General features: G+C 36.1%; 101 protein-coding genes and 1 riboswitch (2 of these 102 only partly in view). Of the genes, 42 read left to right on the top strand and 59 right to left on the bottom strand.

All coding sequences use genetic code 11. The features are described 5' to 3' along the window. A protein-coding gene (locus tag CHSO_RS14060; protein ID WP_232509073.1) for a sensor histidine kinase crosses the window boundary here: on the bottom strand, positions 1–1,852 show its 5' portion. Its footprint begins 95 nt before the window's first position; 1,852 of the gene's 1,947 nt are visible here — the first part of the coding sequence; the start codon lies at positions 1,850–1,852; the stop codon falls past the left edge of the window. Between the two features lie 280 nt (positions 1,853–2,132). On the opposite strand from CHSO_RS14060, the gene CHSO_RS14055 reads away from it, so the two are divergent. The 5 genes from CHSO_RS14055 to CHSO_RS14035 all read left to right on the top strand — a co-directional run bounded on the left by CHSO_RS14055 (position 2,133) and on the right by CHSO_RS14035 (position 7,444). Then, positions 2,133–2,591 carry a hypothetical protein gene (locus CHSO_RS14055; protein ID WP_045497072.1) on the top strand — a complete coding sequence of 153 codons (459 nt, stop codon included), beginning with the start codon at positions 2,133–2,135 and terminating at the stop codon, positions 2,589–2,591. A gap of 55 nt (positions 2,592–2,646) precedes the next feature. Next, positions 2,647–4,200, top strand: coding sequence for a hypothetical protein (locus CHSO_RS14050; protein ID WP_045497070.1), 1,554 nt, complete (start codon positions 2,647–2,649; stop codon positions 4,198–4,200). Next, complete coding sequence (locus CHSO_RS14045) at positions 4,169–5,905, top strand: tetratricopeptide repeat protein (RefSeq protein ID WP_045497067.1); 1,737 nt, start codon at positions 4,169–4,171, stop codon at positions 5,903–5,905. The genes CHSO_RS14050 and CHSO_RS14045 overlap by 32 nt, the downstream gene beginning before the upstream one ends. Positions 5,906–6,068: 163 nt before the next feature. Continuing rightward, complete coding sequence (locus CHSO_RS14040) at positions 6,069–6,656, top strand: Crp/Fnr family transcriptional regulator (protein ID WP_045497064.1); 588 nt, start codon at positions 6,069–6,071, stop codon at positions 6,654–6,656. A 137-nt stretch (positions 6,657–6,793) separates the two neighbouring features. Then, a complete protein-coding gene (locus tag CHSO_RS14035) occupies positions 6,794–7,444 on the top strand; it encodes an NADPH-dependent F420 reductase (protein ID WP_045497062.1) in 651 nt (216 codons plus the stop codon). 161 nt (positions 7,445–7,605) lie between these two features. Here CHSO_RS14035 and CHSO_RS14030 read toward each other — a convergent pair whose 3' ends face one another. The 3 genes from CHSO_RS14030 to CHSO_RS14020 form a co-directional block, all read right to left on the bottom strand. Beyond that, the gene (locus CHSO_RS14030; protein ID WP_045497061.1) at positions 7,606–8,484 is read right to left on the bottom strand and encodes a DMT family transporter; all 879 of its coding nucleotides are present in this window, start codon (positions 8,482–8,484) and stop codon (positions 7,606–7,608) included. A gap of 78 nt (positions 8,485–8,562) precedes the next feature. Next, positions 8,563–9,834, bottom strand: coding sequence for an aminotransferase class I/II-fold pyridoxal phosphate-dependent enzyme (locus tag CHSO_RS14025; RefSeq protein ID WP_171817696.1), 1,272 nt, complete (start codon positions 9,832–9,834; stop codon positions 8,563–8,565). 84 nt (positions 9,835–9,918) lie between these two features. After that, positions 9,919–10,956 (bottom strand): PLP-dependent cysteine synthase family protein, encoded by a 1,038-nt coding sequence (locus CHSO_RS14020; RefSeq protein ID WP_045497055.1) that lies wholly within the window; start codon positions 10,954–10,956, stop codon positions 9,919–9,921. Between the two features lie 222 nt (positions 10,957–11,178). Here CHSO_RS14020 and CHSO_RS14015 point away from each other — a divergent pair, with 222 nt between their 5' ends. From CHSO_RS14015 to CHSO_RS13970, 10 genes are all read left to right on the top strand, one after another. Beyond that, a complete protein-coding gene (locus CHSO_RS14015) occupies positions 11,179–14,664 on the top strand; it encodes a DUF2723 domain-containing protein (protein WP_045497052.1) in 3,486 nt (1,161 codons plus the stop codon). 93 nt (positions 14,665–14,757) lie between these two features. Further along, positions 14,758–16,245 (top strand): hypothetical protein, encoded by a 1,488-nt coding sequence (locus CHSO_RS14010; protein WP_045497049.1) that lies wholly within the window; start codon positions 14,758–14,760, stop codon positions 16,243–16,245. 93 nt (positions 16,246–16,338) lie between these two features. After that, complete coding sequence (locus tag CHSO_RS14005; RefSeq protein WP_045497046.1) at positions 16,339–16,866, top strand: DUF1697 domain-containing protein; 528 nt, start codon at positions 16,339–16,341, stop codon at positions 16,864–16,866. 853 nt (positions 16,867–17,719) lie between these two features. Beyond that, positions 17,720–18,529, top strand: coding sequence for a 3-deoxy-8-phosphooctulonate synthase (kdsA, locus tag CHSO_RS14000; protein WP_045497043.1), 810 nt, complete (start codon positions 17,720–17,722; stop codon positions 18,527–18,529). Positions 18,530–18,572: 43 nt separating this feature from the next. Beyond that, positions 18,573–20,813, top strand: a complete 2,241-nt coding sequence (locus tag CHSO_RS13995; RefSeq protein ID WP_045497039.1) for a TonB-dependent receptor plug domain-containing protein — start codon at positions 18,573–18,575, stop codon at positions 20,811–20,813. A gap of 153 nt (positions 20,814–20,966) precedes the next feature. Further along, positions 20,967–21,347 (top strand): HYC_CC_PP family protein, encoded by a 381-nt coding sequence (locus tag CHSO_RS13990; protein WP_045497037.1) that lies wholly within the window; start codon positions 20,967–20,969, stop codon positions 21,345–21,347. 117 nt (positions 21,348–21,464) lie between these two features. Then, a complete protein-coding gene (locus tag CHSO_RS13985; protein WP_045497034.1) occupies positions 21,465–21,938 on the top strand; it encodes a DUF3347 domain-containing protein in 474 nt (157 codons plus the stop codon). Positions 21,939–22,026: 88 nt separating this feature from the next. Next, positions 22,027–24,795, top strand: a complete 2,769-nt coding sequence (locus tag CHSO_RS13980) for a multicopper oxidase domain-containing protein (protein WP_232509072.1) — start codon at positions 22,027–22,029, stop codon at positions 24,793–24,795. Positions 24,796–24,833: 38 nt separating this feature from the next. Next, positions 24,834–25,469 (top strand): DUF3347 domain-containing protein, encoded by a 636-nt coding sequence (locus CHSO_RS13975; RefSeq protein WP_045497031.1) that lies wholly within the window; start codon positions 24,834–24,836, stop codon positions 25,467–25,469. A 4-nt stretch (positions 25,470–25,473) separates the two neighbouring features. Then, positions 25,474–25,935, top strand: a complete 462-nt coding sequence (locus CHSO_RS13970; RefSeq protein ID WP_045497028.1) for a heme-binding domain-containing protein — start codon at positions 25,474–25,476, stop codon at positions 25,933–25,935. A gap of 82 nt (positions 25,936–26,017) precedes the next feature. Here the strand turns inward: CHSO_RS13970 and CHSO_RS13965 are convergent, their stop codons facing one another. The 7 genes from CHSO_RS13965 to CHSO_RS13935 form a co-directional block, all read right to left on the bottom strand. Further along, positions 26,018–28,042, bottom strand: a complete 2,025-nt coding sequence (locus CHSO_RS13965; protein WP_045497026.1) for an alpha/beta hydrolase family protein — start codon at positions 28,040–28,042, stop codon at positions 26,018–26,020. A gap of 94 nt (positions 28,043–28,136) precedes the next feature. Next, positions 28,137–29,255, bottom strand: a complete 1,119-nt coding sequence (locus CHSO_RS13960) for an FAD-dependent monooxygenase (protein WP_045497023.1) — start codon at positions 29,253–29,255, stop codon at positions 28,137–28,139. A 199-nt stretch (positions 29,256–29,454) separates the two neighbouring features. Beyond that, on the bottom strand, positions 29,455–29,955 hold the full coding sequence (locus CHSO_RS13955) for a GNAT family N-acetyltransferase (protein WP_045497021.1): 501 nt from the start codon (positions 29,953–29,955) through the stop codon (positions 29,455–29,457). 9 nt (positions 29,956–29,964) lie between these two features. Then, positions 29,965–30,564, bottom strand: a complete 600-nt coding sequence (locus CHSO_RS13950; RefSeq protein WP_045497019.1) for a hypothetical protein — start codon at positions 30,562–30,564, stop codon at positions 29,965–29,967. Positions 30,565–30,762: 198 nt separating this feature from the next. Further along, positions 30,763–31,338, bottom strand: a complete 576-nt coding sequence (locus CHSO_RS13945) for an Imm26 family immunity protein (RefSeq protein WP_045497016.1) — start codon at positions 31,336–31,338, stop codon at positions 30,763–30,765. Positions 31,339–31,427: 89 nt separating this feature from the next. Next, positions 31,428–32,294: an RNA polymerase sigma factor RpoD/SigA gene (locus tag CHSO_RS13940; protein WP_002979276.1), complete on the bottom strand. Its 867-nt coding sequence runs from the start codon at positions 32,292–32,294 to the stop codon at positions 31,428–31,430. 321 nt (positions 32,295–32,615) lie between these two features. After that, entirely contained in the window at positions 32,616–33,407 is a 792-nt protein-coding gene (locus CHSO_RS13935; protein WP_045497012.1) for a S1/P1 nuclease, read from the bottom strand. 475 nt (positions 33,408–33,882) lie between these two features. Between CHSO_RS13935 and CHSO_RS13930 the strand changes: the two genes are divergently transcribed. From CHSO_RS13930 to CHSO_RS13910, 5 genes are all read left to right on the top strand, one after another. Next, positions 33,883–34,800: a type VI secretion system baseplate subunit TssG gene (locus tag CHSO_RS13930; protein ID WP_232509071.1), complete on the top strand. Its 918-nt coding sequence runs from the start codon at positions 33,883–33,885 to the stop codon at positions 34,798–34,800. Between the two features lie 54 nt (positions 34,801–34,854). Beyond that, a complete protein-coding gene (locus CHSO_RS13925; protein ID WP_045497008.1) occupies positions 34,855–35,757 on the top strand; it encodes a TssN family type VI secretion system protein in 903 nt (300 codons plus the stop codon). Between the two features lie 26 nt (positions 35,758–35,783). Continuing rightward, complete coding sequence (locus CHSO_RS13920) at positions 35,784–36,923, top strand: hypothetical protein (protein WP_045497006.1); 1,140 nt, start codon at positions 35,784–35,786, stop codon at positions 36,921–36,923. Between the two features lie 786 nt (positions 36,924–37,709). Beyond that, positions 37,710–38,366, top strand: a complete 657-nt coding sequence (locus tag CHSO_RS13915; protein WP_052480604.1) for an outer membrane beta-barrel protein — start codon at positions 37,710–37,712, stop codon at positions 38,364–38,366. Between the two features lie 30 nt (positions 38,367–38,396). Beyond that, positions 38,397–40,058: a S41 family peptidase gene (locus CHSO_RS13910; RefSeq protein ID WP_171817647.1), complete on the top strand. Its 1,662-nt coding sequence runs from the start codon at positions 38,397–38,399 to the stop codon at positions 40,056–40,058. Positions 40,059–40,113: 55 nt separating this feature from the next. On the opposite strand, the gene blaIND is transcribed toward CHSO_RS13910, so the two are convergent. Together blaIND and CHSO_RS13900 are read right to left on the bottom strand one after the other, a co-directional pair. Next, the gene (gene blaIND, locus CHSO_RS13905) at positions 40,114–40,833 is read right to left on the bottom strand and encodes an IND family subclass B1 metallo-beta-lactamase (protein WP_052480603.1); all 720 of its coding nucleotides are present in this window, start codon (positions 40,831–40,833) and stop codon (positions 40,114–40,116) included. A gap of 347 nt (positions 40,834–41,180) precedes the next feature. Continuing rightward, positions 41,181–41,834, bottom strand: coding sequence for a metal-dependent transcriptional regulator (locus CHSO_RS13900; protein WP_045496998.1), 654 nt, complete (start codon positions 41,832–41,834; stop codon positions 41,181–41,183). An 85-nt stretch (positions 41,835–41,919) separates the two neighbouring features. Here CHSO_RS13900 and CHSO_RS13895 point away from each other — a divergent pair, with 85 nt between their 5' ends. Continuing rightward, positions 41,920–42,951: a threonine aldolase family protein gene (locus CHSO_RS13895; protein WP_045502584.1), complete on the top strand. Its 1,032-nt coding sequence runs from the start codon at positions 41,920–41,922 to the stop codon at positions 42,949–42,951. 144 nt (positions 42,952–43,095) lie between these two features. Here CHSO_RS13895 and CHSO_RS13890 read toward each other — a convergent pair whose 3' ends face one another. Then, positions 43,096–43,596 (bottom strand): hypothetical protein, encoded by a 501-nt coding sequence (locus CHSO_RS13890; RefSeq protein WP_045496997.1) that lies wholly within the window; start codon positions 43,594–43,596, stop codon positions 43,096–43,098. Between the two features lie 144 nt (positions 43,597–43,740). Between CHSO_RS13890 and CHSO_RS13885 the strand changes: the two genes are divergently transcribed. After that, a complete protein-coding gene (locus CHSO_RS13885) occupies positions 43,741–44,700 on the top strand; it encodes a hypothetical protein (protein ID WP_045496994.1) in 960 nt (319 codons plus the stop codon). Between the two features lie 772 nt (positions 44,701–45,472). Here CHSO_RS13885 and CHSO_RS13880 read toward each other — a convergent pair. The 5 genes from CHSO_RS13880 to CHSO_RS13860 all read right to left on the bottom strand — a co-directional run bounded on the left by CHSO_RS13880 (position 45,473) and on the right by CHSO_RS13860 (position 48,160). Beyond that, complete coding sequence (locus tag CHSO_RS13880; protein ID WP_045496989.1) at positions 45,473–46,030, bottom strand: DUF4256 domain-containing protein; 558 nt, start codon at positions 46,028–46,030, stop codon at positions 45,473–45,475. A 43-nt stretch (positions 46,031–46,073) separates the two neighbouring features. Further along, a complete protein-coding gene (locus CHSO_RS13875; RefSeq protein WP_045496987.1) occupies positions 46,074–46,466 on the bottom strand; it encodes a DoxX family protein in 393 nt (130 codons plus the stop codon). An 18-nt stretch (positions 46,467–46,484) separates the two neighbouring features. Further along, entirely contained in the window at positions 46,485–47,063 is a 579-nt protein-coding gene (locus tag CHSO_RS13870; protein ID WP_045496985.1) for a YdeI/OmpD-associated family protein, read from the bottom strand. A gap of 92 nt (positions 47,064–47,155) precedes the next feature. Beyond that, positions 47,156–47,641: an SRPBCC domain-containing protein gene (locus CHSO_RS13865; RefSeq protein WP_045496976.1), complete on the bottom strand. Its 486-nt coding sequence runs from the start codon at positions 47,639–47,641 to the stop codon at positions 47,156–47,158. Positions 47,642–47,833: 192 nt separating this feature from the next. After that, positions 47,834–48,160 (bottom strand): ArsR/SmtB family transcription factor, encoded by a 327-nt coding sequence (locus CHSO_RS13860; protein ID WP_045496974.1) that lies wholly within the window; start codon positions 48,158–48,160, stop codon positions 47,834–47,836. A 1,012-nt stretch (positions 48,161–49,172) separates the two neighbouring features. Here CHSO_RS13860 and CHSO_RS13855 point away from each other — a divergent pair. Then, complete coding sequence (locus CHSO_RS13855) at positions 49,173–49,955, top strand: YdcF family protein (protein WP_045496972.1); 783 nt, start codon at positions 49,173–49,175, stop codon at positions 49,953–49,955. Between the two features lie 384 nt (positions 49,956–50,339). On the opposite strand, the gene CHSO_RS13850 is transcribed toward CHSO_RS13855, so the two are convergent. After that, positions 50,340–50,735, bottom strand: a complete 396-nt coding sequence (locus CHSO_RS13850; RefSeq protein WP_045496970.1) for a VOC family protein — start codon at positions 50,733–50,735, stop codon at positions 50,340–50,342. 154 nt (positions 50,736–50,889) lie between these two features. On the opposite strand from CHSO_RS13850, the gene CHSO_RS13845 reads away from it, so the two are divergent. From CHSO_RS13845 to CHSO_RS25375, 3 genes are all read left to right on the top strand, one after another. Next, positions 50,890–51,396, top strand: a complete 507-nt coding sequence (locus CHSO_RS13845; protein ID WP_045496966.1) for a hypothetical protein — start codon at positions 50,890–50,892, stop codon at positions 51,394–51,396. A 37-nt stretch (positions 51,397–51,433) separates the two neighbouring features. Further along, positions 51,434–52,027 carry a hypothetical protein gene (locus CHSO_RS13840; RefSeq protein WP_045496962.1) on the top strand — a complete coding sequence of 198 codons (594 nt, stop codon included), beginning with the start codon at positions 51,434–51,436 and terminating at the stop codon, positions 52,025–52,027. A gap of 129 nt (positions 52,028–52,156) precedes the next feature. Then, positions 52,157–52,507, top strand: coding sequence for a S41 family peptidase (locus tag CHSO_RS25375; protein ID WP_084220992.1), 351 nt, complete (start codon positions 52,157–52,159; stop codon positions 52,505–52,507). 130 nt (positions 52,508–52,637) lie between these two features. On the opposite strand, the gene CHSO_RS13835 is transcribed toward CHSO_RS25375, so the two are convergent. Further along, positions 52,638–53,111 carry a hypothetical protein gene (locus tag CHSO_RS13835; RefSeq protein ID WP_045496960.1) on the bottom strand — a complete coding sequence of 158 codons (474 nt, stop codon included), beginning with the start codon at positions 53,109–53,111 and terminating at the stop codon, positions 52,638–52,640. 303 nt (positions 53,112–53,414) lie between these two features. Beyond that, positions 53,415–54,896, bottom strand: a complete 1,482-nt coding sequence (locus CHSO_RS25070) for a BspA family leucine-rich repeat surface protein (RefSeq protein ID WP_052480602.1) — start codon at positions 54,894–54,896, stop codon at positions 53,415–53,417. Between the two features lie 347 nt (positions 54,897–55,243). Between CHSO_RS25070 and CHSO_RS13825 the strand changes: the two genes are divergently transcribed. Both CHSO_RS13825 and CHSO_RS13820 read left to right on the top strand, forming a co-directional pair. Then, entirely contained in the window at positions 55,244–55,822 is a 579-nt protein-coding gene (locus tag CHSO_RS13825; RefSeq protein ID WP_045496958.1) for a Crp/Fnr family transcriptional regulator, read from the top strand. 60 nt (positions 55,823–55,882) lie between these two features. Then, positions 55,883–56,305 carry a GNAT family N-acetyltransferase gene (locus CHSO_RS13820; protein WP_045496955.1) on the top strand — a complete coding sequence of 141 codons (423 nt, stop codon included), beginning with the start codon at positions 55,883–55,885 and terminating at the stop codon, positions 56,303–56,305. A gap of 92 nt (positions 56,306–56,397) precedes the next feature. On the opposite strand, the gene CHSO_RS13815 is transcribed toward CHSO_RS13820, so the two are convergent. The 4 genes from CHSO_RS13815 to msrB form a co-directional block, all read right to left on the bottom strand. Continuing rightward, the gene (locus CHSO_RS13815) at positions 56,398–57,213 is read right to left on the bottom strand and encodes a ferritin-like domain-containing protein (protein WP_045496952.1); all 816 of its coding nucleotides are present in this window, start codon (positions 57,211–57,213) and stop codon (positions 56,398–56,400) included. A gap of 25 nt (positions 57,214–57,238) precedes the next feature. Beyond that, positions 57,239–57,952, bottom strand: a complete 714-nt coding sequence (locus CHSO_RS13810) for a ferritin-like domain-containing protein (protein WP_045496950.1) — start codon at positions 57,950–57,952, stop codon at positions 57,239–57,241. Between the two features lie 82 nt (positions 57,953–58,034). Next, positions 58,035–58,604: a fasciclin domain-containing protein gene (locus CHSO_RS13805; RefSeq protein WP_045502577.1), complete on the bottom strand. Its 570-nt coding sequence runs from the start codon at positions 58,602–58,604 to the stop codon at positions 58,035–58,037. Positions 58,605–58,717: 113 nt separating this feature from the next. Beyond that, positions 58,718–59,236: a peptide-methionine (R)-S-oxide reductase MsrB gene (msrB, locus tag CHSO_RS13800; protein WP_045496945.1), complete on the bottom strand. Its 519-nt coding sequence runs from the start codon at positions 59,234–59,236 to the stop codon at positions 58,718–58,720. Positions 59,237–59,444: 208 nt separating this feature from the next. On the opposite strand from msrB, the gene CHSO_RS13795 reads away from it, so the two are divergent. Together CHSO_RS13795 and CHSO_RS13790 are read left to right on the top strand one after the other, a co-directional pair. Next, a complete protein-coding gene (locus CHSO_RS13795) occupies positions 59,445–59,897 on the top strand; it encodes an RNA polymerase sigma factor (RefSeq protein ID WP_232509070.1) in 453 nt (150 codons plus the stop codon). Position 59,898: 1 nt separating this feature from the next. Next, a complete protein-coding gene (locus CHSO_RS13790; protein ID WP_045496943.1) occupies positions 59,899–60,705 on the top strand; it encodes an anti-sigma factor domain-containing protein in 807 nt (268 codons plus the stop codon). Positions 60,706–60,804: 99 nt separating this feature from the next. Here CHSO_RS13790 and metE read toward each other — a convergent pair whose 3' ends face one another. Then, positions 60,805–63,108 (bottom strand): 5-methyltetrahydropteroyltriglutamate--homocysteine S-methyltransferase, encoded by a 2,304-nt coding sequence (gene metE / locus CHSO_RS13785; RefSeq protein ID WP_045496940.1) that lies wholly within the window; start codon positions 63,106–63,108, stop codon positions 60,805–60,807. A gap of 173 nt (positions 63,109–63,281) precedes the next feature. Continuing rightward, positions 63,282–63,468: riboswitch (cobalamin riboswitch) on the bottom strand. Between the two features lie 189 nt (positions 63,469–63,657). Between metE and CHSO_RS13780 the strand changes: the two genes are divergently transcribed. Further along, positions 63,658–64,119, top strand: a complete 462-nt coding sequence (locus CHSO_RS13780) for an Lrp/AsnC family transcriptional regulator (protein ID WP_045496937.1) — start codon at positions 63,658–63,660, stop codon at positions 64,117–64,119. 220 nt (positions 64,120–64,339) lie between these two features. Here the strand turns inward: CHSO_RS13780 and CHSO_RS25965 are convergent, their stop codons facing one another. Further along, positions 64,340–64,624, bottom strand: a complete 285-nt coding sequence (locus CHSO_RS25965; protein ID WP_052480601.1) for a bacteriocin-like protein — start codon at positions 64,622–64,624, stop codon at positions 64,340–64,342. 436 nt (positions 64,625–65,060) lie between these two features. Here CHSO_RS25965 and CHSO_RS13770 point away from each other — a divergent pair, with 436 nt between their 5' ends. Further along, positions 65,061–65,852 carry an XRE family transcriptional regulator gene (locus CHSO_RS13770; RefSeq protein ID WP_045496934.1) on the top strand — a complete coding sequence of 264 codons (792 nt, stop codon included), beginning with the start codon at positions 65,061–65,063 and terminating at the stop codon, positions 65,850–65,852. 107 nt (positions 65,853–65,959) lie between these two features. Here CHSO_RS13770 and CHSO_RS13765 read toward each other — a convergent pair whose 3' ends face one another. The 3 genes from CHSO_RS13765 to CHSO_RS13755 form a co-directional block, all read right to left on the bottom strand. Further along, the gene (locus tag CHSO_RS13765; RefSeq protein WP_045496931.1) at positions 65,960–67,354 is read right to left on the bottom strand and encodes an alkaline phosphatase; all 1,395 of its coding nucleotides are present in this window, start codon (positions 67,352–67,354) and stop codon (positions 65,960–65,962) included. Between the two features lie 77 nt (positions 67,355–67,431). Then, positions 67,432–68,631, bottom strand: coding sequence for a GTP-binding protein (locus tag CHSO_RS13760; protein WP_045496928.1), 1,200 nt, complete (start codon positions 68,629–68,631; stop codon positions 67,432–67,434). Between the two features lie 6 nt (positions 68,632–68,637). Beyond that, a complete protein-coding gene (locus CHSO_RS13755) occupies positions 68,638–68,976 on the bottom strand; it encodes a MerC domain-containing protein (RefSeq protein ID WP_045496925.1) in 339 nt (112 codons plus the stop codon). Between the two features lie 89 nt (positions 68,977–69,065). On the opposite strand from CHSO_RS13755, the gene CHSO_RS13750 reads away from it, so the two are divergent. Then, positions 69,066–69,458, top strand: coding sequence for a Fur family transcriptional regulator (locus CHSO_RS13750; protein WP_045496922.1), 393 nt, complete (start codon positions 69,066–69,068; stop codon positions 69,456–69,458). A gap of 19 nt (positions 69,459–69,477) precedes the next feature. On the opposite strand, the gene CHSO_RS13745 is transcribed toward CHSO_RS13750, so the two are convergent. After that, complete coding sequence (locus CHSO_RS13745) at positions 69,478–70,353, bottom strand: helix-turn-helix domain-containing protein (RefSeq protein ID WP_045496919.1); 876 nt, start codon at positions 70,351–70,353, stop codon at positions 69,478–69,480. Between the two features lie 146 nt (positions 70,354–70,499). Here CHSO_RS13745 and CHSO_RS13740 point away from each other — a divergent pair, with 146 nt between their 5' ends. Next, positions 70,500–71,768 (top strand): M24 family metallopeptidase, encoded by a 1,269-nt coding sequence (locus CHSO_RS13740; RefSeq protein ID WP_045496916.1) that lies wholly within the window; start codon positions 70,500–70,502, stop codon positions 71,766–71,768. A 51-nt stretch (positions 71,769–71,819) separates the two neighbouring features. On the opposite strand, the gene CHSO_RS13735 is transcribed toward CHSO_RS13740, so the two are convergent. Continuing rightward, positions 71,820–72,302: a hypothetical protein gene (locus tag CHSO_RS13735; RefSeq protein ID WP_045496906.1), complete on the bottom strand. Its 483-nt coding sequence runs from the start codon at positions 72,300–72,302 to the stop codon at positions 71,820–71,822. A gap of 203 nt (positions 72,303–72,505) precedes the next feature. Here CHSO_RS13735 and CHSO_RS13730 point away from each other — a divergent pair, with 203 nt between their 5' ends. Then, a complete protein-coding gene (locus CHSO_RS13730; RefSeq protein ID WP_052480600.1) occupies positions 72,506–73,594 on the top strand; it encodes an alpha/beta hydrolase in 1,089 nt (362 codons plus the stop codon). Positions 73,595–73,602: 8 nt separating this feature from the next. Here CHSO_RS13730 and CHSO_RS13725 read toward each other — a convergent pair whose 3' ends face one another. Next, positions 73,603–74,106: a GNAT family N-acetyltransferase gene (locus CHSO_RS13725; protein WP_045496903.1), complete on the bottom strand. Its 504-nt coding sequence runs from the start codon at positions 74,104–74,106 to the stop codon at positions 73,603–73,605. Between the two features lie 152 nt (positions 74,107–74,258). Between CHSO_RS13725 and CHSO_RS13720 the strand changes: the two genes are divergently transcribed. After that, positions 74,259–74,756, top strand: coding sequence for a hypothetical protein (locus tag CHSO_RS13720; RefSeq protein ID WP_045496901.1), 498 nt, complete (start codon positions 74,259–74,261; stop codon positions 74,754–74,756). Between the two features lie 937 nt (positions 74,757–75,693). Here CHSO_RS13720 and CHSO_RS13715 read toward each other — a convergent pair. From CHSO_RS13715 to CHSO_RS13650, 13 genes are all read right to left on the bottom strand, one after another. Further along, positions 75,694–75,921: a hypothetical protein gene (locus tag CHSO_RS13715; RefSeq protein WP_045496899.1), complete on the bottom strand. Its 228-nt coding sequence runs from the start codon at positions 75,919–75,921 to the stop codon at positions 75,694–75,696. A 283-nt stretch (positions 75,922–76,204) separates the two neighbouring features. Next, positions 76,205–77,722 carry a TSUP family transporter gene (locus tag CHSO_RS13710; protein WP_045496896.1) on the bottom strand — a complete coding sequence of 506 codons (1,518 nt, stop codon included), beginning with the start codon at positions 77,720–77,722 and terminating at the stop codon, positions 76,205–76,207. Between the two features lie 5 nt (positions 77,723–77,727). Beyond that, positions 77,728–80,601 (bottom strand): TonB-dependent receptor, encoded by a 2,874-nt coding sequence (locus CHSO_RS13705; protein ID WP_045496894.1) that lies wholly within the window; start codon positions 80,599–80,601, stop codon positions 77,728–77,730. Positions 80,602–80,992: 391 nt separating this feature from the next. Beyond that, positions 80,993–82,666: an assimilatory sulfite reductase (NADPH) hemoprotein subunit gene (gene cysI, locus CHSO_RS13695; RefSeq protein ID WP_045496888.1), complete on the bottom strand. Its 1,674-nt coding sequence runs from the start codon at positions 82,664–82,666 to the stop codon at positions 80,993–80,995. A 31-nt stretch (positions 82,667–82,697) separates the two neighbouring features. Then, positions 82,698–84,407 carry a sulfite reductase flavoprotein subunit alpha gene (locus tag CHSO_RS13690; protein WP_045496886.1) on the bottom strand — a complete coding sequence of 570 codons (1,710 nt, stop codon included), beginning with the start codon at positions 84,405–84,407 and terminating at the stop codon, positions 82,698–82,700. Then, the gene (gene cobA, locus CHSO_RS13685; RefSeq protein WP_045496884.1) at positions 84,397–85,242 is read right to left on the bottom strand and encodes a uroporphyrinogen-III C-methyltransferase; all 846 of its coding nucleotides are present in this window, start codon (positions 85,240–85,242) and stop codon (positions 84,397–84,399) included. The genes CHSO_RS13690 and cobA overlap by 11 nt, the downstream gene beginning before the upstream one ends. Before the next feature lie 25 nt (positions 85,243–85,267). Next, positions 85,268–86,179 (bottom strand): cysteine synthase A, encoded by a 912-nt coding sequence (gene cysK / locus CHSO_RS13680; RefSeq protein WP_045496880.1) that lies wholly within the window; start codon positions 86,177–86,179, stop codon positions 85,268–85,270. 29 nt (positions 86,180–86,208) lie between these two features. Further along, positions 86,209–87,039 (bottom strand): serine O-acetyltransferase EpsC, encoded by an 831-nt coding sequence (gene epsC, locus CHSO_RS13675; RefSeq protein ID WP_045496877.1) that lies wholly within the window; start codon positions 87,037–87,039, stop codon positions 86,209–86,211. A 5-nt stretch (positions 87,040–87,044) separates the two neighbouring features. Beyond that, positions 87,045–88,283 carry a sulfate adenylyltransferase subunit 1 gene (locus CHSO_RS13670; protein WP_045502568.1) on the bottom strand — a complete coding sequence of 413 codons (1,239 nt, stop codon included), beginning with the start codon at positions 88,281–88,283 and terminating at the stop codon, positions 87,045–87,047. A gap of 87 nt (positions 88,284–88,370) precedes the next feature. Continuing rightward, the gene (cysD, locus tag CHSO_RS13665; RefSeq protein ID WP_045496875.1) at positions 88,371–89,279 is read right to left on the bottom strand and encodes a sulfate adenylyltransferase subunit CysD; all 909 of its coding nucleotides are present in this window, start codon (positions 89,277–89,279) and stop codon (positions 88,371–88,373) included. A 12-nt stretch (positions 89,280–89,291) separates the two neighbouring features. Further along, a complete protein-coding gene (locus CHSO_RS13660; protein ID WP_045502564.1) occupies positions 89,292–90,005 on the bottom strand; it encodes a phosphoadenylyl-sulfate reductase in 714 nt (237 codons plus the stop codon). 81 nt (positions 90,006–90,086) lie between these two features. Continuing rightward, a complete protein-coding gene (locus tag CHSO_RS13655; protein ID WP_045496872.1) occupies positions 90,087–90,503 on the bottom strand; it encodes an RrF2 family transcriptional regulator in 417 nt (138 codons plus the stop codon). 117 nt (positions 90,504–90,620) lie between these two features. Beyond that, positions 90,621–91,475 (bottom strand): AraC family transcriptional regulator, encoded by an 855-nt coding sequence (locus CHSO_RS13650; RefSeq protein ID WP_045496870.1) that lies wholly within the window; start codon positions 91,473–91,475, stop codon positions 90,621–90,623. An 89-nt stretch (positions 91,476–91,564) separates the two neighbouring features. Between CHSO_RS13650 and CHSO_RS13645 the strand changes: the two genes are divergently transcribed. Continuing rightward, complete coding sequence (locus tag CHSO_RS13645; protein WP_045496867.1) at positions 91,565–92,545, top strand: polysaccharide deacetylase family protein; 981 nt, start codon at positions 91,565–91,567, stop codon at positions 92,543–92,545. Positions 92,546–92,588: 43 nt separating this feature from the next. Further along, positions 92,589–92,975: a DoxX family protein gene (locus tag CHSO_RS13640; RefSeq protein WP_045496865.1), complete on the top strand. Its 387-nt coding sequence runs from the start codon at positions 92,589–92,591 to the stop codon at positions 92,973–92,975. Positions 92,976–93,047: 72 nt separating this feature from the next. On the opposite strand, the gene CHSO_RS13635 is transcribed toward CHSO_RS13640, so the two are convergent. The 7 genes from CHSO_RS13635 to CHSO_RS13605 all read right to left on the bottom strand — a co-directional run bounded on the left by CHSO_RS13635 (position 93,048) and on the right by CHSO_RS13605 (position 101,919). Then, positions 93,048–93,542, bottom strand: coding sequence for a GNAT family N-acetyltransferase (locus CHSO_RS13635; RefSeq protein WP_045496861.1), 495 nt, complete (start codon positions 93,540–93,542; stop codon positions 93,048–93,050). 303 nt (positions 93,543–93,845) lie between these two features. After that, on the bottom strand, positions 93,846–95,990 hold the full coding sequence (locus CHSO_RS25065) for a zinc-dependent metalloprotease (RefSeq protein WP_052480599.1): 2,145 nt from the start codon (positions 95,988–95,990) through the stop codon (positions 93,846–93,848). 273 nt (positions 95,991–96,263) lie between these two features. After that, positions 96,264–97,529, bottom strand: coding sequence for an NAD(P)/FAD-dependent oxidoreductase (locus CHSO_RS13625; RefSeq protein WP_045496858.1), 1,266 nt, complete (start codon positions 97,527–97,529; stop codon positions 96,264–96,266). Between the two features lie 15 nt (positions 97,530–97,544). Beyond that, entirely contained in the window at positions 97,545–98,543 is a 999-nt protein-coding gene (locus CHSO_RS13620; RefSeq protein WP_045496854.1) for a 4-hydroxyproline epimerase, read from the bottom strand. Next, entirely contained in the window at positions 98,540–100,024 is a 1,485-nt protein-coding gene (locus CHSO_RS13615; protein ID WP_045496850.1) for an aldehyde dehydrogenase (NADP(+)), read from the bottom strand. The genes CHSO_RS13620 and CHSO_RS13615 overlap by 4 nt, the downstream gene beginning before the upstream one ends. A gap of 16 nt (positions 100,025–100,040) precedes the next feature. Then, positions 100,041–100,946 (bottom strand): dihydrodipicolinate synthase family protein, encoded by a 906-nt coding sequence (locus tag CHSO_RS13610; protein WP_045496847.1) that lies wholly within the window; start codon positions 100,944–100,946, stop codon positions 100,041–100,043. A gap of 88 nt (positions 100,947–101,034) precedes the next feature. Further along, complete coding sequence (locus CHSO_RS13605) at positions 101,035–101,919, bottom strand: AraC family transcriptional regulator (protein ID WP_045496845.1); 885 nt, start codon at positions 101,917–101,919, stop codon at positions 101,035–101,037. A gap of 185 nt (positions 101,920–102,104) precedes the next feature. Between CHSO_RS13605 and CHSO_RS13600 the strand changes: the two genes are divergently transcribed. From CHSO_RS13600 to chrA, 4 genes are all read left to right on the top strand, one after another. After that, positions 102,105–103,499: an aminopeptidase P family protein gene (locus CHSO_RS13600; RefSeq protein WP_045496842.1), complete on the top strand. Its 1,395-nt coding sequence runs from the start codon at positions 102,105–102,107 to the stop codon at positions 103,497–103,499. A gap of 12 nt (positions 103,500–103,511) precedes the next feature. Further along, positions 103,512–105,683 (top strand): S9 family peptidase, encoded by a 2,172-nt coding sequence (locus CHSO_RS13595; RefSeq protein WP_084220988.1) that lies wholly within the window; start codon positions 103,512–103,514, stop codon positions 105,681–105,683. A 313-nt stretch (positions 105,684–105,996) separates the two neighbouring features. Further along, positions 105,997–106,602 carry a DNA-3-methyladenine glycosylase gene (locus tag CHSO_RS13590; RefSeq protein WP_045496839.1) on the top strand — a complete coding sequence of 202 codons (606 nt, stop codon included), beginning with the start codon at positions 105,997–105,999 and terminating at the stop codon, positions 106,600–106,602. A gap of 50 nt (positions 106,603–106,652) precedes the next feature. Further along, a complete protein-coding gene (gene chrA, locus CHSO_RS13585; RefSeq protein WP_045496836.1) occupies positions 106,653–107,783 on the top strand; it encodes a chromate efflux transporter in 1,131 nt (376 codons plus the stop codon). Between the two features lie 342 nt (positions 107,784–108,125). Here the strand turns inward: chrA and CHSO_RS13580 are convergent, their stop codons facing one another. The 5 genes from CHSO_RS13580 to CHSO_RS13560 form a co-directional block, all read right to left on the bottom strand. Then, positions 108,126–108,557, bottom strand: coding sequence for a hypothetical protein (locus CHSO_RS13580; protein WP_045502556.1), 432 nt, complete (start codon positions 108,555–108,557; stop codon positions 108,126–108,128). A 266-nt stretch (positions 108,558–108,823) separates the two neighbouring features. Then, positions 108,824–110,260: a SusD/RagB family nutrient-binding outer membrane lipoprotein gene (locus CHSO_RS13575; protein WP_045496834.1), complete on the bottom strand. Its 1,437-nt coding sequence runs from the start codon at positions 110,258–110,260 to the stop codon at positions 108,824–108,826. Positions 110,261–110,271: 11 nt separating this feature from the next. Then, entirely contained in the window at positions 110,272–113,295 is a 3,024-nt protein-coding gene (locus tag CHSO_RS13570) for a SusC/RagA family TonB-linked outer membrane protein (RefSeq protein ID WP_045496832.1), read from the bottom strand. A gap of 304 nt (positions 113,296–113,599) precedes the next feature. Then, the gene (locus tag CHSO_RS13565) at positions 113,600–114,301 is read right to left on the bottom strand and encodes a LytR/AlgR family response regulator transcription factor (RefSeq protein ID WP_045496831.1); all 702 of its coding nucleotides are present in this window, start codon (positions 114,299–114,301) and stop codon (positions 113,600–113,602) included. Beyond that, positions 114,282–115,343, bottom strand: the 3' portion of a protein-coding gene (locus CHSO_RS13560) for a sensor histidine kinase (RefSeq protein ID WP_232509069.1). Its footprint extends 24 nt past the window's final position; 1,062 of the gene's 1,086 nt are visible here — the last part of the coding sequence; its start codon lies off the right edge, out of view; its stop codon occupies positions 114,282–114,284. The genes CHSO_RS13565 and CHSO_RS13560 overlap by 20 nt, the downstream gene beginning before the upstream one ends.

Raw genomic sequence — 115,343 nt, 5'->3', positions numbered from 1 at the left:
CTTTAAGCATAAGGAACAGTCTTTCATCGGTAATCTTGGTGGAAAGGGAACGATGAGAATCATCTGTTTTCTGTTTTCTGGAAGCTGTAAGTCCGATTCCATTGTCTTTAATGGTACAGATAAGGAGATTTTCTTCCTGTTCTTCTTCGAAACTAATTAATAACATCCCTTTTTGGAATGCTTCCAAAGGTTTAAGTCCGTGCTCAATTGCATTTTCAATAAAGGGTTGTATCAAAAGTGGTGGAATATGAAGTTGCTCATCAACAGAGCTAGCCAATGCTATCTGATAATCAAAACTTTGATTTAAACGCAGTTGCTGAAGTTCAATATAATTTTCCAGAGTTTGTATTTCTTCTTCAAGAGTAATGGTTTCCATACGGGATTGTTCCAATACTCGGCGGCTGAGCTTAGCAAATTTTCCAAGATAGAGTACAGCAAGATCCGTATCTTTTCTAAGGATCATTCCCTGGATATTTCCTAATGCATTGAATATAAAATGAGGATCCATCTGTGATTGAAGCAATCGCCTTTCAAGAGATAGCTTTTCTGCAAGATTTTCAAGGGTTTCCTTTTCAAGCAGTTCCATTTTAAGCTCATTATTGGTCTGTTGCTGCTGAAGAAAATCTTCTCTTTTCTGATGATAGCGCTGGCGGAAATAATAAGACCGATACATAAAGACAAGCCCTATGAGTAAAACCGCGGAGATTCCGTATCCTAATAACTGATTCTTCTTCTGAAGTTTATTTTCCTGTTCCAACTGTTGAATACGCGCCATTTTCTTTTCCGACTCATATTTGGCATCAGCATTCTGAAGAATCTGTTGAGTAGATTCGTCATACTTTAATTTATTATACTTGATAAAAAATGTATCATACTCATAATAGGCTTTGTAGTCTTTTTCTTCTACAGCAATATTTTTCAGGCAGTCATAAAATGCTGCCAAAAGATAATTGTCTTTGTAGGGAAGGTTCTGCTGATAGGAGATTCCTTCTTTAAAAAGATTTTCGGCAGTTCTGTATTCTCCTTTTGATACATAATACTGTCCGCGTAATCCCATTGAGCTTCGGTATACGCTTTTTATTCCATATTGTTTTCCAATGATTAATGCTTTCTCCAAGGCCGATAAAAATGCTTGTTCATCTATGGGCTTGGGGCCGTTCATATATAAAGCAGCAAGATTGATATAAGCCACGCCGATATTACTTTTACTGTCTATTTTTGCTTCGTTTTTTTCTATAAACATGATCGTTTGATTAAAAAAAGAAACAGCCTCCTGCCATCGGTTTGTTTCTCCTGCAGCAACAAGGTCAGAAAGATAACTCCCTACAGCAAGCCTTGCATGAAGAATACTTTCAGGATTACCGGATTTTTCAGCAAATGAAAGTCCTTCATCAGCATATTTTTTTACTTTTTCAGGAGAATCGGGGGAGAAAAGATAAGAAATATCTGCTCCGAGTTTTGCTGACTGATCATAACTTTGCATCATATTGAATAAAGCATAAGCCTTGAGGAAGAACGTTAAGGCTTGTGACTTATCATCTGTATATGATTTAAGATAGCCCATCGCAGTATTGGCAAAAGCTTTTGCACGGTTACTTTTTATGGAGTTGGCAATATCATAAGATGTTTCCGCATACTTCATGAATTCCTTGAGATGAAGAAGGCGCTTATGGGTTAAAGCAAGATAGGCATTACAAATGGCTTCATCCTCTTTATTTCCATTTTTATGAGAGGCCTGAAGAGCAGCCATCTGCATTTTGAGGCTTGCAGATGAATCCGTAAACCTCTTGGAATAGCCTACACTGACTTCCCGTTCTATAGGAGAAATTTGTTGTGCTTTTATAAGACTCAATGATATCCAGTAAAATAGAAAGCAAAATAGAAGTTGGGTTATATTGTTTTTTTTCTTGATCATATTATATGGATACGTCGGGCTAATTTATAAATTGTGGAAGGACTGACAAAATAGCAATGGGTTTAAAATGCTGATTTTAAGGGAATATTTAAACCCAATAAGGCAAATTGCAGCATGTTTTTTACAGAATACCAATTCAAAATGTATAAATACCAATTGATGCTGGCGGAAGTAGCTCCGAATATTTAATCTTGCATAGAATATAAATGCAATAGCCATGAAAACTGTATATAAATTTCTGATCTGTATTCTTTTATTTCTTCCTATTAAAATGCTGTTTTCTCAGCAGACGGATGAAAAACGATTGAAAATAGAAATAACCGTAAAGGATGGGAAAAGTCAGCTTGTTTCTGTTATCAAATCTTATACAATTTCTTATAATAAAACGCTGTTAACTGCTGAGAATAAATCTAATGATGTAAAGGCATTTTATTTATCATTGGATTTTGAGAAGCAGGATATTCCACTTTTAAGAGCATTTACCCAAAATAAAAATGGATTGGATGGTCAGATTACAATAACAGATACCTATGGAAAATTGCCACCCCGAAAAATTGAATTCAAATCAGCAGTAATGGATGTAATGACTGAACAGACAACGGGGGATTATAATGGTATGTATATGAACTTAAGTAGTAATGTACTTAGTATTGATGGATTAAAAATCGAATCGTAAGCTTCACAAATGATGAAAAAAACTATTATATATTGAATGCATTAAAACTTCTGAAATGAGGTATGTACAGTTTAAAGATATCAGGCATAAATTCCCTAAAGAAAGCTGGTTATATTGGCGCAATGAAAAACAGGCCGGTGAATTTGATGAAGATTGGGTGGTTTATATCCATCATGATATGGAGGTACAAAATCTGAATCTGGATGATCCTTTTACAGCTTTTAATACGATAGACAACCATTCTGAAATCAAGAAGGAAGATTGTTTAGCTGTCTTTATTGAGGGAAGCCTTACAGCAAAAAATATTTACAATCACGAATCTGACGGGTCTACCTGTCTGTGTGTACTGGGAAACCTTGAAGCCAATACTATTATTGTAGGCGGACAAGAATTATACATTACCGGGAATTTAACTGTAAAAGAATGTTTTTGGGGAAATTATAATCATGGAGATCTTATTGTACAAGGTGAAACTAAAGCTAAAATTTTTGTGGCTACTGAAGGGTATCATTATGATTATAAAAAAGAAAGAATAACCGCAGGCTTTTTCCTTTGTGATGAAGAGGAAGAAGATTTCGATCGTATATTGCCGGCAGAACTTTTTGCTGAGGAAATATTATATACTGAAGATGAAGCAGATATAGAAAGCCTCTTTACATGGAACGACTGGATTTCCCGTTCCACAGCTATTAAAATGCTGGAAGAAAATTGCTCAATAATCAAGAAAGATATTCAACTTCTTTCAAAAGAAGAAAAAGACGCTCTTGAATTAGCATCTATTCCAACGTATTTCGAAAATAGAGGATTTGAAGATTTTCAATCCTTTCTCTCCCAGCTGGAAAATTTTCAAAAACTAATGACTGTTGTGAGACTGCATAAGGAAGGGTACCAACATTACACTTTTAAAGATTATGAAATACAATTACATCCAGATAAAGAAGATGGGCAGGCCCATGTAATGTTTACCCATTCATCGGGTTTTATCTTTTTTATTTGCATAGTAGAGGATGGAAATAATAGGGAAGCAATCTCTGCAGTGTATCGTGAAAACGAAGAAACCTCTTTTATAAATGTTTTTCAACAGGGAACTCCCTTACACTATATTAATGAGCTCAATATTCTATGGAATGATGTACTTACAAGGGCTGAGCGTGGCGCTTATTTCTATAGAAAGTTTCTGGATACGGTTAAGCCAGCTGAAGTTATTGGTTATTTGAATTTGCCAATGGTACAGGAAAAATATAATGATTATCAGGATGCAGATAAAAATAACTTCTGGTATAATGGGTATTGCTTTCTCATGCGTAGACATGGTGAAAGAGGATTGGTAGGAAGCCTTGATATCGGAAAAGAAAGACACGCTGAAATATTTGATATGAGAACATATTGTTTCCGCCCTGATCAGCTTGAAAACCCGGAGAAATGTAACTTATTTTATGCTTCAAGTCAGGAAGGACTTACCAATGACCCATATTCAGGAAACGGAAAGGTGTTTAAAGTATTTCTTTACGATTGGGAGCTGTTTAGAGAATCCATAGAATGGTATCTTACTATAGGAAAAGCTTTTACAGCAATGAATGAAGAATATCTGGAAGAAAAGAATATATAAATCTATAGATAAAACTGTGAATACATTACATCAGGAAGCCCTTGAAGCATTCCGTCAGAAAAACTATGCCGTTGCTGCTAAAAACTGGATCAAAGGACACGCTCTTCCGGAGGATAGGGAAGAACTTAAGGAAATCTATCTTTGGGCCCATTCTATAAATGAAACTTCCCCAGATGCGGATCTTTGTGCAATATTAGGGCTTATTGCACTGGATCATTATGATATTTTTACTAATGATAATGAGAAAGCGCTTCTTCAGTGTGTAGAATGGAGCAGACAGGGAATCAGCCTGAGTCCCAATCACCCTTGGTGTCATCGTCATGCAGGTTCTGCTTTCTATTGGATGAGCCAGTGGGAAGAAGCTGTTCCTTATTATGAAAAAGCAATATCTCTGATACCTTCACCCACTTTACAGGTCAGGTTATTTATGATCTCCAACAGACAGAATCCTCATCCTGATTTTCTGCTACTGGACATTAACCCTGAAACTTCTGAAGCAATGGAAGCCTATAATGCCGGCGTTGAAATTAATCGAATTCTCGCCCAATATCCTCAGATGTCTGAATTTGAAAAGGAAAGGCTTACCCAACTGAAAAGAGATTGTTACAATACTGCTTATCATCTTTATTATAAGACACTGGTGACAAGAAATGGAGATCTATACAATGATGATCCCCATACCTTTGCTATGTGCTGTAATAATCTGGCGATAGAACTTACCAACCAGAAAAAATATGACGAGGCAATCGCTGTGACTACAGAAGGAATGCAGTTCAGTTATTTTATGTACATTCTTCAAAACAGATGGAGTGCCTGCTTGGAAGCCGGATATTTTAAGGAAGCTGTGGCAGATGGAGAAAAGCTTATGGAAGATTTTATAGATGAAATGGATTCTGTAACCTATTTTAATATTGTCGACCATCTTTGCAATAGCTATATGGAATTAAAAGACTATGAGCCGACAATGGAATGGATTAATATCGGATTGGAAAGTTATTATTCCTTAGAAGCAACAGATCCTTTACTAAGTAATTCGGAAATTGTACGATGCTTTACTAATTTTTATATCTATAAAGCAAAAATTGAAGAACAGACAGGCAGAAAGCCGGATGTAGATATGGCATCAAAAGAAGCCGATCGTATTTTGGAAGAAATGCCGGATAATCCAAGTGTATTGATTAGCCGCTCCAATATTTTTTTAGAAGAAGAAAATTATGAGAAAGCTCTTGAATGCCTACAATATGCTATACATTTTGCTTCTGAACAAGATAAAGTGAGATCTGTACAGGTAGCTTTATACAATATGGGATATATTCACGTTGCAAAACTGAGGAACGAAGTTGCTGCATTTGAAAGTTTTGAACAGAGTATAGCTTTTGGAAATGAAGATTTCTGGTGTTATTATTGGGCTGTTCATTGCGGATATCACCTGCAGGAAAATGAAAAGACCTTAGAATATGCTTTGCTGGCACTTCAGGTTTTACCACAACAGGAAAGAATTACCGAAGATATTACAGCGGAAATTTATGAGCATTTAGGAACGGCTCAATTAGATTTAGGCCAATATGCAAATGCAGCAGAGAATCTGAAAATATCTCTACATTATAATCATTCTCCCATAGCTGCAGAGAATCTGAAAACAGCTGAAGCAGAGAGCGGGCGTAGCGGATCAGGCGGTTTTTTCAGAAAGATGTTTGGAAGGTAAAAAGTAACGTAACTTCAAAAGTAGAAAACAGGTTAGGGAGTTCACACAAATAGTAATAAGGATTTTATCATTATAGTTATTCAGTTTTTTTTGATATATTGTATTATCTATTTTTCAGTTTTTTTCAAGATCTGAAACCGGATAAAAACACATCTTATTTGCAATGTCAAAAGAAACGGCTTCACTTATCAGTTATTTTAAAAGTTTCATTCCTCTTTCAAAAGAAGAAATTGATGTATTGGATGAACGTATCACAGAAAGAAGGATCAGACGAAAGCAATTTATTCTGCAGGAGAATGAAATATGCCAGTATTATACATTTGTAGTGTCAGGATGTTTCAAAATGTACAGCATAGATCAAAATGGAGAAGAGCATAATCTTCAGTTTGCATCAGAAAATGACTGGATTGTAGATATAGATAGTTTTCATAATAAAAATCCCAGCAAACTATATATTATTGCTCTGGAAAACTCTATTGTACTACAGCTTGAAAAAAATGATCTCTGGTATCTGTATACTTATTATCCGAAGTTTGACAGAAATTTTAGAGTGATTATTGAACATAAATTTATAGAGCTTCAGAATAGAGTATTGCAGAATATAAGTGCGACAGGAGAAGAAAAATATGAATTTTTTCTCAGACAATATCCTCAGTTAGCCAATCGTATTTCTAATGTAGAAATAGCTTCCTATCTTGGGATAACCCCGCAATTCCTTAGCAAAATCAGACAAAGAAGAATAAAAAACTAATTCTATTTCTTATCAATATGAAACTAGTTTAAGAATTGATCTTACCAAATATCAAGATGATTTCTTAAACTAGTTTGCTGTTTTCTCATAGCTTTTCCCAGTAATTTTGATTTCAATAAATATTAAAATTAAAAGAAATGGAAACATTGAAAAAAGTAGCTGTTATTGGCTTAGGAAACATCGGAAAAGCAATTGCTAATGATCTGATAAAAAATAATCATGAAGTAATTGTTGCTTCAAGAAACAGTGAAGAGGCCAGTAATTTTGCTGAACAATCCGGAGGACTTGCCCAAAGTATGAGTATTAAAGAAGCAATTAATACCGTTGATCTTATTATCCCTGCAATATGGTTTGGTTCCTTTAAAGATTTCTTTAATGATTATGGTGATCTTTTGAAGGATAAAATCATTATAGATGTATCTAATCCTATTGCTCCTGACGGCAATGGTGGATTCAAAAAAATTATTGGGGAAAGAGAATCAGCCGGAGAACTTAACCAAGCTATTCTTCCTAAGGGTTCTAAACTGGTGAAGGCATTCGGAACTCTTGGTGCGGAAACTCTTGCAGGGGCATCCAATGGCAGTCCTGAGAAATCTGTATTATTTTATGCATCAGATGATATGGAAGTAAATCATGATGTGGAAGAAGTGATAAAGAATGCAGGATTTGATCCTTTAAGAGTAGGAGGAATTAATCAGTCGATCCGGATCGAAGTTTTTGGAGATTTACATGAATTCGGAGCATTGGGAAAAACAGTTAACCTTACAGAAGCAAAGTCAAAACTTTAAAATAAAGCAGATGAAAAAAATCATTCTGGCTCAGGCTTTTGTTATACTGCAAAAAAGACCCTAAATAGGAGATAGCAGATATATGTTTTATGATAAAATAGTAAAGCCGGACTAAGGAGTTCCGGCTTTGCTCATATTGATATACTGAAAGATTAACCTTTTTAAATAGGGCTTACTTTCTTACGATCTGAAATAACATTTAAGATAACGCCCAGAAGAATTAGTGTAATACCAATTAATAAGTTGGTTGTAAACTTTTCATTAAACATAAATACACTTACCATTACGGCAACTACAGGCTCCAATGCTCCTAAAATAGCAACCGGAGTAGAACCGATGCTTTTTATGGCATACACCAGACATAAGCTGGAAATAACCGTAGTAAGGAAAGCAAAAATAAGAAAGTTAATCAAGATGGTCATCGAAGGAATCTCAAATGACTGATGCCCTATAACTGATTTTGTCATAAAAAATAAAGATGTAAAAAGCATAGAGTAGAAGGTAAGCTTAAACCCTGAAACTTTGAGATTGGATTTGTTGACAATCACCATATACAGCGCATAAAACAATGAACTGAGCATAACAATTCCCAATCCTGCAAAATTAATTTCAAAACCGCTTCCTTTCAGGCATAAAACAATAACCCCTGCAAAAGCAAGAAATAATGAAACAATAGATAATTTAGTAAGCTTCTCTTTATAAAAGAAAAACATAATCAACGCTACAATCACCGGATAGATGAATAGAACTGTAGAAGCAATTCCCGGGGTGAGAAAATCATATCCTATAAACAGAAATTCGGAGGATAGGGCATAGCACACTCCTAAAATGGCTAATATTAAAGCTTCCTTTTTATTGATTCTGAAATTTTGTTTAGAATAAATGAGGTATGCCCCTACCATTAAGGCTGAAAAGAAGAACCTGTAAAACAATGTAATATCCATTGAAAAATGAGCCTGCTTGATGGGCAGAATAAAAATAGGAATCAATCCGTATGAAACCGCCGACAAAACACCTAATAAATAACCCCTAAGTTTCATTTGCTTTTTATAGTTTATAGTTTTTAAAACAAAAAACCACTGAATCAATCAGTGGTTTTTTTTATTTTTTTCTAAAGATTAAATCGGTTTAAAACTTAATCCTTGTTCCTGCAGTAATATTTGTTCCTGCTCTTTATAGTAACCACTTACTAGTTTATCGTGAATCGCTTCAAACGCTGCCAGAGTTTCATTAATCTCAGCATCCGTGTGAGAAGCGGTAGGAATCAGTCTTAAAAGAATCATTCCCTTCGGAATTACCGGATATACCACCACTGAAGTAAAAATCCCGTAATTTTCTCTAAGGTCTTTTACCAATATGGTAGCTTCTACAGGAGTTCCCTGCATCATTACCGGAGTTACACAAGTATTGGTGTCTCCAATATTGAATCCTCTTTCTTTTAATCCGTTCTGTAGTTTAGCTACATTTTCCCAAAGTTTAGCCTTGATTTCAGGTCTAGATCTCAATAGCTCTAATCTTTTTAATCCCCCTATTACCATTGGCATCGTAAGAGATTTTGCGAAGATTTGTGATCTTAAATTGAACTTCAGGTATCTGATGATTTCTTTGTCACCCGCAAGGAATGCTCCGAAACCAGCCATTGATTTTGCAAAAGTAGAAAAATATACGTCAATCTGATCATTACAATCCTGCTCTTCACCAACTCCGGCACCAGTTTTACCCAGTGTTCCGAAACCATGAGCATCATCCACTAAAAGTCTGAACTGATATTTTGATTTAAGTTCGCAGATCTCTTTGATTTTTCCCTGCTGGCCTCTCATTCCGAAGACCCCTTCAGTAATTACAAGAATTCCTCCTCCTGTTTCTTCTGCCACTTTAGTCGCTCTCTGAAGGTTTTTTTCAAGACTCTCCATATCGTTGTGCTTGTAGGTAAATCTTTTACCAGAATGAAGTCTTACTCCATCCACAATGCAGGCATGGGAATCCATGTCATAAACGATAACGTCATTTCTGCTTACCAAAGCATCAATGGTAGACACCATTCCTTGGTAACCGAAATTCAATAAATATGCTGATTCTTTTTGTACGAAATCTGCCAATTCTTTTTCCAATTGAAGGTGCTGATCTGTTTCTCCAGACATTGCCCTTGCTCCCATTGGATAGAACATTCCATATTCTGCAGCCGCCTTTGCATCTGCTTCTATGACTTCAGGATGATTACATAATCCTAAATAATCATTAGCACTCCAGAAAATTACTTCTCTACCCTGAAATTGCATTCTCGGGCCGATAGGTCCCTCTAGTCTTGGGAAAATAAAATATCCTTCTCCATAATCTGCAAATTGTCCAAGAGGTCCTGGATTTTCTTTTATTCTTTCAAAAATATCCAACATTGTATTGTAATTTTTAAGTAAAAAAGCCTTTTTTGTAGAACACGCAAAAGGCTTTATTTGTATCGTGATTTTATTTTGTTCCTATTTAATAAACTCTGTCTTGAAGACTTCGTCATAATTGTGGACACAGTTGTTAACAAATCCCTGTTCGGCCATCCACTTATCACTGTATACCTTGGTGATATATCTCGACCCGTGGTCTGGATAGATTAAAACAACCACATCATTTTCAGTTAATTCGTGAGAATTAGCATATTGTATCAGTCCCTGAGTCACAGCTCCTGTAGTATAACCTCCCATAATTGCTTCCTTTAAGGCAATTTCACGGGTTCTGTACGCGGCCATTTCATCATTTACCCTTACAAATTCATCTACCTTATCGAAAAGAAGAGCGGAAGGGATTAAATTTTTTCCCATTCCCTCAATCTGATAAGGGTGTACATCTTCCTTGTGAATTTCACCTGTCTCGTGATAGCTTTTTAATATAGAACCATCTGCATCCACCCCGATGATTTTAATATCCGGGTTTTTCTCCTTCAAAAACTTTGCGGAACCAGATAAGGTACCTCCTGTTCCGGTACAGGCAAAAAGGTGAGTGATCTTACCTTCTGTCTGTTCCCAGATCTCAGGACCTGTAGTCTGGTAATGGGCATCAATATTCAGTTCATTAAAGTACTGATTGATGTAAATAGAATTGGGAGTTTCCAAAGCGATTCTTTTCGCTACTTCATAATAAGATCTTGGATCATCCGCCGGTACGTTGGCAGGACATATATAAACAGTAGCTCCTAAAGCCTTTAGATAAGCAATCTTTTCAGGCTTTGTTTTGTCGCTTACTGCGAGAATACATTTATATCCCTTAATGATACATACCATTGCAATAGAAAACCCAGTGTTTCCGGAAGTAGTTTCTACAACTACGGAATCTTCTTTCAATAAGCCTCTCTCCTCTGCGTTCTCTATAATATGAAGTGCGATTCGGTCTTTGGTGGAATGTCCAGGATTATATGATTCTAACTTGGCATAAACGGTTGCTGGAATATCTTTTGTAACAGTATTTAGCTTCACCATAGGAGTATGTCCTATTAGGCCAAGAATATTATCGTAAACATTACTCATTATTTGTTATTTTCAATAAAAATCTGACTGCAAAAATACAAAAAAATAAATAATTACTAAACTTTTGTTTGATTTCTAGGGCATAGTTTAATAAAAAAATATTTTCCTGTTTACAGTATTAGCACGAGTTTAATCGCAAATTTTGCGCCAAATTTTTAAATTTTGTTAAAAACAATATAAAATAATATAAAAGCCTTATTTTCGCATAATTGATTTAATACTATGAAAAATTGGACTTTTAGGCAATGGAACACCGTTTTAGGATGGGTGATTTTCGTCATTGCGTTTTTCACGTACTTGTCCACCATAGAACCCAATTTCAGTTTTTGGGATTGTGGCGAGTACATTTCTTCTGCAGTAAAACTTGAAGTAACGCACGCTCCCGGAGCGGCTTTATTCCAGATTGTGGGCGCTGTGGCGGCCATGTTTGCATTAGGGAAAGGCGAAAATTACTCCATCGTAATCAACGCGATGTCTGCATTGTTCAGCGCACTGACTATTTTATTTTTGTTTTGGACGATCACTCATTTTGTGAGAAGATTGCTGAACAAAGATTTTGAAGAAATTACAAAACATCAGGAAATCTCTATTTTATTTGCGGGAGCGGTAGGAGCATTGTGTTTCACCTTCTCGGATACATTCTGGTTCTCGGCAGTAGAAGGAGAGGTTTACTCAATGGCTTCTATGTTTATCGCGCTTTTGGTCTGGTTGATTACGAAATGGGAAAATGAGTATCAGGCAGCAGACAGTGAGAGATGGATTATCCTTATTTTCTTCGTTTTAGGACTTTCTGTTGGGGTACACATGATGTGTATGCTGGCAACTCCTATGGTGTGTCTTGTATATTATGCAAGAAACTATAATTTTACCTGGAAAAACTTTATCTGGGCTAACCTTATTACCTTGTTAATTTTGAGTTTGGTCTTCAAAATTATCTTCCCGTTAATTATGACGATGTTCGGAAGACTGGAAATTTTCTTTGTAAACGGTCTTGGACTTCCTTTCCACTCCGGAACAATTGCAGCCTTTATTCTAATGGTGGCAATCAGTTATTTCTTAATCAAATATGCCAGAAAAACGAAAAAAAATCTATACCAGACGGTTGCTTTATCGGCGGTGTATATGATTATCGGGTTCTCTTGCTGGATGGTAATTCCAATTAGAGCGAATGCTAATCCACCAATGAACCTTAACGATCCGGATACGGCAATTGGTATGTTGGATTATTATAACAGAGAACAGTATGGTGACTGGCCAACGATCTATGGCCAAAATTATACGGCTTTCCTTGACGCAAATGGGATTGAAAAGAATGAAGACGGAAGTTTTAAGACAAAAAAAACCGGAGAAATTTATGAAAAAGATGAGAAAACGAACCGCTACAGAAAGACGGGTGACCGATTCAATTATGTTTTCAATAAGTCTCAGGTAAGCTTAATGCCAAGAATGTTTAATGAGGATAAAGATGTAATGTCTAACTACATTTCAATGTATGGGGCTCCTGATTTCACATTCAATTATGGCAATGAAGATGTGGCAGATAACCCTCAGGCTAAACAAATATTTGATGAACTGAGAGCTAAGTATGATGATAAATCTATTACAGCTGCAGATTATTTAAAGGTAAAACCTTATAATCTTATTAATGTTCAGAAGCCTTCTTTGCTTCAGAATATGGATTATTTTATTTCTTTCCAGAATGGATATTACTTTGTAAGATACCTGTTGTGGAACTATGTAGGAAGACAGAATGATCTTGAAGGAAACATGGAAAGCACAAAAGGAAACTGGATTTCCGGAATTCCTTTTATTGATAATGTAAATGTAGGAAATCAGGATAAAATGCCTGCTAAATTCAAAAATGAAAGTACCGTAGCATTCTTCTTCCTGCCATTACTTTTAGGGTTAATCGGGTTCTTTTTCCAACTGAACAGAGACTTCGGAAGATTCTATGCTTTATTATCTTTATTCATTATTACAAGTGTCGGAATTGTTTTCTATACAGGAGTAAAACCTTTTGAACCGAGAGAAAGAGATTATGCAATGGTGGGATCATTCTATGCTTTTGCGATCTGGATCGGATTAGGTGCAGGAGCAATTTTATGGTTTGCCCAATCTAAGATTAAATCCAATGGTGCTAATATTGCATTGGGAGTTGTGTTGTTAGGAGTTCCTTTCATGATGGGATTCCAGAACTATAATGTTCATGACAGAAGCAACAGATACACAGCATACGATTATGCATATTCAGTTTTAAAATCATTACCTAAGAACGATATTTTATTCGTGTACGGTGATAACGATACCTATCCGGTTTGGGCAATCCAGGAAACGGAAAGATTCAGAGATGATGTAAAAGTGGTTAACTTCACATTGGCTTCAACACCTTGGAATCTTGACCAGGTAAAAAGAAGAACTTATAATGCAATGGGGCTTCCAAGTGAATTGACTCACGATGATTACAGAGACGGAGTAAACGACCAGATCTATATGATGAAGAAGGAAGATTGGGAAGGTGTTTTCAATATGTTGAAAGAACAGGGAGTTCCGGATACAGAATTCAAAGATTTCAGAAAGTACCTTACACAGGATTCTTTAACTCTGAAAGAGGCGATTAAGTTTATCAAATTCAAATCTCCTGAAAAAGATCAGTTACTAAAAATGTACTTTGGAGAAGAGAAATATGAAAAGTATAACATTCTTCCAGTGAACAAATTTATCCTTCCTGTAAATAAAGACAATGCTTTAAAAGCAGGAATTATCAATCCGGAAGATCTTCCGAAAGTGGCCAATCAGATCATGATTACTTACAAAGGAAATACCTTATATAAAAACAACCTGATCTTAATGGATTTATTGGCGAATTTCGATTGGAAGCGTCCGATTAACTTCTCTTCAGGAGGTATTTATGACAGTGAAAATATTTTCTACCTTAATGATTATCTTCAGTTTGACGGATTCAGCTACAGATTAATTCCAATCCAGACTTTACCATCAGCAGATGGAGATATGGGAAGAGTAGATGCCAACAATCTTTATAATGTAGTGAAAAACTTCAGATGGGGGAACTTTAAAGATCTAAGCGCTCACTTTGATGAAACAGCAACTTCAAACATTATCAGCTACAGAATGTCAGCAAGCAGAGCAGCTTCAGCATTGGCATTAAAAGGACAGAAAGCAAAAGCATTAGAAATTTTGGATCTTGCAGCAAAAGAAATTCCTGCTGAAAAATACAATGATCCACGCTCACTAAGCTCAATTGTAACCGGATATATTGTTGCAGGGCAGGAGCAAAAAGGATTACAATTAGCAGAAGTACTTAAAAAAGGAATCTTTGACGAGTATGATTATTATTTAAGCCTTTCTAAAGCGGATCAAAGCTACGTGAGAAGACAAATGAGAACAAAGCCAATGGAATATTCTCTTGTCGTAGCAGCGGTTACAGATGCTTATATGAAGATTGGACAAAAAGAAAAAGCATATGCTTATCTGGTAAAATCCATTGAGCCGATTGATAAAAAATTCAATGCTTTTGTGAAGGAACTTCAGCAGATGGGCAAAGAAAAAGCAATGAAACAATCTGAAGATGTTCAAACGATCACACCATTCTACCAATATTTATTTGATGTAATGGAACCTTTCGATTCAACTTATTCTAAGGAAAAAGAAAATCAGATCACTTCAGCGATTATCAAAGTAACACAATAAAACACTTTTTTAAAACGGAACTTCGGTTCCGTTTTTTTTTGTTATTGGGAATCCTGAATTTTAAGATTATATTTGTGGAACTAAAAATGCATAATGGCAGAAACACAGAATAGCAGGTTCCCAATCTATGCCGTAATCGTTACGGTAGTTTTTAAACTTCTTTTTTTATTGACACACTATATTCAGGAAGATGCTTTCATCACTTGGAGAGTAGCTCAGAATTTACTGGATTATGGAGTAATTGGTTTCAATGGAGATACTAAGATTTCTGCTTCTACTACTCATTTGTATGTTTTTGTGTCCTATATTTTCAACCTTATTTTTGGTAAAGAATATTTTATAGAACCTCTTTTGATTTTTAATTCCATTCTGTTTACAATAGGAACATTATTCTTATCACATTTGGTTCTTAAAAATCCTTGGCATAAGGTCATTTTCATTTTTTTAATCGGAATTTTGCCCCCAGCTATTAAGATTTCAATCCTCGGAATGGAGTATGGAATCCTGTTTTTCCTGGAAATGTCTCTGTTATATTATGGTTTCAACAAAGGGAAAAAATGGGTGTTGACCCTTCTTCCAATACTGATTATGTTTACAAGGATAGATACTGTTATTTTCCTTGGAATTGTATTTCTTGTTGATCTTTTCTGGAACAGAAAAATCAGATGGAACTATATTTTTGGTGGAGTTTTAGGAGCTTTATCAACAGTTGCTTTCAACTGGTTCTATTTTGGAGAAGTGGTAAATAACACAATTACAGCAAAAAAATTACTTTATGAGCAACAATTTACTTTTGGAGAACACCTGGACTATTTTCTGATTAGCTTTGGAAATTTCTGGGGAATGCTGAAAGTTCCGGGAGCTTTCAATCCTATCACAGTGATTGTTCTTATTTTTGAATTGCTTTGCTTTATTTACCTTATCCGACAAAGAGAAAAGAGAAATTACTTTCTGTGGATGATCTTTATTTTCGGATGGGTAAAGCAGATTATTTTTATCTCTCAAAAAAGCTTATTCGACTGGTATTACTGGGTGCCGCAGTTGCTGCTTTTTGTTCCGGTTCTTATTTTTGTATTAGAGCAGAAAGAGAGAAGAAACGTATGGTTATCATTGCTTATTGTATTTTATATTGCTCCGATGTTAGCTTTCCAAACCATTCATTCTATTGCAACCGGAAATGGAGAATGGAATTATAGAAGAACAATCGGTACATTTCTGAACCAATATGAGAAAGATAAAAATCAATGGATTTTACTGGAGCCTGCGGGTTATGTACCTTATTTTTCGGGATTAAAAACCATTGATGAAGTTGGGTTGGTAGACAAACAGATTCAGGAAGAAATCAAAAAAGATAAAACAAATTACTGGATCAACACGGTTAAAAACAGAAAACCAAAATACTTGCTTTCATATCAGAATTTATACCAGGGTAAAAATGCAGCATATTATCAAGCCCACTATAAATTATTAAAGGAATTCAGAGTGAAAGATCATTTGAAAAGTGACAATAAAATATTAGAAAAGATCTACAATCTGAAGCCTTCCGGAACAGACTATAATTTATATATCCGAATTAATTAAAATAGAGCAGAATTCTAAGAGCAGTCTTTAAAACACTTGAATTTTTAAATCCAGACTCCTATAAACCATTATCTAAAACCTAATACCTAACTTATGAAATATTGTGCTTTTCTCCGCGGTGTCAATGTAAAAGGAACCAATATGAAAATGGCAGATGTATGCCAGGTTTTCAAGGATGCCGGAATGAAAGAAGTAACTTCTATATTAGCTTCCGGAAATATTGTGTTTTCCTCTGATAAAAGTGCTGGTGAATTAAAAATAATTCTTGAAAAAGCAATGTCAGAGCATTTTTCCTACGAATCTTTCCTGTTCATCAAATCTCACGAAGAAACAGAAGTTTTCTGGAACAGTATTCCTTTTGCAAAAAATGATGACCTTCACATTTATGGTTTTGTTGGAATATCAGGCGTGGAAAATGTTTTGATGGAAGAGTTTAAAAAAGCTGCTCAGGCAGAAAATGAAAAAGCTGAAATCGTTAATGATATATTTTATTGGCAGGTCCCCAAGGGAAATACATTAGATTCTACCTTTGGAAAAGTTTTAGGAAAGAAAAGCCTGAAAGATCAAATGACCAGCAGAAACGTAAATACTTTCGAGAAGATCTTGAAAAAAATGGAGTAGTATACCACAGAATTTAAAAATAGGGAGCAACAAATACATACAAATTCTGGATCAGAACAGTATCATTCAATAGGAACGGGCTTTAGCCTGTTCTTCTTTTTTTAATTACAATTCCATTGGCTTTAGCCAAAACCTAAAATATCCATAATCTTTGTCATTGCGAGCAAAGCAATCTTATATGTTGGAAATCGCAAAGGCGCTAGTTTTTTTTGAATATCTTCTGTTTTTAAGGCGCAAGGATTTTATCTTCGATAAAATTGTACTCTGCATATTTTCTGACAGACTTAGCAGATAGATAAGCTGTTTTTATTTATACAACACAAAATATACTAATATTCATATAAATATCCATAAGCATCTGTGTAAATCCGTGAAATCTGTGGGAAATAAAAAAATCTTACGTATGTAATTGATAGCTTATCTGTTTTCATTCCGCAAGGAATCTAGTCTTAGATTTTAAAATCCAGAGTTTAGATTCTTTCAGAAATCGCAGATTATCTCCTTTTAGTTGATGAATATTATTTCGACATAGTCAATGATAAACACAGTGTTGAAGAATATGAGGAAATTGTAGCATTGAATTACTATCTGAAATTTTAATTAAAACTTAATCCGAAAAATACATCTGCTTACAATATTGGCATTACCTTTCTCTATCATCTATCATCTATCATCTATCATCTATCATCTATCATCTATCATCTATCATCTATCATCTATCATCTATCATCTATCATCTATCATCTATCATCTATTATCTATTATCTCCAGTCCACCTCAAACTCTCTCCTCAAATAATTTCCAAGTCTGAAACTTTCTCAGTATTTTTACTGAACTTTTTAATTATAACAAAATGATTCAGTATTTAGATAATATTCAGCACAAAGATTCAAAGAACTTTTTCCTTATTGCAGGACCTTGTATTATTGAAGGGGAAGATATGGCACTTAGAATTGCTGAAAAAGTAATTAACATTACAGACAAGTATAATATTCCTTATATTTTTAAAGGGAGTTTCAAAAAGGCTAACAGAAGCCGTGTAGACTCTTTCACAACCATTGGAGAAGAGAAATCTCTTGAAATTCTTAAGAAAGTAGGTGAGACCTTCAATATTCCTACCACTACGGATATTCACGAAAATGAGCATGCAGCATTAGCGGCACAATATGTAGATGTTCTTCAGATTCCTGCATTTTTGGTACGCCAGACAGACTTATTAGTGGCTGCTGCTAAAACAGGAAAATGTGTATCTCTGAAAAAAGGACAGTTCCTTTCACCGGAATCCATGAAATTTGCTGTGCAGAAAGTTACAGATTCAAACAATCAGAAAGTAGCCATTATTGAAAGAGGAAATTCTTTCGGATATACAGATCTGATCGTAGATTACAGAGGAATTCCTACCATGAGAGAATATGCGCCTGTGATTCTGGATGTTACGCATTCATTACAGCAGCCTAACCAAAGTTCTGGAGTAACAGGAGGAAGGCCGGATCTTATTGAAACCATCGCCAAAGCAGGAATTGCAGTAGGAGCAGACGGAATTTTCATTGAAACTCATCCAACTCCGGAAACGGCATTATCTGATGGTGCCAACATGTTAAGACTGGATTTATTAGAAGATTTATTACAAAAATTGACAAGAATTAGAGAATCAATTTTGTAATTGTTAAAAAAACATTAATTTTAGAAATTCTAAAATATTTCTTTTGAAAAAACTAGTTTTACCGCTAAGCCTTATGGTTCCTATTCTGATTTTCTCCCAACAAAGAAAAAAGGATACGGCGACCACTAGAGTGACCGATATAGAGGAAGTTGTGTTCCAGAAAAAAACAACAGGAAGAACCAATGATCTTACCAATGTAAAAATTTCTGCAAAAGAAGCGAAAGCAGTAGCTTCTATCAGTGGCGGAATTGAGGGACTGATTAAAACGCTCCCTTCCGTAAACTCCAACACTGAGCTGTCTTCCCAGTATATGGTGCGTGGTGGAAACTATGATGAAAACCTTATCTACATCAATGATATTGAGATCTACAGACCTTTTCTGATCAGAAACTCTCAGCAGGAGGGGATGAGTATCATTAATCCGGATATGGTTTCCACTGTGAATTTCTCTGCTGGAGGATTTGAAGCCAAATATGGTGATAAAATGTCTTCTGCTTTAAATATCTATTACCGTGAGCCTGAAAAATTTGAGGTTTCCGGTGAAGCAAGCCTAATTGGAGGTAGATTAACCACCGGTTTAGCTTCAAAGAATAAGAAATTTACAGCATTATTTTCTGGAAGATACAGAAATACCAATCTTGTTCTTAACACCTTAAAAGAAGATACAGACTTTAATCCTACTTATTGGGATTTCCAGTCGTATTTGAATTATCATGTTAATGATAAACTCTCCATGTCATTCATAGGATATTATTCTAAGAATGATTATGAGATGATTCCTAAGGCGAAAAGTGTAACTTTTGGAAGTCTTCAGCAGCCTATTACGGTAAATATAGGTTATGCTGGTAAGGAAAATGACCAATATAAAAATATGATGGGTACATTTTCTATGAACTATAAGCCGGCTGATAAATGGAAACTTACCTTGGATGCTTTTGCTTATCAGAACAGGGAAAGAGAATATTATACCATCCGTTCAGAATATGAGCTGCAGACATTTGACCCAATAACAAAAGAACCTGTTTCTAGCTATGATATGGGAGGACAGACAGAACATGCCAGAAATGACCTGTTTGTAAGAACTTACGGAACTCAGTTCAGAGCTAAGTTTTCCCCTAATGTAAATACAGATATTGAGGTTGGTTTCAAATACGAAAAAGAAAATCTTAAAGATCTTACCAATGAATGGAAACTGGTAGATTCTGCCGGATACAGCCTTCCAAGACCGGAAGTGATTGATCCGAGATCAGGAACTACCACAGGGGATCTTAGAATGTTCTATTATATTGCAGGGAAAAATAATATTGAACCGACAAGATTATCTGCGTATGCCCAGTATTCTCAAAAATTCTACTGGGGAGCAAGTAAGGTGTTCTTAAATGCCGGAGTAAGAGTATCTAACTGGAGTTTCAATAAAGAAACAATAGTCTCTCCAAGAGTTCAGTTTGCAATAAAACCAGATTGGGATACAGATATGTTATTTAAACTTTCTGGAGGAATCTATTATCAGTCTCCGTTTTATAAAGAGATTAAAGACCTCGACGGAAATTTCAACCCCAATATAAAATCACAAAGATCTATCCAGGCAATTCTTGCTAATGACTATGAATTCTATATGTATGACAGACCGTTTAAATTAACAACGGAGCTTTATTACAAAAAAATGGATAATCTGATTCCGTATTATATGGATAATGTGAGAATCCGTTACTCAGGACAGAATAATGCTAAAGGATATGCCTATGGAATTGACACCAGATTATTCGGTGAATTTGTTCCTGGAGTAGATTCTTGGTTATCGGCGAGTTATGCAAGAGTGTATGAAAATATTGAGGGAAGAGGAGATATTCCAAGACCTACGGATCAGAGATTCAGGGTGGCGATGTTCTATCAGGATTATATGCCGCAATTCCCATCTATGAGGGTAAACCTTACTCTGGTGTATGCGATGGGATTACCAACAGGATCTCCCGTAATGTTTAATGATAACGGGCAGCCGGATTTCAATTCAGCATACAGTTATCAGAAAACATTGCCTGCTTACAAAAGAGTAGATATTGGATTAACAAAAGTATTTATTGATCCAAAGGATAAAAATAAAAAATCCGGTTTCTGGGGTAATTTCCAGGAATTATCTTTAGGAGTACAGGTTTTCAACGCATTTAATATTAATAACACAGTGGCTAACCAATGGATCACGGATTATAATACCAATTATATGTATCCGGTTCCGGTACGTCTTACAGGACGTTTCTTCAATGTGAAGTTAGAATTTAAACTATAAAATATTCTCAATCCGCATCATCTGCGAGGAGCATATAAAACAAAAATCCTCTGAATTATTTTTCAGGGGATTTTTTATTTACCGGAATTTTATAACAACAATACAAAATTTTATAACAACGGTTTACGGGATATTGTTAACTTTGTCTCAACAATGAAAAAGATTCTTGCCATACTGTTTTCTATTTTCTACTTCGGATTCTCTTCCGGAGCAGCATTTAGCATCCATTACTGTATGAAAGAATTTGTTTCTGTAAGCCAGAAAGTTGATGATATTTGTGGTAAATGTGGTGTAAAGGATAAAAAAGGATGCTGCAAAACAGAGATCAAAGTTGTAAAAGTAGATGACTCGCAAAAGTCTGATCTGCTTAACGTTGATTTTTTAGGACAGATTTCAGAAATTCCTGTCATGCATCAGTTTGCCTTTGTAGACAGATCTTTTTCTGCTACCAAATTCACTCAGATTCAGATCAATGCACCACCGGAATACAGGCCGGTACCCATCTATATCAATCATTGTAATTTTAGAATTTAGAATCCGTCCGTCGTTTTCGATGTTATTGTAATATCGGTACAGAATGACATGTCTTGACGCATTACCTGTGCGTTACCCTTATTCTTTATTAAAAAATTAATTCTAAAATTTAAAACAATGAAAAAGTATATCATTACAGCAGCTCTATCTTTATTCTCAGTTATTTCACTTTCAGCACAATCTAAAAAAGATGCTCAGGTTTCAAAGCTCTATCAGAATTATATTGCGATTAAGTCAGCTTTAGCTTCTGATGATGCAGACCAAACTTCAAAAGCGGCTACAGAATTCATTAAAACGGCTTCATCCATCGATTATAAATTGGTTTCAGAAGGAAACCTTAATATTCTTAGAAAAGATGCTTCTGCCATTTCAGAAGCGAGAACCGTTGCAGCCCAGAGAGAGACTTTCTTCAATTTATCAGACAATATGATTAGTCTGACGAAGGAATTCAAGCTTTCCGAAAAACCGGTTTATGTACAATACTGCCCAATGGCTGATGCAAGTTGGTTAAGTGATGAAAAACAAATCATGAATCCATACTACGGAAAATCTATGCTTTCATGTGGAAGTGTAAAGTCAGAAATTAAATAAGTATTGTATTAATCTTTAAAACAATAAGTTGTGGGGTTTAATTTATTTTAAACTTTAAACTCTACAACTTCTAAAAGTTCGGAATATTATGAAAAAACTAATAATGTTTCTGGTTCTTTTGTTCTCTATTTTTACATTCGCGCAAACCACAAAAACCTATTATACCTGTCCTATGCACCCTGAAGTTATCTCTTCAAAACCCGGGGACTGCCCGAAGTGTAAAATGACATTGGTAAAGAAAACAGTTGTAGTAAAGCCAGCAGTAAAATCTATACCGAAAGTAGAGGCACAAACAAAACCTGTAGAAACAAAAGTACATCAAAAAAAAGTTGAAGAAGTTAAAAAAGTAAGCGGACTAAGGAAAGCAGAGCCAGTTCAGATGGCTAAGCCTGCTTTAAAATCAGTGAGTCAGCCTCAAATTTCATCTCTATCAAAAACTAAACCTCAAGCTACTTATACTTGCCCTATGCATCCTGAAGTAATTTCAGATAAACCGGGAAAGTGTCCTAAATGTGGAATGGAGCTGGTAGAAAAAGAAGATCATCAACACACGGTTGTTGAAGCTCCAAAAGAAGAAAAACCTGTTTTAAGAAGAAATTCTGAAAACGGAAAACTTACTTTTGGTGGAAAAAAAGTTCGTTACGATCTGTATGTAAAAGATACCATTGTCAATTTTACAGGGAAAAACAGAAGAGCGATTGCGATCAACGGTAAACTTCAGGCTCCTACATTGTACTTTACAGAAGGAGATACTGCGGAAATTTACCTGCACAATATGCTTAAGGAAAATACAGGACTTCACTGGCATGGAGTGATTCTCCCTAATGAACATGATGGAGTTCCCTATCTTACCACAAAACCTGTAAAACCGGGTGAAACCCATTTATATAAGTTTAAAATCTCTCAAAACGGAACCTATTGGTATCATTCTCATGAAGCATTACAGGAGCAGATAGGAATGAACGGAATTTTAGTCTTTAAAAAGAGAGAAGGGGAGCCCAGAACAGAATATAATGCGGAAATTCCTGTATTATTGGGAGATTGGAGTGATGATGATCCTATGCAGATCGCCCGCAGATTGCACATGGCCAATACAGATTGGTATGCAGTAAAGAAAAATGCAGTCCAGAGTTATTGGGAAGCTATTAAATCCGGAAACTTCGGAACAAAGGCCCTGAACGAATGGAAAAGAATGGAAGCGATGGATGTGAGTGATGTGTATTACGATAAGTTCCTGATTAACGGAGCTCCAAGTTCTGATTACTCTAACCTGAAAGGAGGTGATAAAGTAAGATTAAGAGTCGCCAATGGAGGTTCATCTACTTATTTTTGGCTGAATTATGGCGGCGGGAAAATAAAAGTAGTAGGAAATGACGGAAATGATGTGGTTCCGGTAGAAGTAGACCGATTGATTGTCGGAGTTTCGGAAACTTATGATATTGAAGTAACGATTCCTGAGAATAAAAGCTTTGAATTCCGTGCGACTTCGGAAGATAGAATTGGGCATGCATCCCTTTGGCTTGGTTCCGGTGATAAAGTAGAAGCGCCTAACTTACCAAGACTGATGCTTTTTGAAGGTATGAAAATGATGAACGGAATGATGGAAATGAGCGGAAATATGAAGCCAATGACCATGACGATGGGAAATCAGATGATGGATATGAATGAAGTAATGTATCCTGAGCTTTCAGAAAAACAAAGAAAAACAACGATGAAGCACATCAACGAAATGATGGGAGTGAAAACGAAGGAAGATAAAAAAAGTGAAGATCATTCTCAGCATGCAGGAATGGATATGGCTGAAGAAAAAACCATCAAAAGATTGTCGTACAATATTTTAAAATCTCCTGAAAAAACAATTCTTCCTACAGACAGTGTTCGTAATATGAAGTTTACGCTGGAAGGAAATATGAACCATTATCTGTGGACACTGGACAACAAAACAGTGACAGAAACAGATAAAATTCTAATTAAAAAAGGTGAGATTTTAAGAATCAAATTGTATAATAATTCCATGATGCGTCACCCGATGCACCTTCATGGGCATGATTTCAGATTGATAAATTCAAAAGGAGAGTACTCACCATTGAAAAATGTGGTAGATATTATGCCGATGGAAACTGTTACCATTGAATTTGCAGCCAATCAGGATGGAGACTGGTTCTTCCACTGTCATATCCTGTATCACATGATGGCAGGAATGGGAAGAATCTTCAGTTATGAAAATTCAAAACCGAATCCACAGCTTCCGAACAGAAAGCTGGCTTGGAAAAACTTCTTGAAAGACAATAAAATGGTAAGTTCCATGGCCATGCTGGATGTTGCAAGCAATAAAATCCATGCAGAAACAATGACGATGTTTGGGCCAAGATGGGCTAACCTGAATGAGTTTCACACAAATTGGAACTTCGATCATTTTGAAGGAAGTGCAAAAGTAGGACGATTCTTAGGTAAATTCCAGTGGGCATTGCCCTATGCAGGATTCAGAGTTCAAAAAAACCATGAAATTATGGAAAGGCAAATGGCAGAAGATATGGGAATGGATTTTCATGGGAAGAAAACCTGGTTCGGACAACAGAAAGCTTCAAAAAGCAGATATTCGTTCATGGTCGGGATGCAGTATGTATTACCCATGTTGATTACGGCAGATGCAAGCGTAGATCAGAACGGAAAAGTATTGCTGGAACTGAGCAGAGAAGATATTCCACTTTCCAGAAGGCTGAGGGGGAACTTCAGTATCAATTCAGATGGGGAATTTTCAACAGGAATAAGATATATCGTTCAGAAATATTTATCCCTTTCCGGAAATTATGATAACGAAATGGGCTGGGGTGCCGGTGTTACCTTAACGTATTAATTTTTAATCACATTATTTTATAAAATCAGTCAGAAACAATGAAAAATATAATAACCATATTGTTGGTGGGAGCTACATTATATTCATGTACTAAACCCGAAAATAAAACATCTGAAAGTAAATCAGTAGAACCGGAAATCAAAACCGTAAATAAAACTGATTCTGTTGTTGCTTCAAATCAAAATCCAGAAGTAAAAGAAAGTCTGGTGGAAAATAAAAAAGAAACTGTTGAACTTTCAGCGTTTCCGATACAGCAAGTGATCAAAGGATATCTTCCTTTAAAAAATGCGTTGACTCAGGATGATTCTAAAAAAGCTTCCGATGCCGCTAAAAATCTGTTTTCTATATTAAAGAAAATAGATATCAGTAATACCAATGTAAAAAGCAATTCTGAGTTGCGTGATATTTTGGAAAGTGCATCAGAAAATGCAGAACATATTGGCGAAAACGTTGATGATATAGGACATCAGAGGGAACATTTACTGGCTTTGAGCAATGATATTACAGATTTGATCGGAGAAGTAGGAACCGGTGGTTTAAAATTATATCAGGATTTCTGTCCTATGTACAATAATGGAAAAGGAGGAATCTGGATTAGTGAGACCAAGGAAATTGTAAATCCATATGAAGGATCAAAAATGCTCAACTGTGGATCTGTAAAAAAGGTTCTGTAGAAAAATGAGTCCCTTCATTAAAAGAATATTTTTGGGATTAATCCTTATTTTTTTAATAATTCAGGTGATTCAGCCTGTCCGTAATATTGATTATGGACAGGTACCTTCATCTGACATTTCAAAAGTGTATCGGATCCCCGGAAATGTACAATCTATTTTGAGAGCCTCATGCTATGATTGTCATAGTAATGGAACGAATTATCCTGTTTATGCCTACATTCAACCCTTAAGTTTTTTTCTTGAAAATCATATCAAAGAAGGGAAAAAAGAGTTGAATTTTAGTGAATGGGGATTGTACAGCAAAAGGAAACAAACTCATAAATTAGAATCTATTGAGAATCAGATAAAGCAAAGAAAAATGCCACTTTCTTCCTATCTCTATCTTCATCACGATGCAAAGCTGTCTGATGAAGAGATCAAAGAAGTTGTGGACTGGATAGAGTCAATCCATACAGAAGACCAATAGAAGAATAAAGGAAGAAAATCTATAGTAAAAAACTAAAAACCATCTCTAAAATGAGATGGTTTTATATTGAATTTTATACTGTTTATTTTGCTTTAGTTTCCGGGACTTTGGGAGTATAAGTAACTTTTGTAATATCAACCGTCATTTCCTTCAGACGTTTTGCAACATCATCAGGCATATCTTTTTGATATCTTCCGCCAATCACTTCAGAAAGGAATTTCTCTGTCTCAGCATACATTGCCATACTGTTTACAGGTTTTCTGAATCCATGTCCTTCATCATCAGCTAAAATATAATTTACTTTTTTACCTTTATCACGAAGAGCTATGACAATCTGATCTGCCTCAGCCTGTTTTACCCTCGGATCATTAGCCCCCTGAATAATCAGTAAAGGCTTATTAATTTTATTGACACTGAATAACGGACTTGCGTCATGCATGAGCTTTTTACCTTCTTCAGTTTTTGGATCACCTACCATACCATAAAGGGAGGCACGCGCAGATTCCCAATAGGCAGGGACAGAATCCAATAGAGTGAAAAGGTTACTAGGCCCCACAATATCAACTCCTGCAGCATATACATCAGGAGTGAATGCTAATCCGGCCAGAGTAGCATAGCCACCATAACTTCCCCCCATAATAACTACTTTGTTTTTATCAGCAATTCCTTTATCAATCAGGTATTTTACACCCCATGTTATATCATCCTGCATCAATTTTCCCCATTGTAGATCGCCACCGTTCTGAAACTTTTTCCCATATCCGCCACTTGCTCTGAAGTTAGGCTGCAATACAGCATATCCTCTGTTAGCAAGGAACTGTACATTTGAATTATAGCCCCAATAATCTCTAGGACCTTTTGGCCCTCCATGAACTAAAACCACTACAGGCACATTTTTACCTGAAGATCCTGCTGGTAAAGTAAGATAGGCTGGAATTTCAAGTCCGTCACTGCTTTTGTAGCGGATGGGGGTCATTGAAGCAAGGTATTTTTCAACTTTCTTCAGTTCTGGTCTTGGAGTATATTGGAAAATTAATTCTTTTGTTTTGGTATCGAAAAAATAAGACTCAGAAACATATTGGTCACTCCAAACTGAGATTAAGAATTTGGAATAATCTTTTGTGGAGCTTGAAAAATTAATTTCTTTACCTGGGAATTTACCTTGCAGGAATTTATAGTTAGCTTCCCAATTTTTATCTTTCCAGTAGTATTCGGTTTTATCACCCGTGTAAGAGGTGAAAATAATTTTTCTTGTATTTCTGTCTGCAGATAAGCCGCCAAAATCTACTTTTCCTTTAGGATCATTTTCTATTTTGGTGATCTGTTTGGTTTTTGGATCCATCAAAAATAATGCAGATTGATCCAGATCTCCTTTATTGGTTACCAGATAAAACTTTGAATTATCTTCATTCCAGTTCGGAATATAAGCTTCTTCAGTAACTAGCGTTTCATAGATGGGAGTTAGTTGATCACCATCTTTATACAGGAACTGAGTTGTTCCTTTATCATCCGTTCTGTTTAAAATTCTAAGCTTTTCATCCCAATCGAAATCGTATCCTGTAATACGGTCTTTATTTTCGAAAACCTTTTTCAGTTCACCCGTAGAAATTTTTAATGAGTACAGATCATGCCATGCTTTATCACGGTTGTTTAATCCTACCATTATCAGATCAGGATCTTTTCTGCTAACCATATAGATTTGGGCTGCTACTTCATTAAGTGGGGTTAGGTTTCTCGATTCAGGAACTCCATTGGTGGCCTTAGCCATTGGATCTACTGCAAAAATATTGAGGTTTTCATCGCCGTTTTTATCCTTTATATACAGGATGTATTTTCCATCTTCCGACCAGAAATATCCGTTTAACGGTCGTTTGCTGTCAGTTAATGGGTGGGCTTTTTCAAAGGGTTCATCAAATTTTTTCACCCAAATATTCATGATTCCACCATATTCCCTCAGGAATGAAATCCATTTTCCATCCGGGCTCAATTGGCCGCCGGTAATCTCAGGATTTCCAAAAAACAATTTTCTGTCCAATAATTGAGCCTCCTGTGCCTGAAAGCTTTGGAACCCTATCAGCAGGAGTAATACATAAAAGATTTTTTTCATATTTTTTGATTTTGATATTTGTTAATTTAGTCATTTATTTCCATAGAAAATGATAATTGATAATTCTTTTAGATTGAAATTGTACTTGTTACGCTTATAGATCCAGTTCAATAATCTTCCTGGCCATTTTTTGATTGATACTTTCAGGAATTAAACTCATCATAAAATTACGCAATGAATTTCCGTGTTCCCATTGAGAAATTTTTCCAATAGTACGGCTTGTATTTACAATATAATCTACTTTTTTTCTTCTGATTTTCTGAAATTCTTCAAAAACAACATTAAAATCTTTATTTTTCTCCAGTAGCCTGCCAATCACATAGGCGTCTTCAATGGCCTGACAGGCACCTTGTCCCATGTTGGGCGTTGTAGCATGAGCTGCATCCCCAATCAGACAGAGGTTTTCAGTATACCATTGAACAATAGGGGCGAGGTCTGTAATTTCGTTACAGATGATATTTTCTTTTTGGGTGGCTTCAATAAGGTTCAAAACCAAATCATCGAAATCTTTAAATATTTCTGCAATTTGTGCGTATCTGCTAAAACTTTTTTCATTGATGCAAGCATACCAGTACACTTTTTTCTCAGAGATCTTTACGAAGCCAAAACGTTTTCCTTTTCCCCACATTTCAAAAGCTTCATGATGATGCCGCTCGGGGAGCTCAAAGTCAACCAGCCCACGCCAGCATTTCTGTCCGGAACTTCGGATTGATCCTGTTTTTAGAATTTGGTTTCGGATAGGCGATTTTATACCATCAGCACCAAAAACAATGGTGCTTTCAATCTGATTTCCATTTTCAAAGTCTAAAATATAGTTTTCTTTCTTTTCAATTGTCTGTAAAGAATGATTAAGCTGAATGGAATCCGGATTAAGGGTTTCTGCAAGAATACGCTGTAATTCTGCACGATGAATGGCTACATTACAGGAATTATATTGTTTTTCCAGGGTGAGAATTTCCGTTTTTGAAAATGGTTTCAGAGATTCGTTGGATAAGGTAATTCTATGGATTTTGTTTCCGGCACTTTCAATCTTTTCTTTTAATCCAAGTTTGTCAAAGACCTGCATAGCATTTACAGCCATCATAATTCCTGCTCCTACAGGTTTTATTTCCTGTGCGGATTCGTAGATTGTAAAATCATATCCATGTTGTTGAAGAACATTTCCCAAAGTAAGACCACCTATTCCAGCTCCAATGATTGAGATTGTATTCATTATTTATTTTGTGAAGTGATGCTGTTGGAAATAAGAAAGGACACAAATATTTTATGCCACTAATTCCTTTTGCAAATCTAAAGGTATTTGTGGCGATCATTATCCGTATTTAATTTTATCTGAGATAAAATCTTTGCGTCTTAAAAGCATTTTAACCAATCTGTATCCTTTGTGCCTTTGTGATTTCCCATCTTAAAGTTTATAGAGTCAAAATATAACTTTCCGATACCTTTTTAAAGCCATACCTATTGAAAAACTGATGCGCTCCGTGATTATTCACTCCGCTTTCCAGCAAAATAAAGCTGATATTCCAGTTTTTAGATTCCTCAATAGCTTTTTCCAGCAGCTTACTTCCAAGAGATTGTCCTCTTACAGACTCATCCAAAAGCATATCTTCCAGAATCGCATACTTTTTAAAAGGACTGTTGATAACATTGAAGACCATCATTCCGACAATTTGTACGTTTTCATCTTCTGCAATTAAAATATTCAGTTTTGAACTGCCATCGGAATTGAAATCTGTAAGGAGCTGCTCCGTTAAAATGACATCAAGATCCGGATTCCAGTGATGAGTATCTATAGCTCTTCCGGACATCATCTCGCCATGAGAAATGTAAGAATCTGTTTTATGAGTGATAAAAAAGTCTACCAATTCCTTAATACGCGTTTTATCTGTAAGCCATTGTGTAGTATAGTTCATGAGGTCTTGTTATTTTATTTTTTTTAATTCTTCCAATAATTGATTCTGTTTGTTGATAAACTGATCCAGATTATTCGTTTTTAAAGGATGGGCATTTTGGTACTTTTCAATTTCAGGAAGAGTTTTTCTGATTTTGAATACGACGTAATGATCACGAATAGCCGCATTATTTTTTCTGATTTTATCAATTAAAATTTTAATGGTCTGTGTTTTTAGGTTATACCGATCAGAACTGGCCTTAATCTCTTGTTCAATCTGCTTTTTAGTGAGAGAATCAGTTACTGAATTTGAAAGGGCCACAGCATCATTATAATATGTTTCTGATTTGCCGATTACATTATTATATTCGGCAATCGTCTCTTCGGCTTCTTTATTAATAGCCTCTATTTTTTGGTCGAGTTCCTGTAAAGCTTTATTATTTTTTAAAAGTTCATCATATATTTCATGAACAAGATTTCCATAAGATCGGGTATTTTTCTTAATAGAGCTGGAAATTGAAGATTCTGCGTTGTCAACAGCATTTTCTACGACCGCATGTTTTTTGGTAGAATTTTCTTTGCAGGAAAGCACCGATAAAGCTATTGCCGAAGCGAAAAGTATTTTTTTCATAGTATGTTTTATTGGGGTTTATAATATATATCATATCCCGGCAACTAAAGATAATCATTTGGAATTCGTCATCAATAATGACTGGATATGATTTTAATTAGTTGAACAAACGTTGAAAATTGTTACAATAATTTATAAGATTGAAAGTAAATCAATATTTCTTTATTTAAAATCTCTAAAATTATAATTATATATGCTTTATTTCCAGGATTGAAACTTGTCATGCATTATTTCTGCAATCTCGTTTACTCTTTTCTGGGCTATTTCATTATCTTGTCTGTATTCCATAGGTATCTTGTCATAGTCCATAACTTCATCGTTAGACAAAAACCCTTTTAAATGGTTTAATACTCTAAAGATTATATGATTCATGCGCCAGCAAATAGAAGGCTCAATGTTTTGCATTTCATCAGTTTCTATTCCTTTCGTTTCACCGCCGATCCAGAGACTTCTATCAAATACGAAAGTAATGTCCTTATAATTTGACTCAGATTTATCATATTCAGGATTACTGAACAGTATTTTCCATCTTGGAATACCTGTTGAGAAGCGCATACTGCAAAATATGGGCTGGAATAATCTCTTGCTTGTATCTACATCAGAAATGTTTTTTGGAGGCTCGGTGTAAAAATGGTCAAAAACCTCAATAAGATGACCTAGGTTGGGTTTAATAAATTCAATATAACGGGCAATAACAAATCCATTTTCATTCGATTCGCTGATGGAAGGAATATAAAACAGATCACCTGGTTTTGGCTTCATTAATGACTTCATTATACAATATTTTAATAGTACTATCTGGATATTTATAAAAAAACGGAGCCTGAAAACAGACTCCGCCTATAAAATTGTTTGCGCTAAAATTATTTACCTAAATAAGATTTAAGGATCTTACTTCTGGTATTGTGTTTTAGTCTCTTAATTGCTTTTTCTTTGATCTGACGAACTCTCTCTCTTGTAAGATCGAAAGTCTCACCAATTTCCTCTAAAGTCATTGGGTGTTTTCCGTTCAATCCGAAGTATAATCTTACCAAATCTGCCTCTCTTGGAGTTAAAGTGTTCAATGCTCTTTCGATTTCAATCTGAAGAGATTCAAGCATTAAGTCTTTATCAGGACTTGGAGATTCACCTGAACGTAATACATCATAAAGATTAGAATCTTCACCTTCTACTAAAGGGGCATCCATAGACAGGTGTCTACCGGAGTTTTTCATAGATTCTTTAATATCTTCCTCACTCATGTCAAGAACTTCAGCCAATTCTTCCGGAGAAGGTGGTCTTTCATTTTCCTGTTCAAGGTGAGCGTATGCTTTATTAATTTTATTGATGGAACCAATTTTGTTCAACGGAAGTCTTACAATTCTTGATTGCTCAGCCAACGCCTGTAAAATTGATTGACGGATCCACCATACTGCATAAGAGATAAATTTGAAACCTCTAGTTTCATCGTACCTTTTTGCCGCCTTCATTAATCCTAAGTTACCTTCATTAATTAAATCGGGTAAGGAAAGACCTTGGTTTTGGTATTGTTTAGATACAGAAACTACGAAACGAAGGTTGGCTTTAATTAATTTTTCCAATGCAGCTCTATCGCCAGCACGTATTCTTTGTGCCAATTCTACTTCCTCGTCCGCAGTAATCAGTTCCACTTTACCAATTTCCTGCAAATACTTGTCTAATGAAGCAGTTTCCCTGTTGGTAACCTGCTTAGTGATTTTTAATTGTCTCATTTATTTTTTCCTCAAAAAAGAGTTACTATATAATATACGTATGGAAAAGTAAAAAGGTTACACCAGCTTTTATTTTTTATTAAATATTTTAGATGAAAGTGAATAGGAGAGGCTGGAACATGGATTGAGAAGGTAAAAAAAAGCCGTAAAAAAATAAAAAAGTAATATAGAAGACCTCCATCATTCCCTTCCTCTGGAGTGGCAAAAATTCAAAGAATTTTTGACGGAGTGGTTTACCACAATCTTTATTAATGCTCAAACTTCAAAAAAAAACAGAACCAAAGTTCCGTTTTATCTATATCTATGAGATTTTTAGTGCAATTAGAATAGCTCATTCAGTACTTTAGCCAATCTTAATCCTCCATACAACAATTGTCTTTCAAGAGTATCATTGAACTTATATTGATAGTCGTAAGATAATTTTGAATCATTAGGAGTCTGTGCATAGATTTTGTTGGCGATTTTGTGAGAATCATATAACCAATCTTCCAGAGTTCCGGATTGAATTTGGGCAACTTCTTCCTTAGATTTAATATCTAAAAGCTTAGAATATTCAGTATAGCTATATTTTTGGGAATCTACTAATTTACCATCCCAAACAGAATGTAAATTGGTTTTATCTCCGAAATACGTAACATTAATCTTGTTTCCTCCTAAATCCTCTGCTCTTCCTACATGTAATGGTTGTGCAAGATCTCCCATAATATGAATAAGGAAGATTAAAGCAATCTTTCTGTCTTTTGCAGATGTTTTTTCATCTTTAATCTGGCTGGATAGGGTATTAACCTGAGTGTAAAGACTTGGTCCTGCCTGCATTTTTAAGTTTTGGTCAAAAGCTTTAAAGTCAGTTTGTGGATCGATGTTTACGTAGTGCCATGATGAAGCCTGCTTCCAAGCACCTGTAGTATCAGATTTAATGAAGTCTGGCCAGTTAGCCCAGTATGCAAGACGTTCCTTGCCCATTATTTTTTTGATTTCTCTCTTAGCCTTTCTGGAAAGGTGATTTTCTGCAATATCTGCAATTACTCTGTGCCCCGTCAATCCCCACGCATAAGAATAAAGTGAAGAGGAAATGAATGCTAAAATCAGAATTTTAGAATAAATACTTTTCATTTTAAATAACAATTTTCAGTCTGCAAAGATACAGTCCTCTTTCCGAATAAGCATATATTATCCCGAATTTATTCCAAAGGGGGATGTTAATAAAATTTAATCCAAATAAAATAAGTAATTGTACTAGGTTTGGGGATGATTTTTCGGGAACATGATGCGAGTTCCGGGATACAAAGTATTGTAGGTAATATAATAATGATATGAGCTGAAGTTTTAAATATCCAACCTTGAACTCAAAAAGATAAACCCTTGATACTGAATTTTGAATTTTAACCTTTTAACCTTTTAACCTTGAACAAATTCTTCAATTACCGTATTTTTACGGAATTTACTGAAAATTATTCCTTTTAATACCAATAAATTAGTATTTTTAGAATAAAATTATTGTCAAAATATTTTTTCAAACTTATGAGATATATTATCTTTACAAGTCATAATCACAGGAAACACTATGCATGAGAACAATATAGTAGATATGAACTATAATAAGCTGCAGACAGACTTTAAAGCTGAGGCTGTAGCTGTTAACCTTTTAAAATATCATCGGGCAGTAAGCAATATATTTATTGAAAGAGTCGGTGTGAACGATCGTGCTTACTTAAAGGATATTAAAAGCATTTCGAGCAGTTATCTGGGTTTTGATGAGGAAGTATTCACGATAGAAAGTTATAGAGAGGGAATTTATGACTATCTTCCTGAAGGATTGTTTCACCCACCTTCTCTCGGAGCTTCCAGAAAAAATGTAGATACGGTTGTAAGAGAAATCAGAAAACAGAAAAGAGTAGAGGATGATGCCCGAAAATTTTTCCGCCCATTTGAGTTGGAAGTTTTTTTTACAGAGATCAGTGCGCTACTTAAAGAGTCAGAATTTGATATCACAAGCAATACGGATGCTTTACTGGAAACGGTAAGTGAACTTTGGCCGCTTATTGATATGCTGGATAAGCAGAGTGCTTATATATTTATGCATATTTTGCCGTTTTTCCACCAGATTCGTGGAGATAAAAGATGGTTTGAAAGATGTATGACTGCTTTTCTTCAGGTTCAGGTTCAGGTAACTTTTTCTCCTAATGTTATTGATGAAATCGAGAAAAATGATGATTCAATGTTGTTGGGGAATTCAAGATTGGGAGTGACTTATATTCCCAGTGGAAGACATATGGATGGACAACGAAACTGGGTGATAAATATTGGGCCAATTCCTTATGAGGAAATGAAAAAATATATTCCGGGAAGCCCGTTCAGAAAAGTTCTTCAAACACTGTATGATTATTTTCTTCCTGTGACAGTGGATATAGAAGAGAATTTCGTTACAGAAAAGCTGGAATACTCGTTTAGTCTTAAGGATGATGAAAGAAATGCCAGCCGCCTTGGATACTCTACATTCCTCTAAATTATTTTATTATATTTACAATTACCAACAAAGTATAAATTCGAAAAGAAACAAATGGAAATTTCTTCAGTAAAAGGTATTTTTTTAAGGTATATTTTAATGCCTTTAATCGCTATCATCATGATGTTTATCCTCGGGATTATCAGGAGAAACAAACCTGCGATCAAAATTAAAGTAATTATTGTATACGTTCTTCTGTGCAGTTTATGCCTGGCACTACCGGGTTTTTTTGGATTTGCCGGAAATCTTTTTAATCCGTACTGGTATCTCATTGCGCAGGTTATTTACCTTATTTTTGGGATTATTCACGTTAACTTATTACACAAATATTTCAAAAAGCATATTGATTCTCTGGCAATGAGTATTTTGTTTGAATCTATACTTTCATTAACGTGTATTGCTTTGGGTGGATTTTTATTTACCCTTTTATTCAACTGGATGAGTAAAGGTACAGGATATGCTGTAATGGCAGCTACAAGTATGCTGATCTTTGTGGTTCCTATGGTGTTTTATTATTGCTATATCCAATTTATCAGTATTCCTTTTGATATTTATAAAACATGGAGATATTCTCCAGAGCAAAAGCTTCCTGATTTTGAAGGGGCAGATTTTGACCGTTTGATGGTTCTGAATGTTGAATTAAGCAAAAACCTTGAAGATTCAAACCGATTCAGAATTAAAGCTAAAACGCTTCCAACCGGAATTACTTTTGGAGACTGGTTTTACAGAGTGGTTGATGATTATAACCACAAAAACCCGGGATCTATTATTCACCTTTCCGATGAAGTAAGAGAACCCTATTATTGGATCTTTTATACCAAAAAATCGTTTTTCAGCTTTAGAAAATATATAGATTTCGATCAGGACATCACTGCAAACAGCATTTCTGAAAATGAAGTCGTTATTTGTAAGAGAGTCATTCAACATGAAGAGGAAGGAGTCGCAAGAAAATCATAAACACAAAAAATTAAAAAGTATTAAACATGATACAACCTATTAAACATTTTGCAATCAACTGGGTGGATGGGATGAAAGTTTCCCAAAGACACCTTAATGATCAGGATAATTTCTTAATTGATACCATCAGAGATTCCAATTCACTTGGGATTACTACATATAACTATGGGCTCTTACCTATTTCTACTGAGTATACAGACCGTACTATTTTTGATGTTCATAACACCGCTACCAATGATGTACAGCTTGTTATCAAAAGATGCAGCGCTGTTACTATGGCAGGTTACCGTATCGAATTAAGTGACAGAAGAATCAGTGTAAAATCACTGGCAAAATCAATGAGTGAAGAGCAGGCAGATGGAGAATATTATATCCTGATCTCTGTAAATCCGTTTGATAAAGTTCCTTTTGGAGATATTGATCCGGAAGAAATTCCACCACGTCACCCAAGTGCACAACCCAATCACCACATTGAACTTCTTCCTGTAACGTCTTTGAACAGCAGCTATTCAGGAGGAAATTACCTGATTATCGGTAAAGTAGATTTAAAGGCAAACATCGCACAGGTAGATTCTAATTTTATTCCACCTTGTACTTCGGTTCAGAGCCATCCGGCTTTGGTAGAATATTACAGCAGCTTTGCAAAATCTATTGGAAACCTTCAGCAGTATGCTTTCAAAATTATTCAGAAAGCTTCTCACAAGAACCAGAATACAGCCCTAGCACAGAATGTTAAGTTTGTTTGTAATACGATGGTGACTACTTTTGGAGATATGTATTTTCAGTTCAGGAATATTACCCCATACCAACCGCCGGTATTTTTAATTGAATCTTTTGCAAGACTAGCCCTTCATTTATACAACTCAACGCAACTTCTGGTTCCTGCAGAATTGGAAGAAATGTTGAACTATAGTTTGGAGTGGAGTGAAATTGCCCCACATACTTTATTAAACCAGCTTTCTATTGTAGCAGAAACAAACTATGATCATCATAATTGCGGAGAACCTTTACTTTATATCCAACAGATGTTAAGAAGTTTAGAAATTATCTTCTCAAAACTGAGCGAACTGGATTATATTGGTCAGAGAAAAGAAAATATCATTGTTAACGAACAGGAAGTTTCTACCAACACCAACCCGAAAAGAGGTTGGAGCGTTTTAGACTAAAAACTTCTTCACTTATAAAAAAGATAAATCCTGAATTTTCTAATTCGGGATTTTTTATTGGTTCTGCGTCACAGTAAAATAATCTTGGATTTACTCCTGACCGCAAAAATAATGTCCCAGTTTTCTATATATTATATTATTTACCCGAGTTCGGGATCATAAAATTAAGGGTAATAGGCTGGAAGTTACTATCGGAACTACAATTTCTGACGTTGCCGCAAAATTTGATGAAGCAGTCTTTAAAGGAATAATACATTACAGGGTTGTAAGTGGTTTTTTTAAACTCAACTCACTTCCCTCTCCCAGCTCCAGGCTTCCTTACTTACTAAAAACAGAAATGTCTTATCCCGAACTCAGGTTATTTACCCTACATCATACACCCTACATCATGTTCTTTTTAAATCCCATATCAATGAATAAATATCATGACGATTTGTTTGTAAGATATTGATAATCAATTTGTTGTATTTAAAAAGTATGCGTGTAGTATATTGTTTTTAACAGTTTTTTTAATTTATGCTATAGTTTTGTGATAATCTGTTGTTTATTGTTTGGTTTGTTCATCGAATCATCAATGATTTAGGGACTAAGGTTGCAAAAACGGAATTATATTTTTTGTAAAAAGAATAAGTGCTATAGATCATATGAGATGTACAGAAGCGAAAAATAGCTTTAAAATCTGATATCAATATTATAATTATAAATGAAATAACTCAAAAAAAAATCTATGAAAAAAAATTATCTAAAATCTTTTGTCTTTGTCTTTTTTCTACCGGAACAGTAGTGATGGGACAAAATAAACTTAAGGTAAGTCTGGATGCCGGGTATACGTATGGTGCTTTAAATTCTGACCTTTCAAATCTTGTTGATTCAAGGTATACCGGGCGTTATGGTTTCGGGGTCAACCTGTCTGGGGAGTATATGATTTGGAAATCACTTTTTGTTTCTACAGGAGTTTCGTTTCAGCAAAAGAATTATAAGTTTGAGAGAACGGGAAGCAGAGATGGATGGTATACAGAATATAATAATAATTTTTTAACCCTTCCTTTAATGGTAGGAGGCTATATCCTGAATAATCCACATGAAACCACCGGTGTATGGATCAAAATTGCCGGAGGAATGTATACTGATTACTGGCTAAGTATGAAAAGAGAAGGGCGGTATCCGGTATTTAATGAATTGCAGGAAAATGGAACTTTTAATTATACACAAGTTTCTGATAAATATGATTTCAAAAAGAATGAAAATCAGCTTAATCGTTGGGGATATGGGTTGGCAGGCCAGGCGCAGTTAGGATATTCTTTTAATAAGTTTGATGTATATGGATCCTATAACTACCAGTATGGGCTTTCAGATATCAATATGGCGAATAACGATAAAGACCGTAAATCAACCATTCGGTCATATATGATTTCTTTAGGTGTTTCCTATAAGTTTAAGTAAAAAGTTTTCTTATCAATTAAAATATATAAAATGAAAAAAAGTATCATTTATTTAGGATTAGTACTGTTTTCAGCATCAGTAACATTCAATTCCTGTATGCAGGAGAATGAGTCTCCTATTACAGAGCCAACAAGATATACAAGCAATGATATAAAATCCTACGCCGATCTTTTTAAAGTATTCTGGACAGTAATGGATCAGCGGTATAATTATTTTTATGAACAGAAAGGAAAAGATGGTATGGATTGGAATACCATTTATAAAGAGTATTATCCAAAATTTGCTGCTTTAAAATCCTATAATGGGATTGGAGTAAGTGATGCAGAACTTCAGGCGGATGCTGAAAAAGCAAAGGTATATTTTACAGAAATCATAAATCCCATCATTGACAGACATTTTAACGTTAAAATAAAAGTTCCTTTTTCAAATTCCGGTATTACCAATACATATACTTTTTATGGAGGGATGAACGAAGTGAGATCTAATATTTATCCGTTTGATGCTAAATACGGATATATGAAAGACAGGCTTCAGGATGGGGCTGTATTAACTAATAATTTTTTATTGGCGGGTAATTTGAAATCTAATCCGGATATTTACTATTTCAGTTTCAAAAGTTTTTCATTATCTACAAATTTTAAGATTAATCTTGTTGATAAATATTTAAGCCCGGATCCGGGAAATTCGCTTGTTCTTACATCTGCCGCCATTGAAAGCAGTGCACAACTCAATGCAATTAGTGATAGTAACAAGAGAAATGAAGTTAAAAATTTCACTATAAATCTATTAAACGAATGGAACTCATTTCCGAATTCAAATGAGATGAAATCTTTCAATAGCCAGATCGGAACGTTTAAAAGCACAGAAGTTTTATCAGATGCATTGTTAAGTTTAACCCAGCAGTTACTCACAAAATCTAATAATCTTGTAAAATATAATAGTTCAGCCACTTATTCTTCAGTGTTAAGTAGTGAAACTCTTCCTTATATCCAATGGTTTATCCAGCAGATGGATAATCATGTAAAATATGGATATAACTTGGCCCAGTTCCAGAATGCGGCCAACAAAATACTGACCAATGCTCCTTTTTATCAGAAGTTTTTAAATCCTTTACACAAAGGAGATATTAAAAAAGTGATTATTGATTTAAGAGGTAACGGCGGTGGTAATATTGTTGATGCCCGTTTTTTCACAGACAGGTTTATTACTAAAAACGCTCTTGCATTTTATCAGAGAACAAAAGAGGGGAACGGACAATTTAATTATACTCCTTGGGTTCCGGTACAGGTAAAACCTCATATGTTTGGAATTCCCGGGAATATTCCGATTGTTGTTTTAACGGATAAAGGAAGTGCAAGTATGTCGGAAATGTCTACATTGATGCTTAAAAGCCAGGGAACTCATGCTATTTCTATGGGAGATTACAGTGCTGGAGCCACTGCAGGTCTGGGAGGATCAGATGATTTTAATGGAGGCACCCGGGATGTTATTGCTGGTGGTATTCTAGAGTTTTATATGCCATTGATGGCTACTAAGAATCTTAATAATGAAGTTATTGAAGGGGTTGGTATAAAACCGGATATTTATGTAACCCCTCCTTCGGATACTGAAGTTGCGCAAATGACAAGCAGTCCTAAAACATTTGCAGACAGGGTAATGGATGAAGCCATTAAATATCTTTCAACCAAATAGTATTGCATAAAAAAGACCTGGTTTTTGCCAGGTCTTTTTATATTCAGATTGTTTTTTATTTCTTGTTCAGAAGTTCTAAAGTGTGTTCCACATGTCCACCGCCTTTCCATTCATCATGTCCGGGAATAATTAATGTAGCTTTAGAATACTTGGTTTTCAGTTTATTCATCGTCTTGGGCCATTCTTCTACATTGGCTTCTTTAATATATCCTAAATCAGTAGCCGAATTACTTTTTACAAGACATCCACCATCCAGGACATTGTATTTTGGAAACCATACCACTACATTATCAGCAGTATGTCCTTCTCCAAGAAAGTCTACCACAAATTCTTCTCCACCAATGCGGTAAGGTTTTCCGGTTTTGATGATTTCAGTGGATATTGCTTTTCCGTCTTTTTTCAAAAACTCATTGGTTTTAGTGGTTGCATAGGTCTTAATTCCTTTATTATTGAAAAAACTAAGATCTCCAGCACGGTCATCATGGGAATGGGTGGCAAATACAGCAATAACAGGTAAGTTGTGACGTTTCCGGATAGTATCCATCAGGCTTTGGTATTGTACTTTTTCCCATGGAACATCAAATAAAACAACCCCTTTTTTGGTGACAAGATATACTGAATTGGCAGAATATTCTTTACCTCCAAATACTCCAAAAGTTTTATAAATATGTAAATTGTTTTTAATAGGTGGTTCAATGACAAAATCTTTTACCTGCGCACTTGCAAAAGGACTCAACAACATCGAAACAATAAAAAACGGGATGCTTTTTTTCATAATTTTTAAAGGTAATAATTAAAGTTTAAGACGTGTTGGAGATATGGAATTTCCAACAGAAGATTTTGCAAACCTAGTGAAATTAATTATCGAAGTTTTTGATAGGAAAGAAGTTTAACCGTTTTTTAACAGTTGGAGATTACCACTCCATCAAAAATTCAAAAAAATTTGCCACTTCTCCGGGGGATGGGAATGTTTAGTCTTCGATAGAAGTTTTGATCACCCTTAGTTTGAAGTATTTTACATATTATTTATAAAAGCCACGAATAAAACAAATATTTTTTACCAGTTCATTCGTAGCCCCCAAAAAAATCTGCTTCATTTTTCAGAAGCAGATTTAATTATGATTATTTTTTTACCAATATTTTTTCCGTAGCTTTTTTACTGAGGATTTCTTTCTTACCCTCAATTTCTATGGTCATCGATTTATCAAAACTTTCAATTTTAATAATCTTTACTTTGGTATTCAGGAGAAGCTTTCTGTCATTTAAATAAGTTAGGAAAGAGTCATCAGAAAGAGTAACGGAAGCAAAAACAACGGTTTCTCCTTCTTCACATCCACTTAGCTTCTGAAGATCCTGGGCAATAATGTTTCCATCTTTATCAGGAATAGGTTCTCCATGCGGATCAAATTTAGGGTAATCCAAAATTTCGTCCATTTTATCAAAGAAGATTTGGGAATGAACGTGTTCCAGTTGTTCTGCAATTTCATGGACATTTTCCCAGCCAAAATTCATTTTCTTAACCAGAAACATTTCAGTCAATCTGTGTTTACGAACCACCAAAGCAGCTTCTCGTTTTCCGTTTTCGGTAACGATCAGAGGTTTGTAGGTTTCATAAATGACCCATTTCTTTTCTGCAAATTTTTTCATCATATTGTTAACGCTCGGCATTTTTACATTTAAAAATTTGCTGAGTTCGTTAATCGTCACCTTTCCTTCATTGTCAACTAAATGAAACAAAGCTTTCAGGTAATTTTCTTCTGTTAGGGTTGTTTTCAAAATGTTAGATGATTTTCAATACAAATCTAACAAAATAATCTCAAAAGATCACTCTTGTTATTTTAACTTTTTTTACTTTTACACTATGAAATTTTCATTTAAAAACGACTATTCTGAGGGATGTCACCCCAATATTTTACAGGCACTTTTACAATATAATCTTGACCAGCAAGCCGGATATGGTGAAGATGAGTTCTCTTTGAAAGCAAAGGAATTAATTAAAACCAGAATCAATAAAAAAGATTCAGATATTTATTTGGTTTCAGGAGGAACGCAAGCGAACTTAATTGTGATTTCTTCTGTTTTAAAACCATATCAATGTGCAATTTCAGCATCTACCGGACATATTCTGAATAATGAAACCGGAGCAATTGAAGCAACCGGACATAAAATCTTAAGTATTGAAACGGAAGATGGAAAGCTAAGACCATCAGACATTATTCCGGTGTTGGAAAATCATAGAAATGTACCCCATCAGGTGATGCCGAAAATGGTTTATATTTCCAATTCTACAGAGCTGGGAACGATTTATCAGGCTAAAGAATTGGAAGAGCTTTCAGAATTTTGTAAGCAAAACCGTCTCTATCTGTTCATGGATGGTGCAAGGCTGGGGCACGGACTTACATCTGAAATCAGTGACTTAAGTTTGGAAAGAGTAGCGGAACTCACCGATATTTTTTATCTCGGAGGAACGAAAAACGGAGCATTAATAGGAGAGGCTATTGTTATCAATAATCCGGCTCTCCAGGAAGATTTTGCTTTTAATATCAAGCAAAAAGGAGCATTACTGGCAAAAGGAAGATTATTGGGAATTCAGTTTTTAGAACTGATGAAGAATGATCTGTATTTTGATTTGGCAAAACACGCGAATCAGCAGGCAATGAAGATCAAACATGCTTTGCAGGAAAAAGGGATCAGTTTTCTTGCAGATACTTATACCAATCAGATTTTTCCAATTCTAAACAATGAGCTTATTGAAGTTTTATCAGAGAGTTTTGAGTTTTTTGTCTGGAAAAAAGTAGATGAAGAGTTTTCTGCCATTCGTTTGATTACTTCCTGGAGTACAAGTGATGATGCGGTAAGCCGCTTCATTGAAATCATTAATGAAAAACTATAATTTTTAGATGAAAATCACATAGGATTTATCTGCGAGATCTGTGAGATCCGCGGGAGTTCTAAATTAAGAATATATAGAGATAAAAAATGCTGTTCACAAATTTGAGAACAGCATTTTTATTTGATTTCAATAGTATTTATTGATTTATTTTACAGCTTTGTTAACTATTTTACAGTCAGCAGCATTCAGTTTTGGCCCATCTTTGTAGCTGATCTTATTTTCGCTGGCATATTTGGACTGCCCGTCTTCTTCTTTGTGATCTCCAATTCCTTCTGTCAGAGTATTATCTTTTTGAAGGAAATAAATGTCTCTTTTGCTTTTTTGTCCTTCAGAAGTAAATTCGTAAGTCAGTTTCAGAGTGTCTCCTGATTTAAAACCGGTTACATCTCCTTTTGAACTGTCTTTTTCACTGTTTTTGTAAGATAATTTTCCGGTAATGGTTCCCAGATTATCATCAATAGAGGCGAAGACACTGTCTTTTCCAACCACCCCTACATAACAGAATGACTTTGGCCCTAATGTATCTACTACAGGCTCTTCTACTGCAATAGTATCAGTATTGGCTTTCGGAGCAGGAGCTTCAGTTTTTTTATTACAATTAATCATTACTGCTGAAATAGCACCCATTAAAATTAATTTCTTCATATCCTTAGTTATTTAAAATCAAATTTTGAAGCGCTAAATTAGTGATACTATTTATATATTAATGAATATTTTTCTAAAGTTTAAAAATATCATTCACTTGGGCACGGAAAATGATTCATATTATTTTATTTTTAAATTCATATTATGAAACAGGCTATCAGAATGCTGGGATTGGGATTATTATTTTTAGGATTAGATTTTTTGAAAGGTCAAATACCCCAAAACTATATTTATACTTCATCGGGAGATCTGCAGAATATAGAAAAAATGATTGTCCGAAAAGATATTGGAGGGGTACAGATTGTCTATAACTGGAGAGCTTTGGAAACTTCAAAAGATGTTTATGATTTTTCAGGTATTGAAAAAGATTTAGAGTATTTGACTTCTTTAGATAAAAAACTGTTTATACAGCTTCAGGACAGGTTTTTTGAGCCTCAGGCAAGATATGTACCTGATTATATTTTGAATGGGAAGGAATATACCGGCGGGCTAGTGGCTCAATATGATAATCCGGGAGAAAATAAACCTGTTGGAAGCGGTTGGGTAACCCAGCAATGGAATCCTGCAGTTAGAGAAAGGTATCAAAAGCTGATAGGAGAGCTGGCGAAAAAATTTGATGGGAGAATTCAGGGAATTAATCTTCCAGAAACCTCCATAGATATTGAAATGAAAAAGGATAAAACCGGCTTTAGCTGTGATACATATTTTCAGGCTGAGTTGGATAATTTAAAATTTGCAAGGCATGCATTCAAAAAATCTTATGTATTACAATATGTTAATTTCTTTCCCTGTGAATGGGAAAATGATCATCAGTATATGTCCAGATTATTTGATTTTGCCGATAAAAACAATATAGGGTTAGGAGGACCGGATATTGTTCCTCATAAAAAAGCTCAGATGAAAAACTCTTATCCCTTTTTTAATCTATATAAAGGAAAATTATCACTGGTCGCTATGGCAGTTCAGGAGCCCACTTTAACATATAAAAATCCAAAAACAAAAAAACCTTTTACAAAAGAAGAATTTGTGAATTATGCACAGGATTTCCTGGGAGTTAATATTATATTCTGGAGTGTAGAATCTCCATGGTTAAAAGGGTCATGAATGTTATTGGAAAAGAGAGACAGGTAATTTATAAATAAACTAAACGTTTTGTTTGTCATTCTGTAGGAATCCAACTGTCGTAGATTAGGATTTTCTTGTAACCACAAAAGTCACAAAAGTTTTTGAACACTTAAGTTATTAAAGTTTCCAGCTTTGCGCATATAAAGTACACTAAAGTTTAAAAAAAAATCTTTGATTTTCATCTTAAGTGCACTTACTTATACACTATTATTTTAAACTTGCTAAAGTGTTCTAAAGTGTTTTAAATATTTGCAATATTGAAATTTATATAGAGTGGTGTATGATATGTTCTGTTTGTCATTCCGTAGGAATCCAAGCGTAGTAGATTAGGATTTTCTTGTAACCACAAAAGTCACAAAAGTTTTTGAACACTTAAATTATTAAAGTTTCCAGCTTTGCGCATATAAAGTACACTAAAGTTTTAAAAAAATCTTTGATTTTCATCTTAAGTGTACTTAATTATGCACTATAATTTTAAACTTGCTAAAGTGTTCTAAAGTGTTTTAAATTTTTGCAATATTGAGATTTATATAGAGTGGTGTGTGATATGTTCTGTTCTGTTCTGTTCTGTTCTGTTTGTCATTCCGTAGGAATCCAAGCGTAGTGGATTAAGATTTTCTTGTAACCACAAAAGTCGCAAAAGTTTTTGAACACTTAAGTTATTTGAAGTTAAGAGCTTTGCGTATAAGAAGTACACATAAGTTTTGAAAAATCAAAGATTTTTCTTCTTTACTCTAAAACTCTCAAACCTTCAAACTCTCAAACTCCCCCTAAATCCTCTCGCTGCATAATAAGAATCGGCACCATTATGATAATAGAAAACCGTATTGTAGCGTCTATCGCAGAAAACAGCACCACCATGTTCTCTGATCGATGAAGGTGTCTGTACCCAACTGGACGTTTTCTGGTCAAACTTTCCAAGCTCCTGAAGCTTGCGATATTGTTCTTCGGTTAAAATTTCAATGCCCATTTCTGAAGCTTTATCTATGGCATTGCTTTCCGGTTTATTGGCTTTTCGGGATTCCCAGGCTGGATAATCGTAGCAAAGGCTTCTGCGTTTTGGACTTTCCGGAGAGCAGTCGAAGAAGAGGTATTCGTCTGTTTTTTGATTGTAATCTACAACGTCAGGTTCGCCTTCTGTCTCTTCCATTTCATTTAAAGACCATAGTTTTTCGGGATTAGATTCCAATTTGGTCTGAATTTTTTCCCATTTCAGGCCTTTGTGGCGGTTCATATTTTTTTCAAAACGGGTTTGCAGTACTTTTAAAAGGACTTCGCTTTGTTCGGATGTTAATGGTTTCTTTTTCATATCAAATTTTTAAGTGATTAATTTTAAGATAAAGTTACTAAGGTTAAATGGAAATTTTTCTATTGGAAGGTCTGAAATACCATGAAATAATAACCAATACAAACAGTAAAACAGCAGGGAAGGTTCTTCCGGCAGGATCTCCAACAATGAGATGTGAAATAACGGCTCCGGACATCACGAAGAAAAATCCTGCGTAGGCCCATTCTTTTAATAGTAATCGTTTCGGGATAAGGATGGCGATAACACCCAGCAGTTTCCAGACTCCGATGATGGTCATGAGATAAGCCGGATATCCAAGGTTGGTAAAATTGGCAAGTTCATCTTTATTTTTCATAAGCTGAACAATGGCTGTAGAAACCATGCCTAATGCCATCCAAAGGGTAAAGATCCAGTAGATGATCTTTGTTCTTTTTTCTGATCGGTTTGATGTTTCCATATTGATTAAGTTTTGTGATTAGTCGTTAAGTCCTTTTCCGTCTAGGATTTGAGGGATGCATTTCTCAATTCTTGCTTCTCTGGTTTTAGATTGTTTGGCGGATGAGAAATAGAGTAGATAGGCCCGTTGTCTTCCCTGTGTTAATCCTTGGAACGCCTCTTTTAATACAAGATTTTTATCTAATTTTTGTTGAAATTCCTCAACCATTTCAAAATCCTTGGTTTTCTTCATTTCAACTTTTGCCCCGGATTCTTCAATTTCTACAGCTTCAAACATATAGGCCCGAAGCTCCTTTTCAAGATCATTGATCTGGAGAATATCTGTAAAACGGATCTGCCTTGCCGCCTGTACATTTTCAGACTGCTGAATTAAAATCTGGTCCGGATCTTTCATCAAAGCACCTTTAAAAAAGAGAAGTGCACAATATTCTTTAAAACCATGAATTAAGAAAATATTTTTCCCTTCATAGGTATAACAGGGGCAGCCCCATTTTAAATCTTCTACCAATTCGGTACTTAGGGCAATGGTTCTTAATTTTTCAAATTCTTCTTTCCATTGTGTGGCTTTATCGAAGAAAAAATCAACTTTTGGATTCATGTGTTTTGGATTTGAGGGGTTCGGGATGCGAGATGCGGGCTATTGAGTTTCATGATATAGAGTACGAGATATTTAAGCAATAATTTTATGACTTATCCCTCGAAATCCGGAACACGAGGTCCGTTAAACATTTCCTGTAAACGATTATGCGCCCTATTAATTCCCTGAGCGAATGGCATTTTCAGGTGCTGATCTCTGAAATCTATTGATTTATAGATGGTTTGAATGGTGATTTTGCTGGTGGTATCAGTTAGCTTTTCAAATTCTAAAAACTCAATCTGAACCGGAAAAGGGGTGTTTTCCATCTGAAAAGTTCTTATAATTTTCTCATTCTGAACAATATCATGAATGGTTCCGTTGGCACTGAACATGACTTCTCCCTGAGGGTTTGAAGTTTCGAAACGGTAACTTCCGTGGGGTTGGTTTTCAAACTTGGTCACTTTGGTTCCCATCCATTGTTCGAAAAGTTCAGCTTCTGTATAAGCTTTGAAGAGCAATTCTACAGGAAGATCAAATTCTCTGATGATGAAGATTTCCTGTTTTCCATCTTCTGCCTGAATTTTTGTTTTAAGTTCCATATTTTGAGGATTTTGGGTTCGTGGTTCGTGGTGCGAGATACGGGTTGTTGAGTTTCGTGATTCGAGGTACGTGTTATTGTTTTTCGTGGTGTGGGATTCTAGTTATTGAGGTTAAGGGTACGAGTAAATGGCTTTTATTTGGTTTTGTATTTGTAAACTTATATTGCTAAACCCCGAACCCCGAAACGCGCATCACGCATTTTTATCCTGATATGCTTTCATCACACTTTCCAGTTTATTGAATTTCTCATCCCACATTTTGCGGAACGGCTCTATAAAATCGGCTATTTCTTTCATTTTATTGGGATTAAGGTGGTAAGTAATTTCACGGCCGTTCTGTTCGGATCTCAACAGTTCACATTCTGTAAGAATCTGAAGATGCTTGGAAACGGTAGGTCTTGCGGTATCGAAATTGGAAGCAATGGCTCCTGCAGTCATGGATTGGGCAGCCACCAGCATCAATATAGATCTTCTGGTAGGGTCTGCGATCGCCTGAAAAACATCTCTTCTTAAATTCATCGTGTAGTTATTTGACTACAAATATATATGTAGTTATTTAACTACGCAAGTTTTTTTTTGAGAAATGTTGATTTTTAAGAGATCAGATTACTTTAGAAAAGGAAGATTTTGGAGATTAGACAGATAAGTAAAGGATAAAATCTGCGTAATCTGTGTGATCTGCAGGAACTTTATTTTTTGTTAAACGCAAAGTTTTATGATGACGGCTGTATTATTTTTAGGAAGCTAAGATGGGCAAGTGAACTTGCCTGATGAAGGAGAGTGGATAGGGTTTCGGCTTTTATGGTGAGGAAAATAAACTCTTTTGCTTGCTGCTTTTATAAAGTATCGCAGATTAAGCAGATATAAAGGATAAAATCTGCGTAATCTGTGTGATCTGCGGGAACTTTATTTTTGTTAAACGCAAAGTTTTATGACGGTGGCTGTATTATTTTTAGGGAGCTAAGAATGGGCAAGTGAACTTGCCTGATGAAGGTGAATGGATAGGGTTTCTGCTTTTATGGTGAGGGAAATAAACTCTTTTGCTTGCTGTTTTTATAAAGTCTCGCAGATTTTGGAGATTAGACAGATAAGTAAAGGATAAAATCTGCGTAATCTGTGTGATCTGCGAGAGAATTTTTTAGACGCAAAGTTTATGATGGTGGGCGTATTATTTTTAGGGAGCTAAGGTTAGGCAAGTGAGCTTGCCTGATGAAGGTGAGTGGGTAGGGTTTCGGCGGCCAAAGGCCGCCGAAACCCTTTATTATAAGCTAAGTATTTATCTCTAAATTGAATTCTGTGGTTTCTTTATTCATGATTTTAAAACCATTAGAAGCGTTAAGCTAAGTTAAGAGTCAAATAAATTTGAATGAAGTATTCCGCTTCATGGATATGTTTAGATATTTCCTTAAATAGCCTTAACAACTTAATATCTTCTTAATGGTTCAAAATATATTGAGAAAAGTAGTAGTAATGAAATAACCTTATCTTTGAAAATCCAATGTTTTCTTAGCATTAATCAATACTATCATAGATGAAATTTTTACTGGATTTTTTATTTCGTGTTTTACAACTTTTTACAGAACCTTATTTTTTAGTATTTCTGGCAATTGTTATCATTGCTCTGTTGAAAAGAAAAAATAAATGTAAAAATCTGAGAATAGGAGTTTTTATATCAGCAGTTGTCATGGTTATTCTGATAGGTAACGGTTTTCTGGGTAAGCTAATCTCCGGATATTTGCAGAAAAGTTACATCAGGGCTTCAGAAATAAAGAATACACCTGCTCAGAATCCCATTATTGTAATATTGGGTGGTGGGGTTGTAGATATCGACAATACAGAGAAATTGCATACCATGTCTTATTCCAGAATGTTTACTGCTTATCAATTGTATCATGAATACAAGAAAAATAATCAACCTTGTAAAATATTAATTTCCGGAAAAGGAAGAGGACATATAAGCGAAGCAGAATTATTCAGTGAGGATTTTAAAAAGATGGGAGTACCGGATTCTGATATTATTAAGGAAGAGCAAAGCATGAATACGTATCAGAATGCAAAATTCTCAAGTCAGATGATAAACAGGATGGCTCCCTCTAGCTTATATCTGGTTACTTCAGGTTTTCATATGAAAAGATCTGTCGCTCTGTTTCAAACCTTTGGGTTAAAACCTATTCCGCAGGCCTCAGATTTTATAGATACCGAAATCACTGTATTTCCTAATAGCTATAATGCTGCATTTACATTCGTTATGCTTAAAGAGGTAGTGGGAATATGGCAGGTGCAATTGTATAACAGTTTGGGAATGAATAAATAGCATTCTGTAATCTATTGTACATTATACGAATAACAAACCGGCTCTTGAGTTAACTCAAGAGCCGGTTTGCTTTAAACTTATTCAAACTGTTTTAATAGGTTTTGGCTAAAGCCAAATTGATTGTAATGTTTTTATAAGATGGGCTAAAGCCCATCTCTATTGAATTTACGTTGCTGTTTTTTAATCATCAGCCTGTTTTCTTCAGTGAAACTAGGTTCTATTTTTTCATAAAACCTCTACAAAATGACATAAACGCCCTTCAAATAAAGGAAAACGATAAAAAGCCCAAATAACCCGTCTATTTCCATCCTCTACCTATGCTATCTGATTGAAAATAAAGGTGATTTATGGGCGAAAATGAATTTTGATTGAAATTTCAGATTTTTACATTTTAAAGACATTAAATTTATGTCCATCCGGGTCTGCAAACACAAAACCATAATAATTATTTCCAAAACTTTCAGGTTCTGAGACAATGGTTCCACCTGCATTTTTAACTTCTGCAACCCATTGATCTACCTGATCGTTAGTCTCAGCAGAAACTGTAAATATGATTTCATTGGAAGTTTTAGAATCACCGAAGGAAACGCCTTTTACATTCCTTTCCAGTATATTTTTCAGAAAGAAATGAATAACAAAATTATTTTCTCCAAAAAAGAAGCTTACTAAATCATTAGAAGTGTTAGGATTGTTGGGAGTACATCCTATGGCTTCATAAAACTTTTGGGTGCGTTCCAGATTGGCAACCGCCAGATTGGCCCAGATCATTTTAGGTTTCATATTATTCTTTTTGGGGTTAAGTAAAATTAGTTCCTTTTAAAAAGATAAAGGTTGCCATGTGGCAAGATTTTGTATTTTTAATAAAGAAAAAACTAATAGGAAAGAGGTTTACTATAGAGTAATTTAACATAATATTTCAATAGATAGTATAAAGATGAAATTGAGAAATGAAATAGAACCCGATTTTGAAACTGCTGAAAAACGATATCCGGAAGTCTTAAAGCTTATTTTAGACTATACAGACCGGTGCGATGAATATGGTGATGAAGACTCCCTTGAGTATAAGAAGCTGGAAGAGAAGCTTCATGCAATGACTGGAAAAGAAATGTCCCGGTTCAATCTTTGGGAATGGTGGGAAGGAGAGGGTGCAGAGTACCTGTCTTTTAATATCAGTTTGCCTGATCCTCAAATTATTGAGGATATTACAAGAGACGAATTGTCTGAAATTGTAAGGCGAATGAGTACTTTTGAGATTCCAGATCCTAATGACCAGTCTTTTAAAGGAATATTTTATAATTATATATGTTCAGGAAGCGATTATTTTCCCGATTTTTTGAAGATTAATTTCAAAGGCTATCATATTAAACTGTTTCAGTCTCATAAAGATAAGAATGGTAATTATTTTGAATATAGTCAGGAAGAGATTACAGATGCCATTTGAAATGGTGAACTGAACCGTAATACAGTAAAAGTAACAGATGAACGATAGTATTATAAAGAAAATCATAGCTTTAGGCGGAAATACTGATGCAGTAAGTGCTGGTAAAAGTTTTGTTGAAAACTGGCAAGGCATCAGGTTTACTCATTATTTATATGATAAGGATTGGGATGTTTACGGAATTGACCAATTCTATGAATCCCATAAAGAGCTTTATCATAACCATCAGGAAAAGTTCTATGATAATCTGTTGACACATTATTTTTCAGCTCATGATTCAGCGTATGGGCAGTATTTTGTGAAAGACTGGATATTTACACCTTTTAAGGAGGATTCAGACGATCAGCAGGAATTTGAAGATTTAATTGATGAAGATTATGTACAGGAAGTTGTAGGGATTTCTAAACCGGATTTTCTCTGTATTTTGTATTCCTATGGATATCCGGATCATTATTTCGTATGTACAGAAGATCCGGAGCAATCTAACCCAACAGTTTACAGCACAGACCATGAAGTGTATTTTGATGAACTTGAAAATGAAGGGAATTTTGAAGACTTTCTGGATCAGTTTATGACTCAAGAAGAGTTCCTGGAAGTCGTTACGGAATATTTAACGGAGAAATTTGGAAAATGATAAATATAAGTAATTGTGTAATGAGAATAATTTCCTGCTTTTAATTTAACATAATATATAAAGCCTCAGAAATCGATTCTACGGAATTAAAAAATTATTTAAAGGGAATATCCGGAACTATAGGGCGTTATAGATCACTCAAAAAATGTCATTGAGTCCAAAAATGAAAATGAGCGATTTACAGGAAATGTTTATCTGCTCATCAGTGGCCAGACATTTTCATCGGCTGCAGATTTTGCCAATGCTTTTAAATTTTATAAAGCAGGAAAAATTATAGGCTCAGAAACCGGTGGATTTATAATTTCACCTGGAGAAGTTATAGAAAGGCAATTGCCCAATTCAAAATTATTTCTGAACGTATCATCTACAAAAGATTTTAATATTGGTGCCACAGAGAAAGACCGGCATGGTGTAATTCCTGATATTCAGGTTCAGAGCAACGAAGCTTTGAATTATACGCTGAATAAGCTTATAAAGTGATTAACATAGCTGATATATACTCTTTTCTGTAAAATTATATTTTTCCTATAATTTATATTATGTTAAATTGAATATATTTTCAGGATTTCGAAATAATCTTTTCCTGACCTCCATTTTGTTGATATTCAGTTTATTTAAGCATATTCATTTCTATAGGCTCTAGAAAAGCTTTACGAATTATTTCTTCCTTTTCCTGCTTCTTATAATCTGATAAACCGTCTTGAAAATTATTTTCGCTGAATATCGGATATGCTACTAGATGATAATGAAAATCTAATGGACTGTTTACGAAAGTTTTATCAAACGAAAAATATCCTTTCTTTGCATAAAAAATAAAATCTTTCAGATACATCTCTTTATCAAACTTTTTAAAATCTATTTCACGATCTCCCAATCTTAAAATTTTATCCAGATTTGGATTAATTTTGTAACCATAGTCTGTACGCGCTGATTTCCGAAGATTTATTTTGGTTTCACCATGTTGAGAGTCATTAAATATTTCGTCGCAAATATATCCGCCAGCTGTTGCCAGATGAATTTTACCCCATAAAGAATTTGTGAAAAACAGATCTAAATCATAAGCTGGTGAAGTATTCTTATCCATATTCGAAGATTTTTACAATGTCTATAGTTTTGCCAAATTTAAAATTATTCAGGATAAAATATATCGTGTACTCTCCTATTTTATTAGTTATATTAACTCATTATGTTAATTAAGAATAAGTTAGTCAAATTATTTAAGTAAAATGAAGGGGTATCATCTGTGAAAATCTGAGTAATCTGTGGTGAAATAATTGTGTCAGGCTCTTGCTGGTTACTCTCCTACTATTAACTAAAAAGCTCCAAAGTCCGAAAACTTTGGAGGCTTAATTAAGTAGTCATTTGGCTACTTATCATTGAGTTTAGTTTATTTCTTAATGACTTTCGTGAAAATCGTATTGCTTTTTAGTATATAATTTCCAGACGGATATTCTGTAAGGTCAACACGGTTGTTTCCTTTATTTAAAATCACGTTTTTAATGATTTTACCTGTAATGTCATATAAATAAGCATTTTCATTGGCAGTAGATTCAATAGTAATTACTCCTGTTGTCGGATTAGGATAAGCCGGAGTTTTCATTTGTTTTGAAGTTTCTGCTGTTGATAAGTTGGCGTTGCAGCTCGGGTTATAAGAGTCTCCATTAATGGTAAAACCTTTGTTGGTCAATTGAGCTCTTGCCATAATAGCTTGCGGTGTAGAATAAGTTAATCCTGCCGCTTCTATGACTCCAATTGCGGATCCTAAGTTTGATAATGTAGGATTATTGCTGAGAGCAATTAGAAATTTATTATAATTAACACATGATAAACCAGAATTGTTAAACCCGAAATACACATAGGCCGAAGGAACATTTTGAAACTTAATATTCCAGGTAGAAATATCCTGATTAAAAGCCGAAGCACCATTAAACATCATAAAACCATAAGCACCTCCAATTTTACTAACATCCCAGTTTCCAATAGGCTGATTAAATGATGATGCATTGGTAAACATTTGATCAAAATTTACTACTTTACTGGTGTTCCAATTATTAAGAGGCTGATTAAAGGATTTAGCATTAGAGAACATATAACGGAAATTCGTCGCATTGCTTGTATTCCATGAATTCAATGGCTGGTTGAATGCTACCGCATCCTGGAACATGGAAATGAAATTGGTTCCGGACGAGGTATTCCAGGCAGAAATATTTTGATTAAAAACAGATGCGTAAGAAAACATATCCCGAAAATCTGTTACTTTTGCTGTATTCCAGGTCCCAATAGGCTGATTAAACAATTTTGCCTTGCTAAACATACTGTTCATATTCGTAATGTTGCTTGTGTTCCAGTTAGCAAATGAAGGATTCCCAATCAAAGACGGACAGTTTAAGAACATTTGTGATAGATTGTTTATTTGTGTCAGATTAGGAGCATCAGTAGCGGTTACATCAAGGTTTGAACAGTTCGAAAATCCTTGATCGAATTGCTGGAGCCAAAGAATATCTCCCCATTGGCTCACTTCGAAGAGTTCCGGATTTCCACCAGGGTTAACTTTAAATCCATAAAATAATCCATTACCATTGGATGTCTTTACTTTGTAGGTTGCCTGGATAGGATTTGGGTTTAAAGAAGTTCCAAAAGAAATAATTGTAAAAATATTGCTATTGGAGGTAACGGAAAGAGTTCCGTTATGTTGAGGATAGCCTACTTCTTCCCAGCTAATGGTGTAGTTGGTTCCGGTGCCACCAAAAGATATCGCATTATCGATGGTTCCGTTTACATTAGGTTTCCAGACAGTAATAAATTCGTTCTGGGCATAAGAAATGAAAAATAGAAAAAGAAAAATGATTACTAGTTGTTTTTTGTACATAATTTAAAATAATAATTTAAGGTTAAAATTCGGTTTAATAAGATTGTAACTTCCCGGGGTTCTGTCTCTTATATCTAATACAAAGATATAGACGCATAGCGACAGAACGTGTCGTATTATAATTTTATGAGTATTTTTTTTAATATTTTTTCAAATAATATTTAATTTTATTTATATGACAATCAGTGACTTATGTTTTTATTTTCTTGTATGAACATCTGAGTAATCTGTGGGAAAGAATATTTGAAGATTTTTAGAGTATTTTAGCTCTAGTTTTGGTTATATTTTAAAATCTATTCGGGATAAAATGTATCTTGTACTCTCCTATTGTTATTCTGTATTATAATATGCTGTTAGAAAAATTATTCAAGGAATTTGATGTAGATATTCATACATTCAATTCAGCTGATTGTGAGCTTTTTGACCAATGTTTTGAACGTATTTCGGTTAAAAAAAACACTTTCCTTATCCAGGAAGGTGAATTGGAAAAATACAGTTATTTCATTTTCAGTGGAATCGTCCGCTGCTGGACACTCAATCACAAAGGAGAAGAACAGACGTTCTGGTTTTGCAAGGAAGGTACTTTCTCTTTATCCAACATATCCTTTACCTTGCAGGAAAGGTCTACTTTTAATGTGCAAACCATTACAGATTGTGAGATATATAGAATAGATTATCAGCAGGCAGAAAGACTCTACAAAGCAATTTCAGGGTTAAAACCAGTTTTTGAAGACCTAACTGCCAGATTGTTGAATAAGCTTCTCAACCGAAATATAGACTTGATAAAATACACTCCAGAGCAATATTACCTGAAAATGATGGCAGAATATGGCAGTGATTTTAATTTTATTCCTTTAAAAGATATTGCTTCTTATTTAGGAATTACTCCACAGGCTCTTAGCAGAATACGCAAACGTATTTTTTAACCTAGGTTCAGTGTTGGATATGGATAAATACAGACTTTTGCACCATAAAAAATTACAATTATGATTAGAGCAATTACAGCAGTGGATTACTCACAACTGATGAAAATTTGGGAAAGTGCCGTACTCAATACCCACGACTTTCTGAAAGAAGAAGATTTTAAGTATTATAAAGAACAAATTCCCGGTTATTTTGAGCATGTTACTTTAGCAGGATTTGAGGCAGATGGTATTTTAATTGGATTCATGAGGGTTGCAGAAGGAAATCTTGAGATGCTGTTTATCCATAATGATTTTCGTGGAAAAGGAATTGGTAAACAATTGATATGTTATGGAATAGATCATTTACAAATAACTAAAGTAGATGTGAATGAACAAAATATACAAGCCGTCGATTTTTACAAACATATCGGATTTCATGTGCTGGGCAAGTCAGAATTAGACGGACAAGGAAAAGAATATCCTATTTTACATATGGGATTGTAATCCTATTGAAGTAAATTATTATAGTCAAAAAGCATCCCGTGGGATGCTTTTGAAGTTTTGTTAAATTGATATATCTAAGATGTCAATAACTACTATACAATAAATAATGAGGCAATAGCCTGTGCATCACTTCCACTCAAAATTTCATCATAGGCTGCAGATCCGGCGGCAGCTCCAAAAGCGGTTCCTGTGTTATATCCAGCCTGATTAACGTTATCTTCACCCGCATAGACAGGATTAGTAGCTGATGGCATATTACCTCCATTAGCAAGCTCAATCCAGCCTTTATTGGCTCTCATTCTCCTAACCTGTGAAGCATGTCTTGCTTCCACAGAATGAATCTGCAAGGCCGCTTGAAGAACAACTTTATTGGACATAACATTTCCGGCCTGGCCTTTATACGCTCTTACTCCTGTATCTTCAAAAGCCTGAGAGAGAATAAGAAATTGGTTGTAATCGGTAAATGGAGCGAAATTACCATTCGCCGTAAAATCAAAAGTTGGTTTGCTGCCGGGAGTGGCTCCCAGAGAAGTAAGGGTACTTTTCAGAAAACTGACATGGGCAGATTCATGCTTGGAAATTTGCATAAAAACGGTTCTGTCTGCATTGGGAATTAACCCTGAGGTAGATAATCCTATAGCGTAATATTCGTTTTCAAGGTATTCAAGTACCAGAGCGAGTTGCAAAGCGTCTGTTAAAGTACTTTTAAGGGAAGTTCCGGTAATTTTTGTATTTACGGTTTCTGCTTTTGCTGACGTTGTCATTAAGGCTCCTAATCCCAGAGGAACAGCAGCTACAGCTGTTTTTTTTCCTAGTAGGGATATATTTGTAATGGTGTCTAGTCGGGATGCTTCCGTGGTGAAAAATTTATCATGAGAAAGCTTATCTAATAATTTAAGAATGTTCATAATACAAGTTTTTGAAGATGAATAATTAATTAATACCTCTTTCTTTCCATGTAAAGCGGGTTTTTATAAACCCTCCTGCTGCCATTACAATATCCTTCGGTTCTTTAGCAAGGTCAAGACCATTCGCATCTATTACATCATCGCCGGAAAAATCAGCAGTTCCGGGATTGATAAGATTTCTGATAGCAGAAGCATGTCTGGCTTCTACGGAAACTATTTTTCCTGCAATCACAAGATAATCAGGATTGGTGATGTACTTTCCGGCACCGTTGTAAGCGGCTACACCAGTATCTTCCAGTGCTTTTGCAGTGGCAAGTACAGAATTTCGGTCATTAAAATTTACATTGGGATACTGAAAGTCAAGTTTTGGAAGTACATTTTGGGTAGCACCGCTGATGGCTGCTTTAAAAAAATCCCGGTGGATTACTTCATGATGGTAAAGATCAGTGAAAACCTCTTTTTCAATACTCGAAATTCCGGTATAAAAATTATTCACTACTTTGGTATAGAAATCAGCTTCCAGCTGCTCGAGGGCATAGGCATAATTTAAAATTCCCACATCTCCGGTTCCTAAATCAAATATTTTGCTGTTATCCATCATCTGAAAGTCCTCATCATCATTACAGCCTATCATGGTGAGCCCGGCAATGGCCAGTCCCACACCGCTTAGCTTTAAAAAGTTTCTTCTGCCTGTATCAAGAGTTGCCCCCTGATTAGAAACATGAATCATTTTTTTCATAATATTAATTTTTGAAGGGTTGGATAAATAATCAAAAGAAAAAACAGCACACTGAAAATATGCTGCTTAGACCCTATGTTTACTACGGCATAAGAACCGTATCTATTACGTGAATAACTCCGTTAGACTGATTCACGTCTGCAATGGTTACTTTAGCACTGTTTCCTTTCGCATCTTTTATATAAAGATCTTTCCCTTGCGTCCAGAAAGTAAGTTCCTCTCCCTGTACTGTTTTCATCATGCTTTTTCCGTTTCCAGCTTTCACTGCGGCCCAGATTTCTTTAGCACTGTATCTTCCAGGTAGAACATGATAGGTCAAAATACTTGTAAGCATTGTTTTATTTTCGGGTTTTACCAGGGTTTCTACTGTCCCTTTAGGAAGTTTTGAAAATGCTGCATCTGTAGGTGCCAGCACGGTAAAAGGTCCTTTACCCTCCAGTGTCTCTACCAATCCTGCTGCTTTTACGGCAGCTACTAAAGTTTTATGATCTTTAGAATTGACGGCGTTTTCAATAATGTTTTTAGACGGATACATAGGAGCACCTCCTACCATTACTGTTTTTTCTTTCATCATCTGTGCAGTTACCTTCCCACTAAATGCAAATGATAAAGCTACCATTGCTAAAACTGTGATTTTTGACTGTGTGTTCATTGTAATGTTTTTTAATGAGTTATTATTAATTTGTGTTCTTACTGTCATTTACGAGTTTGGTTTTAATTTAGATTGAAAAAGATTGAAATTTTATTTAAATCACTTTAAATCAGTCATTTAATTTTAGTTGGTGTAAAATCGAGACATATAGAATTCATACAGAATCTTTTTCCTGTTGGTTTTGGACCATCATCGAAAATATGGCCAAGATGAGAATCACATCTTCCACATAAAACTTCTGTTCTTACCATATGATGAGAAGTATCTTTTTTGTATTTTACACTGTTTTTATGAATCGGCTGGTAAAATGAAGGCCAGCCGCAGGTAGTGGCAAATTTTGAAGTGGAAAGAAACAATGGATTTCCGCAGACCGCACAGTAATACGTTCCTTTTTCATCCAATTCATAATATTTACCTGTGAAAGCTGTTTCAGTTGCTCCTTCTCTTGCCACCTGGTACAATTCAGGCTGTAAAATTTTTTTCCATTCAGAGTTATCTACTTTCAGTATATTCTCTGCTGTGTTAGAATAGTAAGGATTCAGTATTCTGAAATGATCTGTTTGCGCCTTATATTTTCCGGTAGCTATGGTTATGATACCAATTAAAATGGTTTTTGATAGTAAATTTTTCATATTTAATAATTTTTAAATATTGTCTTAAAATCATTTACGAAATAAAAGATTATTTGGATTTTGTTTGAAGTGTGTATTATTTTATTACATTTGAACAGAAAAATAAAGAATCATTAAAACAACCTATTCTGAAGAAGAACTTATCGTTTTATTAAAAGAAAAAAACGAAAGCGGTTTTCATTATCTGTATGATCACTATTCCGGTGCATTGTATGGAATTGTTCTTCGTATTGTTCAGTCTAAAGAATATGCTGAAGAAGTAATTCAGGATGTTTTTGTTAAAATTTGGAATTCTATTCATCAATATGATGCGTCTAAAGGGAGATTTTATACCTGGATCATTAATATTGCCAGAAACACTGCTATAGATTATCTAAAGTCTAAAGGATTCCAGAACGAGCTTAAAAACCAACCCCTTCCCGATTTCGTATATAATAGTACAGAACTTTCAACAGTTAATAACTCAGTTGATTATATTGGATTTGACAATGTTCTTGAAAATCTGGAAGTTGATAAACAGGAGCTCATCAATCTTTCCTATTATCAGGGATATACACAGCATGAGATTTCTGAAAAGCTGAAGATACCGCTTGGGACAGTAAAAACAAAAATGCGGAATGCATTAATGAAATTAAAGGACTTGTTAAAAGATTATCAATAAATTGAACACTAAAGAATACATATCATCCGGAATTATAGAATCTTATATTCTAGGTCATGCTTCTCCTGAGGAAGCAGGCATTTTGGAGTGTGTGATGAAGAACAATGCTGAAGTAAAAGCCGCTTATGAAGAGGCTCAAAAAACATTGGAAAATCTTGCTACAGTACAGGCTATAACACCTCCAGACGATTTGAAATCTAAGATTTGGAGTAAAATCCAGAAGGAACAGGTTTTAGAAGAAGAAAAAAACTTTTCTCCAGAAGTTTCTGTTACTCCTTCTGTGGAAATACCTGAAGTTAGAAAAAGTATTCCTTGGAAAACTTTGGGTATTGCTGCTTCTGTTTTATTTTTTGCAAGTGTGGCCGGAAATCTTTTTTGGGTCAGTAAACAATCTGAAGTACAAAAAGAAATTGCAGTAATGAAGGCTGAGAAAAAATCTCAGGATTTGGCCATGCAGAAGATGAACCAGAAAATAACCATGTTTTCTAACCCTGATATGCAAATGGTCATGTTAAATGGTGTAGAGAATCATAAGGATGCTAAGGCAATGGTTTTCTGGGACAAAAAAACAAAAGCAGTTTACCTTAATGCAGAGCATTTGCCTAAGGCTCCTACAGGAATGCAGTATCAGCTGTGGGCTATAGAAGACGGAAAGCCGGTAAATGCTGGAATGTATTCGGAAGATAAAGACAGCCAGATTGCATTGGCCAGTATTTCAAAAGCACAGGCTTTTGCGATTACTTTGGAAAAAGAAGGTGGAAGTTCTGTTCCAACAATGAAAAACATGTTTGTAATGGGGGAAATATAAAGAAATAGATTAAAATTATTAATATTTCCAGTCTCTAAATAATGAAAAAACAAAAGCATCCCATCGGATGCTTTTGAAGTTTTATGGAATTGGAAATAGTTAAGATGCAAATTCTACAGAAGCCTCTTTAGCAGCAGCCACCATAGCAATTAAAGCCTTTTCGGTTTCTTCCCAATGCCTGGTTTTTAAACCGCAATCCGGATTTACCCAAAGCTGTTTTGCAGGAATTACCTGTTGTGCTTTGATGAGCAATTTTGTCATTTCTTCCTTGGACGGAACCCTTGGTGAATGGATATCATACACTCCCGGACCAATCTCATTAGGATATTTGAAGTCTGCAAAAGCGTGTAAAAGCTCCATTTGCGATCTTGAACATTCTATTGTAATCACATCAGCATCCATATCGGCAATATTCTTAATGATGTCATTAAATTCGGAATAGCACATGTGGGTATGGATTTGGGTAGTGTCTTCTACTCCACTTGCTGATATTTTAAACGCTTCAACAGCCCATTTCAGATAGTTCTGCCAATCAGTTTTTCGCAATGGAAGTCCTTCACGGATAGCTGGTTCATCAATCTGAATAATTCTGATTCCTGCTTTCTCCAGATCCTGAACTTCATCACGGATGGCCAAGGCAATTTGTTTACAGGTTTCGGAGCGGGGCTGATCGTCACGTACAAATGACCATTGTAGAATAGTAACAGGACCTGTTAACATTCCTTTTACCCATTGATTGGTTTGAGATTGGGCATATTGAGACCAGTAAATCGTCATAGGTTCCGGGCGGAAAACGTCTCCAAAAATGATCGGAGGTTTTACACAACGGCTTCCATAGCTTTGTACCCAGCCATTTTTAGTGAAGATAAACCCTTTCAGCTGTTCTCCGAAATATTCCACCATATCATTACGCTCATATTCTCCATGAACAAGAACATCAATTCCGATGTTTTCCTGCCAGCGAATGGTTCTCTGGGTTTCCTCTTTTAATAAAGCATCATATTGCTCTGCCGTTAATTCTCCTTTTTTGAATTTTGCTCTCCAGCTTCTTACTTCAGCAGTTTGTGGAAATGACCCGATAGTGGTTGTAGGAAATAATGGAAGCTGTAAGGTCTTTTGTTGCTCTTCTTTACGGATATTGAACGGATTTTTTCTTTGTGAATCTTGTTCCGTAACAGATGCTGCTCTTAATTTTACTTCTTCATTATGGATGAGTGGAGACGTTTTTCTGTCTGAAATTGCTTTCTTATTATCCTCAAAATCCTGTAAAATAGGACTTTCAGAGGTTCCGGATGCCAATTCTTTAAGGGATACCACTTCTTTTACCTTTTGTTTAGCGAAAGCCAGCCAGTTTTTTATTTCGGGATCGAGACTGGTTTCAAAGTCTACATCACATGGTGAATGCAAAAGTGAACTTGATGGAGCGATGAAAACCCTCTCAGGTCCCAATTTTTCAACTGCTTTTGTAATAAAAGACAACGATTTTTCATAATCATTTTTCCAGATGTTTCTTCCGTCTACCACTCCAAGAGATAAGCTCAGGTTTTCAGGAATAGCATGAAGAACGTCTTCTAACTGTTCCGGACTTCTTACCAAATCAATATGCAACACATTGACTGGAAGCGAAACTGAAAGTGATAAGTTGTTCTTTAGGCCTTCAAAATAAGTGGCTATAATGAATTTCAGTTTTGGGAACAGTCTTCTAAGCTCAGCGTACACAAAAGTATAGGTTTCTTGTGCTTTTTCTGTAATATCTAATGCAAGGAAGGGTTCGTCAAACTGAATCCATTCAGCACCTTGAGCCTGAAGTTTTGATAATATCTCTACGTAAACAGAGAGTAGATTGTGAGCAAGATCCAGTTTATCAAATCCTTCTTCTTTTTCCTTCCCTAACAGTAAATAAGAGATCAGACCGATAATCGCAGGTTTTGCATTGATTCCTGCCTGTTTAGCACCAGCAAATTCATTGAAAATTTTATCTGAAGTAAGCTTAAACTGCTGGTTGTTATAAAATTCCGGAACAATATAATGGTAATTGGTATCAAACCATTTGGTCATTTCCATCGCTGTAATGTCCAATCCGTCTTTCTGATAGCCTCTGGCCATCGCAAAATAAAGATCCAGTTCAGAATTGTTTTTTTTAAGCGCTACTTCATGATAGCGTGTAGGAATGGCTCCTATTACCAGGCTCATATCCAATACCTGATCGTAATAAGAAAAATCATTACACGGAATAAGATCTATTCCGGCTTCTTTCTGAAGGTTCCAGTTCTGGCTGCAGATAGTTCTTCCTGCTGTAAGAAGTTCTTCCAAAACAATTTTACCTGACCAATACTGTTCGCAGGCTTTCTTAAGTTCTCTTTTGCTACCAATACGCGGATAGCCCAGAATGTGAGTTTGCATTTTTACAAATTTTAGATTACACTTTATTTTAAAGCTCTTTAAAATGCTTCGGAATGCTTTGTAGGGTAAGAAAATCTCTGAAGTCAATGATACAGGCAAATAATACAATTCTCCAAAAGGAAAATGCATTGCCAATATCATCTGTATGACTCAAAAGCTTCAGACCGCGAAAGCATTGTCAATTCAGTAAAGGCAGGTCTCCTGACTTGTAACAGTTTCCGTCATCCTTCCCGCTTTTGGCAGTGGATATCCAAGGACAGAAACCTTTGGTGTGTTACTTACAGTTGCGCGACAGCTCGTGATTCTCACACGATTCCCTATTAATCTACGTTAAGTAAAACCTTTCCTGTTTGATGAAGATGGTAAAGAACTGATCTATTATCAATATTAAGTTTAATAATAGATTTTAATTTTGTGTAAAATTACTTAAACAGAATATATATTCAATTAAAAGTGTTTTATTCGGTTAATATTGCTTTTAGTTTGTATTTTAACAGGATATAATTCTGTAAATTTGAATGATTTTAAACCTTAAAAGAATAATATTCTGTGGAACAACTTGATGATAAGGATATAAAACTGCTGAAACTGCTTCAGAATAATGCAAAACTGACGGTTAAAGAGCTTGCAAAGGAGATTAATCTGTCCCCTTCTCCTGTTTTTGAACGGGTAAAAAGGCTTGAACAGGAAGGTTTTGTGAAGAGATATGCTGCCGTTTTGGATGCTGAAAAGCTTAACCGTGGATTTACGGTATTTTGTCAGATCAAATTAAAGATTCATGATCGTTCGGTAGGCTATGATTTTGTAAAAGAAATTCTGGAAATTCCAGAAGTGGCGGAATGCTACAACATTTCCGGAGATTTTGATTTTCTCTTAAAGGTTCAGGTTCGGGATATGAAGCATTACCAGGACTTTGTTTTCAATAAACTGGGTTCTGTAGATTCTATAGGAAGTACACACAGTACATTTGTAATGGCTGAAGTTAAGAATAATCACGGCCTTACTTTATAGAGCGAATGTAGCTATGAACGTGTAACCAATAAATAGTGTTCCGAATCTGAATCTTGTCCATTTTTAGTAGATTTTTCATTCCACTTTGTTTCATTCCATTTAGAATGACAATGACAAGAACTCTACAAGGTATTTGCTTAAACTGCAAAAGGATATGTCCAAAAAAACAAAACCGCTCTTTTCAGAGCGGTATATTTTTAACTTTTAATGGAGCTGCTGATTAGCAAGTAGAACCACACTCTAATAATTTGATGTGGATTACACCATTAACTACACATTGTGTTTGGCATAAAGCGTTTCCAACAACGGTACCTACACCGCCGATAACACCACCTACTGTAGAGCCTACACCGCCGACAACACCACCAACGATAGTACCTACTCCTCCGATAACGCCACCAACAACGCCACCTAGACCACCTAATAACCCTCCGATAGGATCAAGTAATCCTTCTCCTGAAATAGATTTTAGCTCGTTTCTGTCTAGTTTTTTGAAATTTTTCATGATTAAAATTTTATATGATTAATACATCACAAATATATGATAAATAATAATAAATCAATATTATTTTGAATAAAATAATTAAACAATTTTATTATTTAATATTTCGTTAATATAAATATATAATGGTGCAGATATCATTTTCGTTTGTATCTATTTGATTTACTAAATTTTAAAAAACATATTTCATATTTTAAATGTTAGAGTTAATATTTTTAATGTAAATGAACTTTTTTATGATTAATATTTAAAAAATGTTAAAATGAGGTTTGGGAGGGTAAAAACAAAGGGTAAAACAGGACAAAATAGATGCTTTTTCAACCCATTTTGTTGGCTTTAGTTAATAAATGATAAAATTCACCAAATTTTATGGTAAAAGCTGTTCCTATTATTGATAACAGTAAGCAAAATTTGTATTTTTGTGGACATACTTCTATCAATGTCAATTTTTTCAAATAATATACGCTCTCTGAGAGCCAAGAGAAAGCTTTCTCAACAAAATGTAGCTGATGACCTTACGATTTCCCGAGTAAGATATTCTAAATACGAAAACGGGATTTCGGAACCTCCTATTGAGCTTCTTGTGAGAATATCCAAGTATTTTCATGTCAGTATAGACCTGTTATTGTCTGTTGATCTTCAGAAATATTCAACTGAGGATATGCTTAAACTTCCGGATAACAGAATTGTTCTTCCTGTAGCTGTAGATGATCTTGGAAATGATACCATAGAAATTATTCCTCAGAAGGCTTCTATGGGATACCTGGAGGGATACAGCGATGTGGGCTATATTGAAAGTCTTCAGCGTATTGCTCTACCCTTTTTAAATAATGGAAAATACAGAGCATTTCCGGCAGATGGAGATTCGATGCCGCCATTTAGAAACGGTTCGTACATTGTAGGAAAATATGTTGAGGGAATTGATGAGCTAAAAGCTGGAAAAACCTATGTTTTCATTACACAGAACGATGGGATTACCTATAAACGCTTTAAAGAGAATAAAGGAAATGCGATTTGCGTAAGCGCCGATAACTCTTTCTATGAACCCTACGATATTCCGTTTGAAGATATTGTAGAAATATGGCAATATGCCTCAGGAATTTTCCCGGAAGATTTTGAACCAGGAGATTATGAAAGTTATAATTTCAAAGAAATGTTCAGAGAATTGAGACAGGATATCAAAGAATTAGATAAAAAGGTTTCTACACGTCGTAGAAAGTCTTCACAATAAACGATTAATAATTTTCAGAAAAAGCAAACAGGCTCTTCAAATCATTTTGGAGAGCCTGTTTTAAAACCAGCTAAAAATATAAAGTATGATATGAAAATACTTTCAGTTTATATAGGACATGCTTCCAGCATTAGGTAATGCAGGTCCGTATTTTTGATATAAGGCTTTAAGAGCTGACTCCCCGGTCCGTATGCTGTTGCTTCTACATAATCTCCCGAATGGTCCATACTGATCCAACCTACAGAATTCCGATTTTTCTGGATTTCAGAATAAAGTTTGAACGGTAATTTCTTATAATTGTAAAGTCCTTCTTCTTTTTCGAGTCCATTGTAAAAACTCTGTAGGTGCTTGGCTTCATCATCCTTCAGAATAAGTTTGTGGGCTTCATATATCCAATCTTTAATATCCTTGGCAGAATGATCTTTATGAATTTTATTCAGGACATATTCATTGGTATAGTGATAGTTTGAAATACTATTAAAGTTTTTGGTGGCATCAGTCCCATAAATGATTCCGGGATTGGCATTTCCATGATCTGTTGTGATGATTACTAAAGTATTTCCGTCTTTTTCAGCAAAATCTATTACTGTTTTCACGGCTTCATCAAATGCCAGCTGATCGTGAATCAATGCCGCTATATCATTGGCATGAGCTGCCCAGTCTACTTTTCCGCCTTCTATCTGAAGAACAAAACCTTCCGGATGATCCTTCATCTGATCAATAGCCGCATCCGCCATCTCTACTAAAGTAGGTGTGTTTTGGAGTTCTTTAAGATTTGCCCTGTCAATGCTGTATGGTAAAGCTCCTGTGTTGAAGATTCCCAAAATCTTGTTTCCTTTTTGAATGGTTTTTAGATCCGTACGATTCTTCATAATTTGATAGTTCTTTTTTTTGTAAACAGAATAAAGGTCTTTTTTATCTTCTCTTTTTAAAGGATTAAAAAATTCATCTCCGCCACCCATCAGAATATCTATTCCCAGTTCTGCATACATTTCAGCAATTTGAGGTTCTGCATTTCTTTTGGTAGAATTAACACAAAAACCCGCAGGCGTGGCATGAGTAACGGTAACACTGGTAACACAACCAATTTTTTTTCCTGCTTTTTTATATTTCTGCCATATTGGAATATGGTTTTCTCCATTAGCACCGATATTTAACACTCCATTTTGTACTCTTATCCCGCCTCCGAAAGCTGAACTGGCAGCTGCGGAATCTGTTACGATTGAGCTTGCAGAAGCTGTATCCATTAATGCACGTGAAACTTTCTTCTCATGATATAAGTTGAGCCAATGGCTTTCCTTTCCCAACATGTTTCTGGAATAAAGATCTGCCATTGAAAGGGTTCCAAGGCTCATTCCATCGCTCACCATGAATATGATGTTTTTTGCTTTTCCGGCTCCCGGAGATGTAACACTTTTTGTAGAACTCCAGAGTTCAGTGGGCGATAGTGATAATAATCCTGAAAGCAGTACTGAACCTTTTAGAAATTTTCTTCTATCCATATATTGTATAAATAATGCACTAATTTATTTCATCTTTTCATTTAACGACACTTAGTTGCGTTAATAAATGGTTGATTTTAAATATGTTGAGGGAAAGGATCTTTAAATTCTGCTTTTTGATCAAATAATTCTTTTTCTTGACCACTGATAAGACAGGCGGTAAGATCTTGTAAAATTTGTTCTTTGTCCAGATCTTGTCCAATGAAAACCAGTTCATTGATTCTGTCACCCCAATTTTTATCCCATCTGCTTTCGATAAAATCCTGATTTTCTATGAAAGAAGCATATTGCGCTCTATGGCTCATAGGCATACTACTCCACCAGACTCCTGCTTTCTCCAGACGAAATGAACTTCCTGCCTGAGAAAAGTTCAAAGCATCATCAGGCCTTGAAGCCAGCCAGAAAAGCCCTTTGGCTCTTAATATACCTTCAGGATAATGATTAAGGTATTCCCAAAGTCTGTTGGGATGAAATGGTCTTTGATCTCTGAATACTAAAGAGCCTATTCCATATTCTTCTGTTTCAGGAGTATGATGATCAGTCTGCAGTTCTTTTTGCCAGCCTGCAGAAGCCTGTGCTCTATCAAAATCAAATAACCTTGTATTTAGAATATTTTGTGGATCAATTTGACCAAATTCTGATTCCAGAATGGTGGCCTCCGGATTTAATTTTTTTAGTGCAGATTTCAAAAATCCGAGAGTTTCCTGATCAATTAAATCTGTTTTGTTCAAAATAATAACATTGGCAAATTCAATCTGATCGGTAAGAAGGTTAACAATAGTACGGTAATCTTCATCAATATCAGTGAGCTTACGGTCCATCAATCGTTCATTAGAAGCAAAATCTTTCATGAAGTTAAAACCATCCACAACGGTTACCATAGTATCTACATAGCTGAAGCGGGAAAGATCTATTCCACTTTCTTCATCAATATAAGTAAAGGTTTGTGCTACGGGAATGGGTTCGCTGATTCCTGTACTTTCGATTAAAAGATAGTCGAAGCGGTTTTCAGAAGCTAAACGTTCTACTTCAACCATAAGGTCTTCTCTTAATGTACAACATATACATCCATTGCTCATCTCAACCAGCTTTTCTTCTGTTCTTGAAAGGGTATTTTGGTTTTCAACAAGCCTTGCATCAATATTAACTTCACTCATATCATTGACAATAACAGCTACTTTTAAACCTTGTTTATTATGTAGAATATGGTTTAATAGAGTTGTTTTTCCGGCTCCTAAAAAGCCACTGAGTACTGTTACCGGGAGTTTCTTTGTCATTTTTTCTTAATGTTTGTGATTCTTAAAATTGATAAGATGTGCTGTGATAAGTCCTGCTGCTCCTACATAAATCAAAGGAAGATGCACCTCGAATATAAAATCTGCTGCTACGGAAACAGCAATAAGACCAATTGATACCCAAAATAAAGACTTCAGTTTGCGATTGGTTATCTGTTTTGTTAGCCTATAGACTATCAATGCTCCAATAGCAAGAAAGCCCAGATCAATATAAGCATTATGAGATATTCCAATGGGAATAACAAGCAGTAAAGGAAAGACAATGCAGTGAATCAGGCATAAAGCTGCTGTTGAGATTCCTACGGCATCAAGAATTTTAGACTTCATAAAAGTTCAGGATTTAAATTTCTTATTGTAACTTTGTTGCAAATGTAAATATAAAATCTCAAATAACGCAACTTTGTTGCATTAAAATAATGAAACAAGTCAGAAATACTCACGCTAAAACCGAAATTTTAAACCTTATCAACGGCTCCGAGGTTGCTTTAAGCCATTCTGATATTCAGAAGCAATTAGGTGAACTATGCAATAGAGTGACTATATACAGAGTTTTAGAAAGGCTTGAAAATGAGGGCGCTGTCCATAGAATCATCAATATGGATGGTGTGGTCAACTTTGCAAAATGCAGTGGTAAGTGCAGCCATGAACAGCATTTTCATAATCATGTTCATTTTAACTGCAAAAAATGTCATTCTGTAACGTGTATTGAGAATGCTATCCCGGAAATAAGTTTACCGGATGATTTTATTGCTGAGGAATATAACTTTATCATCAGTGGAGTGTGTCCGAAATGTACGGTGAAAGAATAAATAACTTCCGGCACATATTTTAATTTCCTCTGTATGCAGAAGGGGTCATGTTGGTGTACCTTTTAAAAAACCGACAAAACAGTGATGATTCAGCGAAATTTAGTACATCAGTAATTTCCATTACTGACAGATTGGTTGTTTTCAATAAAGATTTGGCCTGTGCTACAACCGCTTCATTGATCCAAACCAGGATAGACTTTCCTGTTTGTTTACGTATTATTGTAGTTAGGTATTTACTGGTTAAATGCATTTTCTGGGCATAAAAAGAAACACTTCTTTCTTCTTTATGATGATGGTATAATAAATCAAAAAAAACAGCTGTTAATTCTGTTGCTCTTGTATGCTTTTGCCCCTGTTCATCATTAGTTTTATATACATCTTTTATTTCTGCCAAAAGAGCTAACAAGAGGAATTGAAGTATATCTGCCTTACTTCTGCTTTCTTCTCTATAATAATGCATAGAAATATTCGTATGATGCTGTTTAAAGATCTCAAAACTTTCATCATTTAACCGGACACATGGTATTTGCCTTATTTCGTGAAAAAACATATAGTTATTCGAAAAAGAATCTCTGGAAACAAAATCAGGATCGAAAAAAATAGTATCTATATGCAGATCATCCGATATCTCTATCGGTTCCATCATAGAACCGGGAAGTATAACCATCAGAGTATAGGGTTCCAATAATCTTTTCTGAAAATTTATTTTCAGTTCTGCTCTTCCTTTTATACAGATTGCACAAATAAAACCATTAACAGTATGCGGATAATTTGTTAATCCATTTCGTACAGAATCTTCTGCTCTGTTTACTACAATTCCTTCTACATTCTGCAACCCTATTTTCTCAGACACATAAGGGATACCGTAACTTTCAACATCCATCATTCTTTCCATAACGTAAATTAAATTTAAGGTAAAGAAGATATTTATTTCCCAATAAAACAAACGTATTGCACATTTATTCTTCTTTTGGGATAATATAATTCGATCACTGATCCACTTACTTTGCATCAGCTTTAATAATTAATAAAGATTGAGTTATGAAAACAAAAATGGAAATACCCTTGCCTTTATCATTGAAAGAGCGTGATCGTCGTTGGGATATTGCACGCATCATTATGAGAAAAAATGAACTGGACACTCTTATTATTTACGGAGACAGAGAATCTGCGGCACCTGCCCCGTTTTGTATTGATCATTATTTTACCAATGACAGACTTGGGTCTGTTGTGATATTTCACAAAGAAGAAAAGCCAATTGTTGTAACTTTTGCTTCTATGATGGTGGCCGATCATATGCAGGCTTCCCTTCGTGGAGACCAGCAATGGATTGAGCCTGAACAAATCTATGTGGGTAAAAATGGGGTCAATATTGGAAATATCCTTAAAGAAAAGGGACTTTCAAATACACCCAAGATAGGAATAATCGGTTTGGAACCTTATCCACCCTTCTATTTTGATGGAGCGCTCCCTCATCGTACATGGAAAGGGATCATGGAAGCCTTTCCAAATGCTGAAATAAAACCTGTTTACATGGATTTTTTCAAACTGACTGCTCCCAAAAGTGATGAAGAATTGGCTTTAATCAAACATGCTGCCCACATTGGGGAAGCAATGAGTGAAGCCATGCGGATTACTGTTAAACCAGGAGTAAGTGAAGCTGAAATAGCAGCAGCTATTACCTCGGCCTGTATTTCAATGGGAGGATTTACGGCTGAAATATTAATGGGTTCAGGACCTGAATATATCGGGTGGGGGCCGCCTGCCTGGCAATATCGGTCACAGCCTCCTCGAATTATTAAAGAAGGAGATATTGTTTTGTCTGAGATCTTTGCATTGTATGGGATGTATGAAACTCAGCATCAGGCAGCGGTGGCAGTTGGAAATATACATCCAAATCTTGAACGTGCAGCTCTAGTCTCCCGTGCGTGTTATGAAGCAGGAGTTGATGTTTTGAAATCGGGGAAAACTTTTGGAGAAGTTGTTGATATCATGGAAAAACCACTTTTAGAAGCTGGCGGATGGCATGTGCATCCTTTGATACACAGTATAAACCCTTATGGTCCGATTGGATTTGGAACGGCTCCGGGGATAGAAATATTACCACAAGCCGCCCGATACGGAAATGTGGGTAGATTACCCAATCCTGGAAGAGATTTGATACTAGAAGAAGGAATGTGCTTTGCCTTTGAACCCAATTGTGCTTTTGGAAATCATCTTGCCAATATTGGCGGAACTGTAATTGTTGGTAGAGATAGAGGAATTGAACTCAATACAAACTCAACCCACTTGATGAGGGCAGAATATTAATATAGGAAAAAGTTTTAAAAAAAATAATCCTTCCCACAGGAAGGATTATTTCTATAAAGGAGAGATATACACTTCTATTTTAGTTCCGTCATAATTGAAAGTTCCATCGGAATTGATCTTTCCGAGAACCCATTTCATGTCTACCGGAACAGACCATGCAGAACCTAATGAAAACCCATTAACTGATCTGATCTCATTTCCATTTCCTGTTGTAATAGCTGAATGAAACCATGTTTTATCAATAGGTCTGTAGAAACCAATGGCTTTTCCTTTGGGAATTGGAGAATATCCATCCCATTTTTTTCCTCCCGGATAGTTGAACGTTTCTAACCATTTTTGGCCTGCTGAACCAGCCAATTGATCCGGGCTGATGTGGGCTCCTCTCATGTACAAAGCATAAGCAACCACATCGTGGCATACTCCGTTACTGTACTTTGAAATATTTTCTGCTCCTGAAAGAACGGCATGAGCTACAGGTGCCCTTTCAGATAAAGATAGCTGAGCCTTCCTGGCTCCTTCTGGTGTTACTGACATATTAATACTGTTTGTTTGGTTAGCGTAAAGATAGTCATTTTAAAATTAATTGAAAATGAATGAATTATAAGAGAAACAGAAAATAAGAACCGGTGGTTTTCAATATCTCATTTTTGTAACTTTTTATGCATGTATTTGACATATTGTGTATTGAATTTCAGTGCAATTGAGTCATAAACTATTTAAAAATAAAAAACACCATCATGAAACATACCATTATATCAATTATTGCTTTATTATTTTCATTAGTAGTATTTGGGCAGAATAAGAAGCCAGATAATGAATATAGTGAAGCCCGGGAAATAATCAAGGATCTGGACTCCATTGTAACTCCAAATGGAATTCAGGAAAGATATAAAGCCACTATCGGAGGTGCTAAACAATGGGTATATGTTCGTGGACAGAATAAAGAAAACCCTGTGATTTTATTTGTACATGGTGGTCCTGCCTCTCCTATTGCTCCGGTGATGTGGATGTTTCAAAGGCCCATCGAAGAATATTTTACAGTAGTGAACTACGATCAGAGAGCGTCCGGTAAAACATATAATGCCAATGATACGCTCAGTCTGAAGAATACCATTACTATCAATCAATATGTAGATGATGCGATAGAGCTTGCTGAATTGATTAAAGAAAAGTATAAAAAGAAAAAGGTCCTTCTCATAGGGCACAGTTGGGGAACCATTATTTCCATGAAAGCTGCTTTGAAAAGACCGGACCTGTTCTATGCTTATGTTGGAATCGGACAGATTATTAATACCAGAGATAATGAACGGTTAAGTGTTGATTTCGCTGTAAAAGAAGCTACCCGACTGAAAAACAATACTGCTTTAAAGGAATTAGCTTCAATAGCTCCTTATCCCGGAAATACTCCGATTACCCGGCAGAGAATCATAATTGCACGGAAATGGCCTCAGTATTATGGTGGCTTGACTGCCTATAGAAATAATTCCAGATATTTCTTTCAGGCTCCCCTTTTATCACCGGAATATTCCTATGATGATGCAGAAGCTATTGGAAAAGGAAGTTTATTTACCCTGTCAAAGGTACTTCCTGAGTTTCTTGATACAGATTTTAAGAACGTTAAAACTTTTCCGATTCCGGTTTTCATGTTTATGGGAAGGCACGATTATACTACTCCATCAGAGCCTACGGCGCAGTGGCTTAAGAATGTAAAAGCTCCTTTTAAAAAGGGAATATGGTTTGAAAACTCAGCCCATCTTATTCCTTTTGAAGAACCGGGAAAAATGCTGGTTACTTTATTGAATGATATTCAGCCTGTCTGTAAATAATAGAATCTTTACACTTCCAGTTGGAACAACCCCATCGTAGCATTATGATAATGATTCGGACGGCCTTCTGTATCAGTCATTTTCTTGTCTCCAAGATAGGTAAATCCACATTTTATATAATAATCTGTTAGCCTCTGATTTCCAGCGGTAGTATCCATTCTTACGTATAATTTGTTGTGTTGAGGAGCAAATTGTTTTGCCCATTCTACGATTTGCTCAACAAATTTCTGTCCACGGAAATTAGGATTGGTAGCGATTCTGTGAATGTATATTGAAGGATCTTCATTTTTTTCTTCCCAAACCTGATGATCTTCAAAGGTAATGCTCCATACACAAGCTACCTGCTCATCTACTGTAATTTTAAAATGACGGTTTTCGATGATTTCAGTTTCGATCATATGTCGATCAAATTCCGGCCATTGTACACCAGATACGGTTTTCTTAAAATCGGAAGCCATTTTATATAAGCCAAGGACCGCCTCCATATCCTGCAAAGAAGTATTCGCTATCATTATTCCTGTTATGGGACGAAGATACGGAAAATGCATCGGAATATTTCTTATTGTTATTCAGAATGGGTATAAATACCGTTTGATTGCTTAGGTTGCATTGGGAAACGAAAATAAAAATACTATTTTTATCGGCTAAAAAGAAAAGACCAAGTATGCCGACTGATGCTTCTCATAAGCTGATTCCGATGACTACCTTCGTGCTTGAATATTATGCCCATGAAGGATATGCCGATCTTCAAACCCTGAGTTTGATGAACAATTATGCTAATTTTTTAAAACAATCCCTTACTTTGGGAATGTTTGTTCCTGTGGATCCTAATGGAAATGTATTAAAGGAGCCTAAAAACTACGCTTCATGGAAATCATTGGAGCATAATAATGGAGAAAGAACGGATATGACTGGTTTTGAAGAATATGGTGAGTATCAGAAAGCAGAACAGAAATGTATGTTTGAAGGTTTTAAAGTAGATTATAACGGATATTCAAAAGTAAGAATCGTTGCTGCCTACGATACCTCTATAGAATTATCTTTCAATAAAAATGATTTGATCCCTACAGGTTTTAATGATGTAGAATCATTGACTGTTTTTGATGATATCTTTTTAACTTCTAATGCGTTACAATTGATTGGGATAAAGGATAGAAAATAAACCATCTGTTATTTTATAGAATACAATTGATTTTTTAATCATGCTCAATTTCCATTTTGTCACTCTATAGGAGTCTCAATGTCGTAAACCTAAAGATTTTTTAAACGCAAAGTTTATTTGTTGTTACGTTGAATTTTAAGTGAGCAAAGGGTACATCGATTTTCAATCGATTTGATGAAGCGTGTTGATACCATTAGCTTAGTCAATGGCTTTGCTGTAACCTTTGCCTCCTAGAATCATAAGCATAGAAAATAAAACCTTTGCGTTACATTCAAATTATTATCATGATCTTTTATAAAATGCAAAGTTGATGTTAAATAGTTTTTTACTTAATACTTTTGTCTTGAAACAAAAGTATTCAAAAGTTCAAGACTGGAATCATCCACTAAAAATTTCAATGTACTCCTAAAATTCCCAAACTCGCATGGATCCCTCGGTTCTGCTTCAATTCAAAATTGTAGCCATGCTCAGACAGTGGGAATTTTTTAACGGATTCCATTTAAATTTTCTTAACGTTCCTGATTCCTAGGTCAATTAAAAGGTTTATTAATTTCTATTCTTCGTTTAATTACCTCATTGTAAAGCATTTTAATGGGTATTGGTTTATAGCTTCAATGGAGTAGCTACTATGATCTTGTGGAACCTCTACTTTTGTCACTTCGTAGGAGTCTCAATATCGTAACCCTAAAGATTTTTAAAACGCAAAGTTTATTTGTTGTTACGTTGAATTTTAAGTGAGCAAAGGGTACATCGATTTTCAATCGATTTGATGAAGCGTGCTGCTACCATGAGCTTAGTCAACGGCTTTGCCATAACCTTTGCTTCCTAGAATCATAACTTATAAAATAAAAAACCAGAGCAAAAATAAATTTGCTCTGGCTTAATTAGTTATTTTTATCCTTTAATTTGTATCGGTATTTCAGGACTAGTCATCATCTTATCTCACACATTCTCCGGAACGACACTGATATCCTGATGGACACATCCCATTAATACAAGGTCCTGCAATATCCGGATAACACTTTTCATCAGCCCTGCAATGGGAATTTGGCGGACATAAACTGATAAGGTTTCCGATGCAGACTCCTACAGGGAGAGGTAAATTAATCTCAATGCCTATTGCTCCGGCAATGTTTTTTAATGTTTTTCTGTTTAATTTTTTCATGGTTTTCGTTTTAAAAAGTCATTGTTTTAATAAGGATCATACTTGTTACTCAATGTATGAACAGATCAAAGGTAACTATCCTTTTATGAGGAGCATACAGTAGTTTTACTTAATTTACAGATCGTTATTAAAAATATGGGAGCTATATACAATTTTACACTAATTCTGCAGTCTTATTATTGTGACTCTGTCATTCTGACGAAGGAAGAATCTAAACATATGAGATTCTTCCTTCGTCAGAATGACAATAGTGTAAAATGGTATATAACCATCAAAAATATTATCACAGAAATGTTTTGATAATGGTTACCAGGCTCATCAGAATAACAACTATTCCTACCACAACAAACATTTTCTTTGTAGGGAGTTTGGAAGTAAGCATGGCAGAAAACGGAGCGGTAAAAACGCCACCTAACAGAAGCCCCAAAACAATATTCCAATGGTGAATCCCAATAGTGAAGATAAAAGTGATGGCACTTGTTACTGTCAGTAAAAATTTAGCAACAGTTGAACTTCCCACTACATAACGGGGAATTCTTCCTTCTTTAATTAATGTTCCGGTTACTAATGGCCCCCAGCCACCTCCGGCAAAAGAATCGATAAAACCGCCAACGAGTCCTAATACTCTCAGATTGGTTCTTTTTTTGGTTTTGATACGGTTTCGATTCTTATCCTTAAAGGCATTTCTGAGAATATTTGATCCTAAATATAAGGTGTAGAAGGCAATGATCGGCTTTACGATATGGGCATAATGTTCGCCATAATGAGATAGGGTTAATGCTCCAATGATAGAGCCCACGATGGCTAACGGAAACAGTACCCAAACCATTTTTTTATTGACATTTCCCAGTTTGTAGTGGCTAAATCCTCCGGCAGCAGTCGTAAAAGATTCTGCAGAATGAATACTTGCACTTACAACAGGTGGCGGAACGTTTAGTAATAGTAATATCGTGGTACAGATAACGCCATATCCCATACCCATAGATCCGGCGACAATTTCAGCCATAAATCCGGCAAACAACATCCAGTAAAAAATATGTCCATCTTTGCTGAGAAAAGTCTGAATGTCATCAGAAAGATCAAACTGATAAACCACCAGTCCAAATATTCCAAAAAGAAGCATAACTCCTATGATCGCAAGATAAATATTAGCTTTTCTCTGTGCTATTTTAGTAATACTGATGAGCTTTTCTATCTCCAGATCATTTTTTGCAGGAACTATTTTTCCATCAGACAGATATTGTGTGGTGATCTTGTTGAGTTCCGTTACTTTATGATTAAAGTCTCCCTTTAATTGATTGCGTATACTTTGCATATTATCCAATACAAGATCCATTTCATCCGGAATGGTTTCTGTGAAGGTTTCTCTAAGTCTTTTAGCAATGGTTGGAGATTTTCCATTGGTAGAAATGGCAATTTTAAGGCTTCCTTTTTTAACAATGGAACCTAGGTAAAAATCACATAAATCAGGCTTGTCTGCAATATTGACCAACACATTTTGTTTGTGAGCACCTTCACGGATTTGTGTAGCCAGTTCAATATCATTCACAGCGATAATCGCCACATCGGTATCATTAAAATCATCATCATGATAAGCTCTTTCGTATACTGTGAGATTGATAAACTGCTGCTGTAAGGCTCTAACCTCAGGAATGATTTCCTTCGCAACCAATCTTATGGAAGTTTCAGGAGAATTGCCCAATACTGATTCCAGTTTTTCAAGGGCAATTTTTCCGCCCCCAATGATGAGTAACGATAATGTTTCAAGTTTTAAAAATACGGGATATAAGGAATTGCTCATCTTGATTACAGTTTTAAGTCATACGTAAAAGCGAGATAATATAAACCGCCAATTTCAGGACCTGCAGCATATTGGAAATAACGTCTGTTCAGGAGATTGGTTGCTCCAATTTTTACATTGGCGTGAATTTCAGGAATCTTCCAGCTAGCCTGTGCATCTATCGTATAGTAAGCAGGAATTTTTCCTGAAGCTAAAGGGCTTTCCCAGTCAAAACCATTCTGCCATCTCGCCACAACCGTAAATCCAATATTCTTGATAATCTCCCTGTTTCCTACACTTACATTCACCATCCATTTAGGCGTATTGAATGCCGTAATAAACAGATCCGAAGTAGTATTGGAAGCCAGATCGTTATAAGATACATTGGCATTGACATTGTAATTTTTAATCACATTGTAGCGGATCCCAAAGGAAGTTCCATAGCTTTTATAAGTACCGTTGCTATTGGTATAAACCCTGTATCGGTCTTGTTTGCTTCTGTCCAGCATGGCAAGAACGGCTGTATTACTTCCAACCTGACTGTTTTTAGGAACCGCTACTTCTACTTGTCCCAGGAATCCTTCATAAATGTTGTAGTAAAAATCCCAGTCCAGCGCCAGTTTATTATTAAAGAAGACCGATTTATAGCCTATTTCAAATGAATTGATTTTTTCCGGCTGTAGCTTTTGCAGGTTGGCAACGGCTAATAACTGTTTATTGTCCTGGGCAGCCTGACTTTGGCTTTTTCCACTGTCTACATCAGCATTTACTGCAGCAGTAAACCGGTCAATGGAAGCTAAGGTATAGGAATTTTCCAGATAGCCTAATCCGTCATTTACTTTTGTCAATCCGCCTACTCTTCTTACATTTCCGTTATTGACGAAAGAAAGGGCTTCAAATAAGGATGGAAAACGGTACCCGTTTTGAAAAGATGCTCTGAAATTGTGCTGTTTAACAGGAGAATACACTATACTAATTCTCGGATTAAGTTTGGCTTCAAATTCAGGATTTCTGTCGATACGGAGCGCTGCATTAATTTTTAATTTTTCATTAAAAAAAAGCTTGGTAATCTGTGCGAAGGCTCCGTATTTCTGATAAATAACATCTTTACCGAAGGTTCCGTCGGATAAAGGAATATTTCTTTCAGTAACAGGTCTGTTGAAGTCTACAAAATTGTTTCCATCAGGGGTTATGCTGTACAAACGGTAATCTATTCCGGCCAAAAGATTAAAAATCTTTACAAACCTGGTGAAATCATAGGTAAGTTCACCCTGATAAAATCTGGATTTCTGTTCTAGTTTCGCACCTCCTGTTGCGGGAGCTCCGGCGACTCCGCCATTGGCTGAATCCCAGTTGTTGATTCCAATGATGGTATTTTTTAATTGCTCAAAGGCCGCAGTTCCGGGTACTGCTCTATTTTTATCAGCTTCACGACGGGCAATAATAAGAGCTTCATTCAGGTTGATTCCTGCATTAAGATTATTTTGAAGAGCCGTTTGAAAGATGCTTTTCCAATTATTGTTAGAAAGATTGGTCAGATCAAGATTATCAGCCAAAGGCTTCAGATTATAGGAATCTCCGGTATTTTCTATGGAAACATACGCTCTGAAAGTAAGTTCTTTGCCGGTAAGTTCTACCTTATGGTTTTGAACCGTAGCATTTTGTAAACGGATTTTATTTCCTCTTTGAAAAGTTCCGTCCAGTAATCCGTAACGATACACGTAAGAAGCTTTCCACTGGTCTCCAAAACGATAGTATAATCCGGCATCAAATTTTATATTCTTAACCTCCGGGCTTACCAGGTCTTTTTCCAGATATCCTGTTCTGGATACATTGAAGGTCGTAGGTTTTCCGTTATAATCTACTTTTACCGCTACCCTGTTGTTTCTTTCATCCCCATATTTATTCCAAAGGTCTTCTGTCGGATTATTGGCTAAAGAAAAATTTGGATTGGCGGTAATCAGTGAATTAGGGTTCTGATCGGTCTGATTATTTGAAATCCAGTCTGTTCCGGTAAAATACGAGGCATTGACTTTAACGGCAAAGTTTTTATGGAATACTTTGGCGAATCTGATGGCACTTTCCCCCAGAGAACTTATTTTATGATTGTAGTTATCTACATGATTCACTCCGCCACGAAAATAGATACTTACTCCCTCAGAAGTAAACGGATCTTTGGTCTGGAGACTTGCCAGTCCATTGATGGCATTCATTCCGTATAAAGCGGAAGCGGCTCCCGGAGTGACTTCCATAGACTGAATATCCAGTTCTGTAGGTCCAATTGCATTTCCCAGTGGAACGCCTAAAGTTGCTGACTGCACATCTACTCCATCTACCAACTGCATAAATCTGAAGTTGTTAGGAGAATTGAAGCCTCTGGAATTTGGAATTTTTAACGTAAGACTGGATGTTAAAAGTTGCAGACCTTTTACATTTTCCAGCGTTTCATAAAAAGATGCTGCGGGACTTTCCCTGATCGTTTTAATATCAATTTTTTCAATAGCGATCGGAGATTTAAGGATTTTTTCCGGAATACGGGATGCGGAAATAACGACATCATCAATAATGGTATTCTGGGGATTCAACCCGATGGTAAGTTTATTGGAAAGCGAAAGAATCTCTACGGTTTGACTGGAAAATCCATCTTTATTGATAATCAGCCTAAAAGGAATGGTTACCCTTGTTCTTATTTTGAAGTTCCCGAGCTGATTTGTTGACGCTGTGTCCTGAGTGTTTTCAACCTGAACTTTTACAGCATCAAGTCCCTTCTGGGTTCCTGTATTTTTGATGATTCCGCTTAACTCGATAAGCTGCTGTGCTTCTGCCAGATTGCAGAATAAAAATGTAAATAATATAACTCCTGTTTTAGGCAGGAAATATCCCTGTCTTTTGTTTTTCATTGTTCTTCTATTTTAGGTGAGTAAGAATAGAGCTGTTTGGAACTGATGTGTTTTGGAAACTTTTATTTTTTTAACCACAAAAGACACAAAAGCTATTATTTTAAACACTTTAGTTCACTTAAGAAAGTTTAAAATGCTGTGGTATAAAAGTTCACATAAGATGAAAATCTATGATTTTCATAAAGCTAAAGTGTACTTCATCCGTGAAAAGCTTTTTACTCAAAAAACTTAAGTGTTAAAGCTTGTGCTACTTTTGTGGTTTAAATAGAATTCAAACAGCGTGTATGTTGTCCGTATTGAAAATCAACAGCACATACACATTCGTTCACCTGGAAGAAATGGTTGATGTTTTTTTAGTTTTTTCTGGTCATAAAAAAGGCTAGTCATATTTTCAGTTTAAGGTTTGTAAGTAACGGTATGAAAAATCACCAAATGTTTCTTCTGTATGCTTTTCCTGTACATAGATTCCGAAAAGTTCATCCAGAGTGGTCAGAATTTCTTCTTCACCAATATTTTCTCTGTATTTTGTATTTAATCGCATTCCCAATCGGTCTCCGCCGATGTGGAGATTATATTTCCCGTAAGCTGTTCCTACAAATCCGATTTCAGCATTGGGAGATCTTCCGCATCCGTTAGGACATCCGGTCATTCTGATGGTAATATCGTCTTCTAAAAGACCATACTTTTCAAGAATAGGTTCTATTTTGGTCACTAAAGAAGGTAAATAACGTTGTGCTTCTGCTAAAGCCAATGAACAGGTATTCAAGGCAACACAGGCCACAGAGTTTTTACGTAAAGCACTTGCTTTTTCAGTAGCATCTGAAATTCCGTATTCCTTTAAAAGATTTTCTATAGTTGCTTTATCTTCTTCATTAATATCAGCAACAATCAGGTTCTGGTTACAGGTAAATCTGAAATTGACATTAGCCGTTTGAGCAATCTTTAACAATCCGGATTTTAAAGGATAGCCTTCAATATCAAGCACTCTTCCGTGTTCTACGAAAACAGTATAAAACCATTTTCCTTCATGGTTCTGCGTCCATCCGTAACGGTCTTTTCTCTGTTCAAACTTAAATGCTCTGGCAGGTTCAAAACTGAATCCTGTTCTTTGCTCTACTTCGGTTCTATATTGATCGATGCCCAGTTTATCGATGGTATATTTTAATCTTGAAAGCTTTCTATCACTTCTATTCCCGAAATCACGCTGTACTGTAATAATTTCGTACACTGCTTTTAAAGCTTTTTCTTCAGAATCTACGAATCCAAGAACTGATGCTAATCTTGCGTAAGTGGCTTCATTTCCGTGAGTAGCACCTAATCCGCCGCCGGCAGCAATATTGTATCCTACAATCTGATTGTTTTCAATAATGGCAATCAGAGCGATATCGTTAATAAATACATCTACATCATTATTGGGCGGAACGGCAATTCCGATCTTTAGCTTTCTTGGCAGATATCTGTCCTGATATAAAGGATCTTCTTCTGTTTTTCGGTCTATAAGCAACTCATCATCAATCCAGACGTCATAATAAGATTTGGTCTTCGGAAGACACATCTCACTTATTTTACCCGCAAGCTCATACGTTTGTTGATGCAATGGTGATTCTGACGGGTTTGCAGTACACGTTACATTTCTGTTCACATCACCACAAGCCGCAATAGAATCAAGATGATTCAGGTTAAAATTCTGAATGGTTGGTCTTAAATGAGATTTTAAAATACCATGCAGCTGAAGCGTTTGTCGGGTCGTTATTTTAATGGTTCCCGTAGAATGATCATTCGCAATATCATTCACTCCAATCCATTGGTCTGAAGTTAAAAATCCACCGGGAAGCCTTAGTCTTATCATGTAGGAATACAGCCATTCCAGTTTTTTGGAGACACGCTCTTCCCTTCTGTCCCTGTCATCCTGCTGGTACATTCCATGGAACTTGATTAGGGTCTGATCGTCTTCTCTTATGGCTCCTGTAAAATCATCGGCAAGGCTTTCCTTTAAGGTTCCTCTGAGTCCGTTGCTTTGGGTTTTAATTCTTTCTACGGGGGAAAGGTTATCTTTTGGGTTCATTTATTTTTCTTTTAAGGGTACAGGTACTTTTTTAATAGACATCTTTAGCATATCGGCCGTTGAGTTCCATTTCTTCCAGATAATGAATCGCTTCTTCCTGACTGCGTTTTCCATGATGCTGAATAATATGTAACAGTGTATTTTCCACATCACGGCTCATGGGATCTTTGGTTCCGCATACGTAAACAGAGGCTCCGTTTTCAAGCCAGTAAAAAACTTCCTGTGCTTTTTGCTCCAGTTTATGCTGAACATATACTTTTTCTGCTGTATCTCTTGAAAAGGCAAGATCTAAATGAGTTAAGCTTCCTGTTTTAAGAAAATCCTGAAGTTCTGCCTGATAAATGAAGTCTGATACAAAATTTCTGTCTCCGAAGAACAGCCAGTTCTTCCCTTCTGCTCCAACAGCATCACGTTCCCAAAGGAATGATCTGAAAGGGGCAATTCCGGTTCCGGGGCCAATCATGATAATATCTTTATCAGACTCCGGTAATCTGAAATGGCCTGCATTCTGAATATAGAACTCAACTTCTCCGCCTTCACTGAATTCGCTGAGATAACCGCTGCACAGACCGTTGTGTTTCTGGTGGTCAATAAAGAATTCCGATCTGGCAACGGTAATATGAATTTCATTTTCTCCATGGGCTTCCGGAGAAGACGAGATGGAATACAGGCGGGGTGCCTGAGCGGTTAATATCTGAATGACTTCTTCAAATTCTTCTGCGTTTTTCACAGGATAAATTCTGAGCAGATCAAGAAGACTTAAGCGAACTTCCGGAATGGAATGTCCTGTGATCTTTGCATATTGAACCACTACAGTTTTCAGTAAATAGCTAATATTAAGATGCTTTTGCAAAAGTTCTTCTACCGTATCTGTAACTTTTGAGGTTTCGATTCTTTTTCTGGGATCAATTCCCGTTACAGCAATAATTTCATCCACTACAGATTTTGCATTGAAAGGAATAACACCCAACGCTGCACCGGGCTGGTAACTTAAAGCTTCTTCTGTTTCTATTTCAATGTGATAGGTTTCTTTTTCAGAGGTGATATCATTCAGATTAATAATGGCTGATACTTTTCCCAGATATTTTTTTCTTCCTGTTGAAGCCTTTTGAGCAGGTGTATTTTTAACACTATTAACAGCGCTTTTATGAACTGCTTCAAAGATATGTTCTATCCAGTTTTGGGCATCCTGTTCATAATCAATATCACATTTTTTTAATGGAATGATACGTTGTGCTCCCAATAATTCAAATCGGGAATCTACGTCCTCTCCTGTTTTGCAGAACAGAGGATAGCTGCTGTCTCCCAATGCGAGAACCCCGAATTTCAGAGTACTGAGGTTGATTTCATTCTCATAAATATAATCATAGAACTTCTTGGCCAGTACAGGCGGATCTCCTTCTCCCTGAGTGCTGATTACCACGAAGAAAAACTCTTCTTTTGAAAGGTCTTTAGATTTATATTGGGAAAGATCTGTTAATTTAACCTGAATTCCTTTCTTCTTGATGATTCCTGCAAGTGATGTGGCTAATTTTTTACTGTTTCCGGTTTCTGTACCATAAGCCAATGTGATTTTCTTCACCGTGTTTTGTTCCGGCAGAGTAACTTGTAAAGGGGGCTGTACAGCGGTAAGAGGTACTCCTGCTAATCCTGCGAGGTATCCGCTTGCCCAGATGGACTCATCTCTGGAAAAATCGCTGGAGATTTGTTTAAGGATATTTAATTTAGTTTCAGACAGCATATTCGAAGAAATTTTGAGTTTTTGGTACTAAGCTTCCGTTTTCAACCGATTTAAAATAAAGGTCTTCCTGCTCTGCATTTTCCAGCCATGAAAATTCTTCATGGAGGTTGACCACTTTTCCTATCACCACCAATGATGGCGAAGCGAAGGATTTATCACCTAATGTTTTACTGAAATCCTCAAAGGAAGCAGTATATACTTTTTGGTAAGGTGTTGTAGCCTGTTCAATCACGGCAATTTTTTTCTCGCTGGAAATATTCAATCTGTTGAATTTCTCTACAAGATCGGTCAGGTTGCCTTTAGACATATAGAATACAAGGGTATCTTGGGTTGCCGCAAGTTCTTTCCAATAGTCTTCAGAAAGAATTTCAGACTTATAATACGTAAGAAAACGAACAGATGTTGAATATCCTCTGGCTGTTAAAGGCATTCCTGCATAGGCCGCAGCTCCCAAAGCAGCTGTAATTCCAGGGATAATCTCAAATGGAATATGATGTTGCTTCAAGGCTTGTAATTCATCCAGAATATTAGAAAAAATGGAAACATCTCCACCTTTAAGCCTTACCACAGTTTTGTTCTGCAAAGCATGGTCTACCATTAAAGTATTGATAAGTGATTGAGGTGTAGACGCATTTTTGCTGCATTCTTTGCCCACATAGATAACCTCTGTATCTTTATGAACGTAAGTTTCTAAGATCTCGGGACTTACGAGACGATCAGCCAGAACAACATCTGCTTTGGCAATGGCTTTTACGGCTTTTACTGTGATTAAATCAGGGTTGCCAGGCCCTGCACCGATAAGGTAAACCTTAGGTGATTTTATAGTTGTATTCATTGAAATCGGTCTTAGTTAAAGGATTTTAGAAGAGCCCTTCAAGAGAAAGATACCTTTCTCCGGTATCGTAATTGATAGTCAGAATTTTAGCTCCCGCCTGTATTTGCGGTAGATGTTTTGCGATAGCAGCTAAAGCGGCTCCTGTGGAAACTCCAACAAAAAGACCTTCTTTTTTGGCTGCATTAATGGCATATTCATACGCTTCATCCTTACCTACTGTAATCACTCCGTCTAAAAGGGTAATGTCTAATATGGAAGGAATAAACCCGGCTCCTAGGCCTTGCAATGGATGTGGTGCAGGACTTCCGCCGCTTAATACCGGTGAAAGTTCCGGTTCTACCGCAATCACTTTAAGGTTAGGATATTTTTCCTTTAATGCTTTGGCAATCCCTGTGATATGTCCGCCGGTACCCACTCCTGTAATCACATAATCCAGGCCTTCCGGGAAATCTTTTAAAATTTCCTGTGCTGTGGTTTCTACGTGTATTTTTACGTTGGCAGGGTTATCAAACTGTCTCGGAATCCATGAATTGGGAGTTTCTTCTGCTAATTCGTTAGCTTTTTCAATAGCTCCTTTCATGCCTTTTTCTCTTGGCGTAAGCACAAATTCAGCACCATAAGCTTCCATGATTTTACGACGTTCTATACTCATGCTTTCCGGCATTACCAGAATAAGCTTATATCCTTTTACTGCAGCCACTAATGCCAATCCTATTCCTGTGTTTCCACTGGTAGGCTCAATGATGGTGCTGTCTTTATTTAATAATCCTTTAGCTTCCGCATCTTCAATCATAGCTAATGCAATTCTGTCCTTGATGCTTCCGCCCGGGTTGCTTTTTTCCAATTTGATCCAGATTTCGTGATCTGAATTGAATAAGTTATTGATCTTTACAACTGGTGTATTTCCAATGGTTTCTAGTGCATTCTGAAATTTCATATCAATACAATTTTTTGTTTTTTCTGTTTTTATATTACAAAGGTTAATGATTCCGGCAAGGGATTGTTATCCTTTATTCTTATTTCACTTTTATTATAAACCAGAGAATTGGGGGGTACATCCTGTGTAATCCACACATTTCCTCCGATAATGCTATCCCTGCCTATAGTAGTATTTCCACCCAAAATGGTTGCTCCCGAATAAATAATAACGTGGTCCTCAATATTGGGATGCCTTTTCTGGTTGGCTTTTTCTTTGGAGACATTCAATGCACCAAGGGTTACTCCCTGATATATTTTGACATGATCGCCAATGACGCTTGTTTCTCCGATAACAATTCCGGTTCCATGATCGATGAAAAAATATTCTCCGATCACTGCGCCGGGATGAATGTCTATTCCTGTTTTACTGTGTGCATATTCTGAAATAACGCGGGGTAAAACTGGTACTTCCTGATTCCAGAGCTGATGGGAAATCCTGTAAACATAGGTTGCAAAATATCCCGGGTATGCAAGGTATATTTCTTCTAAAGAGGCTGCCGCCGGATCAAATTCAAGAATGGATTGTGCATCCTGAACGAGATGACTGTAGATCTGGGGTAAAGCATCAAAAAAAGCATTTACCTGTATTTCGGTAAGGTCTTCATCTTTTGTTATTGTATTAATCAGGGTGAAAAGATGAGCATGTAGCTTATCAAAATCCTGTTCCAGTTGATCGGCAGTATTGATGGGCTGTGGAAGAAACAATACTTTATACAATTCTGTTACGAAAACCTTTACCCTCGCTCTGTCAAAGAATCCATGGGTTTTATTTTCTTTACTTTGTTGAATTCTTTCAATGAATTGGTTTGAAACTGACATTTTCTTTACTGGATTATGCAGGCTGCCACCGTTGAATTAGATGTTTCATCTACCAAAATGGCAGAACCTGTTTTTTTGTTATTGATAAAACTATCATAAACCAAAGGTTGTGCCGTTCGGAGTCTTACTTTTACCACTTCATTCAGCTTTATGTCGCCTTCAGCTTTTTCCTGAGTAAGGGTATTCACATCAATTTTATAAGCAATCTCTTTTACTACAGCTCTTATCAGTCTGCTGTTTTGTTGGAGTAAATATTTGTTACCCGGTTGCAGTGATTTCTGATCCAGCCAGCACAACAGAACTTCAAGGTCTTTTTCAATGACAGGGAGCTGTTCTTCGGTAGCGAAAATATCGCCTCTGCTGATATCCACATCATCAGTTACATGAATAACGACTGGCTGTCCTTCAAAAGCTTCTTCCTTCTCAATTCCGTTGATCTCTATTTTAGCAATTTCACTGGTAATGCCCGCCGGAAGAATATGAATTTTATCTCCTTTTTGAAACGTACCGCTTAAAACCTGTCCTGCATATCCTCTGTAGTCATGCAGCTCTTCAGTCTGAGGGCGGATTACATACTGAACCTGGAAACGGCTTCCGGTATTTAATTCTTCGTTCAGTGTTACATTTTCCAGATATTCTAAAAGCGAAGGCCCCTGATACCAATCTGTCTGAGAGGATCCGGAAACGATATTGTCTCCTTTCAACGCTGAAATCGGGAAATAGCTTACATCATTTAATCCAAGACTTTCTGCAATTTTAGCATAATCTTCTTTGATGGTTTCAAATACTTCCTGCGAGTAGTTCACCATATCCATTTTATTGATGGCTACGGCTACTTTCTTCAGTTTTAATAATGAAGCTATGATGGAATGTCTTCTGGTTTGTTCAATCACTCCTTGTCTGGCATCAATCAGAATGACCATCAGATCAGAGTTGGACGCTCCTGTAATCATGTTTCTGGTATACTGTACATGGCCGGGAGCATCAGCAATGATGAATTTTCTCTTAGAGGTTGAAAAATACCTGTACGCAACATCTATAGTAATCCCCTGTTCTCTTTCTGCACGTAATCCGTCTGTCAGAAGAGCAAGGTCTACGCCGTCATCATTTTTGTTTTTAGAATGTTTCTCCAGTACTTCTAACTGGTCCTGTAAAATACTTTTACTATCGTATAGCAGTCTTCCGATAAGGGTACTTTTACCGTCATCTACGCTTCCTGCTGTTATAAATCTTAATATATCCATCTGTTTGTAATTATAAATGATAAGTGATTGTTGATAATTGATTGAAAAACTTTGAATAATCATTTATCAATTATCTTTTATCAATGATTAAAAATAGCCTCCTTTTTTACGGTCTTCCATAGCGGCTTCCGTCACACGGTCATCAATTCTGGTTTCTCCGCGTTCGGAAATTCTGGTGGCTACAATTTCTTCAATCACGGCATCTATGGTGATGGCTTTAGATTCTACTGCCGCGGTACAGGTCATATCTCCTACCGTTCTGTATCTTATCTTTTTTACGGTGATTACATCATCAGTTTCTAATGTGGCGTGATGAGAATTGGCAATCCATTGTCCGTTAAGGTCTACTACTTCCCGGTCATGCGAAAAGTAAATGGAAGGAAGTTCAATTTTTTCTCTGCGGATATAGTTCCAGATATCCAGTTCTGTCCAGTTGCTGATGGGGAATACCCTTACATTTTCTCCTTTATGGATTTTTCCGTTGAAAATACTCCATAATTCAGGGCGTTGAAGTTTAGGATCCCACTGTCCGAATTCATCACGAACCGAGAAGATCCTTTCCTTAGCACGAGCCTTTTCTTCATCTCTGCGGGCTCCTCCGATACAGGCATCAAATTCAAATTCTTCAATGGTATCCAGTAAAGTGAAGGTTTGTAACCAGTTTCTGCTTGGGAACTTTCCTTTAGGTTCCGTTAAACCTTTCTTTTGGATGGTATCTTCTACTTTACGAACGACCAAATCAACTTCTAATTGATCGGTAAGCTGATCCCGAAAATTCAATACCTCCGGAAAATTATGTCCTGTATCCACATGAACAAACTTAAAAGGTATTTTTCCGTAACGGAATGCTTTTGAGGCTAAATGAGCCAGTACAATACTGTCCTTTCCACCGCTGAACAGAAGTGCCGGACGTTCAAACTGTCCTGCGACTTCCCTTAAAATGTAAATAGATTCAGCTTCCAACTGATCCAGATAATCTAAATGATATGTTGACATGTTTTTCTTTTTTTATTGATGAATATGCAGACCGCATTCTTTTTTATTGGCATCTTCCCACCACCAGCGGCCTGCTCTGAAGTCTTCTCCTTCCTGAATGGCTCTTGTGCAGGGTTCACATCCGATGCTTACAAATCCTTTTTTATGGAGATAATTGTAAGGCAGCTGATTGTTTTTTACATAATCTGTCACCTGCTCAGTACTCCAGTGAAGAAGCGGATGAAACTTAATGATCTGATTATCTTCATCCCATTCCAAGTCCGGCATATTCTGTCTGTTTGGGGAATGCTCAGCTCTTAAACCGGTGATCCAGATTTTATATCCTTTTAAAGCAGATTTCAAGGGATGTACTTTTCTGATGGCGCAACATGCTTTCCTCTGCTCTACAGATTGATAAAATGAATTAGGACCATTTTCTGATACAAATTTTTTCAGTTCTTCAGTGTCCGGGTAATAGGCTTTGATTTCTTTTTTGAAGAAGGCTTTTGTAGAAGCCCAGGTTTCGTAAGTCTGCTCGAAAAGCCTTCCCGTATCCAATGTAAAAATGTCTACATTCAGATTTTTTACTAAATGAGTGATGACCTGATCCTCGTAGCTGAAGCTTGTTGAAAATACTACTCCACCCGGAAATCTTTCTGTCAGTAATTGTAAAAGATCAGTTTGAGAAGCCTGTGAAGAGGTTTCTTTCTTCAGTTTTTCGAACTCGTTTTTCAGACTGTTTTCCATTTCCATTCAAATTTGTTGATGCAAATATATATAAAATTCTATAACTCCTATCAAAATAGTAGAATATAAGTAGAAAAAAAATTATTTTTTGTTGATAAACGAGGTCAGAGTCGCCTCCATCATGCTTTTTCTGGTCTTTTCACGTACAATGATTAACTCATTTCTAAGGTAACATTCTGCTTCATCTACACAATCATCACAGGCTTCGTAGAAGTTTAAAGATACGCAGGGCGTTAATGCAATAGGGCCGTCAAAAATACGGTAGATATCCGCCAATGATACTTCATCAGGAGATTTAAGAAGGTAATATCCCCCTACTTTCCCTTGTTTGCTGTTAACAAGTTTAGTTCTTTTAAGCTCAAGAAGGATTTGCTCCAGAAACTTTTTGGGAATGTTTTCATCCTGTGCAATAATAGAAGTGGACAGATAGCCTTGATTGTAATTTCTTGCTAATCTGACCATTGCTTTCAGCGCATATTTGCAACGTTTGGACATCATAATCTACGCAAGTTATAACAAATTATCTGATAAATGAAATGTTTTTATGGAATGAAAACTACAGCCATGAAATAATTTTTATATAAGGAATGGTTTATCAACAGAGCTTTACAATCTCTAGGGGTTTTTATATTCTTTTTTAAAGACAGACGGAGACTTGCTTCTATAGGTTTTGAATATTTTATGGAAATGGCTAACATCATTAAAACCAAGTCTGTCTGCAATTTCACTGATGTTGTAGTTGCTTTGAAGCAGAAGTTTTTCAGCAGCCTTTACCTTATATTGAATGATGTGTTGTTGAATGGAAAAACCAGTCTCCTTTTTGATGTAGATGCTGATATAATTTGGGGAAAGCAGAAATTCTTTAGCTAGGTTTTCTATTTTCATTTTGTCTGCATCCAGAAAATTAACATTGATGTAGTATAAGATCCTGTCTATTCTGCTGAGATTTTTAGAAACCCATTTTTGATTGATGGCATTGCTCATGGTATTTCTGGTGAGAATGGTGAAAATTGTTGAAAAAAGATCTGTTGCAATTTCTTTATTGTATAAGTTTTTGTGGCTGAATTCATGCAAAAGAATACGGGATAGCTGAAGAAGGTGCTCTCTGCCTGATTTATTTTTAATCACAGATTCATACACAAAAGACCGGTCCTCCATCAGTAATTGAATAATTTTTTTCAGTTCATTTTTCTTGTTCATCAAAAGGGTTTCCCAGATATATTCCTCCGTAAATTTTATATAGATGAAACTGGTTTTGTTTTGGATAGTAAATTCATGAGCATCACTGGGTCTTAGAAGGAATACATCTCCTTTTTGATAGGGAAATGTAATGCCGTTCAGATGATGGGAACCTTTTCCATTTTCTATGATAATCAGCTCATAGAAGTTATGGTTGTGATATTCAATGTCCCAGATTTCCTTTTCGATTCTGAAAACGTTGAATGAATTGAAATTGATAATTCTTTTCATAGATAATGAATTTTTACAAATTTAAGATTAATTTTTACAATAATAACGAACGGTTTAATAGTCAATTTTGCAGTATAAATACATGTAAAATGAAATATATAAGACAATCAGTAATGGTACTTGCTGCAACGGTATTTTTGGGGTCTGGTTTTAAAGCTAATGACTGTGTTGGAAAAGGAAATCCGGAAGATAAAAATCGTATGGTAACAAAGAAGCATTGGCCTAATGGTGCACAGTTGGTCATTTCCGTATCTATGCAGTTTGAAACGGGAGGCCAGCCTGAAGGAGCGGAAAGTCCTTTCAGTAATACTCCACTTCCTAAAGGGCAGCCTGATCTTCCTGCAGAAAGCTGGTATCGCTATGGTGGAAATGAAGGAATTTACCGTATGCTGGATCTATGGAAAAAGTATGACATCAAAGTAACCTCTCACGTAGTGGGAACCGCTGCCGAGAAATATCCGGAAATTGCAAAAGCCATTGCCAATGGTGGTCATGAGATTGCTGCTCATGGGATTTCATGGGATAACCAATGGAATAAAAATTATGATGAAGAATTACAGTTTGTAAAACAGGGGGTAGATGCTGTCGCAAAAATTACAGGACAGAAAGCCGTGGGATACAATTGTAACTGGCTGAGAAGAAGTCCGAATACCCTGAAAGTATTGCAGGAGCTAGGTTTCCTTTATCATATTGATGATCTCAGCCACGATGAGCCTTTCATTACCAAGGTAAAAGGGAAAAATTTTGTGGTTATTCCCTACACACTTCGTAATAATGATATTGTGAATATTGAAGGAAAACACTGGAGTCCGGATCAGTTTCTTGCCCAGCTGAAGTTTGAATTTGACAGGCTTTATGAGGAAGGAGCAAACAAAAGAAGAATGATGAGCATCAGTTTCCATGACAGGATTGGCGGAACACCTGCTATGGTTCATGCCATGGAGGAGTTCATCAAATATACCAAAGAAAAGCAGGGTGTGGTTTTTATGAGAAAAGATGATATTGCTAAAATGGTGATGAATGATCCTGATACTCCGGTTGATAATAGTGAAGCAAAATTCAATAATTAACAAGCTGTTTTCAAATTAAAATAATAATTCAAAAAATACTTTTATGAATAAGAATATAGCTTATCTTTTCCTTCGTTTATCGATGGGGATCAATTTCTTCGGACATGGACTGGTGAGATTAACCAAACTTAATGATTTTGCTGACGGGATGACGAAAAGCTTTGAAAAAAGCTGGCTTCCTCAATTGTTTGTGCAAATGTTCAGTACAACACTCCCTTTTTTAGAATTTATTATCGGATTACTGCTTATCATTGGCTTTAAGACTAGAATAGCAGCTATGGCAGGAGCTTCACTGATTATCCTGCTGTTATTCGGAAGCAGTACGGTTGAAAATTGGGAAGCAATGGGAATTCAAATGATCTATGCAGGATTATTTTATCTCCTGATCTTGAGAATGGATGATAATGTTCTTTCTCTGGATAGAAAATAGGTCATGATAAAAGACAAAGCAAGCTTGGAATAATCCCAATCTGCTTTGTCTTCTTAACTTTTTAGTCTATTCTTAGTCTTTTGAATATAAAAAATAGGCAAGTTCCCTATCTCCTTCTATCAGGTTTTCATTTCTGTTAAATCCACATTTAAGAAGTACTTTTTGAGAACCGATATTATCAAGATCCGTTACGGCAATAATATCTTTCTTTTCATCTAATGCAAGACAGTGACCAACAAGTGCCTGGCATATTTGGGTTCCGATACCTTTTCCCCAGTAGTTTTCTCCAAGGATATATCCGATTTCTGCCTGGTTGGGATTGTGATGGAAAGTTCTGGCCAGACACATTCCAACAAAATCATTATTTTCAGTATTAAAGATTCCCCATCTGCTGAATGGTCCTTCTTTATAGTCTGATAAAGCTTTTTCAAACATTTCTTTAAACTCTTCAGGAGATTTGTAAGGCAGATAACGGGTAACCTTCTCGTTTTTAAACAGGTCTAAAAATAAATGGAGTTCCTGAGGGGTAAATTCCCGTATAATGATGGTATCGTTTTTATAGTACATAAGAATCAATTGAGTTTGAAATCGATAAATAAAATTACGTAAATAAACTCACAATTGCCGATAAAACCTGGTAATATTCGTCATAAAATAAAAATGGGCTTAAAAAATTAAGCCCATCTTGTATTCAACAAGTGAATAACTAACATATCAATACTAAATTATTTTATTAAATGCATTTGTTTAAAAAGCTTTAAACCAGTTTGTAACCGCTTTGAAGTAGTAATCAGGAGGCTGGTGGCCAAGAAGGGTTTCATTTCCAGAATACTGTCCATCTTCAATATTGTATCGATATAGCGTTTGATCCTATTTTTTAATGAATTTTTGGGAAGATTTTCCTAAAGAAGTTTCAATATCAATTAAATAAGTTCCGCTTAGGAAGTGTTTAACATCAACCTTATCACCAACAACTTTAGCATTCATTTTTCTTCCAAACATATCATAAACAGAAATTGATTTAATTTTCCCTTTTGTTTTAATATTCAATACATCAGAAACCGGATTTGGATAGATAGAAGTTTCTGAGTTTGTTGTATCAACGTCTGCAGTGGATAATGCTAATGCACAAGGGGTTGTAATACTGCCATATGGTTGTGTATTGTATCCAAATTCAGTTACAGAATAACTTGAACCATTGGTCCCAACAATCAGTTTGAAATAGCCGTTAATATTGTAACCTTCGAATTGATTTCTAAAACCAACATAAGCGGTTTTGCCAGACCAGTTAGTGTATGTAGGAGTGTACACGTCAAGTTGTCCGGGAGTACCAATTGGGTAACCTATATTATTTGCATTCGTTATAGTGGTGCAAGCCGGAATTAAGCTAATATTTCTTGTTCCTGTTTCACATACTAATCCTTTCCAATAGGTTTCCAATTTTAATTGATTTGCTCCATAGTACCAAGCGCCATACCCTGCATCATCACTAAGCTCCGGGTTAATGATAAAATATTTCCAAGTTGCCCCGGAGTTGGTTGTTACTGTTGTTACTGTTGGGTTTGCATAACTTTCCAGAGGAGTTCCTGTAACTATTTTATAGGGATCTTTGTAAGAAAAAGTTAATGCCAAAGCTGTAGTTGATCCTAATGAAGTTACGCCTCCTGCTATAGCCGGATCTCGGAACGTAATTGATGAATTCAGGACCTGACTTTTAGGATGACTGGTTGCTGCACCATTTATGGTAAGTGTAGCAGTAGTAGGGCTTGTAACTGCTATAGCTGCTGTTAGTCCTGGTGGTAATGAAGAAGTGAAATGTGTTCCTGAAGTAAGAGTTGTTCCATTGGGTACGGCAAATGTTGCTCCGTTTAGCGTAATCGTTGATTTAGGGGCAGATGCTACTGTTCCATCTAATGACACGGCTCCATTATTGTTTAAGTTCTCTGTAAATGTACTGTTGCTAAGGGTTAATTTAGGTGGAGTATTGGCAACTCCGGTTGCGGCTAAGTTGGCAGGCTTCCATAAATTTATTCGCGAAGGATGGTTTAATGCTGCCAGCATTCTGTCAACTTGTCCATTGGTAAACATTTTATAACAACCGGAAGAACCATTGTATCCCATATAGTTTTCAACGTTTACTTTTTGTCCAAGACAATTGTTTCCAGTTGTACATCCTAATCCGGAAGAAGTGTTTTCTACAGGTGTGTCAGCAACTCCATCACCATCATTAGTTGGGTTTGCCGTTGAACATGGAATATTAAAGGTGTGTTGAAGATTTAACCAATGCCCAAATTCGTGAGTAAATGTATCAGAAAACTCGTTTGAAGCTACTGTACCAGCAGCATTAAATATATAACGTCCATTATAAACAACTCTGGCTGTATTTACTGAAGTCATGTATGAATCCGGATACCAGGCAACTCCCGATTGATATAAATCCTTATCAGCATATAGGTCATTTTGGATATACACATTCATATACTTTGTATTATCCCAAGCATCGGTGCCAATTTCTGTATCATATCCGCCTCCATTGCCATATCCTCCTTTGAAAGGATGAAAAATCACTCCGCTTGTTGCTTTTCCGGTTGGATCAATTTTAGCTAATCGAAATTCAATACTTAATGCTCCTCTGATAGATTGGAAATCAGGATCTACAGTATTTGAATCAGTGTTAATTCCATTGAAATTTAAATTGATTTGCTGCAGTAAGTCAACTACTTTTTGGTAATTTACTTTTACATTACTTTGAGATTCTCCATACACATGAAAAACCACAGGGATGATGTAGGTTGGATTGTTGGCCCTATTATTTAATGAATTTCTGTTTGATCCCCTTTTTTTTATGAAATCTTTGGTGTATTTCTCAAAATTTTCATAATCAGCCTTAGATTCAGGATGCAGTTCAAAATGTTTTTTCATCATTTCATCTGCTTTACACTCATGAGGTCTGTTTTCTTGAGCAAAACCTATTATTGGAAATAGGGACATAATTAATAATGATTTAATTTTCATGATTTTTTGGATTTGGGTGTTAATAAATTATTTTAATAATCAAATTGTTTTATGCTTAATCAACCTGTCTAATTGGATCCAGAATGATTTTAACTTGTCTGTAAATTTTGATAGTCAATATCTCCCATGCTTTTGTCCACAACTTTGCCATCCTTTATCATAAAGTATTGTGGGATAATGCTTATCCCATGATTTCTAATTTTCTGGAAACTCTTTCTTTAAAAAATTTTAAACAGGTTCAAATAATAATTTTGTGTGTTATGTGATGTTTTTTTAACTAAATCTTTCAGGGTTGAATATCTTTATCTCAACCGTTGGCTTTTGATCATTGGCAAGTTCAGAAACTGTTTTTCCGAAAATAGGTCCGAGACTTAAGCCCATCATTCCGCCACCCCCTGCGATAATCAGATTTTTTAATTTTGAAGATTGTCCCAGATAAGGAAGTCCATCCGGTGCACAAGGTCTGTATCCAAACCAGATTTCGGATTCTTTGGGCAATTTTACCTGGAAATCAGGCATGTACTTGGGAATAGACTGAACAATACCTTCTACTCTTTTCATATTCACTTTATCATGATGAGAAGCCAGCTCCATGGTTCCTCCAAAACGGATCTGTCCGTTCATAGGTGTTACTGCAACTCTTGCCTCCAATAATAATGCTGCATGCTCCAATCTGTTGACTGGATTTTCAGGGGTATGCATGAAAGAATAGCCTTTTCCGGGCATCAGTTGAATTTTGACACCTGCTTTTTGAGCCAATTCAGGTAAAAATGAACCTCCGGTCATAATGAAACGATCCGCTGAAAACTTTTTACCATTGGCGATTACTGCTTTAATGGTATTTCCTGCAATTTCGTAGCTTGTTACTCTATGTTGCGTATGGAAAATGACTCCATTGTTTTTAAGGTAAGAGATCATTTGCTTCATCAGCTTTACCGGATTCATATGGCCATCGCATTTGTAATTGACACCTCCTATAACATCCAATTGAACATTAGGTTCCAGGGCCTGAATATCTTTTTTGTCAAGGATATCAACAGGGAGTCCCAAACTGATGGCTTTATAGGCTAATTCTGTTTCTTCTTCGGCTACTTTTTCGGTTTTATAGAGCATCAGAATTCCGTTTTGATTCAATTCAAAATCAAATTCTTCTTTTCCTGCAATTTCATTGTAAAGGCTGCTGCTTGCGAGATTAAGATCTCTGATTGCCTGTGCAGAACGGTCTACATGGTTCTGATTGGAATGTTTCAGAAATTTTAAACCCCAGGATAAAAGTTGGGTACTCAGCGATGGCTTTACATAAAACGGACTTTTACTGTCGAACATCCACCGAATTCCCTGTGCAACAACTCCAGGAGCAGCCAAAGGGGTAAAATGACTGGGTACAATCATCCCTGCATTGCCATAAGAACAATTATTGCTGAGATCATTCTGTTCCAGGATTTCTACCTGCCAGCCTTTCTGTAAAAGATAATATGCTGAACTTAGCCCTGCGATTCCTGCACCTATAATCAGTGCTTTGCCTTTATTTTGTGTCATAACTCGTTACAAAATTTACATTACCTGAAATCCCAGCCAATAAGGGTCTTCGTCATCAATAATAATCTGATTATAGCCGGTAATTCTCGCCCAGCCTTCTACTGAAGGAATAATAGCCGGTTTGCCATCCACAGTAGCGGTTCCTTCAATTCTTCCTATAAATTGCGATCCGATATAGCTTTCATGGATGAATTCTTCACCTTCTTTTAATTTCCCTTTTGCATACCATTGAGCCATTCTTGCTGAAGTTCCGGTTCCACAAGGAGAACGGTCTAAAGCATTTTCCCCCACTAATACGGCATTTCGTCCGCTGGCTTTAGGATCTGTGGGATTTCCCGTCCACTGAATATGGCTTAATCCGGAAATATGTTCATTTTCAGGATGGATGAATTGATATTTTTCATTCAGCAACGTTCTTATGATCTTCCCATAGTGAATAAGCTGGCTTGCCGTGAAATCAGAAATATCTCTAAAGTTTTCCTGAGGGTCAATGATAGCGTAGAAGTTTCCTCCATAGGCCACATCAGCCTTTATCAATCCAAGATCAGGGCACTCCACTTCAAGGTCTGCAGCGTAAAGAAAAGATTTTACGTTGGTGAGTTTTACTGATTTTACTTTTTTCCCTTCCTGTATATAATCTATGAGAATAAGCCCGGCAGGCGTTTCAAGACGTAGTTTTCCCGGAATTTTAGGAACCACCAAGCCTTCTTCTATGGCAATGGTAACTGTTCCGATGGTTCCGTGTCCGCACATGGGAAGGCAGCCGCTGGTTTCAATGTATAAAACTCCGATATCATTTTCTTCATCAATAGGAGGATACAAAATACTTCCGCTCATCATATCATGGCCGCGGGGTTCAAACATCAAACCTTTTCGGATCCAGTCATATTCTTTCATGAAGTGAAGCCTGCGCTCCATCATGGAATTTCCTTTTAAAATAGGCCCACCACCCGCAACCAGACGTACCGGACAGCCACAGGTATGGGAGTCTATGCAAAAAAATGTTCTGTTCATACGGTTTCTAATTTTAATGATCCTGAATTTACTTCTCCATCTACAATTCTGCTGATCTGCAATGGGTTTTCATTCTTCAGTTCTTCGGGTAAGAATTCATCCGGCCAGTTCTGAAAAGAAATGGGGCGAACAAACCGTTTAACGGCATCCGGTCCTACGGAAGTAAAGCGTGAATCTGTAGTTGAAGGAAAAGGCCCTCCATGCTGCATGGCATACACCACCTCTACTCCGGTAGGCATTCCGTTGAATAACAGTCTTCCACATTTATCTTTCAAAAGATGAATGAGTTCAGAATTTTCACGAATATCATCCGAAGTTGCAGCTACAGTAATGGTTAGCTGTCCTTTTAAGTTTTGAGCAATCTGTATAAGTTCTTCTTGGTTTTCACAAGCGACAATGATTCCAAAAGGTCCAAAGACTTCTTCGCTCAGCACAGGATTATTAAGGAAGCTTTGAGCATTGGTTTTTATAATGGCTGCACTTCCTTTTCCTTCTTCAGTTTCTATTGAAGCAGTTACTTCAATGTCAGGCTGTGTTATTGCATTGGCCTTATGTTTTTCAAAGCTTTCATATATGCCATTGTGAAGCATGTGAGCAGGTGTAATTTCCTGGATTTCATCTTTTACTGCAGCGATGAAACGACTTAGGGATTCTCCTTTCACCGCAATAAACACTCCCGGATTGGTACAGAACTGTCCTACTCCTAATGTTAATGAGCTAATATATTCTTTAGCTAAAGCTTCTGCTTTGCTTTCAATCAAGTTTTCCAGTGCAAATACCGGATTAATGCTTCCCATTTCTGCAAATACCGGAATAGGATTTTCGCGACGGCTGGCGATGTCAAATAAAGCTTTCCCACCACTGAATGAACCAGTAAACGCCACTGCCTGAATATCCTGATGTTGGGTTAAATACGTTCCAATCTCATAGGATGTTCCGGTAATATGGTTAAAAATTCCTTCTGGCCATCCAAATTCTCTTACTGCGTTTGTTATTGCATCAGCCATCATTTGAGAGGTCTGAGGATGGGCAGGATGAGCTTTTACAATAACGGGACAACCTGCTCCTATTGCACTTGCTGTATCTCCTCCTGCTGTGGAAAAAGCAAACGGGAAATTACTGGCTCCGAAAACAACCACAGGTCCTAACCCTATATTGTACTTTCTAAGGTCTCCTTTCTGCTTCTCGGGCTGAGCAAGATCAATCCTTGGTTCCGTGTATATTCCGGAGGCTGCTGCTTTTGCATAACTTCTCCATTGTCCTACTGTTCTGGCTTTTTCACCGGTAAGTCTTGCCAGAGGTAATGAAGTCTCAGCATGAGCGGTGGTTAAGAGTTCTTCTCCTAAAGCTTCAATCTGATCGGCAACAGCATTCATTAATGCAGCTCTTTCTTTTATGGTTGTATTCTTCAGGAATTGATATGCTTCGGAAGCCATCTGAATTTTCAACTCAATATTTTCTTTTGATGTTTCTTCAATCATAGCTTTTGTTTTGGTGTTAATCTAATGTTGGTCGATTGGCTCTGCCTTCTTCAATAATCTTATTGACTTTTTGAGCTTCTTCACCCTGAAGTTCAAGACGTGGTGCTCTTACATACGGATTGCTGATGCCTTCAGCGGTGGCAGCCAGTTTAATATATTGGATAAGCTTAGGATGAATATCTAACTCTAATAATGGCATAAACCATCGGTAAATGGCAACCGCCTTATCATATTGTCCTGCTTTGGCGTAGTTGTACATGGCCATAGTCTCCTTAGGAAAGGCATCTACAAGTCCTGCTACCAATCCATCGGCACCAAGCATCAGGGTTTCAAGACAAATGGTATCTACTCCACCAAGAATTTTGATTCTTTTCCCAAAGCGGTTAATCATTCTGGTTACATTCGCTAAGTCTCTTGTAGATTCTTTAACAGCTTGAATGGTTGGATATTCTATAAGCTCATCAAACATCTCCAGCGTTACATAAATTCCGTAATCTACCGGGTTATTATAGATAAGGATCGGAAGATCTGTAGCAGCAGCAACGGCTTTAAAATATTCTACCACTTCACGACTATCGGCTTTGTAACGCATAGGAGGAAGAAGCATTAATCCATCAGCTCCCAACTCTTTTGCTTTTTGAGCAAAATTGACTGCATTCTTGGTTGTATTTTCAGAAAGATTAAGGATAACGGGAATTCTGCCCGCTGTAATTTTTTTAGCATATTGAAGAAGTTCAAACTTTTCTTCAGTTTCCAACGCGCTGGCTTCTCCTAATGTTCCCGCAAGGATAATCCCATGAACTCCGGCTTTAATCTGGGCTTCTGTATTAACAGCAAACATTTCAAAATCAATCTTTCCTTCTTTTGTAAAAGGAGTTAATACAGCAGGATAAATACCTTCCCAGTTTAGTTTTGTACTCATATCAAATAATATTTATTCAAAACTAAGTGAATTTCAAAACGGTAAATGTTAATATTTTAATAAATACTGACCGTATTTTAACATGTTGTTATTCGTGGTCCATTGTTGCTTCTTTATAATGCTTCAGATATTCTTTTGGGGAGTACTTCATAATGGATTTAAAAACCCGGTTGAAATTGGTCAAACTATTGAATCCGCTGTTAAAAGCAACAGAAGAGATGCTGTACATGCTGCTCGAGGTTAATAATCTGCAGGCTCTTTGTACCCGTAATTCATTAAGATATTGAATATAAGTAATTCTGGTGCGTTTTTTAAAGGATCTGCAGAATGCCTGAGGTGTCATACAGGCTTCTTTGGCAATAGCGTCAAGGGTAAGCTTCTGTTGAGTGAAATTTTTCTTAATATAATTTTGTGCATCTATAATTCGCTGGTCGTTTTCAGAGATATGATTTGGTAGATTCTTTTCTGAAGATAGCGGAATATGCAGCTGTCTGTTCTGCATCAGGTGGTTTAAAATCTTTATAAAGTCTATAATTTGTTCTATCCCTTGTGTCTTTTGTAAGGCTGCCATGCTTTCTCCTATACTTTTTTTTAATTTTAAAGCAACCTGAAACCCTACTTTTGAATGTTCGATGAAGTTTTTAAGTTCTTCAAATTCAGGTAAATCAAAAAAGGCTGATATTTTTTTATCAGGATCGAAGAAAATAGAAATAGCATGAACTTTTTGTTTTTCATTTTCAGCAAAATCACCCTTGAAAACGTGAGACTGATTGGCTCCCAGATAGAAAATATCTCCAGGTTCAAAGGTGAAAAGGTTTTGTTCTATGGCGAGAGTACCATGTCCCTTAAGGATCCACATGATCTGTGTTTCGGTATGCCGATGGAAGTAAGGATAGAAATTAGGCATAATATCTTCCTGAATACGGATACTTTTGTTGGTGTCGGCAGGGACTGAAAACTGAAGACTCTTCATAAATCAATACTTTATAAGACCAATGAATAGATAGGTTAAAATATTGCCGAATTTAAGCAAAATATGAACATTACATATGATATTAAAATACAAACTTTACATCTTCATAATTTTAATGAATAAAGGACTTCAAATAGTACAAAATCGTAACTTTAAACTTTTAAAATAAAAAGTATTCATAATATATGTTTTCAGCACAGACTTATCAAGACAGAAGAGCCGTATTGCAGGGCAATGTGGCCAATGGAATTCTATTATTTTTAGGAAATATAGAGAATCCTGTAAATTTTGAGCACAATCCTTATTATTTCCGTCAGGACAGTACTTTTCTGTATTATTTCGGGATTCAGGAGCCTAAGATTGCAGCAATTATTGACATTGATGAGAATAAGACGATTGTTTTCGGAGATGAACTGAGTATTGATGACATTGTATGGATGGGCAGACAGGAAACCTTGAAAGAAAAGAGCCTGAAATCCGGAGTACAGGAAACATTACCATATGCAGAGCTTTCTCAATACCTTCTGAAAGCACAAGCATCCGGCAGAAAGGTGCATTATCTTCCACCCTATCAGCCTTCTAATAAAATTGTACTGACAGATCTTTTAGGAATTAAAATAACAGAGTTACAGCCTTCTGTGGGAATGATTAAAGCTGTTGTAAAACAACGTTCTGTAAAAGAAGCTCAGGAAATTGTACAGATAGAAGAAGCCGTGAACGTATCCAATGAAATGCATCTTTTGGCGATGAGAATGGCCAAGCCGGGTATTAAAGAATATGAGATTGCTAATGCTATTCAATATCTTGCTGCTAACAAAGAATGTCAGATGTCTTATCCCCCGATTGTTACTATAAACGGAGGGATTCTTCATAATCATTACCGTCTGAATACCCTGAAAGACGGAGATCTTTTCCTTAATGACTCCGGTGCTGAAACGGCTATGGGATATGCGGGTGACTTAACCAGAACATTTCCGGTAAGCAAAACCTTCAGTACAAAGCAAAAGGAAATCTATGAGATCGTTTTGAATTCATTTAATAATGCCCATCATCTTTTGAAACCTGGAGTTAAGTTTAAAGATATTTATCTGAAAGCTTCTGAATATCTGGTAGAAGGGCTTGTTGATTTGGGATTAATGAAAGGAAATCCTGAAGAAGCAGTGAAAAACAATGCCCATACCCTATTTTTCCAGTGTGGATTAGGCCATATAATGGGATTGGATGTGCATGATATGGAGGATCTTGGAGAGCAATATATCGGGTATACAGAGGAAGAACCAAAAGATACCCAAACATTTGGCCTTAAATCTTTACGTTTAGGAAAAGCTTTAGAATCCGGATATGTAGTGACGGTGGAACCTGGTATTTATATGATTCCGGAGTTGATTGATATCTGGCAGTCTGAAAATAAAAATGCGGAATTTATTAACTATGATAAAGTAAATGAATACCGAAACTTCGGTGGCGTTCGTGTTGAAGACGATTTCTTGATTACAGATGATGGTTACAGGCTTCTTGGAAACGGATTGATTACTACGGTTGATGAAATTGAAAACTACAGAACAGAACATTTAGCGTAAGAAATCATATATATGAAGAATATTAAAAAAATAACGGCTATTGCCCTTTACTTCCTGTGTCTGTCGCCATTGGCAGCCCAAAAAACACAATGGACTCCTGATGGCAATGCTTATTATTCATTTACTAAAAATGGTGTTGGGATTATTGATGTGCTGAATCCCGGAAAAGATCAGGCTTTTTTAAGCAATAATGAATTGATTCCTTCGGGAAGTTCTACGGCTTTAGAAGTACAGAGTTTTCAGGTATCACCGGATGGTAAAAGTCTGTTGCTTTTCACCAATACCCAGAAAGTTTGGCGAGACAATACCCGCGGAGACTACTGGATCTTTGATAAAAATACCAAGAAGCTTACTCAGCTCGGGAAAGACCTGCCAACATCCTCATTAATGTTTGCGAAGTTTTCTCCCGATGGTAAAAAGGTAGCTTATGTATCTAAGCATAATATTTATATTGAAGACCTTTCCAATAATCAGCTTACGAAAATTACCAATGATGGTACAGACCGAATGATTAACGGGACTTTCGATTGGGCTTATGAAGAAGAATTCGGGACTCAGGATGGTTTCAGATGGTCTCCGGATGGAAATAAAATTGCTTACTGGAAGCTGGATGCAAGAGATACCAAAAACTTTCTGATGATTAACAATACAGACAGTTTATACTCATTTACCGTTCCTGTAGAATATCCGAAAGTGGGAGAAAACCCCTCTGGATGCAGCATCTGGTTCTATGATCTTGCCTCAAAGTCTTCTAAGAAAGCAGATATAGCTGGTGATGAAGTACAGCATTATATTCCCAGAATGGAATGGGTACTGGATTCTAAATCCGTTATTCTGCAACAATTAAACAGAAAACAGAATCAAAGTAAAATTATGGTGGCAGATGCTCAGTCAGGAAGCAGTAAAACCATTCATACGGAGACAGATGCGGCATGGGTAGACATCAAATCCCGTTGGAATGACAATGACCCAAGCGGCTGGGACTGGATTAACAATGGTAAAGAGTTTTTATGGCTTTCTGAAAAAGACGGCTGGAGACATATTTATAAAATAGATATGAACGGTAAAGAAACTTTGCTTACAAAAGATGCTTTTGATGTTATAAAACCAGAGTTTTTTGATATTCCGAACAAACAGATCTACTTTTTAGCCTCACCTACTAATGCTACTCAAAAATATCTGTACAAAGTAAGTATGCAAGGCGGAAAAGCCCAAAGACTCACTCCTGAAGCTTATACCGGATCTAACCAATATACCATATCTCCTAACGGGAAAATTGCGATGTTTAATAATAGCAGTGTTAATGCACGTTCAGCAGGTGCTGTGGTATCATTGCCGGAACATAAAGAACTTGTAGCTGCTAAGAGTACTTCAAAAGCAGATCCTGCAAGAGCTAAAACAGAGTTTTTCCAGATCACCACACAGGATGGAGCTACACTAGACGGATGGGTTGTAAAACCTAAAGATTTTGATCCCAACAAAAAATACCCGATTGTTTTCATGGTGTATGGTGAACCGGGTTCACAGACGGTAACGGATAATTTTAACGCAGGAAAAAATGGTTTATATATTGGAGATATGGCTCAGGATGGCTATCTGTATGTTTCCCTTGAAAATCGCGGAACCCCTGCTCCTAAAGGCCGTGAGTGGAGAAAATCTATTTACCGTAAAATAGGTCAGCTTAATATCCGCGATCAGGCGATGGGCGCTAAAGCCTTATTTGCAAAATGGTCTTATGTGGATACTTCCAGAGTAGCCGTATGGGGCTGGAGCGGTGGTGGCTCTTCCACATTAAATCTTTTAGGACAATATCCTGATATTTACCAGACCGGAATTGCAATTGCTCCGGTAGCCAATCAATTATTCTATGACAATATCTATCAGGAACGTTATATGGGACTGCCACAGGAAAACAGGGAAGATTTTGTCAACGGTTCTCCATTGGCTTATGCTAAAAACCTGAAAGGAAATCTTTTATTGGTTCACGGAACCGGTGATGACAATGTACATTATCAGAATACAGAAGTGTACATTAATGAACTGGTAAAATATAACAAGCAGTTTCAGCTGATGTCTTATCCTAACAGAACCCACTCTATCAGTGAAGGCGAAGGAACATCGTTGCATTTGGCTACCATGTTTACAAAATATTTGAAAGAACATTGTCCTCCGGGAGGAAGATAAATAATCAATGAAAGTCTCACAGGAATGTGGGGCTTTTTTTTGAGTAGGGAAGCTGGGAGATGGAAGTACTGGGAGTCGGATGGGAACGTTTGTCCTTCTTATTGATTTAAGAGGTTTTTTGGTAAGGAAGCTGGATGTATTTTACATCAGGTAGTGTGGCTATCTCCTATTAATAAATGTTTTTTAAGTAGTTAAAAGATTCTTCAGACGTTATATTCCAAATAGTAACTTCCAGCCTCCAAGTCCCATCTTCCGGCCTTTCATTTAACAAATTATCACTAATTTTGGGTAAAGAATTGCTAAAACCACTCAGTTGAAACTACCACTCTCCTATTATTTCAATCAAGACGTTCTTTTTCTTGCTCAGGATCTTCTTGGAAAAGTACTTTTTACAGATATTGACGGCGAAATAACAGCCGGAATTATTGTAGAAACAGAAGCCTATTTTGGCGTGAAAGATAAAGCATCTCATGCCTATGGTGGACGGAGAACGGACAGAACTGAAACGTTGTACAACCAAGGTGGAGTTTCCTATGTTTATTTATGTTATGGAATCCATCACCTTTTCAATGTAGTGACTTCTGTGGAGGATGATCCTCATGCCGTTCTAATAAGGGCTGTTGAGCCATTGATAGGGACTGAGATTATGGAACTCAGAAGAAATATGCCGGCTTCCAAAGCAGCGATTTCCTCCGGCCCCGGATCTGCTGCCAAAGCATTGGGAATTGATCGTTCCTTTAACAAAAAAGACCTGAATGGAAATGAAATCTGGATTGAAGATCATGGGATTCGGTATCCTTCTGATGATATTGTTACAGGGCCTCGTATAGGAGTGGCTTATGCCCAGGAAGATGCATTGTTGCCTTGGCGCTTTTTTGTAAAGGGCAACAAATATGTAAGTAAGCCCAACAAAATATAAATTAAGGAGCTAATTCATGTTTTATATTAGGATGATAAATATAACAAACAGTGGAGAACAATTGTAGTCTGAAAGAACTGGCCCAACTTTTCCTGAAATTGGGAATCACAGCATTTGGTGGGCCTGCTGCTCATATTGCTATGATGCAGCAAGAAGTTGTTGTGAAAAAAAAATGGATCAGTGAACAACATTTTCTGGATTTAATTGGAGCTACTAATCTTATTCCTGGTCCTAACAGTACAGAAATGGCCATTCACATCGGCTACGATAAGGGAGGATGGAAAGGCTTAATAATAGCAGGTTTATGTTTTATTCTCCCCGCAGTTTTTATTACTGGAATTTTGGCGTTTTTATATCATGATTATGGGCAAATTCCTGAGATACATCCTTTTATTTATGGCATAAAACCAGCTATTATAGCAGTTGTTATTGGTGCGGTTTATCCATTAGCAAAAAAATCGGTAAAATCAATATTTTTATTTATAATAGGAATTGTGGTATTGTTCGCTTCTTTATTAGGCATTAGCGAAATATATTTAATGTTTGGAGCAGGCTTTTTAGCTTATGTTTTATATTTTTTTAAAAACAGCCGTGCTAATACTTTGCAAAGTTTTATACCTTTTACTTATATTAAAATTTCACAGGTATCTTTCCGGCATACTATAGATGTTGAATTATTTCTGACTTTTTTAAAAATTGGTGCAATACTTTATGGTAGCGGGTACGTACTTTTTGCATTTTTAGATACTGAATTAGTACAAACAGGCTTGCTTTCAAGAACGAAGCTTATAGATGCAATTGCAATTGGGCAATTCACCCCCGGACCTGTTTTTTCATCGGTTACTTTTATAGGATATCAGATTAATGGGCTTTCGGGTGCAATTGTTTCAACAATAGCAATATTTCTTCCTTCATTTATATTTGTAGCACTTTTAAATCCGTTAGTTAAAAAAATGCGCAATTCAAAAGCATTAGCTGTATTTTTAGATGCTGTAAATGTAGCTTCCGTAGCAATTATAGTATCTGTTTGTTTTGTAATGGGTAAAGAAGCTATTACTGATTGGCGAGCCGTTGTAATAGCAATCCTAAGTGGTATTTTTGTTTTTAAATTTAAGAAAATTAATAGTGCAATTATTGTTGCAGGAGGTGCATTATTGGGTTTTATCCTATTTCAAATTTAAAGGTTTCTAATCATACGATCTATCTCAGCTACTGTTATGGGAGTTATTGGACTTAAACTTTTTTAAATAAAAAATGGCTTAAGATTAGCGATAATCTTAAGCCAAACCATTATTCAACATGAGAATAATAAACCAACTAAATTATATTTATTTAACAGCCTTAATTGGGGATAAGAATTTCTGATTTAGATTGATTTGAAGCATTAAGTTATGAAGGTCATAAACAATACCTGTTTTCTATTTTTAAGCTAATTTAATTGTATACAGACGGTAGTAGTCTTTAATAACTAAAAGTAATTTCCCGTCTTCAATCTTAGTTCCTCTAACCCAAACTCAGACTTATTATTGTTTGGTGCCTTCATAATAAAACTCCACATCAGCAGCAGCTGTTTTTTTTGTATTGATCTGTAAAGCTTTTGTTGAGATAAGATAGTTAACACTTCCTTCAGGATCATTGCCTACCACTCCTACTCCTACAGGGTTTACAGCACTCAGGACTTTAGGCGTTGCTACAGAATACACTTCGCCGGATTTGGGCTGAACCTTAATATGAGAGGCATCTACTTTCGAAACGATAACAATAGCATCATAATAATCTTGAGTAGCAATTCTTATAGTTCCTTTGAATGTTCCCAGTACGGGATCTATACTCTGACCTGATGTGGGTGTAAGATCATCATTATCATCACTGCTTTTACAGCTTAAAAACAGGCTTCCCACCAATACCATTAGTATAAAACTGCTCATCAGTCTTTGAATTCTTTCTACGTTCATAATTTTAATCATTTATTATTTACACTTCAAAGATGAATAAATGAGCAGTAAACCGGGAAAAAACATCTATAAAAGAAGAATTATGGTCTATGAATGGTTTTAAACACCTAAGAAAAAGCCTGCATTGTAAAAATACAGGCTTAACTTACAAAATAATAGATATGAAAAAATAGAAAAACTTATTATTTAAGTAATTATTAGTCCTTGTTATACAACCATTCATTCATATGTTCAACATCAACTTCCAGCCTCCATCTTCTGACTTTTTACTGAGCATCCCAAAAAACTCTGGTGGTAAGTTTATCGCCACCAATTGCAGTTGCAGCTTTAGCATAGTTGGTGCCATTGGTAGTTGCCTCTAATGTTGGATATTGAAGTCTTACAGGAACTTTTCCGCCCGCATTGGCAATAGCAGTGGGTGGAGCTTGTAAAATAGGATAATCTAACCTTCTGTAAAAATTCCAGGATACTACAGGATGATTATACATGGCAACCCACGCCTGCTCTCCAATAGATTTTTTCCAGTTGGCAGCATCATAAGGAGTGTTTGAAAGATAAGTCTGTGCATCCTGAGCAGATAAGCCCCATTCGAGAAAAGATGCCTGTACAGCATTTTGATAAAGAACATCAGGACTTCCGCCAATTCCGAATCTGGCTGCGGCTTCTGCCATATAAAAAGCCACTTCGGTATGAGTCATTATTTTTCCGGGAGTAACAGGAATGTAGGCAAAGAGCCCGGGCGCAGAAAAATCTGTAAAAACACCTGATAACCCGATTACCTGACCGATATATTGCCCCTGTACATCATGAAAGTATTGAGCTCTTCTGGGATCGGAAGTGATATTCAGAAAATCTATAAAAGGTTTTCCTCCAAAAAAATCATTCCGTCCACTATTGGCAAGGTTTTCAAACAATGGATTAAAGTTAGGGGTTTCTGCCTGGTATCTGAAATGAGCATTATCTGTTTCATTGATAATGACTCCTCCGATAATGGCTGTATTAATAGTAGATTGAGCCAATGAAGGATTAACGTCTGAAAGAGCAATTCCTAATTTTAGAAGCAGAGAATTTCCAAACTTTTTCCATTTTCCTATATCACCTTGATAAAAGATATCTCCTGAGCCGAAACTTCCTTCTCCTTCCTCCAGATTATTGATATCTGCTTTTAGGCGGATAATTAATTTTTCATAAATCTGTGTATCATCGTCGTAGATGGGAAGAGGAAACTTCTCATAATTAAGAGCCTGGCTGTAAGGAACGTCACCGAAAGTATCAACCATGGTTTGAAATGTATATACTGAGAGCATATCAATAATAGCCAATTGATTCTGTTTTTTTGCAGGCCAGGCATTTACTTCTGAGGCTGTCGGCTGAAATTGTTCTATAAGTTCTTTAGCCTTATTCAGATTGTTAAGAACATTCACATAATTATCTGTCCATACATTATTGGAGACATTTCTTGCCGTAAAATTATAATTGCTTTCACTTACGTAAGTTACTTCCTGCCAGTATTGCATAGTAAGACGGAAATTGTTCTCGTTGACGCTTGGAGTGGTCATATAATCGCTCAGTTCTTTTTCTGCATAGGTAAGAAGAGGCTCAGGAACCATACTGTAGGCTACATGGGGATCATTATTCACATTATCTGAGGTACAGTTCGTTAGGACCAGTGCTAAAACAGAGCTTATGATAATATTTTTCATTGTAATAGTTTTTAAAAATTAACTTTCAGATTGAAGGCGAAGTTTTTTGTAGCAGGCATTACTCCGGATTGGTATCCCTGGATACTTCCTGATGACAGGCCTGATTCCGGATCTGCATAGGGAAGGTTTTTGTGAATAATCCATAGGTTACTTCCTATCAGACCAAGGGTAAGGTTCTGAATTCCTGCTTTTTTTAAAAATTGATTGTTGAAGGTATAAGAAACAGATACCTGACGAAGTTTTATAAAACTTGCATCGTAAACAAATGCAGCTACAGGAGGATCGGTTTCCAGAGTCTGGCTAGACATGGAACGGTCTAGACGAATTGTATTTGGAACATAATGTCCCGGATTATTAGGATCCTGCATTACACCCGGTAAAATAACACCACCTCCGTTTTCCAGCGTATTTCTGATAGGATTTCCAAGGTCATTAAAACCTACAGAATCCGGATAAAGCCCTGTTCCATATCCATAATACTGATCCAGGGAAAATATTTTACCTCCTTTTTTCCAATCGATCTGAAAGCTTAGATTGAAATTTTTATAAGTAAAAGAATTATTTAATCCTGTCACAAAATCAGACTGAAAGCTTCCCAGATTATGATTGCTGTCATCCGTATGCAGATAAGCCCCATTAGCCCCTATAATTTTATTTCCATTGGGATCGTATACAAAATCCGATCCCCAGATGCTTCCATATTCCTCATTAAGAGGAGCATTAATGGTAATCCCGCCCTGTAATGTACCCAGAGTAATATTTTCTATACCTTCCCTTAGTGCAGTGATTTTGGTTTTGGGATTAGACCAGTTGATAGCCATGTCCCAGGTAAAATGATCAGATTTCAATGGAGTTATATTTAAAGTAAGTTCAACCCCTTTTGTGGTGAGTTCACCTGTATTCTGAATTTTAGACAGAGAGCCTGTTGCCAGCGAAATGGGAAGAGGCAATATCTGATTAAACGCAACATTCCGGAACCATGAGAGATCTAAGCCTACCCTGTTTTTAAAAAACTGCATATTGGTTCCTATTTCAAAATTTTTCAGTTTCTGTGGAAGCAGGTCGGCATTCCTTAAAGATGTATTGTAAGAGTATACAGGATTATTTTCTAAAGAGGCCTGAGGAATATATCTGTTTCTTAATTGATCAGCATTGGTATCCGAACCTACTTCTGCATAAGCTGCTCTTATCTTTCCGAAGCTTAACCATTCTTGTTTCAATAGATTGGAAAATACAACACTGGCAGAAACCGAAGGATAATAATACACCTGTTTTTCTTTAGGTAATGAGGTAGACTGATCCCTTCTGAAAGTTCCTTCCAGGTAATACGTGTTTTTATATCCTAAAGAAGCCTGCACAAAAGCCCCGTAAATATATTTTGTGTTGTCTATTGTAATAGGTTTGGCAGGAGTTGTAATCGAATTGGAGATGGTATAAAGATCCGGAATATATAAACCTCCTGTTGTTGTCTGTGCATTGGAATAATTGGACTGGACATTCACATTTCCGCCCAATAAAGCCTGCAGATTTAAATCCTCCGTAATATTCTTTTTATAAGTAGCAATAAGGTCATAATTGGTTTCTGTAAAACGAAGGTTGGTCACTGCATACCCCGATGGCTGTTCTATCAGATTAAAACTGAAAAAGGCTGGCATAGAACCCACAGCTTTTCTTTCTTCAGTAATCATTGTATATCCATCAATACCTACCCTTCCAAGAATGTTGATGTTTTTTGAAAGATCATAGCTCAGGCTGAAGTTTCCGGCAAAACGATCTCTTTTGTCATTCTGGTAATTCTGATACCGGGAGAAATAAGGATTATCCCAATAGGAAGGAGAAAGATTATCCGGTCCTTTTATATTCCATGTATAGTTTTTATTGTAAGTATCATAAAGATATTTCTGGTACTGAAGGTCTATATTGGTTGCCCACCACTGGCGGAATCCGCTCATAATATTATCGGTATATCCTGTGGAATTTCTTCCCTTAGTTCTCTGTGTAATATAATTGGCAAAAATGGTGGCTGTAAGTTTATCTGTAATCTTATAAGATGCATTTCCTCCAAAATTGTTTTTCATTAAAGAAGAATTAGGCATAATGTCCGTAGCATTGGTATTAGAATAGCTTAGCCTGAAGGTTGCTTTGTCATTTCCACCACTCAGAGCGATATTATTGGTTTGGTTAATAGCCTTTTCAAAGAAGGTAATCGGTCCGTTTTTAGCCGCTACCCATGCCGTTTTCTTTCCGAAATTCTGAGAATTCGGGATGAATGCATCATATTGCCATACCATAAGATTGGGATCATAGGGAGCTCCATAAGAAGCATCATGCCAAAAAATAGCCATGGGTGAATTCTGATACAGCGGAAACACATTTCCCCAATATCCCTGCCCGTATTGAGTCTGGTATTCAGGGAAGGTAGATTTGTCAACCGCAGAAACAGAAATACTTCCACTATATTCCAGGCCGATACCTTGTGCATTTTTGTTCCCTTTTTTTGTGGTGATGATAATGGCGCCATTTTGAGCTCTGGATCCATATAAAGCTGTTGCAGCAGCCCCTTTTAATACATTTACGGTTTCAATATCATTAGGATTGATATCCGAAACAGGACTTCCGTAATCATACCCTCCAAATCCGTTCTGCTGTACTGTGGAATTGATATTCCTGTTGATAATAGGAACCCCATCCACTACAAAAAGAGCCTGATTATCTCCCAAAATAGATTTATATCCCCTTGAAACAGCATCTATGGAACCTCCAAAGTTGGTAGACTGTCTGATTTCAAGCCCTGCCACTTTTCCGGACAAATTATTCAAAAAATTGGTAGTGGGATTTTTGTTGATATCTTCACCTTTAACTTCCTGTGTAGAATACCCCAGAGATCTTTTTTCTCTTTTAATGCCTAGTGCAGTAACAACAATTCCCTCAATATTCTGGGTCTTAAGGGTGTCTTGCTTGTTTTGGCTGAAATAGGCTTCACTTCCGATAAAAAAAGCGACGCCTGCACTTAAAAGCTTCAACTTGTATTTCATAATTATTGATTTTGTTTATTGTTTAATCAAAATTCAATAATTGGTGAAGAATATAATGAAATCTATATATGAATGGCGGGATGCAGTCTACTAAAATATGAGTAATGAGTTGCGGAAATTATTTTGCTTATCCCCTAAATAGAAAGACAGGAAGCCTTTAAAGTATTTCTACTTTTTGAAAAATTACAATCTTCACAAATAGTATCATTGAAGGGTTGAACATTCCCCTCTTCTGGAGGGTGGCAAAAATTCAAAGGATTTTTGACGGGGTGGTTTTAAAAATTACAATACTTCATCACGCGTACTACAAATCAATAAACGGCTTGTAAGTTCGTCCAATTGGCAGCTTTTTCCCTTTTACCTGTACAACAGTTGCAGATTTAATCTCTATTTTAGGTTTAGAAATAATATAAGATTTATGAATACGCGTAAACATGTTTGGATTCAGGTTTTCCTCTATTTTACTAATGGGCATTTTGAAGGTGAATGTTTCCGTTTTGGTGTGAATATGTATGTATTCCCTTAAACTTTCGATATAAAAAATATCCTGAAGAATAATTTTAACCTGTTTTTTTCCACTGTTAATAAAGATATAATCGCGCTCAGCTATTTCTAATAAGGCGTCTTCCGCTTCCATTAAATATTTAAACTTCCCAACGGCTGTTACAAAACGCTCATAAGGAATAGGTTTCAGCAAATAATCTGCGATATCCAGTTCATACCCTTCTACGGCATATTGATGATAGGCTGTTGTTACAATCACAAACGGAGGATTCTTTAGTTTTTTCAAAAAATCAAAACCTTTTACCACAGGAAGATGAAGGTCTAAAAACATTAAATCTACCTCATGAATACTTAAAAGATTGCTTGCGTGCACAGCATCAGAACATTTACCTATAAGATTCAGTTCCGAATCCCGGGAAATAAACGTTTCCAGAATTTCTGCTGCAATCGGTTCGTCTTCTACAATAATGCAATTGTATTTTTTAGAGGCTGGATGGATCATTGAAATCAATTTTGAGGTGTACAATATATCGGTCAATTTTATCCTCAACACTCAGTTTATGTTTAGGATAAAGCAGTTCAAGCTGGCGGCGAATGTTTTTCAGTCCTATTTTGGTAGAATGCTGATGAGGTTCTTCTTCTTTGGAATTCTCAATACAATAGCTAAGAATTCCGTCTTTCAGTTCAATATCAATGGAGATAAAAGCTTCTCCAAAACTTTCGGAAACACCATGTTTAAAAGCATTTTCAATAAACTGAATCAGAATAAGGGGGGAGATTTCCTGAGAAGGATTATCAATGTTTTCCTGAAAATGGACACTAAGATGGTGATGTCTTATTTTCTGGATCTGTATAAAATCCTTAATATTTTCAATATCTTTTTCTATAGAAATATTTTTTTCGGCGGCTTCATAGATATTGTAACGCATGATTTTGGACAGCTGCAGAATCACATCAGGCGTTTCATCTGCCTTTTTAAGAGCCATTCCGTAGATATTATTCAATGTATTGAACAGAAAATGAGGATTAATCTGGGCTTTTAACATCGTAAGTTCCTGATCCAGTTTTTCCGATTTCAATTGAGAAATTTGGTCTTTTAGCAGGTTTTTCTGTCTTGTAATTTCTATCCCGAAAACCAATCCTACCATAAAAATAAGATCCATAAAGGAATTAAATGCTACCAATCCATTGATAAGTCCGGAAGGTTGCTTTCCATCCAAAGTCTCTGTAACTCCATAGATGTATGGATAAATAATGTAATGAGTGAAAAACCGATGCCCTAAAACTGCCAGTATAACAATAAGAATGCAGAGAATATATTTAAGAATCTTGTTAATATGAACCTTTTCATATATGTACAACAAGGAATAGGCAAGAGGAATTTTAACCAGAAAATAACCTAGCTCCAGAATAAGTGTGTTCTGAAGCCGTAACTGCCATTTGAAACTTGGAAACTGATATCTTGACCAGTAAAAGTCAAGATAAGCCTCCAGAATATAGTACAATATCCAAAAAAGCAGATGAATATATAGCTTAGATTTATG

It is taken from the genome of Chryseobacterium sp. StRB126, assembly GCF_000829375.1.
GTDB lineage: Bacteria > Bacteroidota > Bacteroidia > Flavobacteriales > Weeksellaceae > Chryseobacterium.
Note: the sequence above shows the minus strand (reverse complement) of the source record. Positions and strands in the feature narration are given on the sequence as shown.

Bases quoted from the DNA above. Each gene is read 5' to 3' on its own strand.
- CHSO_RS13710 (WP_045496896.1), bottom strand. From the start codon at position 77,722: ATGAGCAATTCCTTATATCCCGTATTTTTAAAACTTGAAACATTATCG.
- CHSO_RS13970 (WP_045497028.1), top strand. From the start codon at position 25,474: ATGAGTCCCTTCATTAAAAGAATATTTTTGGGATTAATCCTTATTTTT.
- CHSO_RS13760 (WP_045496928.1), bottom strand. From the start codon at position 68,631: ATGACAAAGAAACTCCCGGTAACAGTACTCAGTGGCTTTTTAGGAGCC.
- CHSO_RS13765 (WP_045496931.1), bottom strand. From the start codon at position 67,354: ATGGATAGAAGAAAATTTCTAAAAGGTTCAGTACTGCTTTCAGGATTA.
- CHSO_RS13935 (WP_045497012.1), bottom strand. From the start codon at position 33,407: ATGAAAAGTATTTATTCTAAAATTCTGATTTTAGCATTCATTTCCTCT.
- CHSO_RS13875 (WP_045496987.1), bottom strand. From the start codon at position 46,466: ATGGAAACATCAAACCGATCAGAAAAAAGAACAAAGATCATCTACTGG.
- CHSO_RS13725 (WP_045496903.1), bottom strand. From the start codon at position 74,106: ATGATAGCGAATACTTCTTTGCAGGATATGGAGGCGGTCCTTGGCTTA.
- CHSO_RS13980 (WP_232509072.1), top strand. From the start codon at position 22,027: ATGAAAAAACTAATAATGTTTCTGGTTCTTTTGTTCTCTATTTTTACA.
- CHSO_RS13805 (WP_045502577.1), bottom strand. From the start codon at position 58,604: ATGAACACACAGTCAAAAATCACAGTTTTAGCAATGGTAGCTTTATCA.
- cobA (WP_045496884.1), bottom strand. From the start codon at position 85,242: ATGAATACAACTATAAAATCACCTAAGGTTTACCTTATCGGTGCAGGG.
- CHSO_RS13620 (WP_045496854.1), bottom strand. From the start codon at position 98,543: ATGAACAGAACATTTTTTTGCATAGACTCCCATACCTGTGGCTGTCCG.
- CHSO_RS13810 (WP_045496950.1), bottom strand. From the start codon at position 57,952: ATGAAAAAAATGATTCATGTTTCTAATCAGGGGGCAACTCTTGATACA.
- CHSO_RS13735 (WP_045496906.1), bottom strand. From the start codon at position 72,302: ATGTCAGTAACACCAGAAGGAGCCAGGAAGGCTCAGCTATCTTTATCT.
- CHSO_RS14035 (WP_045497062.1), top strand. From the start codon at position 6,794: ATGGAAACATTGAAAAAAGTAGCTGTTATTGGCTTAGGAAACATCGGA.
- CHSO_RS13705 (WP_045496894.1), bottom strand. From the start codon at position 80,601: ATGAAAAACAAAAGACAGGGATATTTCCTGCCTAAAACAGGAGTTATA.
- CHSO_RS13715 (WP_045496899.1), bottom strand. From the start codon at position 75,921: ATGAAAAAATTAAACAGAAAAACATTAAAAAACATTGCCGGAGCAATA.
- CHSO_RS13955 (WP_045497021.1), bottom strand. From the start codon at position 29,955: ATGAACTATACTACACAATGGCTTACAGATAAAACGCGTATTAAGGAA.
- CHSO_RS14010 (WP_045497049.1), top strand. From the start codon at position 14,758: ATGGCAGAAACACAGAATAGCAGGTTCCCAATCTATGCCGTAATCGTT.
- CHSO_RS14045 (WP_045497067.1), top strand. From the start codon at position 4,169: ATGAAGAATATCTGGAAGAAAAGAATATATAAATCTATAGATAAAACT.
- epsC (WP_045496877.1), bottom strand. From the start codon at position 87,039: ATGTCAGTTTCAAACCAATTCATTGAAAGAATTCAACAAAGTAAAGAA.
- msrB (WP_045496945.1), bottom strand. From the start codon at position 59,236: ATGAAAAATTTACTATCAAAAACCATTTTAATTGGTATCATAACCATA.
- CHSO_RS14005 (WP_045497046.1), top strand. From the start codon at position 16,339: ATGAAATATTGTGCTTTTCTCCGCGGTGTCAATGTAAAAGGAACCAAT.
- CHSO_RS13745 (WP_045496919.1), bottom strand. From the start codon at position 70,353: ATGGAAAGAATGATGGATGTTGAAAGTTACGGTATCCCTTATGTGTCT.
- CHSO_RS13880 (WP_045496989.1), bottom strand. From the start codon at position 46,030: ATGAAAAAGAAACCATTAACATCCGAACAAAGCGAAGTCCTTTTAAAA.
- CHSO_RS13580 (WP_045502556.1), bottom strand. From the start codon at position 108,557: ATGAACGTAGAAAGAATTCAAAGACTGATGAGCAGTTTTATACTAATG.
- CHSO_RS14030 (WP_045497061.1), bottom strand. From the start codon at position 8,484: ATGAAACTTAGGGGTTATTTATTAGGTGTTTTGTCGGCGGTTTCATAC.
- blaIND (WP_052480603.1), bottom strand. From the start codon at position 40,833: ATGAAAAAAAGCATCCCGTTTTTTATTGTTTCGATGTTGTTGAGTCCT.
- kdsA (WP_045497043.1), top strand. From the start codon at position 17,720: ATGATTCAGTATTTAGATAATATTCAGCACAAAGATTCAAAGAACTTT.
- CHSO_RS13625 (WP_045496858.1), bottom strand. From the start codon at position 97,529: ATGACACAAAATAAAGGCAAAGCACTGATTATAGGTGCAGGAATCGCA.
- CHSO_RS13940 (WP_002979276.1), bottom strand. From the start codon at position 32,294: ATGAGACAATTAAAAATCACTAAGCAGGTTACCAACAGGGAAACTGCT.
- CHSO_RS14055 (WP_045497072.1), top strand. From the start codon at position 2,133: ATGAAAACTGTATATAAATTTCTGATCTGTATTCTTTTATTTCTTCCT.
- CHSO_RS13565 (WP_045496831.1), bottom strand. From the start codon at position 114,301: ATGATCCATCCAGCCTCTAAAAAATACAATTGCATTATTGTAGAAGAC.
- CHSO_RS13915 (WP_052480604.1), top strand. From the start codon at position 37,710: ATGGGACAAAATAAACTTAAGGTAAGTCTGGATGCCGGGTATACGTAT.
- CHSO_RS13860 (WP_045496974.1), bottom strand. From the start codon at position 48,160: ATGAATTTAAGAAGAGATGTTTTTCAGGCGATCGCAGACCCTACCAGA.
- CHSO_RS13825 (WP_045496958.1), top strand. From the start codon at position 55,244: ATGCTGTTAGAAAAATTATTCAAGGAATTTGATGTAGATATTCATACA.
- CHSO_RS25070 (WP_052480602.1), bottom strand. From the start codon at position 54,896: ATGTACAAAAAACAACTAGTAATCATTTTTCTTTTTCTATTTTTCATT.
- CHSO_RS13575 (WP_045496834.1), bottom strand. From the start codon at position 110,260: ATGAAAAATATTATCATAAGCTCTGTTTTAGCACTGGTCCTAACGAAC.
- CHSO_RS13975 (WP_045497031.1), top strand. From the start codon at position 24,834: ATGAAAAATATAATAACCATATTGTTGGTGGGAGCTACATTATATTCA.
- CHSO_RS13655 (WP_045496872.1), bottom strand. From the start codon at position 90,503: ATGATGTCCAAACGTTGCAAATATGCGCTGAAAGCAATGGTCAGATTA.
- CHSO_RS13910 (WP_171817647.1), top strand. From the start codon at position 38,397: ATGAAAAAAAGTATCATTTATTTAGGATTAGTACTGTTTTCAGCATCA.
- CHSO_RS13610 (WP_045496847.1), bottom strand. From the start codon at position 100,946: ATGAGTACAAAACTAAACTGGGAAGGTATTTATCCTGCTGTATTAACT.
- CHSO_RS13595 (WP_084220988.1), top strand. From the start codon at position 103,512: ATGAAGAATATTAAAAAAATAACGGCTATTGCCCTTTACTTCCTGTGT.
- CHSO_RS13740 (WP_045496916.1), top strand. From the start codon at position 70,500: ATGAAAACAAAAATGGAAATACCCTTGCCTTTATCATTGAAAGAGCGT.
- metE (WP_045496940.1), bottom strand. From the start codon at position 63,108: ATGCAAACTCACATTCTGGGCTATCCGCGTATTGGTAGCAAAAGAGAA.
- CHSO_RS13845 (WP_045496966.1), top strand. From the start codon at position 50,890: ATGAAATTGAGAAATGAAATAGAACCCGATTTTGAAACTGCTGAAAAA.
- CHSO_RS13890 (WP_045496997.1), bottom strand. From the start codon at position 43,596: ATGAAGAAATTAATTTTAATGGGTGCTATTTCAGCAGTAATGATTAAT.
- CHSO_RS13895 (WP_045502584.1), top strand. From the start codon at position 41,920: ATGAAATTTTCATTTAAAAACGACTATTCTGAGGGATGTCACCCCAAT.
- CHSO_RS13870 (WP_045496985.1), bottom strand. From the start codon at position 47,063: ATGAATCCAAAAGTTGATTTTTTCTTCGATAAAGCCACACAATGGAAA.
- CHSO_RS13570 (WP_045496832.1), bottom strand. From the start codon at position 113,295: ATGAAATACAAGTTGAAGCTTTTAAGTGCAGGCGTCGCTTTTTTTATC.
- CHSO_RS13660 (WP_045502564.1), bottom strand. From the start codon at position 90,005: ATGGAAAACAGTCTGAAAAACGAGTTCGAAAAACTGAAGAAAGAAACC.
- CHSO_RS13640 (WP_045496865.1), top strand. From the start codon at position 92,589: ATGAATAAGAATATAGCTTATCTTTTCCTTCGTTTATCGATGGGGATC.
- CHSO_RS25965 (WP_052480601.1), bottom strand. From the start codon at position 64,624: ATGAAAAATTTCAAAAAACTAGACAGAAACGAGCTAAAATCTATTTCA.
- cysI (WP_045496888.1), bottom strand. From the start codon at position 82,666: ATGAACCCAAAAGATAACCTTTCCCCCGTAGAAAGAATTAAAACCCAA.
- CHSO_RS13690 (WP_045496886.1), bottom strand. From the start codon at position 84,407: ATGCTGTCTGAAACTAAATTAAATATCCTTAAACAAATCTCCAGCGAT.
- CHSO_RS13885 (WP_045496994.1), top strand. From the start codon at position 43,741: ATGAAACAGGCTATCAGAATGCTGGGATTGGGATTATTATTTTTAGGA.
- CHSO_RS13770 (WP_045496934.1), top strand. From the start codon at position 65,061: ATGTCAATTTTTTCAAATAATATACGCTCTCTGAGAGCCAAGAGAAAG.
- CHSO_RS14015 (WP_045497052.1), top strand. From the start codon at position 11,179: ATGAAAAATTGGACTTTTAGGCAATGGAACACCGTTTTAGGATGGGTG.
- CHSO_RS13650 (WP_045496870.1), bottom strand. From the start codon at position 91,475: ATGAAAAGAATTATCAATTTCAATTCATTCAACGTTTTCAGAATCGAA.
- CHSO_RS14050 (WP_045497070.1), top strand. From the start codon at position 2,647: ATGAGGTATGTACAGTTTAAAGATATCAGGCATAAATTCCCTAAAGAA.
- CHSO_RS13985 (WP_045497034.1), top strand. From the start codon at position 21,465: ATGAAAAAGTATATCATTACAGCAGCTCTATCTTTATTCTCAGTTATT.
- CHSO_RS13960 (WP_045497023.1), bottom strand. From the start codon at position 29,255: ATGAATACAATCTCAATCATTGGAGCTGGAATAGGTGGTCTTACTTTG.
- CHSO_RS13615 (WP_045496850.1), bottom strand. From the start codon at position 100,024: ATGATTGAAGAAACATCAAAAGAAAATATTGAGTTGAAAATTCAGATG.
- CHSO_RS13950 (WP_045497019.1), bottom strand. From the start codon at position 30,564: ATGAAAAAAATACTTTTCGCTTCGGCAATAGCTTTATCGGTGCTTTCC.
- CHSO_RS13930 (WP_232509071.1), top strand. From the start codon at position 33,883: ATGAACTATAATAAGCTGCAGACAGACTTTAAAGCTGAGGCTGTAGCT.
- CHSO_RS13865 (WP_045496976.1), bottom strand. From the start codon at position 47,641: ATGGAACTTAAAACAAAAATTCAGGCAGAAGATGGAAAACAGGAAATC.
- CHSO_RS13925 (WP_045497008.1), top strand. From the start codon at position 34,855: ATGGAAATTTCTTCAGTAAAAGGTATTTTTTTAAGGTATATTTTAATG.
- CHSO_RS13945 (WP_045497016.1), bottom strand. From the start codon at position 31,338: ATGAAGTCATTAATGAAGCCAAAACCAGGTGATCTGTTTTATATTCCT.
- CHSO_RS13850 (WP_045496970.1), bottom strand. From the start codon at position 50,735: ATGAAACCTAAAATGATCTGGGCCAATCTGGCGGTTGCCAATCTGGAA.
- CHSO_RS13990 (WP_045497037.1), top strand. From the start codon at position 20,967: ATGAAAAAGATTCTTGCCATACTGTTTTCTATTTTCTACTTCGGATTC.
- CHSO_RS14020 (WP_045497055.1), bottom strand. From the start codon at position 10,956: ATGAGTAATGTTTACGATAATATTCTTGGCCTAATAGGACATACTCCT.
- CHSO_RS13815 (WP_045496952.1), bottom strand. From the start codon at position 57,213: ATGAACATTCTTAAATTATTAGATAAGCTTTCTCATGATAAATTTTTC.
- CHSO_RS13965 (WP_045497026.1), bottom strand. From the start codon at position 28,042: ATGAAAAAAATCTTTTATGTATTACTCCTGCTGATAGGGTTCCAAAGC.
- CHSO_RS13635 (WP_045496861.1), bottom strand. From the start codon at position 93,542: ATGTACTATAAAAACGATACCATCATTATACGGGAATTTACCCCTCAG.
- CHSO_RS13920 (WP_045497006.1), top strand. From the start codon at position 35,784: ATGATACAACCTATTAAACATTTTGCAATCAACTGGGTGGATGGGATG.
- CHSO_RS13605 (WP_045496845.1), bottom strand. From the start codon at position 101,919: ATGAAGAGTCTTCAGTTTTCAGTCCCTGCCGACACCAACAAAAGTATC.
- cysK (WP_045496880.1), bottom strand. From the start codon at position 86,179: ATGAAATTTCAGAATGCACTAGAAACCATTGGAAATACACCAGTTGTA.
- CHSO_RS13645 (WP_045496867.1), top strand. From the start codon at position 91,565: ATGAAATATATAAGACAATCAGTAATGGTACTTGCTGCAACGGTATTT.
- CHSO_RS13820 (WP_045496955.1), top strand. From the start codon at position 55,883: ATGATTAGAGCAATTACAGCAGTGGATTACTCACAACTGATGAAAATT.
- CHSO_RS13840 (WP_045496962.1), top strand. From the start codon at position 51,434: ATGAACGATAGTATTATAAAGAAAATCATAGCTTTAGGCGGAAATACT.
- CHSO_RS25065 (WP_052480599.1), bottom strand. From the start codon at position 95,990: ATGAAAATTAAATCATTATTAATTATGTCCCTATTTCCAATAATAGGT.
- CHSO_RS13835 (WP_045496960.1), bottom strand. From the start codon at position 53,111: ATGGATAAGAATACTTCACCAGCTTATGATTTAGATCTGTTTTTCACA.
- CHSO_RS13730 (WP_052480600.1), top strand. From the start codon at position 72,506: ATGAAACATACCATTATATCAATTATTGCTTTATTATTTTCATTAGTA.
- CHSO_RS13750 (WP_045496922.1), top strand. From the start codon at position 69,066: ATGAAACAAGTCAGAAATACTCACGCTAAAACCGAAATTTTAAACCTT.
- CHSO_RS13600 (WP_045496842.1), top strand. From the start codon at position 102,105: ATGTTTTCAGCACAGACTTATCAAGACAGAAGAGCCGTATTGCAGGGC.
- cysD (WP_045496875.1), bottom strand. From the start codon at position 89,279: ATGTCAACATATCATTTAGATTATCTGGATCAGTTGGAAGCTGAATCT.
- CHSO_RS14040 (WP_045497064.1), top strand. From the start codon at position 6,069: ATGTCAAAAGAAACGGCTTCACTTATCAGTTATTTTAAAAGTTTCATT.
- CHSO_RS13755 (WP_045496925.1), bottom strand. From the start codon at position 68,976: ATGAAGTCTAAAATTCTTGATGCCGTAGGAATCTCAACAGCAGCTTTA.
- CHSO_RS13855 (WP_045496972.1), top strand. From the start codon at position 49,173: ATGAAATTTTTACTGGATTTTTTATTTCGTGTTTTACAACTTTTTACA.
- CHSO_RS13670 (WP_045502568.1), bottom strand. From the start codon at position 88,283: ATGGATATATTAAGATTTATAACAGCAGGAAGCGTAGATGACGGTAAA.
- CHSO_RS13720 (WP_045496901.1), top strand. From the start codon at position 74,259: ATGCCGACTGATGCTTCTCATAAGCTGATTCCGATGACTACCTTCGTG.